Source organism: Rhizobium anhuiense (assembly GCF_003985145.1).
In the GTDB taxonomy this organism is placed as follows: Bacteria; Pseudomonadota; Alphaproteobacteria; order Rhizobiales; family Rhizobiaceae; genus Rhizobium; species Rhizobium anhuiense.
The window spans coordinates 1-113235 of record NZ_ML133532.1 but is presented as its reverse complement, the minus strand read 5'-3'; the positions used below and the strand labels follow the sequence as shown (position 1 = coordinate 113235).

At 60.9% G+C, this 113235-nt stretch carries 113 protein-coding genes and 1 pseudogene (1 of these 114 only partly in view); 38 read left to right on the top strand and 76 right to left on the bottom strand.

Annotation, left to right across the window (positions count from 1 at the left end; all coding sequences use genetic code 11):
* From EEQ99_RS25060 to EEQ99_RS24940, 25 genes are all read right to left on the bottom strand, one after another.
* Window positions 1-1320, bottom strand: partial view of a GumC domain-containing protein gene (locus EEQ99_RS25060; protein ID WP_063476338.1) — the 5' portion only. 453 nt of this gene lie to the left of the window's left edge; only the first 1320 of its 1773 coding nucleotides appear in the window; it begins with the start codon at window positions 1318-1320; its stop codon lies off the left edge, out of view.
* Between the two features lie 213 nt (window positions 1321-1533).
* The gene (locus EEQ99_RS25055; RefSeq protein ID WP_097595979.1) at window positions 1534-2373 is read right to left on the bottom strand and encodes a WecB/TagA/CpsF family glycosyltransferase; all 840 of its coding nucleotides are present in this window, start codon (window positions 2371-2373) and stop codon (window positions 1534-1536) included.
* A gap of 290 nt (window positions 2374-2663) precedes the next feature.
* Window positions 2664-3203 carry a membrane protein gene (locus tag EEQ99_RS25050; RefSeq protein ID WP_047613623.1) on the bottom strand — a complete coding sequence of 180 codons (540 nt, stop codon included), beginning with the start codon at window positions 3201-3203 and terminating at the stop codon, window positions 2664-2666.
* Window positions 3203-3568 (bottom strand): hypothetical protein, encoded by a 366-nt coding sequence (locus EEQ99_RS25045; protein WP_047613621.1) that lies wholly within the window; start codon window positions 3566-3568, stop codon window positions 3203-3205. Before EEQ99_RS25045 ends, EEQ99_RS25050 begins: the two co-directional genes overlap by 1 nt.
* 122 nt (window positions 3569-3690) lie before the next feature.
* Complete coding sequence (locus EEQ99_RS25040) at window positions 3691-4254, bottom strand: rod-binding protein (RefSeq protein ID WP_047613620.1); 564 nt, start codon at window positions 4252-4254, stop codon at window positions 3691-3693.
* Between the two features lie 31 nt (window positions 4255-4285).
* Window positions 4286-4699 (bottom strand): hypothetical protein, encoded by a 414-nt coding sequence (locus EEQ99_RS25035; protein WP_127431241.1) that lies wholly within the window; start codon window positions 4697-4699, stop codon window positions 4286-4288.
* Window positions 4700-4703: 4 nt separating this feature from the next.
* The gene (fliR, locus tag EEQ99_RS25030; RefSeq protein ID WP_047613616.1) at window positions 4704-5456 is read right to left on the bottom strand and encodes a flagellar biosynthetic protein FliR; all 753 of its coding nucleotides are present in this window, start codon (window positions 5454-5456) and stop codon (window positions 4704-4706) included.
* Window positions 5453-7540 (bottom strand): flagellar biosynthesis protein FlhA, encoded by a 2088-nt coding sequence (gene flhA / locus EEQ99_RS25025; protein ID WP_047613614.1) that lies wholly within the window; start codon window positions 7538-7540, stop codon window positions 5453-5455. The genes fliR and flhA overlap by 4 nt, the downstream gene beginning before the upstream one ends.
* A gap of 89 nt (window positions 7541-7629) precedes the next feature.
* Entirely contained in the window at window positions 7630-7896 is a 267-nt protein-coding gene (gene fliQ, locus EEQ99_RS25020; protein ID WP_009992823.1) for a flagellar biosynthesis protein FliQ, read from the bottom strand.
* A 91-nt stretch (window positions 7897-7987) separates the two neighbouring features.
* Window positions 7988-8419, bottom strand: a complete 432-nt coding sequence (gene flgD, locus EEQ99_RS25015) for a flagellar hook assembly protein FlgD (protein ID WP_029868217.1) — start codon at window positions 8417-8419, stop codon at window positions 7988-7990.
* Window positions 8410-8859, bottom strand: a complete 450-nt coding sequence (gene flbT / locus EEQ99_RS25010) for a flagellar biosynthesis repressor FlbT (RefSeq protein WP_029868218.1) — start codon at window positions 8857-8859, stop codon at window positions 8410-8412. Before flbT ends, flgD begins: the two co-directional genes overlap by 10 nt.
* A complete protein-coding gene (gene flaF, locus EEQ99_RS25005) occupies window positions 8856-9203 on the bottom strand; it encodes a flagellar biosynthesis regulator FlaF (RefSeq protein ID WP_029868219.1) in 348 nt (115 codons plus the stop codon). Before flaF ends, flbT begins: the two co-directional genes overlap by 4 nt.
* A 31-nt stretch (window positions 9204-9234) precedes the next feature.
* Window positions 9235-10281, bottom strand: coding sequence for a flagellar hook-associated family protein (locus EEQ99_RS25000; RefSeq protein WP_029868220.1), 1047 nt, complete (start codon window positions 10279-10281; stop codon window positions 9235-9237).
* Window positions 10282-10284: 3 nt separating this feature from the next.
* Complete coding sequence (flgK, locus tag EEQ99_RS24995; protein ID WP_063476336.1) at window positions 10285-11772, bottom strand: flagellar hook-associated protein FlgK; 1488 nt, start codon at window positions 11770-11772, stop codon at window positions 10285-10287.
* A gap of 19 nt (window positions 11773-11791) precedes the next feature.
* Entirely contained in the window at window positions 11792-13093 is a 1302-nt protein-coding gene (locus EEQ99_RS24990; RefSeq protein ID WP_029868222.1) for a flagellar hook protein FlgE, read from the bottom strand.
* Between the two features lie 126 nt (window positions 13094-13219).
* Complete coding sequence (rem, locus tag EEQ99_RS24985; protein WP_029868223.1) at window positions 13220-13891, bottom strand: transcriptional activator Rem; 672 nt, start codon at window positions 13889-13891, stop codon at window positions 13220-13222.
* Between the two features lie 280 nt (window positions 13892-14171).
* Complete coding sequence (locus EEQ99_RS24980; RefSeq protein ID WP_029868224.1) at window positions 14172-14729, bottom strand: lytic transglycosylase domain-containing protein; 558 nt, start codon at window positions 14727-14729, stop codon at window positions 14172-14174.
* Window positions 14677-16116, bottom strand: coding sequence for a flagellar hook-length control protein FliK (gene fliK / locus EEQ99_RS24975; protein ID WP_063476335.1), 1440 nt, complete (start codon window positions 16114-16116; stop codon window positions 14677-14679). Before fliK ends, EEQ99_RS24980 begins: the two co-directional genes overlap by 53 nt.
* A 2-nt stretch (window positions 16117-16118) precedes the next feature.
* Entirely contained in the window at window positions 16119-17411 is a 1293-nt protein-coding gene (gene motC, locus EEQ99_RS24970) for a chemotaxis protein MotC (RefSeq protein ID WP_063476334.1), read from the bottom strand.
* Between the two features lie 4 nt (window positions 17412-17415).
* A complete protein-coding gene (locus EEQ99_RS24965) occupies window positions 17416-18765 on the bottom strand; it encodes a MotB family protein (RefSeq protein ID WP_063476333.1) in 1350 nt (449 codons plus the stop codon).
* Window positions 18762-19391, bottom strand: a complete 630-nt coding sequence (locus EEQ99_RS24960) for a hypothetical protein (protein WP_063476332.1) — start codon at window positions 19389-19391, stop codon at window positions 18762-18764. The genes EEQ99_RS24965 and EEQ99_RS24960 overlap by 4 nt, the downstream gene beginning before the upstream one ends.
* 204 nt (window positions 19392-19595) lie before the next feature.
* Entirely contained in the window at window positions 19596-20558 is a 963-nt protein-coding gene (locus EEQ99_RS24955) for a flagellin N-terminal helical domain-containing protein (RefSeq protein WP_063476331.1), read from the bottom strand.
* 299 nt (window positions 20559-20857) lie between these two features.
* Complete coding sequence (locus tag EEQ99_RS24950; RefSeq protein WP_047613597.1) at window positions 20858-21769, bottom strand: flagellin N-terminal helical domain-containing protein; 912 nt, start codon at window positions 21767-21769, stop codon at window positions 20858-20860.
* Between the two features lie 245 nt (window positions 21770-22014).
* A complete protein-coding gene (locus EEQ99_RS24945; protein WP_029868419.1) occupies window positions 22015-22923 on the bottom strand; it encodes a flagellin N-terminal helical domain-containing protein in 909 nt (302 codons plus the stop codon).
* A 282-nt stretch (window positions 22924-23205) separates the two neighbouring features.
* Entirely contained in the window at window positions 23206-24111 is a 906-nt protein-coding gene (locus tag EEQ99_RS24940) for a flagellin N-terminal helical domain-containing protein (RefSeq protein ID WP_029868420.1), read from the bottom strand.
* A 445-nt stretch (window positions 24112-24556) separates the two neighbouring features.
* On the opposite strand from EEQ99_RS24940, the gene EEQ99_RS24930 reads away from it, so the two are divergent.
* Window positions 24557-26473, top strand: a complete 1917-nt coding sequence (locus tag EEQ99_RS24930; RefSeq protein WP_028756334.1) for an O-linked N-acetylglucosamine transferase, SPINDLY family protein — start codon at window positions 24557-24559, stop codon at window positions 26471-26473.
* Window positions 26474-26655: 182 nt separating this feature from the next.
* On the opposite strand, the gene fliP is transcribed toward EEQ99_RS24930, so the two are convergent.
* The 13 genes from fliP to flgF all read right to left on the bottom strand — a co-directional run bounded on the left by fliP (window position 26656) and on the right by flgF (window position 35727).
* A complete protein-coding gene (gene fliP / locus EEQ99_RS24925; protein WP_003556541.1) occupies window positions 26656-27393 on the bottom strand; it encodes a flagellar type III secretion system pore protein FliP in 738 nt (245 codons plus the stop codon).
* Window positions 27390-27896, bottom strand: coding sequence for a flagellar basal body-associated FliL family protein (locus EEQ99_RS24920; RefSeq protein WP_028755543.1), 507 nt, complete (start codon window positions 27894-27896; stop codon window positions 27390-27392). Before EEQ99_RS24920 ends, fliP begins: the two co-directional genes overlap by 4 nt.
* A gap of 12 nt (window positions 27897-27908) precedes the next feature.
* Window positions 27909-28625, bottom strand: coding sequence for a flagellar basal body L-ring protein FlgH (flgH, locus tag EEQ99_RS24915; RefSeq protein ID WP_028755544.1), 717 nt, complete (start codon window positions 28623-28625; stop codon window positions 27909-27911).
* Window positions 28622-29164, bottom strand: coding sequence for a MotE family protein (locus tag EEQ99_RS24910; RefSeq protein ID WP_028755545.1), 543 nt, complete (start codon window positions 29162-29164; stop codon window positions 28622-28624). Before EEQ99_RS24910 ends, flgH begins: the two co-directional genes overlap by 4 nt.
* Window positions 29161-30282: a flagellar basal body P-ring protein FlgI gene (locus EEQ99_RS24905; protein ID WP_028755546.1), complete on the bottom strand. Its 1122-nt coding sequence runs from the start codon at window positions 30280-30282 to the stop codon at window positions 29161-29163. The genes EEQ99_RS24910 and EEQ99_RS24905 overlap by 4 nt, the downstream gene beginning before the upstream one ends.
* Window positions 30279-30761 carry a flagellar basal body P-ring formation chaperone FlgA gene (gene flgA, locus EEQ99_RS24900; RefSeq protein WP_028755547.1) on the bottom strand — a complete coding sequence of 161 codons (483 nt, stop codon included), beginning with the start codon at window positions 30759-30761 and terminating at the stop codon, window positions 30279-30281. The genes EEQ99_RS24905 and flgA overlap by 4 nt, the downstream gene beginning before the upstream one ends.
* 16 nt (window positions 30762-30777) lie before the next feature.
* Window positions 30778-31566: a flagellar basal-body rod protein FlgG gene (gene flgG / locus EEQ99_RS24895; RefSeq protein ID WP_028755548.1), complete on the bottom strand. Its 789-nt coding sequence runs from the start codon at window positions 31564-31566 to the stop codon at window positions 30778-30780.
* Between the two features lie 19 nt (window positions 31567-31585).
* Window positions 31586-31930: a flagellar hook-basal body complex protein FliE gene (gene fliE, locus EEQ99_RS24890; RefSeq protein ID WP_028755549.1), complete on the bottom strand. Its 345-nt coding sequence runs from the start codon at window positions 31928-31930 to the stop codon at window positions 31586-31588.
* Window positions 31931-31932: 2 nt separating this feature from the next.
* On the bottom strand, window positions 31933-32349 hold the full coding sequence (flgC, locus tag EEQ99_RS24885; protein WP_028755550.1) for a flagellar basal body rod protein FlgC: 417 nt from the start codon (window positions 32347-32349) through the stop codon (window positions 31933-31935).
* Between the two features lie 4 nt (window positions 32350-32353).
* Window positions 32354-32746, bottom strand: coding sequence for a flagellar basal body rod protein FlgB (gene flgB / locus EEQ99_RS24880; RefSeq protein WP_028755551.1), 393 nt, complete (start codon window positions 32744-32746; stop codon window positions 32354-32356).
* A 184-nt stretch (window positions 32747-32930) separates the two neighbouring features.
* Entirely contained in the window at window positions 32931-33473 is a 543-nt protein-coding gene (locus tag EEQ99_RS24875) for a hypothetical protein (protein WP_028755552.1), read from the bottom strand.
* Between the two features lie 2 nt (window positions 33474-33475).
* Window positions 33476-34873: a flagellar protein export ATPase FliI gene (gene fliI, locus EEQ99_RS24870; RefSeq protein ID WP_028755553.1), complete on the bottom strand. Its 1398-nt coding sequence runs from the start codon at window positions 34871-34873 to the stop codon at window positions 33476-33478.
* Between the two features lie 119 nt (window positions 34874-34992).
* Window positions 34993-35727, bottom strand: a complete 735-nt coding sequence (gene flgF / locus EEQ99_RS24865) for a flagellar basal-body rod protein FlgF (RefSeq protein ID WP_028755554.1) — start codon at window positions 35725-35727, stop codon at window positions 34993-34995.
* Window positions 35728-35982: 255 nt separating this feature from the next.
* On the opposite strand from flgF, the gene motA reads away from it, so the two are divergent.
* From motA to EEQ99_RS24830, 6 genes are all read left to right on the top strand, one after another.
* Window positions 35983-36855, top strand: a complete 873-nt coding sequence (gene motA / locus EEQ99_RS24860) for a flagellar motor stator protein MotA (RefSeq protein ID WP_028755555.1) — start codon at window positions 35983-35985, stop codon at window positions 36853-36855.
* A complete protein-coding gene (locus EEQ99_RS24855) occupies window positions 36856-37806 on the top strand; it encodes a FliM/FliN family flagellar motor switch protein (RefSeq protein WP_028755556.1) in 951 nt (316 codons plus the stop codon). It abuts the gene before it with no gap.
* A 65-nt stretch (window positions 37807-37871) separates the two neighbouring features.
* On the top strand, window positions 37872-38459 hold the full coding sequence (gene fliN, locus EEQ99_RS24850; RefSeq protein ID WP_028755557.1) for a flagellar motor switch protein FliN: 588 nt from the start codon (window positions 37872-37874) through the stop codon (window positions 38457-38459).
* Between the two features lie 28 nt (window positions 38460-38487).
* Entirely contained in the window at window positions 38488-39528 is a 1041-nt protein-coding gene (gene fliG, locus EEQ99_RS24845; protein ID WP_028755558.1) for a flagellar motor switch protein FliG, read from the top strand.
* 313 nt (window positions 39529-39841) lie between these two features.
* Window positions 39842-40921 carry a flagellar biosynthesis protein FlhB gene (gene flhB, locus EEQ99_RS24835; RefSeq protein WP_097544543.1) on the top strand — a complete coding sequence of 360 codons (1080 nt, stop codon included), beginning with the start codon at window positions 39842-39844 and terminating at the stop codon, window positions 40919-40921.
* A gap of 5 nt (window positions 40922-40926) precedes the next feature.
* Window positions 40927-41370: a hypothetical protein gene (locus EEQ99_RS24830; protein WP_028755560.1), complete on the top strand. Its 444-nt coding sequence runs from the start codon at window positions 40927-40929 to the stop codon at window positions 41368-41370.
* Between the two features lie 56 nt (window positions 41371-41426).
* Here EEQ99_RS24830 and visR read toward each other — a convergent pair whose 3' ends face one another.
* The 13 genes from visR to EEQ99_RS24765 form a co-directional block, all read right to left on the bottom strand.
* On the bottom strand, window positions 41427-42173 hold the full coding sequence (visR, locus tag EEQ99_RS24825; RefSeq protein ID WP_097622997.1) for a transcriptional regulator VisR: 747 nt from the start codon (window positions 42171-42173) through the stop codon (window positions 41427-41429).
* An 8-nt stretch (window positions 42174-42181) separates the two neighbouring features.
* Window positions 42182-42928 (bottom strand): transcriptional regulator VisN, encoded by a 747-nt coding sequence (visN, locus tag EEQ99_RS24820; protein ID WP_028755562.1) that lies wholly within the window; start codon window positions 42926-42928, stop codon window positions 42182-42184.
* A gap of 430 nt (window positions 42929-43358) precedes the next feature.
* Window positions 43359-45050 carry a flagellar basal-body MS-ring/collar protein FliF gene (fliF, locus tag EEQ99_RS24815; protein WP_028755563.1) on the bottom strand — a complete coding sequence of 564 codons (1692 nt, stop codon included), beginning with the start codon at window positions 45048-45050 and terminating at the stop codon, window positions 43359-43361.
* A gap of 201 nt (window positions 45051-45251) precedes the next feature.
* Complete coding sequence (cheT, locus tag EEQ99_RS24810; RefSeq protein WP_028755564.1) at window positions 45252-45641, bottom strand: chemotaxis protein CheT; 390 nt, start codon at window positions 45639-45641, stop codon at window positions 45252-45254.
* A gap of 16 nt (window positions 45642-45657) precedes the next feature.
* Window positions 45658-46212 (bottom strand): chemoreceptor glutamine deamidase CheD, encoded by a 555-nt coding sequence (gene cheD, locus EEQ99_RS24805; RefSeq protein WP_028755565.1) that lies wholly within the window; start codon window positions 46210-46212, stop codon window positions 45658-45660.
* Window positions 46209-46598: a response regulator gene (locus tag EEQ99_RS24800; protein WP_003556488.1), complete on the bottom strand. Its 390-nt coding sequence runs from the start codon at window positions 46596-46598 to the stop codon at window positions 46209-46211. The genes cheD and EEQ99_RS24800 overlap by 4 nt, the downstream gene beginning before the upstream one ends.
* A complete protein-coding gene (gene cheB, locus EEQ99_RS24795; RefSeq protein WP_047613585.1) occupies window positions 46599-47642 on the bottom strand; it encodes a protein-glutamate O-methylesterase CheB in 1044 nt (347 codons plus the stop codon).
* The gene (gene cheR / locus EEQ99_RS24790; RefSeq protein WP_028755567.1) at window positions 47639-48547 is read right to left on the bottom strand and encodes a protein-glutamate O-methyltransferase CheR; all 909 of its coding nucleotides are present in this window, start codon (window positions 48545-48547) and stop codon (window positions 47639-47641) included. Before cheR ends, cheB begins: the two co-directional genes overlap by 4 nt.
* Entirely contained in the window at window positions 48544-49011 is a 468-nt protein-coding gene (locus EEQ99_RS24785) for a chemotaxis protein CheW (RefSeq protein WP_028755568.1), read from the bottom strand. The genes cheR and EEQ99_RS24785 overlap by 4 nt, the downstream gene beginning before the upstream one ends.
* Window positions 49012-49015: 4 nt before the next feature.
* Window positions 49016-51310, bottom strand: coding sequence for a chemotaxis protein CheA (locus tag EEQ99_RS24780; protein ID WP_047615218.1), 2295 nt, complete (start codon window positions 51308-51310; stop codon window positions 49016-49018).
* Window positions 51311-51327: 17 nt separating this feature from the next.
* Window positions 51328-51693 carry a chemotaxis response regulator CheY1 gene (cheY1, locus tag EEQ99_RS24775; RefSeq protein ID WP_003570362.1) on the bottom strand — a complete coding sequence of 122 codons (366 nt, stop codon included), beginning with the start codon at window positions 51691-51693 and terminating at the stop codon, window positions 51328-51330.
* Window positions 51690-51986: an STAS domain-containing protein gene (locus EEQ99_RS24770; RefSeq protein ID WP_003545491.1), complete on the bottom strand. Its 297-nt coding sequence runs from the start codon at window positions 51984-51986 to the stop codon at window positions 51690-51692. Before EEQ99_RS24770 ends, cheY1 begins: the two co-directional genes overlap by 4 nt.
* Before the next feature lie 63 nt (window positions 51987-52049).
* Window positions 52050-53678, bottom strand: a complete 1629-nt coding sequence (locus EEQ99_RS24765; RefSeq protein ID WP_127431240.1) for a globin-coupled sensor protein — start codon at window positions 53676-53678, stop codon at window positions 52050-52052.
* Between the two features lie 726 nt (window positions 53679-54404).
* On the opposite strand from EEQ99_RS24765, the gene EEQ99_RS24760 reads away from it, so the two are divergent.
* Window positions 54405-55826 (top strand): ArnT family glycosyltransferase, encoded by a 1422-nt coding sequence (locus EEQ99_RS24760; RefSeq protein WP_127431239.1) that lies wholly within the window; start codon window positions 54405-54407, stop codon window positions 55824-55826.
* A 6-nt stretch (window positions 55827-55832) separates the two neighbouring features.
* Here EEQ99_RS24760 and EEQ99_RS24755 read toward each other — a convergent pair whose 3' ends face one another.
* Window positions 55833-56138, bottom strand: coding sequence for a helix-turn-helix transcriptional regulator (locus EEQ99_RS24755; protein WP_028755572.1), 306 nt, complete (start codon window positions 56136-56138; stop codon window positions 55833-55835).
* A gap of 34 nt (window positions 56139-56172) precedes the next feature.
* Here EEQ99_RS24755 and ybaL point away from each other — a divergent pair, with 34 nt between their 5' ends.
* The 4 genes from ybaL (at window position 56173) to EEQ99_RS24735 (ending at window position 61943) form a co-directional block, all read left to right on the top strand.
* Window positions 56173-57993, top strand: a complete 1821-nt coding sequence (gene ybaL, locus EEQ99_RS24750; RefSeq protein ID WP_028755573.1) for a YbaL family putative K(+) efflux transporter — start codon at window positions 56173-56175, stop codon at window positions 57991-57993.
* Between the two features lie 54 nt (window positions 57994-58047).
* The gene (locus tag EEQ99_RS24745; protein ID WP_028755574.1) at window positions 58048-58428 is read left to right on the top strand and encodes a hypothetical protein; all 381 of its coding nucleotides are present in this window, start codon (window positions 58048-58050) and stop codon (window positions 58426-58428) included.
* 86 nt (window positions 58429-58514) lie between these two features.
* Entirely contained in the window at window positions 58515-61064 is a 2550-nt protein-coding gene (secD, locus tag EEQ99_RS24740; RefSeq protein ID WP_127431238.1) for a protein translocase subunit SecD, read from the top strand.
* A gap of 162 nt (window positions 61065-61226) precedes the next feature.
* Entirely contained in the window at window positions 61227-61943 is a 717-nt protein-coding gene (locus EEQ99_RS24735; protein WP_028755576.1) for a sensor histidine kinase, read from the top strand.
* Between the two features lie 149 nt (window positions 61944-62092).
* Here EEQ99_RS24735 and EEQ99_RS24730 read toward each other — a convergent pair whose 3' ends face one another.
* The 3 genes from EEQ99_RS24730 to EEQ99_RS24720 all read right to left on the bottom strand — a co-directional run bounded on the left by EEQ99_RS24730 (window position 62093) and on the right by EEQ99_RS24720 (window position 64125).
* Window positions 62093-62530 (bottom strand): response regulator, encoded by a 438-nt coding sequence (locus EEQ99_RS24730; RefSeq protein WP_028755577.1) that lies wholly within the window; start codon window positions 62528-62530, stop codon window positions 62093-62095.
* A 30-nt stretch (window positions 62531-62560) separates the two neighbouring features.
* Window positions 62561-63265, bottom strand: a complete 705-nt coding sequence (locus EEQ99_RS24725) for a helix-turn-helix transcriptional regulator (RefSeq protein WP_028755578.1) — start codon at window positions 63263-63265, stop codon at window positions 62561-62563.
* Window positions 63266-63747: 482 nt separating this feature from the next.
* Window positions 63748-64125 carry a response regulator gene (locus EEQ99_RS24720; protein ID WP_097631201.1) on the bottom strand — a complete coding sequence of 126 codons (378 nt, stop codon included), beginning with the start codon at window positions 64123-64125 and terminating at the stop codon, window positions 63748-63750.
* A gap of 192 nt (window positions 64126-64317) precedes the next feature.
* On the opposite strand from EEQ99_RS24720, the gene EEQ99_RS24715 reads away from it, so the two are divergent.
* Genes EEQ99_RS24715 through EEQ99_RS24700 form a run of 4 tightly spaced genes read left to right on the top strand, consistent with a single transcriptional unit; the run spans window position 64318 to window position 70109 of the window.
* A complete protein-coding gene (locus tag EEQ99_RS24715; protein WP_028755580.1) occupies window positions 64318-66456 on the top strand; it encodes a sensor histidine kinase in 2139 nt (712 codons plus the stop codon).
* On the top strand, window positions 66443-66868 hold the full coding sequence (locus EEQ99_RS24710) for a response regulator (RefSeq protein ID WP_028755581.1): 426 nt from the start codon (window positions 66443-66445) through the stop codon (window positions 66866-66868). Before EEQ99_RS24715 ends, EEQ99_RS24710 begins: the two co-directional genes overlap by 14 nt.
* Window positions 66869-66872: 4 nt before the next feature.
* Window positions 66873-68468, top strand: a complete 1596-nt coding sequence (locus tag EEQ99_RS24705) for a response regulator (protein ID WP_028755582.1) — start codon at window positions 66873-66875, stop codon at window positions 68466-68468.
* Window positions 68469-68489: 21 nt separating this feature from the next.
* On the top strand, window positions 68490-70109 hold the full coding sequence (locus tag EEQ99_RS24700; protein WP_028755583.1) for a VOC family protein: 1620 nt from the start codon (window positions 68490-68492) through the stop codon (window positions 70107-70109).
* A 3-nt stretch (window positions 70110-70112) separates the two neighbouring features.
* On the opposite strand, the gene EEQ99_RS24695 is transcribed toward EEQ99_RS24700, so the two are convergent.
* From EEQ99_RS24695 to EEQ99_RS24685, 3 genes are all read right to left on the bottom strand, one after another.
* Window positions 70113-71006 (bottom strand): DMT family transporter, encoded by an 894-nt coding sequence (locus EEQ99_RS24695; protein ID WP_028755584.1) that lies wholly within the window; start codon window positions 71004-71006, stop codon window positions 70113-70115.
* 88 nt (window positions 71007-71094) lie between these two features.
* Window positions 71095-72531 carry an FAD/NAD(P)-binding protein gene (locus tag EEQ99_RS24690; RefSeq protein WP_127431237.1) on the bottom strand — a complete coding sequence of 479 codons (1437 nt, stop codon included), beginning with the start codon at window positions 72529-72531 and terminating at the stop codon, window positions 71095-71097.
* 93 nt (window positions 72532-72624) lie between these two features.
* Complete coding sequence (locus tag EEQ99_RS24685) at window positions 72625-73053, bottom strand: OsmC family protein (RefSeq protein WP_097596022.1); 429 nt, start codon at window positions 73051-73053, stop codon at window positions 72625-72627.
* 143 nt (window positions 73054-73196) lie between these two features.
* Here EEQ99_RS24685 and EEQ99_RS24680 point away from each other — a divergent pair, with 143 nt between their 5' ends.
* Genes EEQ99_RS24680 through ligD form a run of 4 tightly spaced genes read left to right on the top strand, consistent with a single transcriptional unit; the run spans window position 73197 to window position 77131 of the window.
* Window positions 73197-73457 carry a hypothetical protein gene (locus EEQ99_RS24680; protein WP_097595996.1) on the top strand — a complete coding sequence of 87 codons (261 nt, stop codon included), beginning with the start codon at window positions 73197-73199 and terminating at the stop codon, window positions 73455-73457.
* Between the two features lie 55 nt (window positions 73458-73512).
* On the top strand, window positions 73513-73746 hold the full coding sequence (locus EEQ99_RS24675) for a DUF2188 domain-containing protein (protein WP_028755588.1): 234 nt from the start codon (window positions 73513-73515) through the stop codon (window positions 73744-73746).
* Between the two features lie 18 nt (window positions 73747-73764).
* Window positions 73765-74619 (top strand): non-homologous end joining protein Ku, encoded by an 855-nt coding sequence (gene ku, locus EEQ99_RS24670; RefSeq protein WP_028755589.1) that lies wholly within the window; start codon window positions 73765-73767, stop codon window positions 74617-74619.
* Window position 74620: 1 nt separating this feature from the next.
* Window positions 74621-77131 (top strand): DNA ligase D, encoded by a 2511-nt coding sequence (gene ligD, locus EEQ99_RS24665; RefSeq protein WP_028755590.1) that lies wholly within the window; start codon window positions 74621-74623, stop codon window positions 77129-77131.
* 22 nt (window positions 77132-77153) lie between these two features.
* Here the strand turns inward: ligD and ku (EEQ99_RS24660) are convergent, their stop codons facing one another.
* The gene (gene ku, locus EEQ99_RS24660; RefSeq protein ID WP_028755591.1) at window positions 77154-77957 is read right to left on the bottom strand and encodes a non-homologous end joining protein Ku; all 804 of its coding nucleotides are present in this window, start codon (window positions 77955-77957) and stop codon (window positions 77154-77156) included.
* Window positions 77958-78438: 481 nt separating this feature from the next.
* On the opposite strand from ku (EEQ99_RS24660), the gene EEQ99_RS24655 reads away from it, so the two are divergent.
* The gene (locus EEQ99_RS24655; protein WP_047613565.1) at window positions 78439-79773 is read left to right on the top strand and encodes an O-antigen ligase family protein; all 1335 of its coding nucleotides are present in this window, start codon (window positions 78439-78441) and stop codon (window positions 79771-79773) included.
* A gap of 50 nt (window positions 79774-79823) precedes the next feature.
* On the opposite strand, the gene EEQ99_RS24650 is transcribed toward EEQ99_RS24655, so the two are convergent.
* The gene (locus EEQ99_RS24650) at window positions 79824-80969 is read right to left on the bottom strand and encodes a right-handed parallel beta-helix repeat-containing protein (RefSeq protein ID WP_127431236.1); all 1146 of its coding nucleotides are present in this window, start codon (window positions 80967-80969) and stop codon (window positions 79824-79826) included.
* A 596-nt stretch (window positions 80970-81565) separates the two neighbouring features.
* Between EEQ99_RS24650 and EEQ99_RS24645 the strand changes: the two genes are divergently transcribed.
* Entirely contained in the window at window positions 81566-83410 is a 1845-nt protein-coding gene (locus EEQ99_RS24645) for an acyltransferase family protein (RefSeq protein WP_127431235.1), read from the top strand.
* 106 nt (window positions 83411-83516) lie between these two features.
* Here the strand turns inward: EEQ99_RS24645 and EEQ99_RS24640 are convergent, their stop codons facing one another.
* Both EEQ99_RS24640 and EEQ99_RS24635 read right to left on the bottom strand, forming a co-directional pair.
* Entirely contained in the window at window positions 83517-84167 is a 651-nt protein-coding gene (locus EEQ99_RS24640) for an esterase/lipase family protein (RefSeq protein ID WP_047614373.1), read from the bottom strand.
* Between the two features lie 196 nt (window positions 84168-84363).
* Complete coding sequence (locus tag EEQ99_RS24635; protein ID WP_127431234.1) at window positions 84364-85059, bottom strand: alpha/beta hydrolase; 696 nt, start codon at window positions 85057-85059, stop codon at window positions 84364-84366.
* 584 nt (window positions 85060-85643) lie between these two features.
* Between EEQ99_RS24635 and EEQ99_RS24630 the strand changes: the two genes are divergently transcribed.
* From EEQ99_RS24630 to EEQ99_RS24585, 10 genes are all read left to right on the top strand, one after another.
* Window positions 85644-86126, top strand: coding sequence for an MSMEG_0572/Sll0783 family nitrogen starvation response protein (locus tag EEQ99_RS24630; RefSeq protein ID WP_127431233.1), 483 nt, complete (start codon window positions 85644-85646; stop codon window positions 86124-86126).
* 75 nt (window positions 86127-86201) lie between these two features.
* Window positions 86202-87248 (top strand): Nit6803 family nitrilase, encoded by a 1047-nt coding sequence (locus EEQ99_RS24625; protein ID WP_028757318.1) that lies wholly within the window; start codon window positions 86202-86204, stop codon window positions 87246-87248.
* Window positions 87175-88293 (top strand): MSMEG_0568 family radical SAM protein, encoded by a 1119-nt coding sequence (locus EEQ99_RS24620; protein ID WP_127431232.1) that lies wholly within the window; start codon window positions 87175-87177, stop codon window positions 88291-88293. The genes EEQ99_RS24625 and EEQ99_RS24620 overlap by 74 nt, the downstream gene beginning before the upstream one ends.
* Entirely contained in the window at window positions 88290-88832 is a 543-nt protein-coding gene (locus EEQ99_RS24615) for an MSMEG_0567/Sll0786 family nitrogen starvation N-acetyltransferase (protein WP_028756271.1), read from the top strand. Before EEQ99_RS24620 ends, EEQ99_RS24615 begins: the two co-directional genes overlap by 4 nt.
* Before the next feature lie 2 nt (window positions 88833-88834).
* Window positions 88835-89809, top strand: coding sequence for a sll0787 family AIR synthase-like protein (locus EEQ99_RS24610; RefSeq protein ID WP_127431275.1), 975 nt, complete (start codon window positions 88835-88837; stop codon window positions 89807-89809).
* Complete coding sequence (locus EEQ99_RS24605; RefSeq protein WP_127431231.1) at window positions 89806-90975, top strand: MSMEG_0565 family glycosyltransferase; 1170 nt, start codon at window positions 89806-89808, stop codon at window positions 90973-90975. Before EEQ99_RS24610 ends, EEQ99_RS24605 begins: the two co-directional genes overlap by 4 nt.
* Complete coding sequence (locus tag EEQ99_RS24600; protein ID WP_028756268.1) at window positions 90968-91255, top strand: MSMEG_0570 family nitrogen starvation response protein; 288 nt, start codon at window positions 90968-90970, stop codon at window positions 91253-91255. The genes EEQ99_RS24605 and EEQ99_RS24600 overlap by 8 nt, the downstream gene beginning before the upstream one ends.
* Before the next feature lie 11 nt (window positions 91256-91266).
* On the top strand, window positions 91267-92541 hold the full coding sequence (locus EEQ99_RS24595) for an MSMEG_0569 family flavin-dependent oxidoreductase (RefSeq protein WP_047613556.1): 1275 nt from the start codon (window positions 91267-91269) through the stop codon (window positions 92539-92541).
* 2 nt (window positions 92542-92543) lie between these two features.
* Window positions 92544-93404 carry a Pnap_2097 family protein gene (locus EEQ99_RS24590; RefSeq protein ID WP_047614371.1) on the top strand — a complete coding sequence of 287 codons (861 nt, stop codon included), beginning with the start codon at window positions 92544-92546 and terminating at the stop codon, window positions 93402-93404.
* Between the two features lie 173 nt (window positions 93405-93577).
* Window positions 93578-94597, top strand: coding sequence for a LacI family DNA-binding transcriptional regulator (locus EEQ99_RS24585; RefSeq protein WP_127431230.1), 1020 nt, complete (start codon window positions 93578-93580; stop codon window positions 94595-94597).
* 17 nt (window positions 94598-94614) lie between these two features.
* Here the strand turns inward: EEQ99_RS24585 and EEQ99_RS24580 are convergent, their stop codons facing one another.
* The 12 genes from EEQ99_RS24580 to EEQ99_RS24525 form a co-directional block, all read right to left on the bottom strand.
* Window positions 94615-95625 (bottom strand): zinc-dependent alcohol dehydrogenase family protein, encoded by a 1011-nt coding sequence (locus EEQ99_RS24580; RefSeq protein ID WP_127431229.1) that lies wholly within the window; start codon window positions 95623-95625, stop codon window positions 94615-94617.
* Window positions 95626-95680: 55 nt separating this feature from the next.
* Window positions 95681-96469 carry an L-iditol 2-dehydrogenase gene (locus EEQ99_RS24575; protein ID WP_127431228.1) on the bottom strand — a complete coding sequence of 263 codons (789 nt, stop codon included), beginning with the start codon at window positions 96467-96469 and terminating at the stop codon, window positions 95681-95683.
* A 136-nt stretch (window positions 96470-96605) separates the two neighbouring features.
* A complete protein-coding gene (locus EEQ99_RS24570) occupies window positions 96606-97664 on the bottom strand; it encodes a carbohydrate kinase family protein (RefSeq protein ID WP_127431227.1) in 1059 nt (352 codons plus the stop codon).
* The gene (locus tag EEQ99_RS24565; RefSeq protein WP_063476323.1) at window positions 97664-98335 is read right to left on the bottom strand and encodes a D-lyxose/D-mannose family sugar isomerase; all 672 of its coding nucleotides are present in this window, start codon (window positions 98333-98335) and stop codon (window positions 97664-97666) included. The genes EEQ99_RS24570 and EEQ99_RS24565 overlap by 1 nt, the downstream gene beginning before the upstream one ends.
* Complete coding sequence (locus EEQ99_RS24560) at window positions 98335-99489, bottom strand: Gfo/Idh/MocA family protein (protein WP_127431226.1); 1155 nt, start codon at window positions 99487-99489, stop codon at window positions 98335-98337. The genes EEQ99_RS24565 and EEQ99_RS24560 overlap by 1 nt, the downstream gene beginning before the upstream one ends.
* A gap of 22 nt (window positions 99490-99511) precedes the next feature.
* Window positions 99512-100336: a class I fructose-bisphosphate aldolase gene (locus tag EEQ99_RS24555; protein ID WP_127431225.1), complete on the bottom strand. Its 825-nt coding sequence runs from the start codon at window positions 100334-100336 to the stop codon at window positions 99512-99514.
* 155 nt (window positions 100337-100491) lie between these two features.
* The gene (locus EEQ99_RS24550) at window positions 100492-101265 is read right to left on the bottom strand and encodes an SDR family NAD(P)-dependent oxidoreductase (RefSeq protein ID WP_127431224.1); all 774 of its coding nucleotides are present in this window, start codon (window positions 101263-101265) and stop codon (window positions 100492-100494) included.
* 11 nt (window positions 101266-101276) lie between these two features.
* Window positions 101277-102002: an SDR family oxidoreductase gene (locus EEQ99_RS24545; protein WP_127431223.1), complete on the bottom strand. Its 726-nt coding sequence runs from the start codon at window positions 102000-102002 to the stop codon at window positions 101277-101279.
* Window positions 102003-102014: 12 nt separating this feature from the next.
* On the bottom strand, window positions 102015-103310 hold the full coding sequence (locus EEQ99_RS24540) for a D-tagatose-bisphosphate aldolase, class II, non-catalytic subunit (RefSeq protein ID WP_127431274.1): 1296 nt from the start codon (window positions 103308-103310) through the stop codon (window positions 102015-102017).
* Window positions 103310-104287: a tagatose kinase gene (locus EEQ99_RS24535; RefSeq protein WP_127431222.1), complete on the bottom strand. Its 978-nt coding sequence runs from the start codon at window positions 104285-104287 to the stop codon at window positions 103310-103312. The genes EEQ99_RS24540 and EEQ99_RS24535 overlap by 1 nt, the downstream gene beginning before the upstream one ends.
* A gap of 30 nt (window positions 104288-104317) precedes the next feature.
* Window positions 104318-105544 carry an ROK family transcriptional regulator gene (locus EEQ99_RS24530; protein ID WP_127431221.1) on the bottom strand — a complete coding sequence of 409 codons (1227 nt, stop codon included), beginning with the start codon at window positions 105542-105544 and terminating at the stop codon, window positions 104318-104320.
* Window positions 105545-105606: 62 nt separating this feature from the next.
* Window positions 105607-106491 carry a sugar phosphate isomerase/epimerase family protein gene (locus EEQ99_RS24525; RefSeq protein WP_028756851.1) on the bottom strand — a complete coding sequence of 295 codons (885 nt, stop codon included), beginning with the start codon at window positions 106489-106491 and terminating at the stop codon, window positions 105607-105609.
* Window positions 106492-106788: 297 nt separating this feature from the next.
* Between EEQ99_RS24525 and EEQ99_RS24520 the strand changes: the two genes are divergently transcribed.
* The 6 genes from EEQ99_RS24520 to EEQ99_RS24495 all read left to right on the top strand — a co-directional run bounded on the left by EEQ99_RS24520 (window position 106789) and on the right by EEQ99_RS24495 (window position 112155).
* A complete protein-coding gene (locus tag EEQ99_RS24520; protein WP_028756850.1) occupies window positions 106789-108222 on the top strand; it encodes an extracellular solute-binding protein in 1434 nt (477 codons plus the stop codon).
* A gap of 96 nt (window positions 108223-108318) precedes the next feature.
* A complete protein-coding gene (locus EEQ99_RS24515) occupies window positions 108319-109194 on the top strand; it encodes a carbohydrate ABC transporter permease (RefSeq protein WP_047613532.1) in 876 nt (291 codons plus the stop codon).
* A 4-nt stretch (window positions 109195-109198) separates the two neighbouring features.
* A complete protein-coding gene (locus EEQ99_RS24510) occupies window positions 109199-110035 on the top strand; it encodes a carbohydrate ABC transporter permease (RefSeq protein WP_028756848.1) in 837 nt (278 codons plus the stop codon).
* Window positions 110036-110039: 4 nt separating this feature from the next.
* Window positions 110040-110246: a DUF2160 family membrane protein gene (locus tag EEQ99_RS24505; RefSeq protein WP_028756847.1), complete on the top strand. Its 207-nt coding sequence runs from the start codon at window positions 110040-110042 to the stop codon at window positions 110244-110246.
* Window positions 110247-110355: 109 nt separating this feature from the next.
* Window positions 110356-111417: an ABC transporter ATP-binding protein gene (locus EEQ99_RS24500; protein ID WP_028756846.1), complete on the top strand. Its 1062-nt coding sequence runs from the start codon at window positions 110356-110358 to the stop codon at window positions 111415-111417.
* A gap of 12 nt (window positions 111418-111429) precedes the next feature.
* Window positions 111430-112155: an SDR family oxidoreductase gene (locus EEQ99_RS24495; RefSeq protein ID WP_028756845.1), complete on the top strand. Its 726-nt coding sequence runs from the start codon at window positions 111430-111432 to the stop codon at window positions 112153-112155.
* Window positions 112156-112158: 3 nt separating this feature from the next.
* Here the strand turns inward: EEQ99_RS24495 and EEQ99_RS24490 are convergent, their stop codons facing one another.
* Both EEQ99_RS24490 and EEQ99_RS24485 read right to left on the bottom strand, forming a co-directional pair.
* Window positions 112159-112416, bottom strand: coding sequence for a hypothetical protein (locus EEQ99_RS24490; RefSeq protein ID WP_063476317.1), 258 nt, complete (start codon window positions 112414-112416; stop codon window positions 112159-112161).
* A gap of 330 nt (window positions 112417-112746) precedes the next feature.
* A pseudogene (locus tag EEQ99_RS24485) lies at window positions 112747-113235 on the bottom strand (M10 family metallopeptidase); the annotation flags it as partial.

Below are 113235 nucleotides of genomic sequence, written 5' to 3'. Positions count from 1 at the left end.
GCGGTCATTCAGGCCCTTGCGCGCATCGACGGCGGCCTTGGCGGCGACATTGGCGGTCTGGGCAAGACGGGTCAGTTCCTTGCCCATATTCTCCTTCAGACCATCGGTTTCAGCCTGCTGCTGCAGGAGGCGCGGATGGCGCGGGCCAAGCTCGGCCGAAAGCTGGGCAAGCGCGGTTCTGGCGACGGCATATTTGTCGCGCCAGTCCTGCAGCGCCGGCGAGAGCATATCGGAGGGCAATGAACCGTCGAGCACCTCGGCAAGTTTCGCCGCCTTGAGCCGGTCGGCCTGCGCCTTGGCGGAAAGGATGTTCTGGTCGGCCTGTTTCAGATCGGCATCGAGCCCGTCGATCTGGCGGCGAAGGTCGATCGCCACCTTGACGTTGCCCTCGCCGCTCTTGGCCGTGAAGGCGGCAAGCTCCGCCTTCGCCTCGTCATAGGCCTTGCGCAAAGCGGTGTCGGTTTCGCCGTTGCCGCCGGGTCGGTCTGCTGCGGAAACCGTTTCGGCAAGCCTTGCAGCGATGCGCATGGATTTGCCGCCATCGCCTGTTGTCACCCTCAGGAGGATCGTGCCGGCGGCGGCATCGGGCAGGATCTCGACCGCATGCTTCAGTGTCGCCTCGGCGCGCGAGGCCGGATCGGCAGCCGCACCGGTCGCCGAGAGGAGATCGAGCGCAACGCCAAGCGCATTGGCGCCGGGGCCGGCAAATTCGGGATCGCGATCGAGTTTCAGGGCGGCGACCGTCGAAGCAACCATGCGCGCCGTCAGCAGCCCCTTTGCCGCGGCCTGGGTAAAGGCAGCGCGGCTTGCAGCATCTGTCTTCACCGCAAGCGTCGCTTCGGCACGGTAGAGGGTTGGCGACGCCGGCATCAGCGCCGGCAGGCCCGCTCCGACGACCGTCGGGACGGCGATCGTCATTGCAAGACCAATGCCGCTCAGACGACGGCGCGGCCTGGCCGGCCGAGGCGCTGCGGGTTCTTCACGGATAACGGCCAGCAGTTCGGGTGAGCGCACCGGCTCGCCGGCCGGAGCAGCCAGTTCCTCGTGGCGCGCCGGCTCCTCGGAAAGCAGATGGCCGACATCATTGGCGGCCCGGAGGCGGTTGCCGAGGATGGTTTCGATGCGGTCGACCAGCGGTGCTGCGTGCGCCGCCATGGCGCGCTGCTCTTCCAGCGCGCGGCCGATGGCGCGCAGCAGTTCGGCCTCGGGCGGCGCGATACCGGCCCGCTTCGATCGGGGCGATCGATACGAATCGTCATGGGCACGCGGCTCAGCGGCTGCGCGATCGTGAAAACTGCTTCTGGCCCTGATATCGTACATTTGCGCCACATCTCATGCACATGATGGCCGGCTTCGTTCATCCGCACGGAGGCCGATGATTAAACCAATCTAAATATTCATGGCAAAGAAATGGTTAACCGCAGCGTGTAAAAAACTGGGGTCAGCTAAAGCGCTTCGCGTCTTTCAGATTCGCTTCCTGCGCTTTAGCTCTTGGTTTTTAGGCAAAACCGCGGCCCTTTGGCGCGACGCGCTCTAGCTCGCTTTCTTATGCTCCGACCGCGGCTGCAGCGCGGTGCCGTGCTCTTCCGGGTAGCTGAGGATCCTTTCGCGCCGGCGGAAGCGGTAGCGCAGGACATGGAAGAGGAAGACCGGGATGCCGATGACGTAACGGCGCCAGAGGCGCGTCGGCTCCTGCAGCAGGCGATAGGCCCATTCCAGGCGCATCATCCTCACCGTCCTCGGCGCACGCGGGACGGCGCCGGAAACGAAGTCGAAGAGAGCGCCCACCGTCAGCACCAGGCGCGCATGATCGGCGCGGATATTGTCGTGGACCCATTTCTCCTGCAGCGGCGTTCCCATGCCGACGATCAGGATATCGACTTTCTGGCGCTCCAGCTCCTCGGTGACGACGGAGGAATCGACCTTATCGAAATAACCGTCGGAAATGACGACGAATTCATGCCAGGGCGTATGCCTGCGGAAATTTTCCGCCGCCGCCTCGACGACCGAGCGCGTGCCGCCGATCAGACCGATGCGGCGCGGGGCCTCCATGAAGGTGAGGAAGGCCGGCACGAAATCGGTGCCGTTCAGATTGGCGGGAAATGGCGCGCCATGGGCGATCTGCGATGCGATGTTGAGACCGATGCCGTCCGGCAGCACCAGATTATGCGACATGATCCGGTAATATTCGTCGTCGCGCAGCGCCGTCAGCATGTTGTGGGCGTTGACGAAGCAAACCACGGTCTGGCCGACGGGAATGGAGGCCAGCTCGTTGATGAAAACAAGGGCGTCGTCCCAGCCGAGATCGCAGACCGGCAGATCGAAAATCGTCCGCCGCGATGCGAGCACCGCGAAGTTTGCAATCAGATTCATTCCTACCTCCTGCCGAGGGTGCTGCATGCGCCCGACATCCCGGAAAACAAGCCCATATTTCCGCACCGGAGGTCTCGAAAGAACCGGTCGCGTGACGCCGGGACGGCGTCACCCCGATCCCGGAAGGCGGCGCAAGCCAAGCTGTGAGACCTGATATAACAGGATGGTTTCAAACAACCCTTAGGAAAATTCCTTGAATTTCAATGCTCGCATAAGTGGTTTATTAACCATGGGCGCCAACGAAAAAAGGCGCCCTGTGGCGCCGTTTGTCGTCGATGATCGGATGTCGCCTAATGCGCAGGAGGCGCCGGCGTTTCGCCGGCCGGTGCGGTCTCGACGATCTTGACGGGTGTGCCCACCTTCTTCGGCTGGCCGGCGGAGCTTTCCTTGACATCTTCCTTGGAGAGATAGTCGAGCTGCTCCAGCATCACTTCGGCGACGTATTCGCCACCCAGGCGCTCGTTCATGCCCTTCTTGATCTCTTCGCGGAAGGCCTTCGGATCGAAGGATTTGATGTGGGCGATATCGACCATCTTGTTGCCGACGAGCAGGCTGAAAAGCTCATCCGTCGTCATCTCGGACAGCGGCAGCGTCACGCCCTTCAGCATCTCCTTGTTCATCATGAACGAAACGCGGCCGAGGAAGTAGCCGGTGACTGCGCCGTTGCCGATGATCGGTACCGTGATCGTTTCGCCCTTCACCAGTTCGAGCGCGCTCTGCTTGGAATCGGTTGCCGCAGGCGCCGGCGCGGTCGCCAGGTACACCGAGAAATAGACCGATGCCAAGGTGATGGCGCAAACCCAGACACCGGTGAGGACGAGCTTGATCATCAGTTTCCACGCATGGCGAATTGTTCCTGGGAATAGGTGCCGTCGGCATCGGCATCCTGAACGGCGTTCTTCAGGAGGTCGGCGACGGCACGCACCGCTTCGAGATGCGCCTCGACGCGGCGGGCATTGAGAACCAGCTTCTTCTTCAAGCCATGCAGCTGATCGAGATGGGCAGCGGCAAGCTCGGCCGGATCGGTATCGCGGAAAAGCATCGACAGCTCGTAGAGGCAGCGGCTCTTATGCGCATTGGAGACCTTGAGATCGAATTGCGGATCGCTGCCGATCCGGGTGTTCTCATTGTCGATTATCATTTCGAGGCGTCCGAGAACGGATTTGATCCTGTATTCGTTCGAAACTATTTCCATTGTACCCTCGGTTATGCGTCGCTTAGAGCATGGCGCCGAAAAGTGTGCGCGGTTTTCGGACGACACCATGCTCTGACTTTAATTGAGAACAGGATTCAGATTTCAGGCCAACGGGCCTAAAATCATCCTGTTCGATCGGTCTTGGCTTCGGCGGTCGGTGTGCCAAAGGTCTTACGCTGGAAGTCGTCGATCATGCTGATCGCGGTGTTGCGGTCATCGTTGTCGGTCGAGGCATTGACGATCTTGCCTTCCTGCCGGCGCAGTTGTTCGCTGTACATCTGCTTGGCGATGCCGATGCCGTCACCCTTGGCCATGGTGTTGCCGAGCTGCTCGGCCATCATGCCTTTCCAGATATCGCCGGTCGCGCCCTTGCCGTAGACGTCTTCGCTTTCGCTCGGCAACATGGACTTGACGAAATTCTGCAGAACCATGGCCTCGAACTTCCGGTAGCTTTCCGGAACTTCCTCGGCCTTGGTGCGGTTCTGGATGTCGGCGAGGCCGCTCTTCTGGCCGATATGATCGAGAACATCGACCGTATTGGAGAAGCCCTTGCCGTTTTCGGCGAGGCTCGTTGCGGCAAAGGCCGCACGATTTGCCTTCAATTTTTCCTGGGCCGCCTGAACCTCCATGGGGTCGGCAGCTTTGACAACGTCCAGGACCAGATCACTGGGGGGCGAAATAGCCACGTTAGAATCCTCTGAATTAAGATCGTAACGACTATGGTTTTTGAAGCTTGCTGGAGGCTGGCGTTGCGAATTGCTGATCGATGATATCGTAGACGGCATTGTCGTCGGCCTCGCGGCGCTCGGCCTCGAGGGCTTCCTTCATGCCCTCTTCGAAACGATCGCCCTTGGCGCGCTCGCGCGCCAGCCGCATCTCGTGGACCTCCTGCATGCCGGTCAGTTGCTTGTCCTTGATGGTGAGCCTGCCGAATCGATCGGCGTAGCTCTGCGAGAAGGCGTGGTGGACCGGGTCCATCGAGCCGAGCGCGAGGATGACGTCGTCCATCGCCGCATTGACCTCGACGCGCTGGCGGCTGGTTTCGGCCAGGTCGTTCTCGGCTACCCGTTCGATATGCCGCTGCACCGAGAGCAGTCGCTTGAGTTTCTGGGAGCGCGTCTTTTCGGTCATCGCCTCATCGCCCGATATAAATCGAGCCGAAGGACTGGCCGAACTGGCTGACCATCGCCGCAATCGAGAAATAGATCAGGAAGAGGCCGCCCATCAGCAGATAAGGTGTGGAGATGAAGTAAACCGGGATCTGCGGCGCCAGCTTGTTGATGAAGCCGATCGACACGTTGAAGATCATGCCATAGATCAAAAACGGGCTCGACAGCCGCAGCATGATGTAGGTGGTCTGCTCCAGCGTGTCGGTGAAGGAGATCAGCGTCGCGCGCATCTGCATCAGGCCGCCGAATGGCATGGTCGTGTAGGAATCGATCAGCGCGCGGAAGACGATGTGATGGAAATCCATGATGAAGAGAATCATGATGCCGGCAAAGGTGACAAAGGCCGAAAGGCTGTTCTCCGACGTGTCCTCGATGATGTCGGTGGAGCCCGGCTGGGTATAGCCGACCATCATGGCCATGATCGAGGCGGCGAACTGCATGCCGAGCGTATAGATCCTCGCCAGCATGCCATACATCACACCGATCAGCGATTCGCTGAATATCAGGCCGATATAGGTTGCAGAACCGGTGTGAACGGCGGGATAGACAGTATCCCAAAGCAGCGGCATGACGGCGATAGACAGCGCGCCGGCAATGAAGACGCGCAGCTGTTCGGGCACGCGCGCCGAGGAGAAACCCGGAAGAGCCAGCACACAGCCACCGATCCGGCAGAAAACCAGAAACAGCGCCAGAACGGTCCCTTGCGGGTCTGTTATCATGAAATAGAGCCCAAAATCTTTATCTCGATGCCCTTGGCCAGTTCGACATGCGACAGGACAGGCAACGTGGCGAACAGCCGTTCGATGATCATGCGCACATAGGAGCGTGTTTCCGGCGATGTGACAAGGGCGAATGGCAGGCCGCGATCCATGAACTCACGGATAACTTTGGTGGCCTGCTCGCTGAACTCTTCAAGGCTGCGCGGATCGATGTCGAATTCGATCACCTCGCCCTTGGCGTCGCGCTTCAGCGCCTGGTGGAAGGCCAGATCCCATTTGCTGCCCAGCCTGAGCACGCGCAGCACGCCATTGTCGGCAAGATCGCCGCAAAGCTGCTGGGCCATGCGGATGCGGACGTGCTCGACGATCTGCTCGGTCTTCCTGACATGCGGGGCAAGCTCGGCCACCGCTTCGAGAATGAGGTGCAGGTTGCGGATCGAGACGCGTTCGGCAAGCAGGAGCTTGAGCACCGCCTGCAGGCCCGAATAGGACATGTGCGACGAGCAGATCTCGTCGGCGAGCTTCTTGTATTCGGGGTCGAGCCGATCGATCAGCACCTTGACGTCCTTGTAGGACAGAAGCTGCGGCAGGTTGTTGCGAATGACCTCGCTCATATGGGTGAGCACGACCGAGACGTTGTCGATCGGCTGGAAGCCCTCGCGTTTCAGATCGTCGGCGAAGTTTTCGAGGATCGAGACGGCCGGCATGCCGAAAGCGGGTTCGCGGATTTCGTCGCCGGGAATGCTCGGCCGGCGGCCGGCGCCGGTGACGACGAGGACTTCGCCGACGCGCAAGAGATTGGAGGCGACCGTCGTGCCGTGGATGCGGATCTGGTAAGACTTCTCGGCGATGGCGATATCGTCCGTGACCTTGATCTCGGGCACGACGAAACCGTATTGCGTGGCGAACTTCTTGCGCATCTTGCCGACGCGGAAGGCGAGCTCCTGGTGGGCGCCGAGCAGGCGCGTCGAGACCATCTTGCCGAGTGCGAGCTCGATCTCGGAGGTGCGCAGCACCGACTTGACCGAATCCTTTTCCAGCTCCTTGCTCTGGACGACCTTCTTTTCCTCCTGCTCGCGGCGAAGCTTGTTTTCCGCCTCGACCTGCCGCGGGATGAACCAGGCGCCGAAGGCAAGAAGACTGCCGAGGATCACGAAGGGGACAAACGGCAGGCCGGGCATCAAGGCCAGGACGAACATCAGCACGGCCGAGACCGAGAGTGCGCGGGGATAGCCGCTCAGCTGGTTGACAACAGCCTGGTCGGTGGAGCCGGTGGTGCCGCCGCGCGAGACGAGAAGGCCGGCGGCGAGCGAGACGATGAGCGCCGGCATCTGCGAGACGAGGCCGTCGCCGACGGAGAGCTTGACGAAGACGTCGGCCGCTTCGCCGATCGGCATGCCGTGGCGGAAATAGCCGATGATGATGCCGCCGAAGACGTTGATGGCGGTGATGATGAGGCCGGCGACGGCATCGCCGCGCACGAACTTCGAGGCACCGTCCATCGCACCGAAGAAGGAACTTTCCTCCTCGAGTTCCCGGCGCCGACGCTGGGCTTCCTTTTCGTCGATGATGCCGGCCGAAAGATCGGCGTCGATCGACATCTGCTTGCCGGGGATCGCGTCCAGGGTGAAACGCGCGCCGACTTCGGCGATACGCGTGGCACCCTTGGTGATGACGATGAAGTTGATGGTGATGAGGATGAGGAAGACGATCAGACCGATGACGAAGTCGCCAGACATGACCAGGCTTGCGAAACCGGCGATGACGCCGCCGGCCGCGTCGTGGCCTTCATTACCGTGGGACAGGATGACGCGCGTCGTCGCGATGTTCAGCGCCAACCGGGTCATCGTCGCGATCAGCAAAATGGTCGGGAAGGACGAGAAATCGAGCGGCTTCTGAATCCACAGCGCGACCATCAGGATCAGAACCGAGAAGGCGATCGAGAAGGCCAGGCCCATATCGATCAGGAATGGCGGGATCGGCAGGAAGAGAATGCAGATGATGCCGACGATGCCGAGGGCAAAACCGACATCGCGCAGGCTCGGGGCGACTTTTGGAATGGGGAGTGCAGGTGGTTGCGCCATGACGATTCCGTCTCTTCATGAGAGGAGGCGGATATGAGTCCGCCCAATTCGAATCGAGACTTAAATGGCGAAGCTTGCGCGAAGGTGGCTCAGAAACCAGACTGGATGCGCGAGAAGACCAGATTGGTGAAAATCGAGATCTGCGAGCCGACGAAAGGCGCGGTGACGCCGACCGTGATCAGCACCGCGACGATCTTCGGCACGAAGGTCAGCGTCGCTTCCTGCACCTGGGTCAGCGCCTGGATCAGGGCGATCACGAGACCCACCACCATCGCGGCGATGACCGCGGGACCGGCGGCAATCAGCACGGTCCAGATCGCGGCCTGGAACAGATCTAATGCATCAGCTTCATTCATCCGAAGGCAACCTCATATCGCCTTGAAGCGGCCCCGCCTTGGCCGGACCGCGCTTGGTTGGCGTCAAACAGGCGCGTTGGCGCCGTTCGCATCAGGAGCTGCTGCTCGGCGCCTCGTCGGCAACAGTGATTCCCGTCTGCACGAGTATCTTATCGCCATCTTTGGTCGTCGCAATGATACCATCGGAATAAACCTTGACGGAATCGATGATGCCTTTGACGGTGCCGTCGGCGCTTTCCATGTATTTGCCGACGTAGCTGCTGGCCTGGGTGAGGCTCGAGCTTGCCAGAAGCGTGTCCAACTTGGTGTTGGTCTGGATCGTCTGCTCGACCTGCGAGAAGGTTGCCAGCTGCGCCACCTGCTCGCTGGCATCCATCGGATCGGTCGGATCCTGGTTCTTCATCTGCGCGATGAGCAGCTGCAGGAAGTTGTCGTAGTTCAGTGTCGCCGACTTCGAGCTCGAACTCGTCGAGGAGGTCGTCGAGGTTGTTGAGGTCGCGCTTGTTGTTGCATCTACCGCCATGGTGCAATCTCCCTGCGAATCTGCTCGACCATCGTTGGCGGCATTTCGTGATTGTTGAGGATGCTGTCTTCGATCGCGTAGAGGCCGCGGATCGCCTTCAATGCATCGAAGGCGCGGCCGGTCGACACGAGCGCGTCGATGCGCTTCAGTTCGGCGAGGATTTCCTCGTTCTTGAAGCAGGTGAGCAGCATGGTGATCGACTTGCGGAACATCGCCGTCGAGTGGTCCTTGCCCTCGGGATTGATGAGGATCATCTGCGCGATGAAATAGAGCTGACGCAGGGGCGTGGTGGCGCCTTCCGGCTGCAGGACGTGGTTTTCGAGAAGGAACGTCACATCATTCAGGAATTCCAGCGCGACCTTGCGGTCGACGCGCAGGACGGCGCCGTTGATGAAGATTCTTTCTCCGGCTTTCAGAGAAATGCGAAGTGTACTTTTCATTTAAGTCCATCCCTGATGATGGTGGTAACGTCGATGATGCCCTGGTAGTTATTAGACTGACGTTTTCTGATCCTGTCGCATTCCTTCAATATCCAGATCGCAATCGAGATGAGGTTGGCCCTGAGCTCGATCTCCAGCTGGTTGTCGGGATGTTTCAGATCTTCGATGAAGCTGATCCACACCCGGCGCGTATAAAACAGGGCTTCAATGGCTTCCCGGCCGTATTTTTCCTTTTCGCGCGCCTGCGAAAGCAGATCTATGGACCGGTCAAGAACCTGCCATTCCCGCTCTTTCGCGTCGGCCACCGAGTCCTGCATGACTTCGGCATATGAGAACTGATACATTCATGCATCCTTCTTTGCGCGCCTTTGATCATCAAAGGTAGTTTACGAGACTCAACTGCTGGATCTTCGAGACGATCGTGTAAGCGGTTTCAAGCTGCGTTTCCAAAGTCTTGACGAGCGTCGAGGCCTCGTAGGGATCGACACCCTGCAGATCGACGAGCTTGTTCTTGATGATGTTCGACTGGGCGTCGAGGGCGTCGTTGGATTTCTTGACGCGCTCCTGGGAAAGACCGAGCTGGCTTGCCTGGGTCACGAGGCCGCTGGTCGCCTTCGTCGTATAGCTGATCGCCTGCTTGGACACCGTGCTCATTGCATCGCTGCTGAGGCCCTGGTCGAGAAGCGCCGAGGTCATCACCGAGGCGAGCGCGAAGTAGCGCATGCCTTCGGAATTGGCGTTGGTCGAGGATTCGATCACTTCCGAGTTGCTGATACGGCTCGTCATGTTCTGGCTCGACGCTTGCGACCAGCCGGTCGTCGCATCGGTCCAGTTCGCTTCGCTGAACATCGGCTCGACCGTCGACGTTATGAAGGTCTCCATTTCAGCGCCGGTCAAATCGCTGACCGCCTTGCCGAGGCCGGTCGCATAAGTGTTCAGTTCCGTGACGATGGCGGCGCTCGTCGTTGCGGTCATATCGGTCAGCGGCTGCACATCGGTATTGATGCCGGAGAACAGATATTCGCCGTTCACCATGGTGTTGGCGGTGTCCATCATCGTGGAGAGCGCACTGGTCGCCGACTGGATGGCGACGGTGATGCTGCCGGGATCGTGGCTGCCCTGGAGTGCCGTCAGCTTCGAAACCAGGCCGTCGCCGACGTCCTTCATCTTGGAAAGGCCGAGCTGCGAGGATTCCATGCGCGCGGCGACAAGCGAATTGCTTGATTTGATCGAGGCTATCCTGTCGGTCTCGCGGGTGAAGTCCACGCTCCTGGCGGCGTTGCCGCCGAGAGAGACACCGATATCCGCATAGACACCCGTCGTCGCTTCCATCGTTGCCTTGGTCATCTGGTTCTGCCCCTGACGGATCGTCAGGCGCATCGCGTTCTGAATGGCTGAACTTGAAATAAATGAGCTCTTCATGGCTTAACTCGCAATATCCAGCAATGACTTCAACATTTCGTCAACGGCGTTCAGGATCTTCGTCGCCGCCTTGTAGGACTGCTCTATGTCGAGGAGCAGCGTCAGCTCCTCGTCGAGGTTGACGCCCGTCTCGTTGGAATAGGCTTCGTCGGAGCGTGAAAGCGCCGCCGAGGTATTTTCCGCCGCCGTCGTGGCGTTGCTGCGATACTGCTCGAGCCAGCCGAGGGAATTCGTGGCGTATTCCATGATGCTGACGTTCGAATCGATGCCCGTCGTGGCGTCGAAGCCGACAGTCGTTCCCGTTGCCGGGTCGAAATCCATATCGGAGCCCAACGCCGTATAGAGGCGATCAAGTTCGTCTGTATAGCCGCTTTCGCCTGTAGTGTTCACCACGACGCCGGTGGCGTTGATGCCGCCATCGCGCAGGCGCATCGGGTCTCCGCCCTGCGAGGTGATCACACGGCTGCTGACGGTGATGGTCGACGCCATGCCGGCGACGGCGGTGCCGCCAGTATCGACCGTGCCGCCGCTCCAGGTAAAAAGGCCGGGCACGTAGGCCGGGGTGCCTGACGAGTTATCTTCCTTGAAGATCGAGACCAGACCGCGGGCGATTTCGTCGAGCTGCTTCTGGAAGTTGGGGGCGATATCGTCACGGACCTGCAGGAGCGACTGAAGGCTTCCCATCCCCGTCGTGGTCGATCCGCTGCCGAGCGGCAGCGCAACACCGTCGATATAGACGGAATTGCCGACGGTGGAGGCGGTATAGATATCCTGAGACTTGAAGGTCACGGTGCGCGGAACCGTCTCGAAGAGGATCGTCCCGTCGGGCGTGCTCAGCACCATGTCGTTGTTGTCGCGCGTCGTCGCGCTGACGCCGACGATCTTCGAAATCTGCTTGAGCGCCTTCTCGCGCTCATCGAGGGCGCCGGAGGCATCCGCACCCGAGGCCGTGGCGGTCTTTACCGCATTATTGGCCTCTTCGAACTGGCTCAGCAGCGTATTCAGCGTTTCAACGTCGGTGGCGATCTGCTTATCGGCGCTGGCGCGGACATCCTGAACGGATTGCGAGGCGTTGTTCAGCGAGTTGGCCACATCCTGGGCGGCGGTGATGGCGCCCTGGGCGGCGACCGTGCTGCCCGGCGTCGTGCGGAAGGCCTGAAGCTTTTGCTGGAAAACACCGAGATAGGTGGATGGCGACGTTTCGTAGTCGTTGCCACCCATGATCGACTTGAGGTCCTCGAGACCTCCGAGCAAGGCCTGCTGGGCGCTGTCCTGAGAGGATGTCTTCAGATACTGGCGCAGCAAGGCATCTTCCTGCGCCCGGTCTATCTTGACGACCTGGGCGCCGTTCAAGGACGTGGTAAGCATCGCCTGCCGGCGCACGTAATCTTTGTTGCCCGCATTCGAGATATTGTTCGATACGACACTGCTCTGCGTGCCGGTATTGTTGAATATGCTCTGCGCGGTATTAAGTGCTGACGTGAGCGACATGGCTTAGCCGTTACCCTGATTATCTCTTGAGGTTGACGAGGACGTCCATGATGTCGGACCCCGTCTGGAACACCTTGGAATTGGCGGTATAGCTGCGTTGCGCTTCGATCATTTCGGTCAGCTCGCCGGCGAGGTCGACGTTCGAACCTTCGAGAGCGCCTGACTTGATCGTGCCGAGGCCGTTGGTCTGCGGGAAGCCGGTGACGGTGACGCCCGACTGGCCGTTGGCGCTGTAGACGTTGCCGCTCATCAGCGTCAGCTTGTCCGGGCTTGCGACGTTGGCCAGCGGGATGCGATAGAGCGGCTTGGTGCTGCCGTCTTCATACTTGGCGTAAACAATGCCGTCGCCGTCGATGGTGACGTCCTTGACTGGGCTGGCGGCCTGGCCGTTCGGCGTGCCGGTGCCGGAAAAGGCGGCGCCGAGCTGAGTGAGGCCGGAGAAATCCATGTCGATGTCCTGGCCGGTCACCGGATCACTAATGGTGACGGCGCCACCCGTAACCAAGGCGCCGTCGGCGTCGAACTCGAGTGTTCCCAGGCCGACGGTGCCGCCTGTCGTGGTATACGGGAAGGAGGTCGTGCCACCCGTCGCCGCATCGGCATTGCGGAAAATCGCAACTTCCCAAGTGCTGGCGGTCGCGGGAGGTGTCGTCGGCGTTGCCGATTGCGCGGTCTTGGTGAAGTAGAAGTCGTACATCACCTTGTTGCCAAGACGGTCATAGGCGACCATCGAGACCTTTTTGGTGTCGGTCGTTGTGGTGCCGCTAGTACCGTTATCGCTCGGGAGATTAGCCGTAACAACAGTGGAGTTGGAATTGAGGTTGCCTGTGAAGACACCTGAGGTCGAGGCGATGGCGGTCAGGCCATTCTGGGTGACGTTGACGGGAACGAGGCCGTCGAAACCGTTGACGACGACGGCAGGGGCGCCGGAGTCATACGAATAGCCCATCAGCTGGAAGCCGGCTGAATTGACGAGGTTGCCTTCGTCGTCCTTGGTGAAATCGCCGGCGCGGGTCAGGACCGGCGTGCCGTCCGCACCCTGGACGATGAAGAAGCCGTCGCCCGAGATCGCAAGGTCGGTGCTGGAGGTGGTGTAGGAAATATCGCCCTGGTCGGAGACGGCCTGGCGCACGGAGGTCTGAACGCCGCCGGAATTGTAATTGCCGTTCGAGGAGGGCAGAACCAGCGACGAGAAGCTTGTCGACACAGCCTTGTAGCCGGTGGTGTTAACGTTGGCGATGTTGTCGGAGACGGTGCTGAGGCGGTTCGCCTGCGCGTTCATCCCCGATACTGCCGTCTTCATGCTGCCGAAAATGCTCATCTGAAAACCTCGTTTTACCTGTTAAACTCGAGAGTATTTGTCGGGCCTTGCGTGAAGCTGTCTGTCATGCGCGCGGCGAGGCCGAATATCGAGGTTCAGCCGGGCGCCGCCACCCGGCCGGCAAAATCAGGCCCAATCGATGCAGTAGCCAAGGAAACGCTTGGAATCGACCGGATCGACGCCGAGCTTCTTGCGCAGCTTCTTGCGCAGCTTCGAGATGTGACTTTCGACGACGTTCTCCTCGACCTCTTCATCGAAGATGCCGTAGATGGCGTTGAAGATCTGGGTCTTGGTGACCCGGCGACCGCGATTGGCGATCAAATATTCGAGGATACGGCGCTCGCGCCGGGGAAGCGCAAAGACCTCGCCGTTGATCTCGGGGTCGCGGCCATCCGAGAAGACGCGGATCCCACCGATCTCGGTGTAGTTGGCGATCGCCTTCAGCCGGCGCCGGATCGCAGCCGCTCTTGCGAGGATTTCGCGGGGATGCACCGGTTTGCGCACCACGTCGTCGACGCCGCAATCGAAAAGCGCAAGGGTGTTTTCGAGCGAGGGCTGGTCGCTGACCGCAATCACCGGCGCCATCGACCGATCCCGGATCGCCCGGGGCAGTTCGTGGTTGCGCTGGCCCTGCCCGATCAGGAAAGCCTCGACTGCCGCTATATCGGAATCGGCAGCGGTCTGTACCCACTCGCCGAACTCCGTTGGATCAAAGCCGGTGGAGGGAATGCCCTCACGGCCGAACAGAGATGTGTATCCATCTTTCACGAGCTCACGCTCATCAACCACTACGATCATTCGTCCGCCTCCGAATCAGTGTGGCACTTCGATGATCTATGGGTACGAATCGCACGAATCGGCGACAACTCGTTAAAGTTAATGGCAGAAATTAATAATTGATTAAGATCTTGGGTCCGATTTGATCTATATCTAGTGGGTATGATTGAATATGCACACCAAAATTTCGTGGAAAAGTTAACGCCCGGTTAATTATGGCTTGCACATGGGTTTCGTGCCGGATTCCCGCCATATTGTGACACAGTTTCGTCACAATATGCCTCTTCCATTTTTGGTTGCATTAATTTCGGCAAAAGTTACTCGCATTGGGAGTCCACTTGCCGTAGCCCGTGGCAACCAGATTGGCGATGACGCGACAGACATATTGCTTCTGCGCCGGATCGTTGTTGGGTCCGGCATGGTATCTGGCTACCGCCATCGTCCATGTCTCGTGCCGATCATGAAGGTTGCGGAGGAATTTTGCCGCGTACTCTACGTTGCGGTGTGGGTCGAACATATCCTCGGCGGAGCCGAAATTTTCACCGTGATAATAGTGGTTGATCTGCATGCAGCCGATGTCGATGAGCTTCGCGCCGCTGCTGCGGGCGACGTCGAATTGCCGCATCGCATCCTGTTCCGAGGGCGGAAAGATCGCCTTGCCTTCGACGTTCATGGCATAGGGATAGAGCGAGCCCTTGCGGCCGGTCTCCGTCAGACCGACTGAATAGAGGATGCCTTCGGGGATACCATATTTGGCAGCGGCCGACTGGATCTCGCGTTCGCAGGCGCCGGTGGAGGCTGATGCCTCAGAGGTAAACGCCGCCAGTGCCGCTGCTGCCGCCAGTACGAGCGTCTTCAATATCAGTCTCGCCTGCGCCATTGAAGCCTCCATCCGTCCGTGCCGTCTGATTGTGACGCTCGCGCGCCTCGCCACCCTGCCCCTGCTGGGGGAGCGACTGCTGCTGGGAGGCCTGGCTGCCCGCCTGGTTGCCGGTATCGGCACGCTCGACCGGCGCCATGCTGATGGTGACGTTGTCGACGGCGTAGCCCTGGCTGCGCAGAGCTTCGAGAATCTTGCCGTGATCTTCCTTCATCTGACGATAGGCCGCCCCCGTTTCGACCTTGAGGTCGACGTTCAGGGCGTCGCCGGACAGGCGCATGGTCGCCGTCACCAGGCCGAGATCGAGCGGGTTCATCTGGATCTTCAGCGTATTGACCACCTTGCCGGTGCTCGTCCATTCCGCCGCGTTGGAGAGCGCCGAGCTCGGTTCCATGGCGCGCGCCCATTCGGAATCGCCGGAGAGAGCAGCGGTCACGGCGGCGGAATTCGAATTCTGCATCAGGCCGATATAGCGGCGCGATTCAAGCACCGAAACATTTTCGACATCGGCCTTCTTCGCGCCATCCTTCGCCCCGGCCTGATCAGTGCCGATGTGGACATCCATCGATACGCCGCGGCCATCGGCACGACTGATCCTGAATGTCCTGCCATCTGCTGCTTCGGCACTCTCCGTTCCGGGAAGCTTGACGTCATCGGCCTTGCCGCTCTCGACGTTGCTGCTGACGGCCGCCAGAGCATCGGATGCATGGCCGCCCGCCTTGGCGTCAACCCCATCGAGTTTCTTGTCGGTCGATCCTGCCTCACCCGCCTTGGCGGACGGATGGTGGGCGGCTGTTGCCGCCGGCAAGGCGACGGCGCCGTCGGCAGGTTCCTGCTTCAGCAGGCCGAGGACGTCGGAAATGCCGCCGTCATCCTCGTCGCTGTCCTGGTCCGTATCGGTTTCCAATGCGTCGGCCTTGGCGTGCTTGCCACTCTTGGCCGTCTGCACCACCTCGTCTGCGGGACTGTCTTTCGGATCGAGCGTGCCGAAGGCGAGATCGGCCGGCATTTTGACCCCGGCCTTTGCGGGCTTTGCCGCAACCTTTTCAACATTGGCGATCGTTTCCGGCGGCACCTCCGCCTGCGCCTTCAAAGCAGCGTCACTGAGATCGACCAACGGCTTTGCGCTGCTGCGGCCGCGGATCGTCCGCGCCACTTTCTCCGCGGCGCCATCGGCAGCCGTCCCTTGATCCGGTTGCGCATCGTCGGCGTCGTCATTGACGGCATTGCTGCCTGCCTTGGCAAGCACGTCAAAGAAGCCGTTCTTCTGGCCGGCGGCATCATCTTTTCCGGCCGGCCGCGCGGATTTCGCAACCGCAGCCGACTCCGCACCGGAGGCTCCGCCCGAGACGCTGATATCCATCATAATTAATTGCCTTCCTGCGCCAGAAGACCGTCGATCTCGTCGAGCTTGGATCGATTGGTCGTCACAAATGCGTTGAATGAGGGGTCGGTATCCTGGCTCTGGCCAGTCGATGCCACACCTCCCGGAACAGGCTCGGGAAGCGCGCCTGGCGCTTCCGGTTGCGTCGCTATCGCCGCCGCAGCCTTTTCAGAAGTGATTTCTTGATGATCAGTGTTAGGGGTGGATGCTTGCCTCAAGCTTGCCGGATCGGGAGCGCGCAGGATCTGGTCGGCGACCGATCGCGCCGCCTCCTGCAGCGCCTGATCCCGCGGCGAAAGCGTGTTGCCGTCGATGCCGCGGACATTCTTTGCCGCCCGGTCGACATCCTCTGTGGGAAGGCCGGCCATGCCGCCATAGAAATTCGCAAGTGGCCCGAAGGCATTGTCGGTGTCGGCGCCAAGCGACTGCACCCGTTCGACCGCCATATGCGTCAGCTCCGGCTTACCTGATATCGCCGCAGCACGGGCGATGCGCAGATAGACCTCGCGCTGGCGCGGCGCATCCATGAAAGACAGGATGTCGACGACATCCTGCGGCTTCACGTCGTGATCGTGACTGACGACGAGCGTGACGAAAAGATCGGCGAACTGGCTGGCATAGGGCGAATGCAGAAAACGTCTGACATAACGCTGCGAATAGGCCATTCCCTTATCGAGCATCCCCTTGTCGACGCAGATGGCGACCGAGCGGCGCAACGCCGCCTCCTCGACGATCGTCCCGGGTGCTGCAAGACGCGCCTGGTCGTAGAGATCCAGCGCGTCTGCCGGTTTCGTCGCGATCAGCACGTTGCCGCCGATCAGCGCAAGATAGGGGCCGATCTTCTTGTCGCGATATTCCCGGGCCGTCTCCTCCAGCGTCTTGGCGACGAGCAGCCCTTTGCCGCTCAGATATTTGCGCAGCACATCGGTGACGCGATTGTCGAAATAGCCGTTGACGTCGTGGGCGATCAGATATTCGAGCGTCTGGGGATTGCCGCCGCTCATCGCATAGATCAGCGCTGCATCGACATTGCGGTCGTCATCGAAGACCGAAGTATCGACGGTGCGCAGCCGCTCGTCGATCGTCCCCAGCATGAAGCGCTGCATCTCGCCGGCCGAATGATCGCCGGTGACGACGGAGTCCTGCACGAACTGCAACGACCGCAGCATCTTGTACGGCGCAAGATCGTCCGGATCCTGCGCCTTGCCTGCGGCCGGCGAAAGCATCGCCAGGCCGAGGGCCACACATCCGATATAGCGATGCTGCCGACGCGCCATCCGACTATCCCTTATCCGCCTGCACCAGGATCTCGATCCGGCGGTTGGTCGCGTTGAACGGGTCGGTCGGCAGCTTCAGCCGACGGTCGGCGAAGCCGGAGACCTGGGAGATACGTTTCTCGTCGAGCCCACCGCGCACGAGCATGTAGTAGGCGCTCTGGGCGCGGTCCATCGAAAGCCGCCAGTTCTCGTTCTGGGTGCCCTTATACTGGCGCCCGTCCGTGTGGCCGCGGATGGCGACCGCGCCACCCCTCTCCTTCAGGATCGCGCCGATCTTTTCCATGGCGAGCACCATCTCCTGGCGCGGAACAGCAGAACCGATATTGAACATCGAATCGTCGCTCTGGTCGGAGATGCTGACCAGCAATCCGCCTTCGGACGCCGTCACGGTCAGGCCTTCGGCGAGCTTGCCGGCAACGCCGCCGATCTGCTGGGCGATCTGCTCCTGCAGCTGCTCTGCTTCCTTCTGTTGCTGCTGCTCGGCCTCATCAGCGCCCTTATCCGCATCCTTCTGATGTTCGGCGTCTTTCTGAGCTTCCGCCTTCTTGTCGTTGGCAGACTTGCCGGCCGGCGCCTTGCCGTCCTTGGCTTCGACCGCGCCCTTCGTTTCCTTGGTTTCCTTGGTTTCCTTCGTTTCCTTGGTTTCCGGGGCAGCCTTCTGATCGGTGGTCAGCGGTATCGGCTTGGTGTCTTCGAGCTTGGCGACCTCGGTCGTCCCGCTCTCGACCGCCTGCTGGTCGCTCTTGCCGGGAGGCGCCGACTTGCCGGCCGTCGTGACCTCGACCTGCTTCGTCCAGAAATCCGGATCGAAGGGATCACGATAGGCCTCGCCGCCATCGGCGCCGGTGGCGGGACCGGAATCGGCGGCGCCGCCGTCGCCCTTGGCGCTGACATTGGCCTGCTGGCCGACTTCCTGGGCGATCTCGGCGAGAACCGAATAGGGATTTTCGAAGAAATCGGCCTCGGAATAATTGGTTTGGTCGCCTGATGTCGATGTCTGGTCGTCACCATCCGCCGCGGCCTTGCCGTCGTTCGGATCTTCTTCCTTCTGCTTCGACTTCTCCTGCTTCTCCTCGCCTTCGGCGTTATCGACAGGCTTCTTCAGACCCTTTTCGGTCGGCTTTTCGTCGGAGAGCTTGATCGGATTGAAATAGGTCGCGACCGAGGCCTTGGTCTCCTCGTTGGCGGCATTGACCAGCCACATGACCAGGAAGAACGCCATCATCGCCGTCATGAAGTCGGCATAGGCAATTTTCCACGCACCGCCATGGGCGCCATCGTGATCGCCGCCGCCATGTCTCTTGACGATGATGATCTCGTTTTTGCCGTGGTGGTGGTTTTCGCCTTCGCTCATTCGAGAACTTTCTTCAAGCTGGCCGCCCAGGCGGACATACGGGTGACGATGACGGAATCACCGATTTCGACGGCAAGATCGATATCGTCGGTCTCAAAATGGCGAACCGCCTCGGCATGTTCGCCGAGCTCGGCCTTCAATATGTCGAAAAGCCGGGTCGGTCCCTTGACGACGATCGTTCCAGCGGCGCCTTCAAGGATCGCGTCGCGCAGCAGGGTGGCGAGGTTTTCGGCAGCTTCGGCGGCAAGCGCTTCCGTCATCACTGGCGCGATGGCGGCGGCGGCGCCGGCGCTGACCAGCTGAGCGAGTTCTTCGGCAATATCGCGGATGCGGGATGCAATGACTGCCGCCGCCTCGACTTCGTAGCGAAGCTTCAGCTCCTCGAGTTGACGCGCATGGACCTCAGCCAGCGTCCGCGCCTCCAGCGCGTGTTTCTCGGTCAGTTCCGCGGTGGCCGCGGCATGACCTTCCGCATAGGCTTCACGGCGCTCCGCCTCGACGTCGATCACCGGTTCGCTCGGTGTTTCGGGGAACATGTCGCCGCCGAAATCATCCATGTCGAGGACCGGCGGTGACGGTTCCGGTTCGCCGAAATCCTTCAAATACCGGGAAAGCGAAATGCTCATAAAAACCATCCAGCATCCGGGAGGCATGCAACATGCGCGCTCCCGCTCAAAATGTCCTTGCGCGCCGACATCTCCCTTCGAAACGGGCAAGGGCCTGACCTTGCGCCGGCACGGATTCGGACGATGCCTTCATGCCGGAAACTAGGAAGTCAAACTTGCGCGAGGATGAATGGCGCGGTCGCCACCCGTGATCGCGCCCATTCCTTATTCCAGCAGAATCAGAATCTTGCTTGCGGCCGTATTGAGGATCGAGATCGCTTCGACGGCCATCTGCTTCTGGGTTTCTATTGCCTTCTGCCGGATCGAAGCCTCGTCCATGTCGGTATCGACGAGCGCACCGACGCTCTTGTCGATCGAATCGGACAGATCGGCGGTATAGTCTATCTGATCGTCGATGCGTGTCTTCATCACGCCGATGGATGCCGCCGTGGTCGTCAGCGAGGAGAGCAGCGACTCGGTCACGTCGAGCATGTCGGTGAGCTGCGCATCGGTCGTGTTGCCGTCGATCGCAATTTCCGTACCCGTCGCCGGCGTCGTCGAGCCGGCATCCAGCAGATAATAATTCCGCGACGTCGTGCCGGAGTTATTGATCGCGTTGGCATCGACCGCCTTGGTCAGCAGGCCGCCGCTCGCACTGTTCTTGTCGATGAGGATGGTCTGCGACGATGGGAAATCGATGGTCTGGGCCTGATATTCGCCGGTCGAAGCGCGCACGAAACCCGAGATGACCGACCATGTCGGCGGTGCAGCAGTGTCGCCGTTCAGCAGCCAGTTTTCCCCCGCAAACGACGTCGATTCGACGACCGTCTGCAACTGCTCTTTGTATTCGCTGATCTCGGCGTTGATCTTGTCCTTATCGACACCAGGTTCTCTTGCCGAAACCAGCTTGGCGCGGATCTGGCTCATGAGATCGATCGCCGAGTTCATCGCCGTATAGGTCGCATCCACCTTGGCAGCGCCAAGACCGAGCGCATCTCCGACCGTTCCGAGATTGGTGCTGTCCGAACGCATGACGGTTGCGACCGACCAATAGGACGCATCGTCGGCGGCCGTCTCGATACGATATCCCGAGGACACTTGCTGCTGGGTCTGGCTGGCTTCTTTGTTGATGCTGCGCAGCACCGAAAGCGCATTCACCGCGGCCGCGCTGGTAATCTTAACGGTCATCGACAGGTCTCGGATTAAGGTGAAAGGGCAGGCCGGATTGCCGGCGGCGACTGAAGTGGCATCATGCCTCCGGCAGGGTTTCTACCGGCGTGTCGCAAAAGCAAATCAACTCAAGGCGTAGTTAACTCGATATCAACCTGTTGGGCAAGAGTGCGGCACCGAGCCTGGCGCGTCGACCGAAATTTCGATCAAGACATTGATATAAAAGAAAGAACCGCGCCATTTCGGGCGCGGTCCGGGAGGCTTTGTGCGTGCGGCCAGACGATGGCGCAAGATTCGGTCCAGCTTCAGCGCCTGACTTAGCTGCGGAACAGCGTGAGGATGTTCTGAGCGCTGGAGTTGGCGATCGACAGCGACTGGATAGCCAGCTGCTGCTGGGTTTGCAGGGCGCTGAGCTTGGAGGATTCTTCTTCCATATTGGCGTCGACGAGGCGGCCGACACCGGAGTCGATCGAATCGCTGAGCGCGCTGACGAAGCCTTCCTGCAGCTCGATGCGAGTGGAAATCGAGCCGAGCTGCGATGCAGCCTTGGTCATCGCCTCGAGGCCTGCCTCGATCGACGTCAGGGCCATGGAGATCTCAGGCGAATCGAAGTTGGTGATGTCCATCGAGTAGATCGAGCCGATCGTACCGGATGATGTGCCGATAATGCCGGAGCTGGTCTCGATCGCGCCGGTCGAGTCCATGCCGAAGAGAACGTTGCCCGCCGAGCTCGTGTCCAGGATGTAATCCGTCGTCTTGACCGAGACATTGCCGTTGCCATCGCGGACGAAAGTGGAAACGACGCTCTTGGTGCCGTCAGCGCCGGCAACCCAGTTTTCACCGGAGAAGGAAGCCGACTGCGCGATGCTCAGGAGCTGTTGCTGCAGCTGGCTGATTTCTTCCTGAACTTTAGCCTTGTCGACACCCTTTTCGGTTGCAGCGACGATCTTCGCCTTGATTTCGGTGATGACGTCGATGGCACTGTCCATGGCGGAGTAAGCGGTGTCGACCTTGGCGGCGCCGAGGCCGAGAGCGTCGGAAACGGCGGAAAGCGCCTTGTTATCCGAACGCATGGTCGTTGCGATCGACCAGTAGGCGGCGTTGTCAGCAGCCTTTTCGACGCGGTAACCCGATGATACGCGGTTCTGCGTGTCCTCAAGGTTGTCGTTGATGCCGCGGAGTGTCTGGAGAGCGGCCATCGCCGCGACGTTCGTCAAAATGCTGGTCATGAAATGATTGCCCCTCGTCGGCAAAAAGAAAAAAGGGACATTCCGGAAGGCCACCGGGAACGGGGATCAGCTTCATGCCTGTTAACCGGTTCTTAAATTTGGTTAACTCACCGTCTCGTTGGACGCAGAAAACAGCATTATGGTTAATGGATCGTTAACAGACATTAAAAAAGCCGCGCTCCATCGAAGCGCGGCTCGATACCAGTGCCCGCCGGAGACCGGCGGGCTGATGTTTCCGAGGGTTATTAGCCGCGGAACAGCGTGAGGATGGTCTGCGAAGAGGAGTTCGCAATCGACAGCGACTGGACGGCCAGCTGCTGCTGGGTCTGCAGTGCGCTGAGCTTGGAGGATTCTTCTTCCATGTTGGCATCGACGAGACGGCCGACACCGGAGTCGATCGAGTCGCTGAGAGCGGACACGAAGTTTTCCTGCAGTTCGATGCGCTTGGAGATCGAGCCGAGCTGAGCGCCGGCGCTGGTCATGGCCTTCAGAGCCGATTCAACGTTGGTCAGAGCCGACTGGATTTCGCCGAGGGTGAAGTTGGTGATGTCCATTGCGTAGACAGAACCGGTCGCACCATTCGAAGTGCCGAGGATACCCGTGGAGGTTTCGACCGAGCCGCCGCTCATGCCGAACAGAACGTTGCCCATGGAGCCGCTGTCGAGAACATAGTCGGTCATCACGACCGAAACGGCGTTGGAGCCGTCACGGACGAAGGAGGCAACAACGTTCTTGGTGCCGTCGGCGCCGGCAACCCAGTTTTCGCCGGAGAAGGAAGCCGACTGCGCGACGCTCAGGAGCTGCTGCTGCAGCTGGCTGATTTCTTCCTGGACCTTGGCCTTGTCGACGCCGTTTTCAGTGGCGGCAACGAGCTTCGCCTTGATGTCGCCGACGACATCGATGGCGCTGTCCATGGCGGAGTAAGCGGTGTCGACCTTTGCAGCGCCGAGGCCGAGAGCGTCGGAAACAGCCGAGAGAGCCTTGTTATCAGAACGCATGGTCGTTGCGATCGACCAGTAAGCAGCGTTGTCCGAAGCCTTGCCGACGCGATAGCCAGACGAAACGTGAGCCTGGGTTTCCTGGAGACCCTGGTTGATGCCACGGAGAGTCTGGAGGGCTGCCATTGCAGCGTTATTGGTGTTGATGCTCGTCATAGTTTGCTTGCCCCTTGTTGGCAGATTTTAAGAAGGGACATTCCGGATTTTGGGCCGGCCCACAGCGATCAGCATCATGCCTGTTAACCATTCTTGTTAAGGTTAACTCGCCGTTTCGATGGGCCTAGAAAACAGCAAGATGGTTAAGGAAAGCTGAATTCGAATTGGAAATATCTTAAAAATATCTGAGACTTAGAAGGATTTTCATTAACCTTATATTAAAACATTTCGCGGCCGGGGATGACCCGGCCGCGAAACTTGGAAATCTTGTGCCGACCGGTCTTAGCGGAAGAGCGACAGGATGTTCTGCGAAGAGGAGTTCGCGATCGACAGCGACTGGATTGCCAGCTGCTGCTGGGTCTGGAGCGCGCTGAGCCTGGAGGATTCTTCTTCCATGTTGGCGTCGACGAGACGGCCGACACCGGAGTCGATCGAGTCGCTCAGAGCGGACACGAAGTTGTCCTGGGCGTCGATGCGGCTGGAGAGCGAGCCGAGAGCAGCGCCGGCGCTGGTCATGGCCTTCAGAGCCGATTCGACGTTGGTCAGAGCCGACTGGATCTGGCCGGCGGTGAAGTTGGTGATGTCCATTGCGTAGATCGAACCAGTCGCACCGGTCGAAGTACCGAGGATACCCGTGGAGGTTTCGACCGAGCCGCCGCTCATGCCGAACAGAACGTTGCCCGCAGAGCCGCTGTCGAGTACGTAGTCGGTCGTCGTGATCGAAACGGCGTTGGAGCCGTCGCGGACGAACGAAGAAACAACGCTCTTGGTGCCGGAGGCGCCGGCAACCCAGTTTTCGCCGTTGAAGGAAGCCGACTGCGCGACGCTCAGGAGCTGCTGCTGCAGCTGGCTGATTTCTTCCTGGACCTTGGCCTTGTCGACACCATTTTCAGTCGCAGCAACGAGCTTCGCCTTGATCTCGCCGACGACGTCAATGGCGCTGTCCATGGCGGTGTAAGCGGTGTCGACCTTTGCAGCGCCTACGCCGAGAGCGTCGGAGACAGCCGAGAGGGCCTTGTTGTCAGAACGCATGGTCGTTGCGATCGACCAGTAAGCAGCGTTATCCGAAGCCTTTTCAACGCGGTAACCAGACGAAACGTGGTTCTGCGTGTTGTTGAGGTTCTGGTTAACGTTACGCAGCGTCTGGAGAGCGGCCTGCGCGGAAGTATTCGTGTTAATGCTTGTCATAAGTCTGTCCCCTGGAAAACTAGATACAAAAAGGAGGACATACCGGACTATAGTACCGGCGATGACGGACCAGCTTCATGCTACTCGGCGCCTTTTTTGTTTGGCCCAAACCCGTCATGTCCAGGGCAATCTCGCAGCCAATGCTTGCCAACTCCTTAAAAATACAGGCTCCAGGCCGGCTCCTCGCGGGCCATAGTTAATGCTTGCTGAATATATTCCTTTGCATTCTAATTCTCTTGAAAACCAAGCGTTTTCCCTGGGCAAAAGTCGGCATTTCCCCGCGAAAACAGAGGTTCACCAAGCGCACCGGTTTCAAGCAAGCTTCGAATGCCAATGTGGCAGGCGCCGGGATAGCACCATCGGACCGATCCGCTCGTTTTGCGGAGGACGGCCTGTCCGTGCCGCGGCGATCGACGCCAGAACATTTCCTTCACGGAGTTGGGTTTTGAACAGCAAAGTTTCGTTCTCTGCGGCATCCAAGGATTACCAGATGGGCCGCTACACACAGTCCTTGGCAACGCTCAACCAGCTGATGGATATCCAGCAGGACGCCAAGACCTATGCGCTGCTGGCCAAGAACCTCGTGCAGCTCGGCTTCAAGGCCGATGCCGCGAAAGCCTATGGCCTGGCCGGCAACTGCGAAGGACCGAATTCCTACGAATACCAGAAACAGGCTGCCAAGCTGCATTACGAGACCGGCAACGAGGACGATGCCCTGCTGATCGCCATGCGAAACCTCGCCAAGGCGCAGGAAGACCCGGAGCTCGCCTTCATCATCACAGCGATCTATCTGAAGCGCCAGCAGCGGGATATCATCCGCCCGTTCAAGACGGTGCTGTCGCAAAGCTCCAATCCCGAGCATATGCGCCTGGCGGCGCTGCTGCTGAGCGACGATCTGAACGACGCAACCAACCAGAACCTGGCGCGCAATATCTTCAAGCGTTTTCCCGGCAATCTGGCATTCCGCTTCCTTCACCTTGTTTTCGCCCGCGAATTCAACGAGTTCGAAGAGGCGAGCAAGCATCAGGCAGTAATCGACGCGGCCCTTGCAAAGGGCGATATCGAGATCCTGCGCAAGGACAACCCGTTCTATCATCTGCACTGGTGCGGCAATGAGGACTTCAACCGGTATGCGACGATCGGCACCACCCCCCTCAATCCGGAACGGGTGGCCTTCCGTCGCAGCCAGCCGCACAGCTGGTCGGACAAGATCCGGATCGGCTACATGTCATCGGACTTCTGGGATCGCCATGCGACGATGAAGCTCTTGCAGCGCATCCTCGAACTGCACGACAAGGACCGGTTCGAGGTGACGCTCTTCTGCCATACAGGCCCGGAGTACCTCAAGCACAACACGACCGACCGCAGCCGCTGGGGCCGGGTCGTCACCATTCACGGCTTCTCCGATCAGGCGGTGCTGGAAGTGGTGCGCGAGCACAATATCGACATCATGGTCGACCTGAAGGGCCATACTTCGGGCAGCCGCGCGCCGGCCTTCAACCTGCCGCTCGCACCGGTTCATGTCGGTTGGCTCGGCTTCCCCGGCAGCACGGTCAATATCGACCTCGACTACGTCATCGGCGACCATTCGGTGCTGCCCGAGGTGGCCAAGCCCTTCTACCATGAGAAATTCTGCCGGCTGCCGGAAAGCTATCAGCCGAACGACCCGATGCATCGCCCGAAGCCGCGCCCTGTCACCCGCGAGCAGCTTGGCCTGCCGGAAGACGCCTTCATCTTTGCGTCCTTCAACGGTAACCGCAAGATTACGCCGGAGACGATCAACAGCTGGTGCCGCATTCTCAAGCGTGCGCCGAACAGCGTGCTCTGGCTGATGGCGAACACGCCGCGCAACCAGGCCAACCTCTTGAAGCAATTCCAGGCGGCGGGGATCTCCGCCAAGCGGATCATCTTCTGCCCGCGCGCACCCTACGAAGAACACATCGACCGTCAGCAGGCGGCCGACATCGGCATCGATACCTTCCCCGTCAACGGCCACACGACCACCTCGGAGCAGCTCTGGGGCGGCCTGCCGGTTCTGACCGTCAAGGGCACCAACTTCGCCTCACGCGTCAGCGAGAGCCTGCTCAGGGCCATCGACCTGCCCGACCTCGTCGCAGACGACCTGCAGGCCTATGAGGATATGGCCGTCGAGCTGGCTCAGAATCCCGGACGGATCGCCGCATACAAGGCGCATCTCAAGGAAAAGCGTTACATTGCGCCGCTCTTCGATGCCGAACGGTTCTGCAACCATCTTGAGCAGGCCTATGAAATCATGGCCGAGCGTGCCAAGCAGGGTCTTGCACCCGATCACATGGACATTCCGGCGCTGCCGCCGCGCACGGGGCCATTCGCGGCCGAGTGAGGCTTTTCAACCGCCACGAAAAACCCGCCGGGGCGATCGCTCCGGCGGGTTTTTCATTGGTGAAGGCTAAAGCCGCGTCGCAATCTTTCAGATTCGCTCCCGCACTCCGGTCCTGGCTTTTACGCATGTTGTGATCGCAGCACCGCTGCGCGCTTTGCGCAGCACGTTTTAGCGGCAGCCGCTCAGCTGAACGAGCGCACCAGGCTGCCGACGAGCAGGTTCCAGCCGTCGATCAGTACGAAGAAGAGAATCTTGAACGGCAGCGAGATCGAGGTCGGCGGCAGCATCATCATGCCCATCGCCATGGTGATGGTGGCGACGATCAGGTCGATGACGAGGAACGGCAGCACGACGAGGAAGCCGATCTCGAAGCCACGGCGAATCTCGGAAATCATGAAGGCCGGGATCAGCACGCGGTAGTCGATCGGATCGGTCGTCTGGATATTCTGCCCGCGTTCGCGCGCCAGATCGACGAAGAGCGCCAGATCCTTGTCGCGGGTATTGGCCGCCATGAAGGTGCGGAAGGGTTCGGCGATACGCTGGACCGCCTCGGTCTCGTTGATCTGATTGGCAAGCAGCGGCTGCACGCCGTTCTGCCAGGCCTGATCGAAGGTCGGCGACATGACGTAGAAGGTCATGAACAGCGACAGCGACAGGAGGATCATATTGGAGGGCGTCGAGGAGAGACCCATGCCTGAACGCAGGATCGAGAAGGCGATGATGAAGCGCGGAAAGCTCGTCACCATGATCAGGATGCCCGGCGCGACCGAAAGAATGGTCAGCAGGCCGAAAGTGCGGATGATCCAGGCGGCAACCGAGCCATCGACCGGCACGTTCAATAAGTCAGTCGGCAGCTGCTGTGCCACCGCCAGTTCCGGTACCGCCATCATGGCGGCAAGGAAAACTATGAGACGAATCATTCGATGACAAATGTCCTGAACATGACCTTCGATACCCGCCCTTGCGAGCGAAGGTCAACACGTTCCTGTATGTCATCCTTGAGATATTGAAAGCCCCGCGGCCCCTCGATCTGCTGGAGGGAAACGGTTCTGATATAGGCGAGGATATCCTGATGAATATCCTCGGAAACCTTGACATCCGGCGGCCCGTTGAACAGCAGCGCGACTTCGAGTCGCACCCAGTTTTCCGAGGGGTAGGCAAGGTTCGACGTGATCGGCTCGAGCTGAACGATGTTGTTGGCCTCGGTCGAAATCCGCGCCAGACCTTCCTCGGCCTTCTTCTTGGCCTCGGCTTCCTTGGCCTGCTCGGCCTCCTTGGCGCCCTTGACGTTGGGCGCGACGATCGTGCCGACCGCCCAGCCGCCGCCGGCGCCGAGCAGGGTCAGGACGGCGATGCCGATGATCGTCATCAGCGCGCCGGATTTCTTCTTCGCTTGACCTGCGCTTGCGTCTGGCTCTGCCATCGTCGTTCAGCCTCAAAGCGGCGAGAAAAGATCGACGGCCTGCTGGCCGCGCGGAGGCTGCTGCACTTCCATCAGGCGGCCGCGGCCACCGTAGGAGATGCGGGCTTCGGCGATCTTGTCGTAGGAGATCTGGTTGTCGGAATTGACGTCCTGCGGACGAACGATACCGGCGACGTTCAGGATGCGCAGTTCCTGGTTCAGACGGACTTCCTGCGAGCCCGATATCACGAGGTTGCCGTTTTCGAGAATGCCGGTGACGACGGCAGCGACAAGCAGGGTGATCTTGTCGGTGCGCTCGATCTTGCCCTTGCCGTCAGTGCTGGTGTCGGAGCCATAGGTCAGGTCCGTCTTGGACTCGGGGGTCCAACCGAAGATCTGGGCGTTAACGTCCCAGTTCATCCCGCTCGAATTCGTGCGACTGCGGTTGGTCTCGTTGTCGAAGGAGGCCTTGTCGTTGATCTGGATGTCGACGGTCAGGATGTCGCCGACGTTGAGCGCGCGCGCATCCTTGAACAGGGCGGCCTGCGAATCGCTCCACAGCGAATAGCCCTGCGCCACGGCGCGCGGCTGCTTCGGATAAAGCGCCATCTGCGGCGTCTGGCCGTAGGCAAGGCCGCTGCCGATCGGGCTCATGGCGGGCGCACGGCCGATCTCGCTAACCGCCGTCGGAGACTGGCAGCCTGCAAGGAGCGCGAGGGCGGCGATCGCGGCCGGGAAACGCATATTCATGAAGGATCCTTCGAGGTATTGGGATCGGACGCACTGGCGATGACGCTGGCGATAACCGCGGCCTTTTGCGGGTCCATCTCGTTGAGGATGAGGCTCGACTGACGCGGACCGAGCCGCATGATCACGGCGGAGGCGACCTCAATCTTCATGTCCTGCAACTGGAGTGCGGCCGCATCCGGCTTCATCTTCTTGTAGATTTCGGTGAGTCCGGCTTCCGCCTGCTTCAGGAAATCGTCGCGCCGCTTCAGCCAGTCCTGGTATTCGGCCTTGCGCTTGTCCATCTCCGCCATGCGGGCATCGATGTCGGCGCGAAGCTTTTCCAGTTCCTGCTTCTGCAAGAGGTAACGCTGGTCGCGGGCGGGATCGGCGATGTTGGTGCAGAACTGCTTGATCTCGTCCTGGGAGGTGATGTCGCCAGCGGGCGCATGTTCCTGTGCGAATGCGCCGGGGATCGACAGAAGGACGAGGCCCGCGGCCGGCAGCGCCAGCCGGCGCAGCAGTTGCAGGACCGTCATGTCAGGGTTGATGATCTTTATCATTGCAGCACAAGCTCCGCCTGCAGGGCGCCTGCCGACTTGATGCCCTGGAGAATGGCGATGATGCCATCCGGTTTCACGCCGATATTGTTAAGGCCGGCGACGAGGGTCCTGAGGTCGGGCCCATCGATGATGGCGACGCGTCCGCCGGTCTGCTCGGCCGTGATATCGGTCTGCGGCTGGACGGCGGTCTGGCCGCGCGAGAAGGGTTCGGGCTGGATGATCTGAGGCGTCTCTGTGACCTGAACCGTCAGCGTGCCGTAGCTGACGGCGACCGGCGAGACACGGACGTCCGAGCCGATGACGATCGTGCCCGTGCGCTCGTTGATAACAACCTTGGCCGGCGTGTCGGTTTCGACGATGAGATTTTCGATGTCGGCCATCAGCCGGGTGAGATCGGCCGTGCGCGGCTTCTGGATCACCACTTCCTGCGAATCCTTGGCTTCGGCGACCGGGCCGCCGAACCGCGCCGAGGCATAACCGTTGACGATGTCGGCAATACGGATCGCCGTCGAGAAGTCGGGGTTGCGCAGCTGCAGGACGAGATTGACCGAATCCTTGAAGCGGGACGGCAGTTCGCGTTCGATGATGGCGCCGCCGGGCACGCGGCCGGCAGTGGTGACGCCTTCGGTCACGGTCGCCGCCTCGCCCTGCGCCTGAAAGCCGGAAACGATGGCGGCACCCTGCGCGACGGCGTAGATCTGGCCGTCGGCGCCGGACAGCGATGTCATGACGAGCGTGCCGCCACGCAGCGAGGTGGCGTCGCCGAGCGAGCTCACCGTGACGTCGATACGGCTGCCAGGACTTGCAAAAGGCGGCAGGTTGGCGGTGACCATCACCGCCGCGGTGTTCTTGGCGCTGGACTGGCTGCCCTGGGTCGAGATGCCGAGATTCTGCAGCATCGCCCGCATCGACTGCTCGGTAAAGGGCGAGGAACGGAAGCCGTCGCCGGTTCCCTGCAGGCCGACGATCAGGCCGTAGCCGATCAGCTGGTTATCGCGGCCGGCCTGAAGCGAGGCGATGTCCTTGATGCGGGAGGTCAGCGCCCAGGCGGGCGCGACATCGGCCAAACTCATGGCGACAACCGCGACAAGGGTTAAGAAACGGAAGAACAATTTCATTTTGCCCTCACATGGACCGTGCCGTCCGCAAGCACCGTGCCGCTGACGATGACGCCGGAATCCATATTGCGTGCGCGCACGACCTGCCCGGTCGAACCGTCTTCGAGCGGTGTGCCGGCAGCCGAGATGGTCATCGCGCCGAGCGTAAAGACCAGGCGGATCGAAGAGCCGCGCGTCACCGTATAGGCTTCGCGCAGGGCCGAAACCGATATCGTCCGGCCCGGCAACAGCGTGCGCTTGGAGACCATGCCTTCGACCTGTGAAACGGATTTGGCATAGTCGCCAGCAAGGTTGGGGTTGGTAACCTCGACCTCCTGCAGCTGGCTGGCCGACAATATGTCGCCGGGGTAGATGATCGTTGTCGGGACAACGGCATAACCCATGCCGGCATCCACGTCCGCGGGCAAGAAGATGCCCGCGACTGCGATCGTGGCTGCCGCCACCCATCCTGAGATGTGTCCTGCCCGGCAAAACATCATGTTTCGGCCCTTCCCTTTACTTCAGGTTCTTGCTGACGATGGAGGCCATTTCATCAGCGGTGGTGATCACCTTGGAATTCATTTCGTAAGCCCGCTGGGCCGAGATCAGCTCGGTGATTTCCTTCACCGGGTCGACGTTCGACGATTCCAGATAGCCCTGCTTCATGTAAGCGAAACCTTCCTCATCGGGATTGCCGATGACGGCTTCGCCGGAGGCTGCCGTTTCCTGGAAGAGATTGTCGCCAAGCGGCTGGAGGCCCGCCTCGTTGACGAAGTCGGCAAGCGTCAGCTGACCGAGCACGGTCGCATCCGTCGCACCCGGCAGCTTCGCCGAGACTTCGCCCGAGCGGCTGATGGTCAGCTCGGTGGAGCCTGTCGGAATGGTGATGCCGGGAAGAACCTCGTAGCCGTCAATGGTGACGAGCTGGCCCTGGTCGTTCTTGTTGAAGGCGCCGGCGCGGGTGTAAAGCGTCGTGCCGTCGGTCGACTGGATCTGGAAGAAGCCCTTGCCGATCAGCGCCACGTCGAGATCGTTGCCGGTCTGCGTCAGTTCGCCCTGGAGATGCAGGTTGCGGACCGCCGAGGTCTGGACGCCGAGGCCGATATTGGCGCCTTCGGGAACAACGGCCTGGTTGGCGCGGTTGGCGACACCCTTGGCGCGTTCGGTCTGGTAGAGAAGATCGGAGAATTCGGCGCGGGCGCGCTTGAAACCTGTCGTGTTGATGTTTGCGATGTTGTTCGCGATGACTTCCAGATTGGTCTGCTGGGCATCCATGCCCGTTGCTGCGATGGCGAGCGCTCTCATGTGTTCGTCCTCAAATCAGTTACATCTGCATCTTGGTGACTTCGAGAAAGGCCGAGACGACCTTGTCGCGGATGGCAATCGCGGTCTGCAGCGTCTGCTCGGCTTGGAGCATGGAATCGACGACTTCACGCGTCGTCGCCGTGCCCTTGATCCCGGCAAAGGACATGCTTTCCGCACCCTTCAGGCTGCTGACCGCATCGCTCGCCATGTTGCCCATGACGGAAGCGAAGCTCACGCCATTAGCCGCACCGGCGGTGCCCGGCATGGTGGCGGCGGCAGACGACGAGGCGGAATTTTCGGTGTCGACGGCGCCAAGCGCGCGGGTCATCGAAAGGTTGCTGACATTCTGGACGCTGCTGATCATTATTATTGGCTCTTCAGGAGATCGATCGTGGAGGAGATGAGATCGCGGGTCTGCTTGATCGTCTGCAGATTGGCGTCATAGGAGCGGTTGGCTTCGCGCATGTCGGCCATCTCGACGAGGATGTTGACGTTCGGCAGCTTGACGACGCCCTTCTGGTCCGCAGCCGGATTGCTGGGGTCGAATTCCGTGCTGAAGTCGCCTTCGTCGACACCGACCTTCTTGACGTTGACCGTCTCAACGCCGCTGGTGCGATCCATCTGCTGGCCGAAGGTTATCGTCTTGCGGCGATAAGGGTCGGCGCCGGGCGTGTCGCCGGTCGAGCGGGCGTTGGCGATGTTCTCCGAGACGATGCGCAGACGCGTCGACTGTGCCTCGAGTCCCGAACCGGCGATTTTCATTGCTGCTGAAAGCGGATCCATGAATTTACTTCCTGACGGTCATCAACATCATGCGGTTGAAGGAACTGACCAGCGAGGTGTTCAGATCGTACTGGCGCTTGATATCGCCCGACTTGGAGAGCTCTTCGGCCAAACCGACCGTATTGCCGGATTCCTGGATGCCGATTTCCTGGTCGAGTGCTGCATCCTTGACGTCGATATCGCCGCTGTCGCTGAAATCATTGCCGCTCAGATGCGCCGGATTGGTGCGCGCCATGGTGATATCGGCATTGTCGAGCACGGCGTCAAAGGGCGTGACGTCCTTGGCATGGAACTTCGGGGTATTGGCATTCGCGATGTTGCTGGCAACAACCTGCTGACGGACCGTCAGCCATTCCGCCTGTCGCGAAGCCAAGTCGAAAAGTTGGATCGGTTGCATGGGAACTCTCCGTTTTTACTGCCCCGAACCTAGTGCGGTAATCTTGCGTGGGACTTACGGGAATTCAGGCTTCGAGCCGCTTTTCGGAGAAGGCCACGGCTAAAAGAAAGCGGGCTCCAAAAAGAAACCGGGCTCCGGCCGGTTCGCGGCGGAGCCCCTGTCGTGTTCGGCACCTGCGGCAGGTTCAATTGTTCTGGTAGGTCTCGCCCTTGGAGGTGACGATCACCCATTTTCCGTCGCGCTGCTCGAGGGCCGCAAGGCGGCTTTCGTCGGGCAGGATCGAGCCGATGCGCACCACATACATGCCCGAGGTATCCTCGATCAGCGCCCGGCCATTGGAGACGTGCAGCAGGCGGAAGGAAGATTTGCCGGGAAAGGGCTGATCTTCCAGTATCGGGCCACCATCGCGCTCCTTGCCGAGATCGGAGACCGTCGCCGTCGTCAGCGGATCGATCGGCGGAGTCTTCTTCTCTCCCTCGTTCTTGTTGACCATGGCAAGCGGCGAGACGCTGAAGACGTTGCGGGCCGGCCAATCCGGCAGGTCGCGCGAATTGCCGCTGGCGGCGACGTTGATGCCGAACTTGTCCTCGTTGAAGAACACATACCAGGGGAAGAAAGCGGCGGCGCCGGCCAGCGCCAGGCCGGTGAAGGTCAGAAGCCGATCCAGCATGGCGGTCTTCCTGCGCTGCTTCAAGGAAGCGATGCGTTCGTCGTCGAATTCAGCCACGTCTATCTCCTCTGAATCTGTCCGCCCTGATTGCCCATACCGGCTGCGGCCTTGAGCGCGCCGGCGAGATCGGCAAAGGCATCGGGCGAGTCACGGTCGCCCGGCGACTGCTTCAGGACGTCGTAAATGATGGGCACCTGCTTGACCGCCATGTCGAGATCGGGATCGGCGCCCTGGCGATAACCGCCGATCAGGCGCAGGTCGCGCGTCTCCTCGAAGCGGTGGATCAGCACTTTCAGCCGCGACACCAGCTTTTCCTGGTCCGGCGTCCAGGCCTTGCGGGCGAGACGCGAGATCGAGGCCAGCGGATCGATCGGCGGATAACGCCCTTCTTCGGCGAGACTGCGCTGCAGGACGATGTGACCGTCGAGAATGCCGCGCGTCGAGTCGGCGATCGGGTCGTTGTGGTTGTCGCCGTCGACGAGGATCGAGATGATCGCCGTGATGGTGCCGGCGCCCTCGGGGCCGGGACCGGCGCGTTCCAGCAGCCGCGGCAGTTCGGTGAAGACGGACGCGGGATAGCCGCGCGCGATCGGCGGCTCGCCGGAGGCGGTCGCCACTTCGCGGATCGCATGGGCGAAACGCGTGACGCTGTCGACGATGAAGAGGACGTTCTCCCCCTTGTCGCGGAAATGCTCGGCGATGGTGACCGCCGTCAGCGGCGCCATCTTGCGCAGCATCGGGCTCTCGTCGCTGGTGGCGACGACGGCGATCGCCTTCTTCATATTGCTGCCGAGCGTATCCTCGATGAATTCGCGCACCTCGCGGCCGCGTTCGCCGACGAGAGCAATGACAACCTTGTCGAAGGCATCGGCGCGGGCGAGCATGGACAGAAGCGTCGACTTGCCGACGCCGGAACCGGCGAAGATGCCGAGGCGCTGTCCGAGGCAGAGCGGCGAGAAGATGTCGATGGCGCGCACCCCGGTCTTGAAGCCGGTCTGGACACGCTTGCGGGTCATCGAAGGCGGCGCGGTGTTGGAGATCGAGCGCCGATCGAGGCCCTCGGTGATCGGACCCAGCCCGTCGATCGGCTCGCAAAGCGAGTTGACGGTGCGCCCGCACCAGCTGTCCGACGGCGAAATGCGGAAGGCGCCCTTGCGGATGACCGTATCGTGGATGCCGATCGGCTCGCCGGGTTCGATGGGGCAGACATAGATCAGGTCCGGCTCGACGCGCACGACCTCGCCGAGATGGATGCCGGTCGCCGATTTATGGGCGACGAACTCCCCGAGACGAACATGGCGGGAGAGACCGCGCACCGTGTAATGGCCGGCGGCGATGGTCTGCACGCGACCGCCATGGGCGACGGCGAACTCCGGCGATGCATAGCGCTCGACGAGGCCTGTCAGATGCGCCAGTTTCGGGGAAAGGCCGTCCTCGGACAGTAGCTTGGTGCTCATGCTTCAAATCCCGCCCTGAAATACACCGCGTGCAGCATGCTGCATGCGGTGTATTTCGGATCTCTGCTCTTATGCATGCCGTCCTCCCAAAACCGCCGGACACTTTTGGGCGACATGCATCAACGGCTGCCCCCAAGCGTCTGGACGGCTTCCTTGAAGGAATCCTCGCTGTCACGCATCAGCGACGAAACGCTTTCGAAGGCGCGGTTGACTTCGATCAGCTGGGTGATCTCGCGCATGGCGTTGACATTGGAGTTTTCGAGATAGCCCTGCTCGACACCGATATTGAAGCGGTCGACAACGGCGCGCGGCTGGTCGGTGGTCATGATGCCGCTGTTTTCGTAGCGCAGGTAACCCTTGCTGATATCGGCTTCGAACAGACCAAGCGAAGCGACCTGGCGGTCGGCCTGATAGATGATGCCGTCGGTGCCGACGGCCGGCTCGCCGCCCTTGGTGTTGAGCTGGATCGGCGCGCCGCCGGCGTCGAGAACGGGATATCCCCTGATCGACACGAGTTCGCCGGTATCCTTGATCGTGAAGCGCCCGTCCCTCGTCAGCACGCGGCCGGCCGGCGTATCGAGCGCAAACCAGGCATCGCCCTTGATGGCGAAATCGAGCATGTTGCCGGTATGCTGCAGTTCGCCATTTCCTTCGTTCAGGTAGTCGTTGCCCTGGGAAACGAAGGCGACCTTGGTATTCAGCTTGTTCTTGGTATTCGCCACCATCTCGTCGAACTTCACCTCTGTGGCGCGAAAACCGGTGGTGTTCACGTTCGCCATGTTGTCCGCGATGGTGTTCAGGCGCTTTTCGAGGGCCATCTGCGACGACAGAGAAACATAAAGACCGGATTGCATGTCGGTAAGCTCCAAGCATTGGCGATGAACGGAACGAAAAGCCGGGCGTCGTCTTGAGTGGTTCGGCCGGGATTTCGCTGAGGCGGCATCTCAGAAAACGGGTGCGGACACCCATTCGTCTCCTTTAGACTGACGGCAGATGCTTGCGCGAAGCTGGCACGTGGAAATGCCTTGCGAGCGGCCTTTTCATCAGCCTCACGCAAGGCAGAAATCCTATCCGTCTTAGAGAAAAGTAACGTTCAGATTGGGCTGACGATGAATATCATTATCGGATTTATAGTGACTTGCGGCTGTGTCATCGGCAGCTTCATGGCGATGGGCGGCCACGTGGACGCCCTGTTCCAGCCCTTCGAATTCGTCATCATCGGTGGCGCCGGTCTCGGCAGCTTCATCATGGCGAACCCGATGAAGGTGGTGAAGGATTCCGGCAAGGCGCTCGGCGAAGCCTTCAAGCACGCCGTGCCGAAGGAACGCAATTATCTCGACACGCTCGGCGTGCTCTATTCGCTGATGCGCGACCTGCGCACCAAGTCGCGCAACGAAATCGAAGCCCATATCGACAATCCGGCCGAATCGACGATCTTCCAGCAGGCTCCGACTGTTCTAAAGAACAAGGAACTGACAGCGTTCATCTGCGACTACGTGCGCCTGATCATCATCGGCAACGCGCGCAGCCACGAGATCGAAGCGCTGATGGATGAAGAGCTCAACACCATCATGCACGACAAGATGAAGCCCTACCACGCGATCCAGATCATGGGCGATTCCTTCCCGGCGATCGGCATCGTCGCGGCCGTTCTCGGCGTCATCAAGGCGATGGCCCACATCAATGATTCGCCTGAAGTGCTCGGCCATTTGATCGGCTCGGCGCTTGTCGGCACCTTCCTCGGCATTCTCTTGTCTTACTGCGTCTGCTCGCCGCTGGTCTCGCAGATCAAGGTGGTACGCAACAAGCAGCACCGCCTCTACGTCATCGTCAAGCAGACACTGCTTGCCTATATGAACGGGTCGGTGCCGCAGGTCGCTCTCGAATACGGCCGCAAGACGATTTCGGCCTACGAGCGTCCGTCCATCGATGCGGTCGAACAGGAAATGATGAATCCAGGCGGCGAAAACAAGGCGGCTTAAATGACCATGAGCAATGCTTCGCACGACAAACCGGCTATGGATCCTGCCCTTCTCGCCAAACTGACAGGCGGGCTTGGCGACAAAGGCAGGGTCGCCAAGATCTGCAGCTCCTTTGGGGAAATCTACAGCGAATTCTTTCCCGACGTCATCAAAAGCGAGACCGGGCTCGACGTGACGGTCAACTATCTCGGCTGCGAGATCGGCTACAAGAACCATCTGGTCGACGACCTGAGTGCGAACGTCACGCTCGTCGACGCGACGCTGCGCAACTGGTCGCAGAACATTACGCTTGTCTGCGGCAACGGGTTCGTCATCACGCTGATGGAGCACCTGCTCGGCGCCACCGCCGATACGATCGAAGAACCCGCCGACCGGGTGCTTTCGATCATCGAACTCGATCTGGCGGTCATGGTCTTCGACAAGATCGCCAAGGTGCTGCGCTCGGCCGTCAACGCGCCGGGCGGCTTCGAACCGAGCCTTTCGGCTCCGCACCCCCATGACACACGCGCCCGCTCGGCCGAGGATCGCCCGGACGAGTTCGCCGCCGCCATCAACATGTCGATCACCCTTGCCGGCATCGTTTCGGAATTCGCATTGATCGTCCCGCAGACCGCCCTGCTCAAGACCAAGGTGACGCCGCCGAAGCCGAAGCGCCAGGCTGGCAGCAGCTCGGCGGAATGGACCGAACAGCTCGGCGACCAGGTCCGCCGCTCGCATGTCACGCTCGAGGCCAAGATCAGGCTGCAGGACCTGACGCTGCGCACGATATCGAAGCTGATGGTCGGCGACGTCATTCCGTTCCACGACAGCGGCGACGTGCGCGTCGAGGTCAGCGCCAACAGCAAGGAATTGTATGTGTGCGAGTTCGGGCGTTCAGGCGAAAACTACATGGTCCGCGTCAAGGATACGATGAACTCGGATGACGAGCTCATCCGTCATTTAATGAATTAATCGGTTCTCTGGCTTTTGGGCTGCAAAGGCAGTTTGAGGCAAGTTTCAACTGGAATAGTGATTTCATGGCTACGAAGAAAACACAGCAGAACAGCGACCTCTCCCTGGATATTCCGGGTAGCGAAGCGGATCTCGACCAGGCGATCGACGATCTGCGCGGCGTGCTGAAGCAGGATGCCGATGGCGACCTGCCGCAGTTTGGCGACGACCTACAGAGCGACCCTTTCGCGACAGGAACGGACCTGGCGGCCTTCGGCGGCGAGGCTTCGGAAAGCCCCTTCGGCAGCGACGACTTCGGCGGCGATTTCGGCGCTGGCAATGCCAGCCAGGCTGCCGGCATGGATTTCGGCAGCAGCGCCTCTTTCGAGGGTTCGCCGGCTCCGCTCGGCAGCGCTTTGAATTCCAATTTCGATCTGATCATGGACATTCCGATCGATGTCCAGATCATGCTCGGCACCAGCCGCATGCAGGTCTCCGGCCTGATGAACCTCAATGAAGGGGCGACCATCGCCCTCGACAAGAAGATCGGCGAACCCGTCGAGATCATGGTGAACGGCCGCAGGATTGCACGCGGCGAAATTACGGTGCTTGATCACGACGACACGCGATTCGGTGTGAAACTGATAGAAGTTTTGAGTACGAAAAAAGCCTGATCCCTGTGTGGGACGGAGAGGTTAGACCATGATGGACTTTGACGATTTCGGCGGCGCGCTAGCCGGGAAACCGTTGACCCAGGCTGAAAAGGCGGCGGCTGTTCTTCTCGCTATGGGAAAGGGCGTCGCCGGCCGGCTGCTGAAGTATTTCACCCAGGCCGAACTTCAGACCATTATCTCATCCGCCCAGTCGCTTCGTGCCATTCCGCCGGATGAACTGCTGCTGCTCGTCGCCGAGTTCGAGGACCTCTTCACCGAGGGCGCCGGACTGATGGACAACGCCAAGGCGATCGAGGCCATTCTCGAAGAAGGCCTGACGCCCGACGAGGTCGACAGCCTGCTTGGCCGTCGCACCGCATTCCAAGCCTATGAAACCTCGATCTGGGATCGCCTCAGCGAAGCGGAGCCGACATTCGTCGCACAGTTCCTGCTGCGCGAACATCCGCAGACCGTCGCCTATATTCTTTCGATGATGCCTTCCAACTTCGGCGCCAAGGTGCTGCTGCAACTCCCCGACAATCGTCGCGCCGACATCATGAACAGAACGGTCAACATGAAGACGGTCAGCCCGAAGGCCGCGCAGATCATCGAGAACCAGGTCATGACGCTGCTTGCCGAGGTCGAGGCAGAGCGCAATGCGGCCGGCTCGACGAAGGTCGCCGATCTCATGAACGAACTCGACAAGCCGCAGGTCGACACGCTGCTCACCTCGCTCGAATCGATCAGCCGCGAATCGGTCAACAAGGTCCGCCCGAAGATCTTCCTCTTCGAAGACCTCATGTACATGCCGCAGCGCAGCCGCGTCTTGCTGCTCAACGACATTTCGACGGATGTGCTCACCGTCGCGCTGCGCGGGTCGCCCCCCGAGATCCGCGAATCGGTTCTCTCGGCCATCAGCCCACGCCAGCGCCGCATGATCGAATCGGATCTGCAGAGCGGCATGGGCGGCGTCAATCCGCGCGAGATCGCGATTGCCCGCCGCGCCGTGGCGCAGGAAGCGATTCGCCTGGCCAATTCCGGCCAGATCGAACTCAAGGAGAAGGAAGGCGACGCTTCGGCAGCCGCCTAAAACGCGTCGCAGTGCGCTGATTCATGCGACTCGTTTTCGCTCCGTCTATTGTGCACGTCGTTTTCCCGTTGCATGCATCGGCACTTCGAGACTGTTGACAAATCCGGCATGCCGTACGGCAGCTGTTGATCGCCGTGCCACAGGCGACTACCCTTCCAGCAATAGGCTGCGCTCCAAAGCGCGTCGCAGAGAACCCGGTTCCTGCGACGCGCTTTGGGTCTTTGTTTTGATGCATGTCGTCATCCCAAAACCGCTGCACATTTTGGGCGGCATGCATTAGCTGCAGCCTATTTCTTTGACGGAGGGCCGCGACTTGGCAGACGATGACAAGGACAGCAAAACAGAAGCCCCGACCGCGAAAAAGCAAACCGATGCCGCGGAAAAAGGCAACGTGCCGTTTTCGCGCGAGCTGTCGATCTTCGCGACCATTCTCGCCACCTACATCTATCTGGTGTTCTTCCTCCCCGACAGCGTCGGGCGCATGACGGAAACGCTGCGCGACATCTTCGAGCAGCCCGACCAATGGAAAATCGAGACGGGGCCGGATATCCTATCGCTGTTCGTCCGGATCGGCTGGGCAAGTGCGGCGCTGGTGGCGCCCGCCTTCATCCTGTTCATGGTGTTCGGCATCGCCTCCGCCGTCTTCCAGAACCTGCCGACACCGGTGCTCGAACGTATCCGGCCGCAGTTCTCGCGCATCTCCCCGGTCAAAGGCTGGACGCGGCTGTTCAGCCTGCCCGGCCTCATCGAATTCGGAAAGTCGCTGTTCAAGGTCGTCATCGTCGGCATCATCCTGTTCTTCGTGATGAGAAGCGAATATTTCAGCTCGATCGACGCGATGTTCTCCGATCCGCAGACCATCCTCGTGCGGACGACGACGGCGATGCGCAAGATCATCATCGTCATGTTGATCGCCACCGCGATCGTGGCGATCGCCGATCTTTTCTGGACGCGCCATCACTGGTTCACCGAACTGAAGATGACGCGCCACGAGGTGAAGGAAGAAAACAAGCAGGCGCAGGGCGACCCCTTCGTCAAGGGCCGGCAGCGCTCGCTGATGCGCGACCGCGCGCGCCGGCGCATGATCAACAATGTGCACCGGGCGACGCTCGTCATCGCCAACCCGACGCACTATGCCGTGGCGCTGCGTTACGCGCGTGAAGAAAACGACGCACCGGTGGTGCTGGCCAAGGGCCAGGACCTCGTCGCGCTCAAAATCAGGGAGATCGCCGAGCAGAACGGCATACCGGTGTTCGAGGATCCTCCGCTTGCGCGCTCCATGTTTGCGCAAGTCTCGATCGATAGTGTCATACCGTCAGTCTTCTACAAGGCCGTTGCGGAGCTGATCCACCGGGTCTACGCCGCAGACGCCAAGAACAAACGGGTAAGATAAGCCGAATGAAAAAATGCCCCCACTCTACCCAGCGTGAAAAGATCCTCGCCGTTGCGATCAGCCCGGTCGCCACGGAACTGCGCCTTCTGGATGCCTCTGACCTTATTTCACTGCTGCGCTTCGAGTATTACGGCAACCTTTCCGATCTCGTCGCGTCGGCGGCGGAGCTTTTCTTCCATCCGGGCACAGTGAATTTCGGCCTGGGCGGCAACTATACGCTGGAGTGGGGCGGTAAGCCCGAGGTCGTTCTCGATCTGGAAATCAAGCCACGCGGCGTCACCGTCTATGCCCAGCTCACCCTTGCCGAAGATCACGCCGGCATCGAGATCAATCATATCGCTTTCCAGGATCCATCGGCCGATCCTGACGAGAATACCGTCTTTCTCGAAAAGAGCCTCCGGGAAGCCCGTTACAACGTCAACCAACCGCCTCGGGCGCTGGCCGGCTGACGTCCCCTCAAGACAATCGAGCATTCATCCACATTGGATAGAAGAACGGCGCGGGTTCAGCTGATGTAGCCGAGCCGGATCGCCTTGGCGATCGCCTGTATGCGATTGACGGAATCGAGCTTGATGGTCGCCGAGCCGAGATAGGCGTTGACGGTGTGCACCGACAGGCCGAGCTTGTCGGCGATCTCTTCGCTGATGCGGCCGTCGCCGGCAAGCTGCAGACAGGCGATCTCGCGTTCGCTCAACGCCTCGGCGGCAGCCGTTCGGCGTTCATCGAGCGAGAGCAGATCCATCATGATATGGCAGCAGCGACCGTGCAGTTCGACGATGGTATCGCTCGACGGATCGATCTCATCGCCGGTGAAGAGGATGAAACCATTGCCGACGGCGCCGAGCCGCACCGGAAAGGCAAGGCCGGAGAAAGGCAGAATACCGTTCTGCAGCCGTGTCATGAACGGCGAGAAGTCGGCCGGGCCGGGCGCCGGGCGATCGTGACCGCCGGCCCATGAGAGCGGCAGCAGCGACTTGTCGATATGGTCGAGAAGGATATCGCTGTAGGCATCGATGAAGGCCTTGCCGAAACCGGCATTGGAAGAGCCCCAGTTCTCGAGCTCGCAGACCAGGCGCTGCTTTGCCGGAAGGCCCGAGCCGCTGACGCGGAAGATCGCAAAGCCTTGCGCATCGGCGAGCTTCTGCATGGCGATCAGCCGCGGAAAAAGATCGGACCGGCTGGAAATCCTGTTCACACGCACCATGCGCAGCTGCTCGGCGCTGCTCATCGTCCTGCCTGGTGAATGTGCCATGGATCCCCCTATACGAGATTATTGCGGACGGCGAAGGCAATGGCTTCGGAGCGGGTCTTGGTCGCCGTCTTGCGCATCACGCTGGTGATGTAGTTGTTGATGGTATTGCGGGAGATTCCAAGGATCATCGCGATCTCGTCGCTGGTCTTGCCCTCGGCGATCCAGAACAGGCATTCGAGCTCGCGGTCCGTCAATTCGAAATCGCGATCGACCTTCGTGCCACCGCAGCGAAGGAAGCTCGCGACATAACCTGCAAGCAGGCCCACATCGCGCAGGCGCTCCGGCGAAAGGATGAACCCTTCGCCGAATAGGAACATCAAGGCCAGCCGCGACCGGCCGACATTGAAGGTCAATGAACAATATTGGCGGCTGGCGCCGTCCGGCACATCGGCACTATCCGGCAGAAGAGCAAAATTCGGCTGGAAGACCTGCATGCATTTTTCCAGCTCGGTCGAACGGGCATAGCCGCTGACCAGATCATTGGCGATGTCCTTGACCAGATCGAAAGGCCAATCGGACGAAACGATGAAATCGAGGCCGCTTTCCTGAATGAGATCGCAGCGCGCCAGAAGATAGTGCGAAGCACCTACATACTCCGTCAGCGCGCGCAGACCGGACTGCAACCTTCCAGTGTCGGCGACACCGTGCAGGCGCTGGATCACTTCATCGCGCGGTAATAGACCCGGCGCCACCGCGCTCGCGAAATTCGCCATCTGCCTCTCGCCCTTGCTCGCCTGAAGTATGTTCATATCCATTGGCAACGTCCTGCGGCTGAGAAACGATCAAACTCGGTGCAACAGCAATTTTTCTGTAAAGGATTCAATTCAAGTCCCGCTCGAATCCCATTTCGAATCACCTAAGGGTAAGCCAGCCGATGTAAATCACCATCTCCGACTTCTAGGGATTTACATCAACTGCCGTCCATGCACTGATTCGAGCACCATTCGCGCCCTTCAAGATATAGGGGAGGCTAAGGTGATTCTGGCTGTACCGCAACTTGATTCGCGTTTTACGCGAGTATGCCTCAACAAATTTCTCTAAAGCGGTATTCACTGCAGTCAGGCCTATATCCTATTCGAATTGCTGGCGCTGGCCGTCATTTGCTTTGCGGGAACCGATACATCCCGCTGCAGGACATAGTGCCTGCTACCGACATAAAAAAAGGCCGGTTGCCCGGCCTTTCCCTTACGCTGCGTCGTCGATCGCCCATTTCCGGAGGATTTTCGCGGCGCGCTCCTCGTTGATTTCGACCATGCGAGAGAGTTTGCGTTCCGGGCCTTCCTTGACGCGACGGTTGAAGTTTCCGTCGTCGTCGCCGAGGCTGAGCAGGTCCTCGGTGCTGTCGAAGCCGAAGTCGGACCCGAAGCCGTCCATGAGAGCACCTCCGGACGCTCCTGCCGCGGGCGCGAAGTCGGGAAGCTCGAGGCCGGCCGCTTCCGGCGTGGCGTCGCCGAGAACCGAGCCGCCGCCGTTGCCGCTGACGCTGCGCACTAGAGGCCGCAGGCCCATCCAGACCACCACGAAGGCGACCGCGACGAAGGCGAGCGAGTTGATGATGCCGGCAAGGTTGCGGCTCAGCATGTCCATGACGCGGACACCACCGGTGGCGTCTTCGAGCAGCTGGTTCTCGAGGAAGTCCATGGCCGTGACGGTGACGACGTCGCCGCGCTTGGCGTCGATGCCGGCCGCCGAAGTGACGATCTTCTGCATCTCGGCAAGATAGGCGTCGATCTTGGCCTGATCGGCAGGTTCGCCAACCATCTTGGCGATGCGGCCCTTGTTGACCACCACGGCGATCGACAGCTTCTCGACCTTGTAGCTGTTGCGGGTCGTCGCCGTCGTCCTGCTGTTGATTTCGTAGTTCGTCTGCTCTTCGCGCTTGTCGGACTTGTCCTGCGATTCCGGCCCGGCGGAACCGCCGGCCTCGGGAGCCGCCTGCGGGATGTTCTGCTCGACCGTCGTCGCGCTATCGGATGTCTTCTGCTGCGACTGCTGGGCTTCCTTCGTCGAGCGCACCGAGCGTTCGACCTTGGATTCGGGATCGTAGGTCGTTTCCTGGATCTGCTGGGCGTCGGTGTTGAGGTCGGCGGTAACGCTGGAGCGGAAGTTGTCCATGCCGAGGAAGGGCGCCAGCGCCTTGTCGATGTTGGATTCGACTTCCTGCTGGACGTTCTGGACGATGTTGAGCGAGCGGTTCAGCGAGCTGTTGCTCGCCTCGTCGCCGGATGCAAGCAGCTGACCGGCGGAATCGAGGATCGTCACGTCATCGATGTCAAGCCCCGGCACGGCCGAGGCGACGAGGTGGCGGATCGAGGTCGCCGCGCTGCGCCCGGCGGTGGCGCTGGCGCGAATCATGACGGAGGCGGTCGGCTTCTGCTCGGCCTTCCGGAAGTTTCCGACCTCCGGCATGACGATATGGACTCGCGCGGCTGTTATACCCGAGATCGATTGGATGGTACGGGCGATTTCGCCTTCCAGCGCTCGAACCCGCGTCACCTCCTGCATGAAGGAGGTCAGGCCGAGGGAGCCGACGTTGTCGAAAAGTTCGTAACCGGCATTGGCGCTGTTCGGCAGGCCGCGCTCGGCAAGCATCAGCCGGGCCTTGCCCGTCAACCCCGCGGGGACGCTGATGCTGGAACCGTCCGTGCCGACCTGGAAATCGATGTTGGCTTCGGCAAGCGCCATGCTGATCTGATTGAGATCCGGCGAATCCAGACCGACATAGAGCGTTTCCTGTGCCGGCTTGTTGACGAAAAGGGCGGCCGCAAGGACGATTGCGATGGAAACGGCACCGACGCCTCCAAGAATCATCAGGCGCGTTCGGCCCAGGGAGCCGAAGTTCTTAAAGATCTGAACTAATTGATTTAACAGATTCATTCTGTTCTCGCACGATCCGTCAAAGACAAAGCAGGCTTATTGCCTCATCAGACGAATAGTCGGCGAAACTTGTGCGAGCGTTTCGTGAAGCGCATGCGCGAGCGAAAAGGCCTAATGCCATCGCCCGAAAGAGAACGGTGATTTTGGGATAGCGACCTGCATAAAAGCGCGTCGCATGAATCCGGTTTGGCGCGAGGTGCTTTAGAAGAAATCGAAGTCGCCGGCTGCCTTGCTCAATGGCTGGGAATGGCCGTGGCGGGTGGCGCCGCCCAATGCCTTCTGCATCTCGGCCAGCTTGACGAGGCTGAGCGCGGTTGCGACGTCGACCGACCAGCCGTGCGGGATTTCGCCGGTGATGGTGTCGATGAATTCGGCAAGGCCGCGCGATTTCTGCACGGCGAGATCAATGCCCTGCATGACCTTCATGGCATCCGGCGAATTCAGGATTTCCGCGCCGCCGAGTTCGAGAAGCTGTGGCTCGATGCGCTCGATCAGATAGGCGACGTCGTGCAGTTCCGAAACGATGCGCATCAGGATGTCGCTCAGCGCTTCGACGGGCGCAGGCGGCTCCATCACCGGGTTAAATGTCATATGAAAATCCTCGCCATCAAAAAAATTCGATACTGGTTTCGACGGGCTTCTGCGGAGCGGCGGGACGCTGCTCGAGAGCGACGGTTCTCTGCGTTTCGGCGCCGGTCAGGGGGTATTGCCGCGCACGACCGGAGACCGGCCAATATTCAAGCTTGCGTCCATGCTCTCCGCCGGTGGAGGAACCAACCACCGGAATGCCTTCATCCCTCAGGAACTGCACGGCGAAGGCCGCGTTCTGCTCACCGACATTGGAGAATGTCGAGATCGTCTTCGCGCCGCCGAAGATCTTTGCCTCCAGCCGGTCGCGCCGGGCGCCCTGCTTCAGGAGACCGTTGATCAGCAGTTCCATCAGATGCACGCCGTAGCGCGTGGCATCGCCGCCTGATGTCGGCGAGGTCGCCGAACCGGGCAGCAGGAAGTGGTTCATGCCGCCGACGCCGGCGATGGGGTCTCTGAGACACGCAGCCACGCACGAACCGAGAATGGTCGAGAGGACCGCATTCGGATCGCTCAGAACCTTGTACTCGCCCTGAATGATGTGCACGCGGCGGGCTGCCCCCTCAGTGATCATTTCAGGGCTCCAAACACGGCTTCGATGGCCGCTTTCATCTTCTCGATCGTGAACGGCTTGGCGAGCACGTTGTTGGCGCCGAGCTGGGCCGCCTTCTGTACCAGTGCGCGGTCACCCTGAGCGGTGAGGATGATGAAGGCCGCCTTCTTGGTGTTCGGGTTGGTGCGCACGGCCTGCAGGAAGCCGATGCCATCCATCTTCGGCATGTTGAAGTCCGAGATCACCAGGTGGTGCGGCTGCTCGGCCATGATCTTCATGCCCTGCTCGCCGTCGCCGGCCGACGTGATCTGTTTGAAACCGAGCTGGGTCAGCGCGTCGCTGAGCAGCAATCGGCTCGTTACCTGATCATCGACGATCAGAACTTTGATTTTCTCCGCGATCGACATTTATTCGGTCCCTTCCTTTCGGGCGGCTGTCATTTTCAATATTTCTTCACCGATGGCAGACAGCGGCAGCTGCTGCTCAACGGCGCCAAGTTCGTGGGCAACCCTTGGCATTCCGTAAACGACACAGGTTTTTTCGTTCTGGCCGAGCGTTCTGGCGCCGGCGTGGCGCATTTTCAACAATCCGGCGGCGCCATCGCGGCCCATTCCGGTCAAAATCACGCCGACGGCGTTGCGGCCCGCCAGTTCCGCGACCGAATCGAACAGCACGTCCACGGATGGGCGGTGGCCATTGACCGGCGCACGGTCGACGAGGCGGCAGGACGGCGCCGAGGCGCCGCTGACCTGAAGGTGACGCTCGCCGCCAGGGGCCAGATAGATCTTGCCGATTTCGAGGCGGGCCCCATCGGTCGCTTCCTGCACCACCGGGGCACAGAGGCGGTTCAGCCGTTCGGCGAAGCTCTTGGTGAAGGTCGGCGGCATATGCTGGGTGATGACCGTCGGCGGGCAATTGGCCGGAAATTTCTGCAGCACGGCAATCAGCGCTTCAACGCCGCCGGTTGACGAGCCGATGGCGACGATCTTACGGCCGACGCGGAAATCGGCGACGGAGGGCGGTGGCGTTGGCGCGGCGGTGGGCTGCGAGAACTGGCGCTGCGTGCGCGCGGCGGCCTTGACCTTCTCGGCGAGGTCGCCGAAGGGCCTGAGTTCGCCCGGACCCGGCTTGCCGACACAGTCGAACGCACCGATCTCCAGCGCCGCAAGCGTCGCCTCGGCGCCGCGATGGGTCATGGTGGAGACCATGATCACCGGCATCGGGCGCAGCGTCATGATCTTCTCGAGGAAATCGAGACCGTTCATGTTCGGCATCTCGATGTCGAGGGTCACGACGTCCGGGTTCAGCCGCTTGATCGCCTCGCGCGCTTCCAGCGCGTCGCCGGCCTGGCCGATGACGTTGACCTCGGGATCGGAACTCAGGACGGCAGTGATCAACCCGCGCATCGTCGGCGAGTCGTCAACAACGAGAACCCTTGCCGGAGCGCTCATGCCTTCCTCCCGAGACCCTTGGTCGTATAGCGATAGGTCGTGATGCCGATATTGTCGAAGACGTGTTTTGCCTCGCCTGAAACACGCTCGGAATGGCCGATATAGAGATGACCGCCTTCCGGCAGCAGGCCGGCGAAACGCTGCCAGATCTTCATCTGTGTCGGCTCATCGAAATAGATGACGACGTTGCGGCAGAAGATGACGTCGAACTTGCCCTTGAACGGCCATTGCGCCATCAGGTTCAGCTCGTTGTAGGTGATCAGCCGCTTGACGCGGTCGTCGACCTGGAACTTCCTGCGGCCCTGCACCTCGACTTCGCTGAACCATTGCTTGCGCATGGCCGGCGAAACGGTTTCGAGCGCGTTCTCGTCATAGGCGCCGGCCCGGGCGATCGCCAGGATCTTCGGGTCGATGTCGGTCGCCAGAATCTTGAAGTCGTAATCGGCGACATTCGGCATCAGCGACAGCACGGTCAGCGCGATCGAATAGGGTTCCTGGCCGTCGGAGGAAGCCGCCGACCAGATGCGCACCCTGCCGCCCGATCTCGCCCGCTGCAGCAGCTCCGGCAGGACATGGTCGCGCAGATGGTCGAAATGGTGGTTTTCGCGGAAGAAGCGGGTGAAATTGGTGGTCAGATGCGACAGCATCTCACGGCGCGCCGGGGCGCCGGCCGGCGAAGCGACGAGGTCGCAATATTCCCGGAAGCCGGACAGGCCGAGATTGCGGATATGTTTCGACAGGCGCGAATAGACGAGCGACGCCTTCGTCTCATTGAGGAAGATGCCGGCATCCGAATAGATCATCGCGGCGATCTCCGTGAGGTCGCGGCGCGTCAGCGGATATTCTCCGCTCGCCAGGACCTCGTCGGATCCCTGCCTTTGATCTTTTGCGCCCATTACACTCATGCGGCTTCGCTTTCGGTCTCTGAAAAGAGGGATTCGAGTTCGATCAGGCAGATCATGCGCTTCTCGATGGCGAGAATACCGCGGGCAAATTGACGCTCGAGTTCGGAGGAGATCTCGGGCGTCGGCTGGATGGTTTCGTCGGTCACCGTCAGGATATCGGAGACGGCGTCGACCAGAAGACCGACGACCTTGCGCCGGACCTGGGCGACGATGATGACATGACGGGCAGTCGGATCGGCCGGCTTCATCCCCAGCCGGGCGGCCAGATCGATGATCGGCAGCACCGCGCCGCGCAGGTTGATGACACCAAGCATATAGGCAGGCGAGTGCGGCATCGCGGTCGCCGGGGTCCAGCCCCGGATTTCGCGAACCGACATGATGTTCACGCAAAATTCCTGATCCCCGATGCGGAACGCGATCAGTTCGCGATCCCCCTCGTTCAGATTTTTTACAGTGTACGACATTCCCTTACCCTACCGCTGCTAACGACATTTCCGCTTTGAGCGACTGGCCGCGCGAGGCGCCGACAACCGCGTCGACATCGAGGATGAGAGCCACGCGCCCGTCACCGAGAATGGTGGCGGCGGCAATGCCCGGCACGTGGGTGTAGTTGGCCTCCAGGCTCTTGATGACCACTTGGCGCTGACCCTGGATGGCATCGACCATCAGGGCGCGCTGGCCGCCGCCTTCGGATTCCACCAGAAGCGCCACGCCCTCGACAGGATTGGCCTGGGTCGCACGGAAGTTCAGGATGCGGCCGACATCGACCAGCGGGCAGAACGAGTTGCGGATCGAGATCAGCCGGTGGTTGGCACCGAAGGAGTGGATCGCGGCCGCTTCCGGCTGCAGGGTTTCGACGATCGCCGTCAGCGGCACGACCAGCGTCTGGCCGGCAACGGTGACCACCATGCCGTCGAGAACGGCGAGCGTCAGCGGCAGGCTCATGGTGAAGACCGAGCCGTGACCCGGCTTCGAGGTGATGTTGATGCGGCCGCCGAGCGCCTGGATCGAACGTTTGACGACGTCCATGCCGACGCCGCGGCCGGAGATGTCGGAGATCTTGTCGGCCGTCGAGAAGCCCGGCAGGAAGATCAGGTTGTCGATTTCCTCGTCCGAAAGGTTGGCATCGGCCGGAATGAGATCGTTGTCGATCGCCTTCTGGCGGACCTTCTCGCGGTTGATGCCGGCGCCGTCGTCGGCAAGCTCGATCAGGATGCGTCCCGAACGATGCTTGGCGGTCAGGCGAACCGTGCCTTCGGTGTTCTTGCCGGCGGCTGCGCGCTTTTCGGGCGTTTCGATGCCGTGGTCGACGGCATTGCGGATCATGTGGGTCAGCGGCTCGGCCAGCTTGTCGATGACCGTCTTGTCGACTTCGGTGTTTTCACCTTCGGTGATCAGGCGGATCGACTTGCCGGTCATGTCGGCGATTTCGCGGACGATACGCGACATGCGCTGGAACACCGGCTTCACCGGCTGCGCGCGGATCGCCATGACCGAGTCCTGGATCTCGCGGGTGAGTTGCTGCAGCTCCTCGAGGCCCATATTGATCGAGGAGGTGCCGGTCGTGTCATTCTCGATGACGCTCTGCGACAGCATCGCCTGGTTGATGACCAATTCGCCGACGAGGTTGATGAGGCGGTCGACACGGTCGAGATCGACGCGGATCGTCTGGCCGGCGCCGGCGGCATTGTTCTGGGCGGCAGCGCTTGCGGCGGCGGCTGCGGCGGCTGCCGATTCCTTCTTCTCGACACGGGCTGCGGCTGCGGCCATCTGCGTGACGTTAGACGCGGTCTCGGCGGCGGCAACGGCGGCGGCCGTCTCTTCGGCGCGCGCGTCGGCGGCAACCTCTTCGGTTGCGCCCGTTTCATCCAGGATCGACAGATCGAAGGGAACCGGCACCATCGGCAGTTCGTCGTTGCTGGTCGCGTCAGCCCTTGCTTCCTCGAGCGGCTTCACCGTCAGTTCGCAATCCCATTCGGCGAATTCGAAGACGGTGCGAATGGCGTCCTCGCCCTTGTCCGTCTTGATCGTGACGTTCCAGAAGAAATAAGCGCCTTCCGGATCGAGTTCCTCGAGGCCCGGCAGCTCATCCGTGTTGCAATAGATGGTCATTTCGCCGAGGCGCGAGAGATCGCGCAGCAGCAGGGTCGCGTCGTTGCCCTTGGAATAGAGTTCGTAGCGCGGCTTGAAGATGACTTCATAGGTCGGCAGGTCGGAGCCCGCATCGCCTTCGCCGCCAAAATCGTCGAAGGAAAAGGGGATCGGCTGGAAGCCGCTGTCATCCGTCGGCTTGACGGCCGGCGCTGGAGCGGCCTTGGCCGCGGGCTTTGCGGCAGCCTTCGGCGCGGGCGCCTCGGCCGATGCCGAAGGAGACGGCAACTCGCCGTTGGCCAGCGCCTCGAGCTCCTTGACGAGGCCGCGGCTGCGGCTTTCATCGACACTGCCGCCGTCGCGCGCAGCATTCGTCAGGTCGGCCAGCACGTCGGCCGACTTCAGCATCACCTTCAGGACGTCCTGGGTCGGCTCAAGCTTGTTGGATCGAACGCAATCGAGAGTGGTCTCGAAAACATGGGCGAAGGCTACCAGATCATCAAGGCCGAAGGCGCCGGCGCCACCCTTGATCGAATGCACGGCACGGAACACCGCATTGACGGTTTCCGGATCGCGATCGCCATCATTCATTTTCAGAAGACCGGATTCCAGCTCGGCGAGCTGTTCCTCGCACTCCTGGAAAAAGATCTCTTTGATTTCGTTCATATCCATAGGAGCAAATCCTGGGTTTAAGCGGTTACACGCTCAATGGCATCGATCAGCTTGGCCGGGTCAAAAGGCTTGACGATCCAGCCCGTGGCACCGGCCTGGCGGGCGCGGTTCTTCTTTTCCGCGTCGCTTTCGGTGGTCAGGACCAGTATCGGGATGGCCCGGTATTTCTCGTTGCGGCGAACACCTTCGATGAAGCCGAAACCGTCGAGACGCGGCATGTTGATGTCGGTCACGATGACGTCAGGATTGGACTCTTCGAGAACCTCGAGGCCTTCGACGCCGTCTTCCGCCTGGATCGTCTCGAAGCCGGCATTGTTCAGCGTCACGAGCAGCATGTTTCGGATGGTGCGGGAATCATCCACGGTAAGAACTTTTTTCTTCATTGCCGAATCTCCTTGGCAAGCAGGTGGTCAATATTGACGCCAACCAGCTGCATGGTTTTCTGAAATGCGTCGGACACCTTGGAGAAGGTGAACGGCTGCTTGTCCTGTTCCCAGGTCTTCTCGGCGGACATCAGAACCTGGGCGCAAAGAGCACCGATCCGTTCGACGCCTGATGCGTCGATCGAAAGGCCGCTGCCCCTGAGGGAGAGGAGTTTGTCGCGCAAGGCGGAAGCCTCGTTGAGGTCGAGCACCGCTGTCAAATCCAGCGTCTTGCCACTCTTCTTTGCTGCCATCAGCTTTTCCTTGTCCCCTTGTCCCCGGCTCGAGAAGACGAGCTGAGGCAATCATCCGATAGGTTAGTAAACATTCCGCCCACCTCCGACGCTTGCGAAGGGCTTCGGAACGCCAAAATCATCATTTTCATAGGCGTCTTCGACCGGTGCCGGACGGGCAGAGGCTTCGATGGCGCGCGGCGGTGCGGCGCGAACCGGCGCCGGGCGCCCGGCATTGGCGTTTTCCCGAGCGATGCGGAACTCGCGAACCGTCTGGCCGAGCTCGAGAATGACGGTGTGGAGGTGGTCGGCGCCCTCAGCCGAGCGCTCCGCCAGGCCGGCACTCTCCGCCACCTCGCCGCCCAGACCCTTGACGTCTGATGTGACGCTGTCGAGGCTTGCGGCATGTTCGCCGGTTCTCGTTGCGATGCCGGCGATGGCGGCGTTGATGTCGGTGACCTGACGCACGATGCTGCCGATCGAATCCTGTGTGCGGCCGACCATCTGCACGCCGGCGTCGACCTGCGCCTTGGTCGTCGTCACCAGCGTCTTGATCTCGCGGGCGGCTTCGGCCGAACGCTGGGCAAGGGCGCGGACTTCCTGGGCGACGACGGCAAAGCCCCGGCCGGAATCGCCGGCGCGCGCGGCTTCGATGCCGGCGTTCAGCGCCAGAAGATTGGTCTGGAAGGCGATCTCGTCGATCGCGCCGATGATCTGGCCGATCTTTTCCGCCGACTGTTCGATATCGGCCATGGCGCTGATCGCGCGACCGACGACCTCACCGCTTTCCTCGACGGCGGCGCGCGTCGAGGCGGCTGCCTGTTCGGCGGCGCGGCTGTCGGCCGCACCGTCGCGAACACTGCCGGCAATGCCGGCAAGGGCGGCGGCGGAAAGCTGCAGCCGGTCGGCCTGGCCGGAAGCCGTGCCGGCGAATTGCCTGGACAGGCCGGCAAGCGAGCCTGTCGCCGCTTCGGCTTTGAGCGTGCGCTCTGTGATCGCGGCAAATTCCGCCTGAAGTCCGTCCAACGCGCAATTCAGCGCGGCGGCGATCCCGGCATGGTCGCCGTCGACGGGCGCGCGGCGTGTCAGGTCGCGGGCAGAAAGACCTTCGATGACATCGCCGAAGATCCGGGCGATCTCAGCCTCGTTGTCGGCGCGCTGATCGGCGAGCGCGCGGCTCTGGGCGGCGCGCAGCGCGTTGAAGCGCAGCGAGACGGCAATTTCCACATCGACCATGACGATTCGGATGATCGCCGTCATCAGATCGGAGATTTCACGGCTGCGGCGCTTGGCCGACGGCAACAGCGGACGGCCGGCAATCTCCTGGGCAAGACCGGAAACGACATGCTCCAGCATGACGCCATGGCCGGCGACGTGCCAGCGCGGGTCGAGGCCCATCTTGTTTTCGGTATCGGAGAGCACCTTGACGCGCTCGGCATAGAGACTGTCGAACCGCGCATCCGTCAGCACGTCCCAATGCGAGGACTGCAGATCATGCAGGCGCTCGACCTGACGCTCGCTCTCGAAATTGCGCGAGGCGTCGGGGAACGACTGGAATCGATGGAAGAGATCCCTGAGCCCCGCCTTCAAATGGGCTTCGAGGGCCGGCCGGTTGCGGCGCACCAGCTCGCACTGGTCAGCATCGAGACCGGCAAAGCGCAGGCGGTCGCGCAAGCTGCCTGCCTGCGCTCCACGAGCCTGATCTGATGGCATGTCCTGCCTCAATGCCTGTCCCCAACCACATTCCGGGCGACGGCCCGGCGAAAAACCTGCGCAGCATCCGTTGAACGCGAAGCGTGGAGACGGTTCTCACCACCGGTTACAACCGGCGGATCGAAGCCCCCTGATCAGCTATGTTTCGGAGCTGTCTGAAGAGATGGATACCGGATCAACCCGGTACGGCGGGACGGCGTCATGCCTGGTGGGAACGAGTGCATCTTCCCATTCCGACGTGTAAACCAATGTTTATGGTTAATTCCTTGCCTGAAGGTTAATAAGCCTTTCGCAGGACAGGCTTTTGAAGCAATTCAAGGCAGTTGGCTGCAAATACTGTTGCGGAGTTGCATGGCTGCTACAAGGCACACGCAAGCTCCGTGGTATATGCCGGTCGATAACCAAGACATGACGTCGACAAGGACAGAGCAATGATTGTTCTCGGATTGGGTTCCTGCTTGATAGCAATGACGCTCCTTGCAGCCGTCGCCCTCCTCGATTTTCTCGCTGCACACCGCGATACCCGCACGCTTCGGGTGTTCTAAGCGCGTTGCGCTTTCAGATACGCTCCTCGCGCTCCGGCTCTTTATTTCCAACGCATGTCGTTATCGCAAAACCGCTACACAGTTTTGTGCGACATGCTGTAGACCGCCCCTTCCCCGTTGGCAGTCCGGCACCTTTGGTGTATCGCACTCGCGCCTTTCATGTCAGCGGAACTATTCGTTCATGTCCCCCAGATCTGGTCTCCTCATCGTTCTCGGCTTCACGCTCTGGCGCGTCGTCCTGCTCAATTTTGACGCGACGGACCTTTTCGTCGATGAGGCGCAGTACTGGTTCTGGTCGCAGAATCTCGATCTCGGCTATTATTCCAAGCCGCCGATGATCGCCTGGGTGATCCGGGCGATGACCGAGTTTTCCGGCTCCAACGCCATCTATTGGATCAGGCTGCTCGGACCGCTGATCCACATGGCGGCAGCATTGGTGCTGATGAAGATAGCAAAGCGTTTCGTCGGGCCGGAGATCGAAGGCTGGACGGGCGCCACCTACATCACCCTTCCCGGTGTGGCGCTTTCTTCGGTGTTCTTCTCGACCGACGTCATCCTGCTGTTCTTCATCGCGATCGCCCTGCTTGCCTATTTCGGCCTGACGCAGCGACGCTCGGTCGGGTTGGCGCTCGTCATGGGCCTTGGGGTCGGCCTCGCCTTCCTGTCAAAATATGCCGTGCTGTTCGTCGTTCCGGGCGGCGCGATTGCCCTCCTGCTCATTCCGGCGGCGCGCATCGCCATTCGGGATTTCATCATCGCGGTCGCCGTCGCGGCGGTCGTCGCCTTGCCGAACCTCTGGTGGAACCTGCAGCACGACAACACGACGGTGCGGCATACGCAGGATATCGCCCATTGGAGCGAACTCGGCATCAATCTCCGTCGCGGGCTTGAATTCTTCTCCGCCCAGTTCGGCGTCGTCGGGCCGATCATCTTCTTTGCGATGCTGTGGGCGGTGTACCGCATGATCAAGGGCAGGAGCGACGACCGGGAAAAGATGCTGGTCTGGCTGTCGATGCCGGTGGTGGTGCTGATCACGCTCCAGGCGACGGTCGCCAAGGCCTATGCCAACTGGGCGGTGACCGCCTATGTCGCCGGGACCATCCTTGCCGTCTGGCTGCTTTACCGGATGTGGCCGAAGGGGCTGAAACTGTCGCTCACCATCAACGGCATCGCCACCCTGCTCTTTCCGCTGGCGACGATCTTTCCGCAGCAGTTGCTGCTGCCGAACGGCGACGAATTGATGAAGCGCTATCTCGGCCGCGCCGAGGTCAGCCGCGAGGCTGCCGCACTCGCCGGTCAGGCGGGCACCGACATCATCGTGACCGACGATCGCGACATGGTCGCCGATCTTTTCTATACGCTCCGCGACGCATCCTACAGGATCTATGCGCGAGCGCCGGCGGGCCTTCCGGAGAGCTATTACGAGCAGGAATTCGCGCTGCCGGCCGAGATTACCGGCAAAGTGCTTTTCCTGACGGACGGGGGCCTCACCTGCGCCACCGAGGCGCCCGAGGTGCTGAAGAGCTGGCAGCCGACGCAAGGCAACTACAAGGGCAAGACGCTCTCCGCCTACAAGGTCTCTGCCGCCTGCCTGGCGCCCTGAACCGATTCAGCCGGCTGGATTGGGCAGGCAGAGACCGGTGCCCGCTCCCTCGATCTCGACGAATTTGACGCCGCCCTCCTCGAAGGCGAGGCGCAGCTGCGCCTCCGTCGCGCGGTGGATGTCGTGGTGCCGTCCCTCGTAGTCGCGAATGGTGCTGCGCGAGACCGCGGCCCTTTCGGCAAGATCGGTCTGGGTCCAGTCGAGCAGGCCGCGTGCCGCGCGGCAGAGAGCGGGAGTGAGAATTGTTTCCCGTGCGCCTTGACCCATGATTTTAAGTTGCCCATATTGGTCGATATAGACCATATATGTCATATTACGAACGGGATTTCCAGATCGGGAGACGACGATGCCACACGATACGCCCTTGATTTCGACAATCGTCGGCGGTCTCGTGCTGGCTTTCATCTTCGGCGCCTTCGCCCATCGGCTGCGGATGCCGCCGCTCGTCGGTTATCTCATCGCCGGCGTGCTTGTGGGGCCACATACGCCGGGTTATGTGGCAGATCAGAACCTTGCGCCGGAGTTGGCCGAAATCGGCGTCATCCTGCTGATGTTCGGCGTCGGGCTGCATTTCTCCCTGAAAGACCTGCTGTCGGTGCGCGGCATCGCCGTGCCCGGTGCGATCGTGCAGATCGCCTTTGCGACACTGCTCGGCTGGGGACTCGGCGCCTTCATGGGCTGGCCGACCGGCGGCAGCCTGGTCTTCGGCCTGGCGCTTTCGGTCGCCTCCACCGTCGTGCTGTTGAAGGCGCTGCAGGAGCGGCGGCTTGTCGAGACGGAGCGCGGCAGGATCGCCGTCGGCTGGCTGATCGTCGAGGATCTCGCCATGGTGCTGGCGCTGGTGCTGATCCCGGCCGCCGCCAGCATCGGCGGCGAGGGCCACGCTCCTGTCGAGCCGCTCTCGGCCGCACTCAGCCGCCTGTTCGGCCTCGATCTCGGCATCGGCGGCATGATCGCCATGACGCTGGTGAAGGTGGCGCTATTCGTGGCGCTGATGCTGGTCTTCGGCCGCAAGCTCATTCCCTGGACGATGCACCGCATCGCCCATACCGGTTCGCGCGAGCTCTTCCGGCTCGGCGTGCTGGCGATCGCGCTCGGCGTCGCCTTTGGCGCGGCGAAGCTCTTCGGCGTGTCGCTGGCGCTCGGCGCCTTCTTTGCCGGCATGGTGCTGGCCGAAAGCGAACTCAGCCATCGCGCCGCGCAGGAAAGCCTGCCGCTGCGCGATGCCTTCGCCGTGCTGTTCTTCGTCTCGGTCGGCATGCTGTTCGATCCGAATATCCTGATCGACAAGCCGCTGCCGATTCTGGCCACCATCTTCATCATCGTCATCGGCAAGTCCGTCGCCGCCCTGCTGATCGTGCTCGCCTTCAAGAAGCCGCTCGGCACGGCGCTGACGATTTCGGCCAGCCTCGGCCAGATCGGCGAGTTCTCCTTCATCCTCGCCGCCCTCGGCGTCGAACTCGGGCTGTTGCCGGAGGAAGGCCGCGACCTGATCCTGGCCGGCGCCATCATTTCGATCATCCTCAATCCGCTGCTGTTCTTCCTCTGCGACCGCATGCGGCCGCTGCTGGATGGTGCAAAGCGCGAAGACGCCGTGGCCGACCCTGCTCCCGCTGCAGATGCGATAGCAGCCCAGGAGGAGATGCCGTCTGAAGACGACGAGGTGCACCCGACTGCTCTCAGCGGCCACGCCATTCTCGTTGGCTACGGGCGGGTTGGCAGCATCGTCGGACAGAATCTCAAGTCGTCAGCCACACCTTTTCTCGTCATTGAGGACTCCGATAAGCGCATCGGCGAGCTGAAGGTGCAGGGTATCGAAACCCTGGCGGGCAATGCGGTGATGCGGGAAACGCTCGATCTCGCCAATCTCTCCGGCGCCCGCAGCATTGCCATCGCCATCCCCAACGCTTTTGAGGCCTGCCGCATCGCCGAGCAGGCGCGCAGCGTCAATCCATCGATCCTCATCGTCGCCCGCGCCCATTCCGATGCAGAGGTCGATGAATTGAAGCAATATGGCGCCGACACCGTCATCATGGGCGAGCGCGAAATCGCGCTTGGCATGGTTGACCGGCTCGCCCAAGTGCATCATGAGAGTGTGCCCTATGAAGACGGACATGGGCCTGATACAATTATGCCTGCGGATGAACCTCCGCCGGAAAAAGAATGAGAGATTGGCGCGCTTTTGAGCCGATACGGGAGTGACATCGCCGGGACGGAGAAGATGGAGCTGGAGCAGCGCCGTCTGACGGGCCGTATCGCCGCCTCCCTCCTCGTCGCCATTCTTGCCTATCTCGGCCTGCTTCTCGGCGGCAACCTGATCATCTCGCCTGTTGTCACCGTCAACACGCTCTCCTCTTCCGATCGGGATCCGCAGCCGCCGCAGCTGACCGCGCGCGATGCCGTGCGCGGATTGCTTGCCACCGAGCGCAGGCTTGCGCCGAAGCAGGCAGCGCATGACGCCGGATCGCCTGCCCTTGCCGTCGCCCCGGCTCTCGATTTCGCCGGCTGGACCATGCCAGCCGCTTTTCCGGCATTCGAAGCCTCGCTTCGCGCCGCAGTCTCCAGGACCCATCAGCCGCGCGCACCGCCCGCCGCTGCCTGAGGTTTGCGCCGATCGGCGCTCCGACCGACCATTGACGACATACTGCCAGCGCCCAAGCGCCGGCCCTCGATATCAAGGAATACAACATGCGTACTTCACCATGGCTGGTGTTCACCTATACGGTGATCATCCTTCTCGGGCTATTGATCGCCCTGCCGAATGTCCTGCCGCAATCCACCCTCCAGCGTATTCCGGCATGGCTGCCGCATGAGCAGGTGTCGCTCGGCCTCGACCTTCGCGGCGGCTCGCACCTCGTTCTCGAAGTCGACGAAGCCGACCTGACCAAGGAGCGGCTGCAATCGCTGCTTCAGGACGCGCGCCGCGTGCTGCGCGAAAAGGGCATCCAGCCGAAAGCCGTGGTCCGCAGCCAGAACCAGATCGTCGTAACACTCGCCGACGCCGCGCAGAGCGATGCCGCCGTCACCGAACTGAAGACGCTCGCCAACCCGATCAGCACCGGTCTCAGCGCCGGCCAGGCCGATCTTGATGTCGCCGCAAACGGCGCCACGATCACCGTCGGCTTCTCGCCGGCCGGCATTTCCGCCAATGTCGACAACGCGGTTCAGCAGAGCCTCGAGGTCATCCGCCAGCGCGTCGACCAGGTCGGCGTCTCCGAGCCGACGATCCAGCGCATCGGCGCCAACCGCGTGCTCGTCCAGCTTCCGGGTGCACAGGATCCGTCGCGCCTGCGCGAACTTCTCGGCTCCACGGCCAAGATGTCGTTCCACATGCTGGCGCCGAACAACCAGCCGGGACCTGGCGTGACCATGCTGAAGGACGATGAAGGCCGGTCCTATCCGGTCCTCGATCGCGTCGAAATCTCCGGCGATCGCCTTTCGGATGCCCGCGTCAGCTTCGACCCCAACACGCATGAGCCGATCGTCAGCTTCCGCTTCGACAGCGCCGGCGCCACCCGCTTTGCCGACATCACCCGCCAGAACGTCGGCAATCCCTTCGCCATCGTCCTCGACGACAAGGTGCTGAGCGCGCCCGTCATCCGCGAGCCGATCACCGGCGGTTCCGGCCAGATCTCCGGCAACTTCTCGGCCGACAGCGCCACGACGCTTGCCGCCATGCTGCGCGCCGGCGCCCTGCCCGCCAAGCTGACCGTCATCGAGGAACGCACCGTCGGCGCCGACCTCGGCGCCGATGCGATCAAGATGGGTATTTATTCCGGCATCGTCGGTTTTGCTCTCGTCGCACTCTTCATCTTCATTCTCTATGGCACCTGGGGCGTGCTGGCGAATGTCGCCCTGTTGATTCACACGATCCTGACCTTCTCCGCCCTGACGCTAGTCGGTGCGACGCTGACGCTGCCGGGCATCGCCGGTGTCGTTCTCGGCATCGGCCTTGCTGTTGACGCCAACGTTCTGATCAACGAGCGCATCCGCGAAGAAACGCGCAAGGGCAAGAGCGCCTTCGCCGCCATCGACACCGGCTTCCGCCGTGCCTATTCGACCATCATCGACGGCAACATGACGGCCCTGATCGCTGCGGCCATCCTGTTCTACTTCGGCTCCGGACCGGTTCGCGGCTTTGCCGTGACCATGGCGCTCGGCCTGATCATCTCGATGTTCACCTCGGTCGCCTTCGTGCGCGTCGCGATGATCGAGATCACCCGCCGCCAGAGGCTGAAGGTGCTGAACATCAGGCCGCTGATCCCGTTCAGCCCCTATGACAAGCACATCCAGTTCATGAAGGCGCGCTTCTTCGGCGTCACCGTTTCGGCGCTCCTGTCGATTGCCTCGGTCGCGCTGTTCATTCACCCCGGCCTCAACTACGGCGTCGATTTCCGCGGCGGCATCCAGATGTCGGTCAGGACCAGTGCCCCGGCCGATCTCGGAACCCTCCGTGAGGGGCTGAACAGCCTCGGCCTCGGCGAAATCTCGCTGCAGTCCTTCGGCGACAACAACAGCATTCTCGTGCGCGCCCAACGGCAGGAAGGCGGCGAAGAGGCACAGACGGCTGCTGTGACCAAGCTGAAGGCCGAAGTCATCAAGCTCGACCCGAAGGCCACCGTCGAAGGCACCGATGTCATCGGTCCGAAGGTCAGCGGCGAGCTTGCCTGGGCCGGCATCCTGTCGGTCGTCATCGCAAGCTTCGCGATGCTGATCTACATCTGGGTGCGTTTCGAATGGCCGTTTGCCGTCGGCGCCATCGTCACGCTGGTGCTCGATGTCACCAAGGCGATCGGCTTCTTCGCAATCACCGGCCTCGACTTCAATTTGACGGCCATCGCCGCCATCCTGACGCTCGTCGGCTACTCGGTGAACGACAAGGTCGTCGTCTATGACCGCATGCGCGAAAACATGCGGCTCTATAAGTCGATGCCGCTGCGCGAGATCATCGACAAGTCGATCAACGAGACCCTGGCACGAAGCCTCTATACCAATGCGACGGCCTTCCTCGCCCTGGTGCCGATGGCGATCTGGGGCGGCAGCGCGGTCTCGAGCTTCGCGATCCCGATGGTCTTCGGCATTCTCGTGGCCGGCGCCTCTTCGATCTTCATCGCGGCGCCGATCCTGCTCTTCCTCGGCGACTGGCGCCGCCGCCATGCCAAGGCGGCACCGGCAACCGATGCGGCAGTCGAAATCATCCCGCCAGAACAGGGCCGCCCGCGCAAATCGGCGACCTGAGAATCTCGTTGTTAACGTATCCTTGAAGAGGGCGCCGGTTGCAGAGCCGGCGCCCTCTTTCTATTGTCGGCGACTGCATTTTGTGCCAATTCAAAGTGTTACCGCGTCCTTTGCGCACCTGAAGAGACGCGGCGCTGTCATTGAGATCGGGGAAGCCGCCAGATGTCATCCAACCCGACAAGACCGCCGGAAACCGCTGTCGCCGGCGACAGCGAGGAGCGCATCAAGCGTTTTCTCGCGACCGCCTCGCATGACCTGCAATCGCCGCTGCGCCACATCGCCATGTATGCCGAGCTGCTGCTCGACGATCTCGAGGAGACGCTCGACGGCGAACAGTTGCAGAGCCTCAGGATGATCCTGGAGAAAGCGCAAGCCGCGCAGCGCCTCACCAAGGCATTGATGAGCCTTGCCGGCGGAACGCCCCAGGTGACGCCTGAAGAGGTGGATCTGCAGGCGCTGGCCGACAATATCTGGGGCGAGTTGACCGACGAGACCGAGGTTCGCGGCGCGACGCTTGAAAGCGTAGGCCTGCCCTCCATCCGGACCGATCCTGCCCTGCTCGGGCTGGTGCTGCGGCATCTGCTGACCAACGCCCTCACCTATCGCAGCGAAGCGCCACCGCATGTGACGATTGCGGCAGTGCGAGAGGGCACCGACTGGTTTATCCGCATCTCCGACAATGGCACGGGCATCGATTCGGCCTATCGGGAGCGGATATTCGAGCCCTTCTGGAAATTGCCGAAAGCGGGAGCGGTTCAGGGCGCCGGTCTCGGATTGACGACGGCGCGGGAGTTTCTGACGGCGCTGGGCGGCGATATCAGCCTCGAGCATTCGGATGAAAGCGGCAGCCGCTTCATCATCCGCCTTCCTATTGCTTGAAATCAGCAACTTCCAGCAGAAGCGTGCAGTGGTTTTGCTGGAAATTGCTTTAACGCGGTTCAGCTTTTAGGGAAGCGCCGAACCGCTCTATCCTTTTGTTTTTACGCAATTCCCGGCAAAAACCGCTTCGCACTTTTCCTGGAATTGCTCTAGATGCTGTAGTCGTCCTTCCAGAAATCCGGGACGTCATAGGTCACATATTCGCGGATGATATGCTGCAGCGTCTGCGCATCGATTTCGTCCTTGCCGATACGGAAATCGACGCCGTAATCCGGGAATTCCTGGAAATAGCCACCCGATATATCGGTCGAGACGACGCCGATCGGTCCGGTATAGCCGATGCCGCGCAGTTCCGGCACCGTTTCACGGAAATCGGCGTTCGGCAGAAGGCGGTTGTCGAGCAGGATGAGATCGAATCGCTCCAAGCGGATCTTTTCCAGCGCGTCACCGATCGAAGGCGAATATTCGACCTCGACGGCCGGCTCGGAGAGATCGGCGATCTTCTTCTTGAGCGCGCGGAATTCGATGAATTCGTCGTCGACAAACAGAACCTTGACGGCGTTCCTTCGGCCCGTTTCGGTGATCATCGTCTCATTTCCCCAATCCCGAAACCAACTTCACGACACCAAACCATTCCTCAAGGCGATCGCCACCATATGAACGCGGTTGACGGCGTCGAGTTTGCGCGCGGCCGCGGTGATGTGCGAATTGACCGTATGTTCGGAGAGACCGAGAATGATGGCGATCTCCGCCGACGTCTTGCCTTCGCTCGTCCATTTGACGATTTCCGATTCGCGCTGCGTCAGCCGTCCGGACATTTCCGGCGTCAGGATTTCCTCGTAGAGCTTGTCGAAAATGCGCATGGCATCGAGAAGCATGTCGGCGATCTCGCTCTGATCGGGCTCCTGACGCTCGCCGCTGAGCACGAGGCAATAGCGCCGCCCTTCCGGCGTGAACAGCGGGATGAACAGAAAGACGCCGCTCAGGAACTCGTTGAAAACCAGCTCGGAGGGATGATCTTCCGGCTGCGCGCTCCGGCCATGGACCGGCGTTGCCAGGAACTGGGCGGACTTTGCCCGGACGGTCCCGAGCGCTTCCTTCAATGTCGTGATGAAAAGGCCGACACGCCGCTCGGCAACATTGGTGATGACGATATCGCGTTCACCGAAAGGAGCTGAAGCCTCGGAAATGCGGGCAAGCGCGAAATTGTCGAAGTTGTAATGCTGCGCCGCCGACTTCAGCAGACGGAAAAAATCGGTGCGGTTGATCGCCCGGCTCAGTTCCGGTCCGGCGTGAAAGGGAATTGCCGGGGCATTGTTCATTCCCACTCTTCCTCTCCTCCCGCCGATGCCTCCGATCCCGAAATCTTGGGATATACGTCTTAGACGCGAAGAGCTACAAAAATTGCGAGACAACTTGATGAGAGATATCGAAAACGGGGACTTTCGATATTTAAGGCGGAAATCATCAATTATCTCAACTACAGGTGATGCACGGGCAGATTTTACTGAGGGGCAGTAGTTCTTACCTGGGTATCGTAAATCTTCTCGTGTTCAACATCCATGAATGCGAGAAGGCAGTGCCAGACGTAAGCGCGAGAGAACCGATAGACCCATTCAGCTAAGGGGTTGGCTGATGTTCGTGGCGGCGAACGCGGGTTCATCGGTTCTCTCAGCGCTTATTTTGCGTTCCATTTCCTTCGCTTCGGTTGCATCTTGTGTTGCGCCCCCGACCTTGTCAATTGCGGTTTGTCGGATGCTCCAGGCAAGCGGCAGAAAACAGGCCGCCGGACTGACGTCGTTTCCTACACTTCAAGATTGAGAATGACTGCGGCAAGGTCAAGGGGTTTTTCGAGATAGAAATCGGCGCCGGCCTCAAGCGCACGCGCGCGATCCTCATCGGCATCCGATCCGCTGCAGATCGCAAGCCGCATCGACTTGAACCGAACATCCCGGCGCAGGCTCAGCACCAGGCCAGTGCCGCTATCGAGCGGCATGTAGAGATCGGTGATCAACAGATCGGGCACGGCCTTGCCTTCCGCCGCGCGCGCCTCCAACGCCTCCAGCGCCATATCGGCTGTCGAAAAGCAGAATAGATCGACGTCTATCTGCTGCTTCCGGCTGATATAGTCGAGATAAAAGAGGTCATCCCTGCTGTCATCGACGTAAAATAGGGTCGGCATCCATCACCGTGATTGGATATTGTTCGAACGAACGTCGCTGTCCTTAGAAATCACGATACCGCGGTTTCACGAAAGTTCGATATATATTACCGCAAGGCATTTCGCAAAAAGCGCGACATCGCCTTCCCTTTGCCTATTGAGTATTCGTTGATTTCGGAAAAAATGACCGCGCAAACCAAGGAGAATAGGCGGGTGCAGGATAGCAGCGACGTGGACCTGCAGGACCAGCGAAGGCGGCACTACCGTGCCTTTGCGATTGCCGTCGGCTGCCTGATGGTCCTTCTCGGCGTGACCGCCCTTGCCGGCTGGCTGCTGCAGGTCGAGATCATCATTTCGCTGGTTCCCGGCTTTCCGTCGATGGCCTTCAACACTGCGCTCTGCTTCGTGCTTTCCGGGACGGGGCTTGCCGCCTCGACACTGACCGGCCGCCGTTTTCGAATAACGGCTACGATGACGGCGGGACTTGCAGCGGCGTTTGCCGCAGCCCGGCTCGTGGAAATCGTCACGATCGGCCGGACTTTCCACAATGTCGACGTGTTGATCTCGCGCTTCCTGGTTCCCCCCGCTTTCATTGTGCAGATCGGCGGCGGCATGGGGCCGAATACGGCGTTGATCTTCCTGATCGCCAATCTTTCGCTGCTGCTTTCGCTCCCGGTGGAGAGGAAAAGCCAGGTGGTGCAGGAGCTGACGAGCTACGTCGTCATGACGCTCGGCATGATCGCGCTGGCGAGCTACGTCACCGATGCCGAACAGGGCTACCGTTGGGGGCCCTATGCAGCGATGGCGCTGCATACGGCGGTCGGCATGGTGATCTTCGGCGCGGGGCTTCTCGCCCGCTCCTGGTGGATGCAGCCGGCAAACCGGGCGCAGATCCCGCTCTGGATCCCGGCTGCCGTGTGCTTCACCGGCCTTCTCGTCGATCTCTATACGCCGCTGGGTGTCGCCAACGGCATTCTCTACGTGCCGCTGGTGCTGACGGCGCTCTGGTTCGGCAACAGGAACGCGCCGCTTTTCTTCGCCTTTGCCTGCACCGTGCTGCTGATGCTCGGCTTCTTCGCCGTCAGGCACGACGAGGCGACGTTCTGGCAGGAGATCGCCAACCGCACGATTACGGCCGCCACGCTCTGGCTGATCGCGATCCTCGTCTTCTATTTCATGCGCAACAACTATAACCTCGAAACCGAGCGCGTCCGCTTCGGCGCGTTGTTGCGCGGCACGCCTGATGCCGTCGTCGTCATCGACGATCGTGGAACGATCAGGAGCTTCAATCCGGCGGCGGAAAGCATGTTCGGCTACTCCCCGCAGGACACGATCGGCCGGAACATCAAGATGCTGATGCCCGAACCCTACCATTCCGAGCACGACGGCTATCTCGCCCATTACCGGCAGACCGGCGAGGAACGGATCATCGGCACGACGCGCATGGTCTCCGGACGCCGCAAGAACGGCATCGTCTTTCCGATCGATGTTTCCATCAGCACCGTCGTCACCGGCGATACGAAGATCTTCGTCGGCATCGTGCGTGATATCAGCGAGCGCGTCCGGCAGGAAGAACGGATGAAGGCGACGCTTGCCCAGCTCGAGGCCTATACGGCCGAACTCGAGCGCAGCAACCACGACCTCGATGAATTCGCCTATATCGCCTCGCATGATCTGAAGGAACCGCTGCGCGGCCTGCACAACCACTCCCGCTTCCTCCTGGAGGACTACGAAGACAAGCTCGACGTCGACGGCGTACGCCGGCTGAACCGGCTCGTACGTCTCAGCCAGCGCATGGAGAAACTCGTCAACGACCTTCTGTATTTCTCCCGGCTCGGGCGGCAGCAACTAGCAGTCAAACGCACCGACATCAGCCTGATCGTCAAGGATGTCGTCGCGACGATGGAGCTGCTGCTCGAGGAACGGCATGCCAAGGTCATCATCGACGGCCGGCTGCCGGACGTGGTCTGCGACGCGCCGCGATTGACCGAAGTGTTCCGCAATCTCATCACCAATGCGATCAAATACAACGACAAGCCGGCGCCGCTCGTCTCGATCGGTTACCTCGACCGGTTCGTCGGCCAGGACGGCACGGTTGCCCGCAACGTGTTTTTCGTTAGAGATAACGGCAAGGGCATACCCCAGGAATTCCATGAGGACATTTTCCGCATTTTCAAAAGGCTGGAAAAGTCGCAGGATTCCGAAGATGGTACCGGAGCAGGCCTCACCTTCGTTCGCAAGATCATCGCGCGACACAATGGCGATATCTGGCTGGAATCCGAGGTCGGCGCCGGCACGACGTTCTATTTCACCCTGGGAAGAAAGCGCGAGGGGCAGAATGCAGCAGCGTGACACGCAACCAATCCTGATCGTCGAGGACAGCGAAGACGATTTCGAAGCAACGATGCGCGCCTTCAAACGCACCAACCTGCGCAACTCGATCCGCTGGGCGGCCTCGGGGCAGGAAGCGCTCGACATGCTCGGCGTGATGGCACCGAAACCGGGGCTGATCCTGCTCGATCTCAACATGCCGGGCCTTGACGGCCGCAAGACGCTGGAGGCGATCAAATCGAACGCCGGCTGGCGCAAGATCCCGGTGGTGATCCTCACGACCTCCGACGACGAGCGCGATATCGAAGGCTGCTATGCGCTCGGCGCCAATACCTATGTGCAGAAGCCGGTCGATCTTGACGGGCTCTTCGCTGCGATCCAGCGGCTGAAGGAATACTGGTTCGAAATCGCGATCCTGCCGCTCGAGGACTGACAGATTGGCGGAAGTCTGCAGCATTCTCATCATCGACGACAATATCGACGATCGCGAGGTCTATCGCCGCATATTGGGCCGCGTCTCCAGCACCGCCTATACGGTCGTGGAGGCGGAGACAGGTGAAGAGGGCCTGGCGTTGAACGGCCGGAAACGGCCGAACTGCATCCTGCTCGACTATTCGCTTCCGGGGCGCGACGGTCTCGGCGTTCTTGCCGATATCCTGGAGGCCGATCCCGCCGCCAACGTCATCATGCTGACCGGCCAGGGCAGCGAAACCGTGGCCGTCGAGGTGATGAAGAGCGGGGCGCGCGACTATCTGACAAAGGATTCTCTGTCGCCGGAAACACTGCATCGCTGCATCCAGAACGCCATCATGCACGGCATGCTGGAAGCAAAGCTGGAGCAGAAGCGGCAGTCGCTCGAGATCTTCACGCGCGCCATGGCCCATGATCTGAAGGAGCCGCTGCGGACGATCAAATCCTTCAGCCGCATCCTGCACGGGTCGTCGGCGCTTCCGGCCGAAGACCGTGAACTGCTCGATTACGTGCTCAGCGCCGCCGACCATATGGAAGATCTGATCGTCAAGGTCTCGGGCTTCACCAGGCTCGAGGCCTCCGGCGGACCGGAGCTCAGGCCGGTCTCGCTCTCCGCTGTGCTCGACCAGGTGGAGGACAATCTGCGTCAGCAGACCGAGAGCCGCGGAGCCGTCATCATCCGCGGGGCGCTGCCTGAGGTGATGGGCGATGCGACACTGCTGACCCAGCTTTTGCAGAACCTGGTGTCGAATGCCATCCGCTATTGCGACCAGAAGGTTCCGGAGGTCAGCATCACCGGGCAAGCGCAGCGCGATATCTGCCGTCTCACAGTGCGCGACAACGGACCCGGCATTGATCCCGAGCACCGCGAACTGATCTTCCAGCCGTTCAAGCGCCTCGTCGGCCGTGGCATCGAAGGCACCGGGCTCGGCCTTGCCATCTGCCGCCGCATCGCGCAGTTGCATGGCGGCTCGATCTGGTGCGAGCCGGAAAATGGGCCGGGCGCCACCTTCGTTGTCGAAGTGCCGCTCGCCGAGGCAAGGCCCGCGCCGCCGGCCGCATCGGCCATCCCGCACAGCGCCAGGCCGGCGGAGCAGCCAGGCGAAGGTTCGGGCAGGCTCGCCGAAGTGCTGCTGGTGGAAGACAGCCCGGCCGACATCCAGATTCTCAAGATCAAGCTGATGCGCCGGGAGAAGGTGAATTTCAACCTGCATGTCGCCACCAATGGACGCGAGGCGATGCGGCTGCTTGAAGAGCGCGCCGGCATCGCCGATGTGCCGCAGATCGACCTGATGCTGCTCGACATCAACATGCCGATCATGGACGGCTTCGAGGTGCTGCATGCGCTTTCCGCCGATGTCCGCCTCAAGCGAATTCCCGTCTGCATCCTGAGCACCTCAAGCGATGAGACCGACATGCGGCGGGCCAGAAATCTCGGCGCGCGCGCCTATATGGTCAAGCCGCCGACCCTGCAGCAACTGGAAGAGGCACTCGAAGATGTCGAACATTTGGAATTGCTGCAGCGCGGCGATTCGCTTGCACTTTGTGCGGAACAAAACTAAGCGACGGTCATTGGCAACGGTATGACCTTCGCAGCTCTCATACTCGCGCTCCTGACGACGCCGCTTCAATCAGGACTGCTCTCGATGGTATCAGGCATTCATCACGTCACGGCCGTAACCCGAAAGGTGCAGGCGAACGTGGACTTCTACGCCGGGTTTCTCGGCATGCGGCTCGTCAAGCAGACAGCCGGTTACGAGGATGCGACGCAGCTTCATCTCTTCTATGGCGATGCGGCGGGGACGCCGGGTTCCCTCCTCACCTTTCTCGCTTGGGAAGATGGCGCGCCCGGCCGGGTGGGCTTCGGCCAGATCAGCGAAATATCGCTGTCGATCGATCCCGCCAGCATCGGCTATTGGCTGACGCGCGCCATGAGCTTCGGCCTGCGCTCGGAGGGGCCGGCCGACGAATTCGGCGAGCCTGTGCTGCGGCTGAAGGACCCCGACAACATCATCCTCAAGCTCGCAGGCACGAAGACCCTGGCATCACCGGCCGCCTGGGACGGCGCCTCGATCCCGATCGAGCATGCCGTCCAGCGCGTGCGCGGCGCCACCATGCTGACGGAGAAGCCTGCCGAAAGCCGCAGCTTCCTCGAGACCCATTTCGGTTATCGCTTCCAGGCCAATCGTGGCACGATCGACAGGCTGGTGTCGCAATCCGGCGACGTCATCGACGTGCGCGATGCGCGCGGCTTCTGGTCCGGCGCGCCGGGCACCGGCACGGTCGATCACGTCGCCTTCCGCGCCGCGAACGAGGACACGCTGCTTTCGGTGCGCAAGGCATTGGAAGCGACCGATGCATCGCCGACCAACATGCACGACCGCAAATATTTCCGCTCGCTTTATGCCCGCGAACCCGGCGGCACGCTGGTGGAGCTTGCCACCGACAAGCCCGGCATGACCGTGGACGAAGAACAGGCCGCTCTGGGGACGAAGCTGTTCTCCCCGCCCGAAGCCATCACCAATCTCCATGACCTGAAGGTGGTGCTGCCGCAGTTTTCGATGCCCGGCCAGCCGCGCGTCAACTATCGCGAGCTGCCATTCGTCCATCGCTTCTATACGCCCCCCGATCCCGATGGCAGCGTCTTCGTGCTGCTGCACGGTTCCGGCGGCAATGAGACGACGCTGATGCCGCTCCTGAACAAGGCGGCGCCGCGGGCGACGCTGCTCGGCGTGCGCGGCCGGGCAACGGAAGAAGGTTTTCCGCGCTGGTACAAGCGCATCACCCCCTTCTCCTTCGACCAGAACGATATCAAGACCGAGGCCGAAGCCTTCGCGGCCTTCATCGAAGGCGCCGTCAAATCCTACGGGCTCGATCCTCAGAAGGTCGTCTATGTCGGATATTCCAATGGCGCCAACCTGTTGAACTCGCTGCTTTACCTGCACCCGAACCTGGTTCACAAGGCGGTGCTGCTGCGCTCCATGCCGGTGCTCAGCGACTATCCGCATGCCGATCTCAAAGGCACGGACCTGCTCGTCATCAGCGGCAAGACCGATGCCTACGGCAAATATGCGAGCGAACTGGAAGAGAGGCTGAAGAGTTCGGGCGCCACCGTCGATTCCGACGTCATCCCCGGCGGCCACGATCTCGGCGATGCCGACATTCCGATCATCCAGAAATGGCTGCTGCAGGAAAATCGCTGACGATCAGCCGCGGCGGGCAACCATGATGCCGGCAAGCACGATGGCGCCGCCGAGCGCCTGCATCGCCCCGATCGCCTCGCTCAGCAACGCCCAGGCGAGGATGGCCGCGACGACCGGCTGCAACAGCAGCGTCAGCGAGGAAAAGGCCGGCGGCAGATAGGCGAGCGCATAGGTGATCGCCACCTGCCCGCCGGCATGGCTGATAAAAGCCAGGCCGAAAACGATCGACCAGCCATAGACGGTCGCGGGCAGCATATGGCCCTCATAGATGAGGCCGATCGGAAAGATGCAGACGGCGGCGCAGGCCGTGCTCCACAACATGATGCGGATCGTATCGAACCGGCTGCGCAGCCTGCCGATCGCCAGGATGTAGCAGGCATAGAAGAAGGCGGCGATCATCGCCATGCCGTCGCCGCTGAGATCGCCATTGCCGACAGCTGCCGGCCCGCCCTTTAGAATGACGACGCCGCAGAGCGCCACGGCAAGTCCGAGGATGAAGATGCGGCTGATCTGCGCGCTGAAAAAGAGGAAGGCGATCAGCGTGACGAAAACCGGCGCAAGGTTGGCAAGCAGCGTCGCATTGGCGACCGACGTCATGGTGAGCGACAGGTGCCAGGCGCCGAGATCGAGCGCCAGCATGACGCCCGGGAGAACCAGCATGCCGTAGTCGGAAAGATTTTGCGGCTTCGGACCCCTCTCCTTCTTCATCAGCGAGACGATGAAGATCGGGATCAGCGCCAGCGCCACGCGCCAGAAGGCGGTCGCCATCGGACCGACCTCGGACAGCCTGACGAAGATCGGCGAGCCGCCGATCGCCGCTCCGCCGAGAAGGAGGGCCGCAAGGGCAAAACGATTGGAAGGCGAGGCTTCGGAAAGGGTGGAGGCAGGCTGCGACATGATCTCGATATTTTGGTCACCCGGATGCCGGGTGCGTATCAGAAGTCGATCGCCGGCGACAGCCGAAGAGCGACATATTGATCGAAAATCAGGCAGGATGCCTATTCGTCGCGCGCATCCTCAGCTTTTCGGCGATCTCGCCGGCGACGAAGAAGGCATGCTCGGTCACCTGCGGCAGTCCCATCAGCTCGCCGAACGTGCCGCGCGCCAGCGGGCCGGAGATCAGCAGCGAGGGGTCGGCCCGTCCGGATGGGCCGATCGCCTCCGAACGCTCGGTACAGGCAAGGCCGAGGCCGGTCGGGTCGAGCGCCAGATGACCGTCTGCCGCAAGTGCTGCAAGCCAGGGCTGGGTTTCGAGGATACCGCCATGCGCCGGGCCGGTGGTGACGACGACAGCGTCATAAGGTCTCTCCAGCGGCTGGCGCTGATGACGCGGCTGCAGGGTGCAAAGGATCAACTCGCCCTCGATGCGCGCATCGGCGACCGAGCCGGCCAGGATATCGAGGCGGCCCGCAGCAACCGCCGCGTCGAGCACGGCCTCGACCTGCGGGGCGATCCGGAAACGGTGCACGTCCCAATAGGGACGCAGATGACGGACGAGACGGCGCCGTTCGGCAACCGGCAGCGCCTGCCAGAGTTCGTATCCCTGCGCCCGCACCTGATCGATCACGCCATGCCAGCTGATGCCGTCAGCCTTCGCCGCATCGATGGCGGTGCGGATCTCCGCCAGCAGCGACACGGCGGAATGGGTCGCATCGGAGACGAAATCGCCGAAGAGCGGCTGCGGCACCGGCGCATGGCCGCGAGACCGCAGACCGCGCCGCGAGATCGCGGTCACCGGACCGTCATGTCCGCGCTGCGCCAGCGAGGCAATCACATCGGCGGCCGTCAGACCGTTGCCGATGACCAGCACCCGGTCATGCGGGCGGATAGCGTCGAGCGCTCCGGGCTTGGTGGTATCGGCGACGAAACGGGGATGGGCCGCAAGCCGGATCGCAAGCCGGCCGGGAGCTGCCGGCGGCGGATGGCTGGTGGCGATCGCGACGATATCGGCCTCCGTCACGCCGCCCTTGTCGTCGAGGATCGACCAGCGGCCGGCACGGCGTTCGACACCCGTCACCGCGGCGCGGCAATGACGCACGCTCCCGTCTTCCAGCAGCGGTTTCAGCAGGGAGGCGACATACTCGCCGAAGAGCCGACGCCGGGGGAAGAATGAGCCATCGGGCTGCCTGGCCTCGGGATCGTCGGCGACGGCATCGCGGGCTTCGATCCAGGCCTGGAATTCACTCAAGTCGCCCGGCTGCAGGCTCATCTTGGCGGCCGGCACATTGATGCGATGAGCCGGATCATCCGTGTCATAGGCAAGGCCGCGGCCGAGTTCGGCGCGCGGCTCGAAGACCACTATGGCAGGACGCTCGCCGCAGTCGGCCTTAGCGAGATGATAGGCGACGCCGGCGCCGGAGATACCGCCGCCAATGATGGCAACGACGGGTTGTGCGGACGTCGGGAGAGGCTTGGGCTGCATGGTGGCCGGGATCGTTGCTTCGATATCCGAGCATAGAAGCGGGGCAGCGGTCGCGCAATCCTTCCGCCGCTATTGTCTATAATTTTTATAGGCTTATCCCGATATTGTCGTCGAGAATTCGGGATTGCCGCGGATGGTGTTGCTCACCGTGCAGATCTCGTTCTCGGCGGCGTGGGCGATCTTCTGCCGGGTCTCCTCGTCGATATCACCCTTGATCGAGAAGGCGATGTTGAACTTGGCAACGCGCGAAAGGCCTTCCGTCGCCTTCTCGCCGGTGACGTCGGCAGTGATCTCGCTGATCTTGTCGAGAACGCCCATCTGGCTGGCGACGATGCGGGCGCTGAGCACCAGGCAGGCCGAGAGCGAGGAATAGAGCAGGTCGAGCGGATTGAAGCCCGGCTGCGACGGCGCGGTGACGATATCGATCTCGCCCTTGGTGGCGGAGATGACGTGCGGGAAACCGGTGCGGCCGACCACGGCGGTGGCGCCGGTCGGGCGGGGGCGAATCTTGAGATCGGCCATATTGAAATCCTCTCGCAAATATCCTGCGGATGGCGATTCCGCCTGATGCGGCGATGGCAAAGCCCGCCCACCGGTTTCGGAACCTTTCCATCCCTCATCAGTTGAATACACCTGAACGAAATCAGTGACAAAGGTGGATTGCGATGGTGCACGTCCGCAGCATGGATAACCAAGGCCGGCGGATGGATGCTCGTGATCGGCTGATCGTTGCGCTCTATGCGCAGCTGAAAGCCGAGCGGGAGACGCGCGAAACGCTGGAATGGGCGATCCGCAACGGCGCCGTCTCGAAGGAGGTGCTGGAGGCGATCGCGGCCGATCCGGTTCCCGTCGTCACCAGCGAGGATATCGCATCGCTGGAGAAGATCATCGCCCTCGATGAACGGCGCAAAACAAATCGGAACTAGAGCAGGATGCCAACGCCATCATGCTCCCTATTTAATTGAGAAGAGGAGATCCGAAATGGCCGATATCACCTACCAGGTCGTCCCGCATGACAATGGCTGGGCCTATAAGCTCGGCGATACGCTTTCGGAAACCTATGCGACGGCTGATGAAGCGATCTTCCATGCCAAGGACGCCGCGTCGCGCCAGAAGATCGGCGATGGCGATGCGCTGCTCGCCTATCCCGCGCCTGACGGCCGCGGCTGGGCATTTCAGGAACTCGAAACCGACAAGAGCGGCAGCCGGCTCTGATTTGCGACGGAGGATGGAATGGCCGCTCGGGCAAGCTGGAAGGGTCATCTGAAGGTGGGCGACCTTGCCTGCGCCGTCGGGCTCTACACCGCCGTTTCCTCCTCCGACCGCGTCTCCTTCAACATCATCAACCGCAGGACCGGCCATCGGGTGGAACGGCAATTCGTCGACAGCGAGACCGGCAAACCGGTCGAGCGGGACGACCAGGTCAAGGGCTACCAGATTGAGAGCGGCGACTACATCGTCATCGAGGGCGACGAGATTGCCGAGATCATGCCGGAGAGCGACAAGGTGCTGAATATCAAGGCTTTCATCGCCCTCGACGGGATCGACAAGCTTTATTTCGACCGCCCTTACTATCTCGCCCCCGTGGACGAGCATGACGAGGAGGCGTTGTCGCTGATCGCCAGGGGCATGCGCGACGGCAAGGTCGCAGCACTCGCCGAAGCCGTGCTTTTCCGGCGCAACCGGACGCTGCTGATCCGCCCTCATGACGACTACATCGTCGCGACGATGCTGAACTTCGATTACGAGGTGCGCTCGGCCGATACGGTCTTCAAAGACATTCCCGACATCAAATTCGACAAGGAGATGATCGAGCTTGCCGGCCATATCATCGGCACCAAGCAGGCCAGCTTCGAACCAAGCGAATATGAGGATCGTTACGAGGCTGCCCTCGTCGAACTGGTGAAGGCGAAGATCGAGGGCCGGGCACCGCCGAAGAAGAAGAAGCAGCCGGAGCGCAAGGTCGTCGACCTGATGGAGGCGCTGCGCCAGAGCGCGAAGATGAGCGGCAAGGCCCCAGCAACGAAGGATCCGGCAAAGAAGAAGGCGCCGGCCCGCAGCGACAGCCACAGCAAGAAGGCAAGCTGAGATGGCTCTCGAAACCTATCAGGCGAAACGCAATTTCAAGCTCACCCCCGAGCCACGCGGACAAAAGGGCCGCAGCAGCGGCAACAGCTTCGTCATTCAGAAGCACGATGCGACCCGGCTGCACTATGATTTCCGGCTGGAGATGGATGGGGTGCTGAAGAGCTGGGCGGTGACGAAAGGACCAAGCCTCAACCCGGAGGATAAGCGGCTCGCCGTGCATGTCGAAGATCACCCGCTCTCCTATGGCGATTTCGAGGGCATTATCCCGAAGGGGCAATATGGCGGCGGCACCGTCATCGTCTGGGATCGCGGCACCTGGACGCCGCATGGCGATGCGCACAAGGCCTACCGCAAAGGCCATATGGAATTCGAACTCGACGGCGAGAAGCTGAAAGGCCGCTGGCATCTCGTGCGCATGCACGGCCGGCCCGGTGAAAAGCGTGAGAACTGGCTCTTGATCAAGGGCGACGACGCCGAGGCGCGCCATGACGGCGACATCCTCGACGAACGGCCGGAATCAGCCAAAACGGGCCGGCAGCTCGAAGAGGTGGCGGATAATCCCGAAGCGACCTGGAATTCGAAAGCGAAGAACGGCAAAGGGATTGCCGTCAAAAGACCGGCTCCGAAGGCAAAAGCCGCCGCACCCCGGGAACGCGACTGGCCGAAGGGCGCGCGCAAGGCCGCGATGCCGGATTTCATCGAACCGGCCCTTGCCAAGCTGAAGCCGAAGCCGCCGGCGGACGATCGGTGGATCCATGAGATCAAGTTCGACGGCTATCGCCTGCAGGTGCGGATCCGGGACGGGGAGGTCAAGATGCTGACCCGCAGCGGGCTCGACTGGACGGCAAAATTCGGCAAGGCCGTACTCGATGCCTTCGCCGCCCTGCCGGTGCGATCGGCGGTGATCGACGGCGAGATCGTCGTCGAGCGCGATACTGGCGCTTCGGATTTCTCGGCGCTGCAGCAGGATTTGAGCCAAGGCCGCGATGATCGCTTCGTCTTCTATGCCTTCGATCTTCTGTATCTCGACGGCCACAGCCTGCTCAACGCGACGCTCCTCGATCGCAAACATCTGCTCGAAACCCTGATACCCGGCGACGACGACAAGCTGCGCTACAGCGCGCATTTCAACGAAAGCGGCGGACTGGTGCTCGACCATGCCTGCCGGCTCAGCCTCGAAGGCGTGATCTCCAAGCTGCGTGACAGCAAATATACGTCGGGACGGAAGGGCGATTGGATCAAGTCGAAATGCTCGCATCGGCAGGAATTCGTCATCGGCGGCTACGTTCCGTCGACATCGATGAAGAATGCGATCGGCTCGCTGGCGATGGGGTATTACCAAAACGGCGAACTCAAACATGTCGGCCGTGTCGGCACCGGCTATACGGTGGCAACGGCGCAGATGCTCCATGAGAAGCTGTCGCGGCTGACGCAGAGCGAGAATTCCTTCGACGACAAACTGACATCGGAGGAACGGCGCGGGCTGATCTATGTGAAACCGCAACTGGTCGGCGAAGTGGAATTCCGCGCCTGGTCGGCCGACGGCAATCTGCGCCATGCCGCCTTCCGCGGCCTGCGCGAGGACAAGCCGGCAAAGGACGTGACGCGCGAAACGGAAAAGACCACAGCTCGCGCTTTGCCGAAATCGGCGGTGGCGCTCACCCATCCCGACCGCATCTACTGGCCGGACGAGGGCGTTACCAAGGAGGGCCTGGCGAATTACTACGCCCAGGTCTGGCGCTTCATGGCGCCCTATGTCGTCAACCGGCCCCTGGCGCTGCTGCGTCTGCCCGACGGGATCAAGGGCCGGCAGCGGTTCTTCCAGAAACATGCCTGGAAGGGCATGAATCCGCATATCGGCGAGATAACCGATCCGAAGGACAAGCAGGGCGAGAAGCTGCTGCGCATTACCGATTTCGATGGCGTCGTGGCGCTGGTGCAATCGGCCGTGCTGGAAATCCACCCCTGGGGTGCGACGACCGACAATTGGGAAAAGCCTGATATGATCACCATGGACCTCGACCCCGGCGAGGAGGTGGCGTGGGAGAATGTGATCGCCGCGGCTTACGAATTGAAGGAACGGCTGGAGGCCGAGGGTCTCGCCGCTTTCGTCAAGACCACAGGCGGCAAGGGGCTGCATGTGGTGACGCCGCTTGCACCGAAAGCCGGCTGGCTGGAGGTGAAGGGCTTTGCCAAATGGCTTGCCGACAGCATGTCGGCCGACGATCCCCAGCGCTATCTCGCGACGGCGACCAAAGCCAAGCGCCAGGGAAGGATCTTCATCGACTATCTCCGCAACGGCCGCGGCAATACGGCGGTCGCCCCCTATTCGACGCGGGCAAGGCCGGGGGCTGCGGTGTCGATGCCACTGGAATGGGATGAGCTCACCGCCGACATCGGGCCGGCCTATTTCACGGTGGACAACACGCCGACGCGGCTGGACGCCTTGCCGAGAGATCCTTGGGACGGGTTTTTCGCGGCAGCGAAACCGCTGGAAAAGAAGAAGCGATAGCGGATCGGCAATACCCTTTCGCCTAATGCGGTTTGCGCCCGCTCTCAGCAGCCAGGCTCTTTTTCAACGCATCCATGATGTTGATGACGTTGCCGGTCGATTTCACCGGGGCAGGCTTTTTCGCGGATGCGGTCTTCTTCAGGCTCTTCTGTTTGCCGCGGATCATCGCCTTCAGGCGTTTCTGAATCGGATCCTGCACCATGGTGGGGCTCCAATCCTTGGTCTCTTCCTTCACCAGTTGCTTCATCAGCGTCAGCAGCTTGCTGTCGATCTCGGTGTTGCTATCGAGTTCGGCAATGGGATCACGCACCTCGTCGCCATAACGCAGCGTCCAGAGAACGATGCCTTTGCCTTGCGGCTCCAAGAGCACGGCACGCTCGCGACGATAGAGAACCAGACGGGCGATGCCGACGACATCATTCGCCTTCATCGCCTCGCGGATGACGCAGAAGGCTTCCACCCCGACCTTGTCCTCGGGCGCCAGAAAATGCGGCTTGTCGTACCAGATCCAGTCGATCGAGCCGCGCGGCACGAAACTGTCGATGTCGATGGTGCGGGTGCTTTCGAGCCCGACCTCCTCGATTTCCTCGTCTTCGAGCAGAACATAATCGTCCTCGCCGCGCGGATAACCCTTCACCTGGTCCCGCTCGGCCACAGGTTTGTGAGTGACGCTGTCGACATAACGGCTTTCGACGCGGTTCTTCGTCTGGCGATTGAGGACATGGAAACGAACCTTGTTGCTTTCGGTCGTGGCCGGCGTCAGCGAGACGGCGGCGGTGACGAGCGAGAGCTTGAGATAGCCTTTCCAGAATGTCTGACGTGCCATGTCTGTCCTGCCTCCCGGACATGGTTGGGCATCGTTATCAACGGCCTGTTCGGTCTTTGGTTCCGGGAGCTGATGAGGTTTCGATTGACGACGACAGCCAGCGTCCCGGCGCGCGGCAGCGGGTGGCTCGAACCAGTTGGGCGCGACATATTGGAAGGTTTAGCAAACTGGATTCGAGGAATGATATGGCTTAAAGTGGCGCCACATGGCGGGTTAAAGCAGGAACTGCAGCAATAACTCGTTGGTCTGGCTCATGAATTTCGCGCCAACCATATACTGCAGGAAGAGCGACGTGTCGGCTGTTTTGGATTGTGGGAGTGGTCAACCGATCGAAATCTATCGATTTGTGATGGGTCGTAGACAGAAACCAGTGTCGATGATTTCAATGTCGCATACAGAGTCCAGCAGAGGTAAATTGTAATTTTGGCTCAGTCCTATTTCGAATAGGAACATCCCCGAACATGAGATAGAAGAGCTCTTAATGGCGATACAAGACGCGTCTATAGCACGAGACTATTATCAAGGCAGCCACCGTCGGCGGACTGCTTCCAGATGGCGCGTCAGACGGGACGTGCTGGCGAAGCTGGTGCTTACTGTCGCATTCTACGCCGCACTTTGGCGGGCGACCGGCATGTGGTACGGACTGCCGGCAAATTTCGATGACGGCGCGTCGGTAGACCCGCTTCCGATGAAGCTGATGCTTTACAGCCTTATCCCGTTGTCCGGTTTGTATTTTCTGTTGGAACAACGGCAATTCATACGGACCTTTTCAAGAATTTCGCCCCTCATCGGGGTCGTTGCCATTTCCTGTCTGACATCAATCGTGTTCTCGATTGACAGAGGGGCGTCTTTAAAGGGATTGGCCGCCGTCATTGTTCTTGCGCTCCCGCCGCTGCTTTATCGCGCGCGGTATGGCAACGTGGAAGCGTTTCGCATCCTGGGGCGTTTTGCGATCGCGGCCGCATTTATCAATGTTCTCTATACTGCCGCTTTCCCGCAATTTGCCATCATGCGTGGCAGCTATGCCGGCATGGTAAAGGGGGCGTTTTACCACAAGAATACGTTGGGACAATTTTGCTCGGTCAGCTTTGTGTGTCTGTTGTCGACGCAGAAGCTAGGCCGACTTCGTTACAGCACGCTTGTACGGTGGGCTGCGATGCTTTGCCTCCTCGCTTTGATTGTAGCGACAAAGTCGTCGACCGCGGTTGTATTGACGATGTTCGGCAGTGTCATGCTGTATGCGATCCGGATTATCCACGTCTATCCAAATCGCCTTTTTCGCTCATTTGTCGTCGCCCTGCTGTTTCTTCTGGTGGGTTTTGCCGCCAGTTTCATTTATTTGGGTGTGGCCTCTGCCGTTGCTGAAGCTTTCGGCAAAGACCTTACTTTCTCGGGGCGCACCAACATCTGGGAACAGCTGTTTCCGCTGATATGGGATAGGCCTTTAACCGGCTATGGCTTTGCGATGTTCCGCCAGCCCGATGTCATGGAGGAATACGTCAAGGTGACGTTCGACGCGCGGTCGACGCACAACACCTACCTCGAACTTGCCCTCAATATCGGCATTCCCGGTATAGGCGCATGGGTCTTGTTTTTGGTGACTCGTCTGTTCCGGAAGATGACAATCGTCGAAGCCGATCAAGAGCGATCGGGCGCCAGACGGAAGGAGATCGTGATTATCATCCTGATCATGCTTGGATCCATGACAGAGGCAGGGATGATGCTCGCACCTTTTATTCTCTGGCCACACACTGTGATTGCACTCTCCGAGCTGCGTCCGAGGCTGTTGGCAAACCGGAGACCGCGTGAGGCTTGAGACACGGAGGCTTCACGGGGGCTCCACTCCGCCTGGTCTCAGTGTGGCGATTAAGTCGAGAGATAGCGCTTCTGCCAAGGCAGCATGTTTTCTTGCCATGCACGCGGCGTGAAATCGTCATAGGCCGTCTCGGCAATCGCCAACATCCAATTCTGCCCCTTGCGGGCCAGCAAGACGCATGACAATTCCATGCCAGGCTCGATCGCAACGGAGGGCCGGTTGGCGCCTGATATATCGATCCCCTTGTCCCGCCACTGGATGCGGATTTCGTCGGGCTCGGATGTCCATTCGCCGGAGGAAACGGAAGCCTTTCCATCCGGCTTGACGCGAAGCGGCGGCGGCGTGACGTTCAGAAAGCTGCCGTCGTTGAGATAGTTGCCTTCGACTTCCCCTGCGGTCGCTTTGCCGTTTCCTTTCAGAAAGATGTCCTGCTTGCACCGCAAGAATATGTTGCGTCGAAAACTTCCAGACCACGGCCGATTGGCGAAAAACCCGATCTCACATTCGCTGATCACGTTATCGTGGATATCCATGTCTTTGCGAAATGCCAGGCTTTGGTCCGAGTAACCGCTCAAACTCACGCCACGATTGCTGTTCTCGATCCGGTTGTCATAAACATGGTGGCCAGCATGGTCGACTTGATCGCCAACCCCATACCCGAAAGAATAATCATTCATCTTACCGTCGCGCATGACGTTACTGCGCACGACGGCATCGTCGCCGATCGATGAAAAGGAGAAATTCTTCCCCCCGATGAAATTGTATTCAACAAGGTATTGTCGCGTTCTGCCGCAAACCAGCGCTCCCTTGTTGGATGTGCTGGTCGGCGACTGAAGAAAAAGGTTGCCCCGAACCACCACATTGGAGCTCACATTGCGGTCGTCGTTTTCGTAGGCGAATTGGCAGCAATCCGCTCCCTGGCCGGGCGCCGGGCCGACGCGGTTGTTCTCCAGCAACACGTCCGACGTCATTGTAAGGTAAATGCCGTCGCCCTTCACATTCTCGGTCTCACAGCGCCGTATGACGAGATTCTTGCCATTGTGAAATTTGAAGCCGCGGGGAGAATTCTTGACGATAACGTCTTCGACCACCGTATCGGAAAACACCTGATAGGCGACGCCGATGTCCGGAGCGCCGTCGATGACCTGTCCCCGTGTGGATGCACCGTGAATTTTCTTTCGCAAGATGGCGGGCATCGGATCTCCATTCGATACGGTTACAGCTCGTAATAATGAGGGGTCGTGTGGCGGATGTTTGAATATCTGGAAATTATCTTGACCTGAACGACCGCTGAGAAATCCATGTAAATTGACCCCTGACGTCCCGGCCACATGGGCTGAAACTGTGTCTGGCCAGTTGCGTACTCTGCGCTTGGATCGCCGTCCGGCACTCTGTTGGTCACACGTTCGCCCAATTTGGCCTGCAAGCCGTCCTGGCAATGCCGCGCTGCGTTTCAGCAGTCAATGTTAAATCGCCCGTCAGTCTTATGGCCTGAGTTGTGGAACCGTTGAAAGGCAGCTGTAAAATGTGCCCTTTAGTTGAATCACCGTCGAAATGAGAAGCGGATGGACATCGCTCTCCTTCTCGCCGGCTTCATCGGACGAATGGTAAAATAAGCAATAACCCTAAAACACCCGATGAACCTTGCGGCCCCTCCGCTGCTCTTCAGGTCGTCTCTCGTTGTGGATAGAAGCCCGTCTAAGGCGAGTAGTTTTCATTTCACCCTGATGCTGGTTGCATATTGACCGGTCTCACGGTACGAAATCCTGGGAGGCCAAATATCGAGGCCCAAATGATTACGCATCGTCAAGATATCGACGGCCTGCGTGCCGTAGCCGTAATTTTTGTGATTCTTTATCACTGTGGATTTGACCGCATTCTCCCCGGTGGATTTATCGGGGTGGACATTTTTTTCGTGATCTCGGGCTACCTGATTACCAAAATCATTCTTGCTGACGTTGGGGATGGCCGATTCTCGATTGGCAACTTTTATAGTCGCCGCGCAAAACGAATTCTTCCCGCTGTCGTGGTCATGTATGCCGTTGTGATGGCGGCTTCTTATTTTACGATGCTGCCCGACGAAAGCTTGCGGGTCTTTAAGTCCGTCACTTCCTCAGCGCTTTTTGCCTCAAATGCTTATTTCTATTTTACAACTGGATATTTCGATGATTCCTCGGAATTCAATCCAGTCCTGCACACATGGTCGTTGTCGGTCGAAGAGCAGTTCTACGTCTTTTTTCCCCTGATCGTCATGCTGGCAAGCCGATATGGGCGCAGGGCAACCGGGATGGCCATAGCCGGGCTTTTTGCGGTCAGTATCATTGCTTCCATTATCACTGTTCCAATCAACCGCTCCGCAGCCTTTTATCTTGTACAGTATCGCGCCTGGGAACTGCTCGTCGGCGCTCTCATCGCAGGACCGGCACTGCCGAAATTCGCTGATGCGCGGATCAACGATGTGCTTTCGGCAATCGGTGCTTTACTCATCGGCCTCAGCGCATTGCTGCTGGCGAAGACGTCCGAGTTTCCCGGATTGACGGCGTTGCCCGCGACCGCAGGCACGGCGCTGATCATCTGGACCGGCCCAGGCACACTTGTCAGCAAACTACTCTCATTGAGGGTCGCCACTGCCATAGGCTTGATCTCATACTCCCTCTATCTGTGGCATTGGCCGATTTGGGTGTTTTCGAACCAGTACGGGGCATGGGAGCATGGCTGGCAATTGGTGCCGATCGCTTTGAGTCTCGTCGTCGCATATGTTTCGTGGCGATTTGTCGAAACGCCGTTCCGAACAATGAGATACCGACCTGCCGTGTCCGTAGCCGCCGGGGCTGCTTCAATCGCATCGGTAGCAATGCTGGCATTTGTCGGGCAACTCGCGGCCGATCAAATGAAAGAGGACAACACGGCCGTTGAACGGGTGGCGGAATTTGCTGACTACGACCCTTCGAAGGCCTTTCGCAGTGGACAATGCTTCCTCACGTCAAACGACGGCATCGAAAAATATGATCGTGATGCCTGCCTGGCGCTATCAGACAATCAGCAAAACATAGCGCTTGTCGGTGATAGTCACGCCGCTCATCTATATCCTGGACTAAGGGCGCTTTCGGGGGCCAATGTCATTCAAGCGAACGCGTCAGGATGTCGTCCCACTCTCGACGCCGAAGGCGAAGAACGCTGCATCGAACTCATGAACTACATGTTCAAGGATTTCTTGCCGAGCCATAAAGTCGATGTTCTCGTATTGGCTGGACGCTGGACAAAAGATGACGCGAAACTCATCAGGAAGACGGTGGATTACCTATCACCGTTTGCCAAAAAGATCGTCGTCTTCGGACCAGTGGCAGAGTATAAATCATCCCTGCCGCGGTTGCTCGCACACAGTCTCTACGACAAGCAACCATTTAAAGCCGCCGATCATCTGGTGCCTCGACAACACATCGGTCTGGACATTCAAGACGCGTTGGCCGGAAGCGGGGCAACATACATCTCTACCTATAAGACGATGTGCAACCCAGATTGTGTGGTGTGGACAAAAAGCGGAGACCCAGTCCAATTCGACTATGGGCACTTCACCGCCGACGGCTCCCGCATTCTGATTTCAAGAGTTAAGCAGGCTCTCGTCGTTCAGCGATAAAGGCATGCCCATCATCGCGCTTTTAGTTGAACTAATCCTTCGATAGCGGTGCCGCAGGGATTAAGGCGATGGCATGTGGCGGATGTTTGAATATTCGGTCGGACATTCAGATTGTAAACCGCCCATCTTTCAGAAACGACAGGGTTTGGCGCCACATCGTCCTGTTGACGGGTAGGAAAGTGTGGTTGGCGGGAATGACGATATGGGCCACGGCGCCGTCGAGACGTGTGCTCTCCACCGAAACCTTTCCATCATTCGGAACCCTGAGGCCGATGACAAGGGAAGAGACCGGGTCAATGGTCCGATTGCCGGCGATGATGCCAAGTTCGTAATCGACCGTGCCGAACAGCTTCGCCATTGCGGTCTGATCGGTAATCAGCTGCTGGCCTGCCGGTCCATAGACCTTCCTGTATAAGGACCAGCCCTTGAGGAAATCGGCGATCTGGCTGCCGTTGTTCGGCGTTCCGACCATGACCACTCTACCGAGGTTGGCTGGGCGATAACGCGTGAGAAACGCCCGGATGATCAGCCCGCCCATCGAATAACCGACGAAATGGAGACGGCCGTCTCCTGCCGCCGTCGCAGCGCCGTCGATCTCCGGTCGAACGATGTCGACGAGGTCGCTGATCGAAAACCTGGTGGAGGGGTAACCGACATTCACAACCCGATAACCGTGGCCTGACAGGAAGCCGGCGAGCTTCTCCATGCTCTTCTTCGTCCGGGCAATGCCGTGAAAAAGGATGACTGTGTCGTTCATCATCTGTCCGCTCAACGCGCCGCTATCGATCAAGCCCCTATCCTGTAGCGTGCAAGCGTGAAGCTTGTCGATTGATGCCGGAGGGTTTCGTCGTGCCGTGCGCCTTCTCCAACGCCGGAGCATGGAGGGCGGAAGCGATCAAGCAGATGATCGAGCGGGGGCGCTTATTCTCACGCCCCCACAAGCATCTTTGTTCTTACTTCGAGATGGCTACCGCTGCCTCATCGATAAAGGCTGCGACCTCCAGAGGCTTTGAATGCGACAAGGCATGACTTGCCTCCAAGGTCATGACTTTCCGAGCATTGAGACGAGTCGACATTGCTGCCTGGTTTTCAGGAGCAATCATTCTGTCTTCGCTTGCTATTTGATACCAGGACGGCTTCTTCCTCCAGGCTGGAGCGGTGATGACGTCGCCAAAAGTGCCTGCAAGCGGCGCTTTTTGGGTGGCCGCCAAAACGAAAGCATCTTCGAGGGATATATCCTGGCAGAAGCTTTCGTGAAAGTTGTCGGCCTTGAGCCATAGGTAGCTGTCGCTGTCCGGCTCGATATTGGCCATTGCCGCAGGCGGATGCCGTTGCGTGATAGCGCCTGGACTTTCACCTTCGTCGGGAGCGAATGCGGCGATATAGACAAGCCCCGCGACATTCGGTTGATCTCCCGCTTCGGTGATGACCGCGCCACCGTAGGAATGACCGACGAGCAGAACCGGTCCTTTCTGCTGGGCCACCATCTTGCGTGTCCGTTCAGCGTCCTCAGCAAGCGACGTCAACGGCAGTTCGACGGCGCAAACGGATTGATAACCCCTCCGCGCCAGTTCGAGTATGACCTTGCCCCAATGTGCGGCTCCACCCCAAAAGCCATGCACCAGAATGATCGTAGGTTTATTACTCATAGTTTTCTCCTATTTCGTGGAAAGAGCGACACGGCCTGATCGGCGACAACGGAATCCGAGCATCTTTTTCGCCTCCTTCCTCCACCGTCGACGGAGTTGGCGGCTTATTCCGCTGACCAACGAGCGGCCCTATATATACATCCAAATGCTTTAATTGATTGCATTCAATATAGCTAGGCCGTTCCGATTGATGCGATAAGGCATCTTGACGCAGACCTCCCTCGGAAGCGAGCCGCTTCCATTGCCGGGCGCTGCCAGCACCAGAAGGCGGGTGCGAGTCTGAGCACCCATCCCAAAAGCCCGGCGTAAACGGGTTGCCGGGGCTCACGCCACAAGTATTATGCTTCCTCATGCTGATTGACGCGCAATTGAATGCATCTGTTTTGAGCTTTCGTGCATTCGATTTTTGCACTCGATCGCCTATAAAATCAGCTCTAAAACTTTCTCCTTCAAAATTGATAGCATAATTGAATGTATTGTCCGTCAATTTGATTGCTATTTATGCATAATCAATCTGGCATGTGGCTTGCAATTGGATGGATGCTCCCCGGATGGGGATCGGATTTCAAACCAAGGAGCCATCCATGCCCGCAGTGACCAAACCCGCCAATCAAAAAGGCGACTTTCTTGTCAATTACGAGGAAAAGGTTTTTGAGGACGTACAGGCCGGCGAAGGGGAAAAAGCCCTCGTCACCTTCCATACCGTGGCGTTCGAAGGATCGATCGGATTCGTCAACCTGCTGCAGGCGACGCGCCTGAAGCGGAAGGGGTTCGAGACCTCGGTCCTTCTCTACGGCCCGGGCGTCACGCTCGGCGTCCAGCGCGGTTTTCCGACGCTCGGCGCGGAGGCCTTTCCCGGCCATCTGAATTTCAACAACCAGATCGTCAAGTTCATGGAAGAAGGTGGCATGGTCTATGCATGCCGTTTTGCCCTTCAGGCGCTTTACGGCCATGGCGAAGGCGCATTGATCCCCGGCATCACGCCGATCAGTCCGCTCGACGTTCTCGACTTGATCCTGATCCATCGCCGCGACGGCGCCTTCATCCTCGACACCTGGACGCTCTGAGCAGCAACCGCCCCAAAGAATAGGGGGCGGAGTCCTGGCGCTCCGCCTCCCCGCCCGTCAATCGAGGATTTCGTCATGGAGAAAAAAACGAGCGTCCGGGTTGCCGCCGCGCAGATCGCGCCGGATCTGACCTCGCGCGAGAAAACCTTGGCCCGCGTGCTGGATGCAATTCGTGAAGCGGCGACCAAAGGCGCCGAGCTGATCGTCTTTCCCGAAACCTTCGTCCCCTGGTACCCCTATTTTTCTTTCGTGCTGCCGCCCGTTCTCTCCGGCAAGGAGCATGTGCGACTTTACGAGGAAGCCGTCACGGTGCCGAGTGCCGCCACCGATGCCGTCTCGGCAGCCGCCCGCGAACATGGCATCGTCGTAGCGCTTGGCGTCAACGAGCGCGACCACGGATCGCTCTATAATGCCCAGCTGCTGTTTGATGCCGATGGCACACTCCTCCTCAAGCGTCGCAAGATCACCCCGACTTTTCACGAGCGGATGATCTGGGGCCAGGGCGACGCCTCCGGTCTGAAGGTGGTCGACAGCGCCGTCGGACGCCTTGGCGCGCTGGCCTGCTGGGAGCACTACAACCCTCTGGCCCGCTACGCCCTGATGGCGCAGCACGAGGACATCCATATCGCCCAGTTTCCGGGCTCGATGGTCGGGCCGATTTTTGCCGACCAGATGGAAGTCACCATCCGCCACCACGCGCTGGAAAGCGGCTGCTTCGTGGTCAATGCCACGGGCTGGCTGACCGACGAGCAGATCGCTTCCATTGCTCCCGACGCGGGCCTGCAGAAGGCCCTGCGCGGCGGCTGCATGACTGCGATCATCTCGCCCGAAGGCAAACACGTCGTGCCGCCGCTGACGGAAGGCGAAGGCATCCTGATCGCCGATCTCGACATGAGCCTGATCGTGAAGCGCAAGCGGATGATGGATTCGGTCGGCCATTATGCCCGGCCCGAGCTGCTGCATCTTGTCATGGATGGCCGCGCCACGGCGCCGATGGTCACCACCACCCAGCCGTCCCTCCCCACAGCCGAAGCAAGGACCCTTTCCGATGGAGAATACGACACATCTGCCGACCGAGATTCTGATCAACGAATTGCAGTCCTACGGAGCCCGGCTCGTTGACCCCAAGGCCGGATATGAAAGCCGCCGCGGTGGTGCCGGACCTTCCGACCACAAGGCGCTGACCATTGACGGCATGACGGTGATGGTGCCGGTTCACACCGCACCTGCATTCGAGAGTCCCTATCTGGTGGAAAAGCCGGATGATATGGGCCGCAGCCGTATCAGCCGGGATGGCAGGGTGCTGGGTGAGGTTTCCTTTCCTTTGCGCCCACGCTTCTACGAGCGCTCGACCGCCGACGGCATTCCCTATTCGCAGATCGCGGTTCTGCACGGCAAGGACGTGCTCGCCACGACCGTGCTGCAGACCTGCATCCGCTATCAGAGCCGCAGCAAGACCTGTCAGTTCTGCGCCATCGGCCAATCGCTGGCAGCCGGCCGCACCATCGCCCACAAGACGCCGGAGCAGCTCGCGGAAGTCGCCAAGGCCGCCGTCGAACTGGACGGCGTCAAACATATGGTGATGACCACCGGCACGCCGAAGGGCGACGACCGCGGCGCTGCGATCCTCGCCGACAGCGCCCGCGCCATCAAGGCGGCCGTCGATATTCCCATCCAGGCGCAATGCGAGCCGCCGGAGGACGATATCTGGTTCACCCGCATGAAGGAGGCCGGCGTCGATGCCCTCGGGATGCATCTGGAAGCCGTGACGCCGGAGGTCCGTGCCCGCATCATGCCGGGCAAGGCGCAGGTCTCGATCGCCAAATACATGGCCTCGTTCAGGGCCGCGGTGGAGGTCTTCGGGCGCGGCCAGGTCTCGACCTATATCCTGGCGGGGCTCGGCGACAGCCGTGAGGCCATTCTGGATATCTGCGAAAAGCTGGTTGCGCTTGGCGTCTATCCCTTCGTCGTGCCCTTCGTGCCGATTTCCGGCACGCCGCTCGAAAGCCACCCGGCGCCCAGGCCTGACTTCATGCACTCGATCCTCGGCCCCTTGTCCAAGATGCTGGTCGACAGCGGCTTGAAGGCCGTCGACATCAAGGCCGGCTGCGGCAAATGCGGCGCCTGCTCCGCCCTTTCCACCTATGAAAGGATGCTCACCAAATGATGCTCGAAGCCTTTGCTCCCTATCGCTCGAGCGAATTCCAGGTGAAATTCGCGACCTCCGCCTGGGAGCGCAGCCAGGCGCATGCGCTGCGCCGTGCCGTCTTCTGCGAGGAACAGCGGATCTTCGAAAGCGATGACCGCGACGCGATCGACGATTACGCCATCCCGATCGTGGCTCTCTCCATGCTGGGCATTGCCGCCGACCAGCTTGTGGGAACGGTGCGCATCCATCAGGCCGAACCCGGCATCTGGTGGGGATCAAGACTGGCGGTCCATCCGGATTTTCGCAAGATCGGCGCCTTGGGGGCGACCCTGATCAAGCTCGCCGTGTCCTCCGCCAATGCGATCGGATGCCACACGTTCCTCGCCAATGTGCAGGTTCAGAACGGCCTGCTGTTTCGGAGGCTGCACTGGGATGTCATCGAGGAGTTCGAGGTCTATGGCAAGCCGCATCTCAGGATGAAGGCCGACCTTGCCTATTATCCGCCTTGCGTCACACCCGAGGCAGGCTTCACCGCCCTTTCCAGAAAGGCGGCGTGAAGATGGTCGCGATCGACATCAAGGCCCTGGCGGCCAAACTCTCGACGAGCGGCGGCATCGCCGCCAAGCAGGATATCGGCACGATCGCCGCAAGGCTCGGCCTGCAGGGGCAGCAGATTGCCGTCGGCGACGATTGCGCCGCGCTGCCCGATGGCGACGGTCATCTGCTTTTTGCCATCGAAGGGTTCATGAACGAGTTCGTCGCCGCCGACCCCTGGTTTGCCGGCTGGTGCGGCGTCATGGTCAATATCTCCGACGTCGTTGCCATGGGCGGCCGGCCGATCGCCGTGGTTGATGCCGTCTGGGCCGATGGCGAGGCTGGCGCGACCCTCGTTCTGGATGGCATGCGGGCGGCATCCAGCGCCTTTGGCGTGCCGATCGTCGGCGGTCACACCAATATCCGCACCGAACGCGGCCAGCTGTCGGTCGCCATTCTCGGTCGCGCCAAGACACTGCTGACGAGCTTCGATGCAAGGCCGGGCGATGTGCTGGTTGCGGCGACCGACCATCGCGGCCGTTACCGCGAACCCTTCAACAACTGGGAGGCCGCCACCGATGCCGCGCCGGCGCGCCTGCGCGGCGACCTCGAGCTGCTGCCCGAGATCGCCGAGGCCGGGCTCGCGCTGTCTGCGAAGGATATCAGCCAGGGCGGCATCATCGGCACCGCCATCATGCTGGCCGAATGTTCGCATGTCGGCATCGATATCGACGTCGCCGCCATTCCTCTGCCGGCCGGTGTCGCCCTCGATCGCTGGCTCGTCACCTTTCCGAGCTTCGGCTACCTGCTCGCCGTCGCGCCGGAACATGTGGCCGATGTCGTCACCCGCTTCACCGCACGTGGCATCAGCGCCGCGGTCATCGGCGCGGTCGTGGCCGGTGCCGAGGTCGCACTGGTCGATGGCGAGACCCGCGCAGTGGTGCGCAATCATGCCGAGACACCGCTGCTGCAGCTCGGTCGACAGGATGCCGCCGCATGAACCTTCCGTCGCACCGAACCTTGCGCATTGCGATGCTGACCCATTCCACCAACCCGCGTGGCGGCGTGGTTCATGCCATGCAGCTTTCGGAAGCGCTGACCTCGCTTGGCCATGAGGTGGTCCTGCATGCGCCCGATGCCAAGGGGGCGGGCTTTTTTCGTCAGCCCTCCTGCGGCACCGCCTGTATTGCCGCGGCGCCGGCATCCCCGGATATGACGGAAATGGTCGAGCAGCGGATCGCCGATTATATCGGCTATTTCCGGAAAGCCGGAACCAATGGCTTCGACCTGTTCCACGCCCATGACGGCATTTCCGGCAATGCGCTGGCGACCCTCAAGCTGGAGGGCCTGATCCCGAGTTTTGCCCGCACCGTCCACCACATCGACCAGTTCGCCGATCCGCGCCTGATGGCTCTGCAGGATCGCGCGATCGATGTGGCCGATATCTTCTTCGCCGTCAGCCGCCTCTGGCGGGACAAGCTCAGAGAGGATCGCGGCATCGAGGCCACAATAGTCGGCAATGGCGTCGACACCAACCGCTTCTCGCCTGCCTGGAACGGCGAGCAGGTCGCTCTGCGCGACAGGCTGCAGCTCGGAAACGGGCCGATCTTCCTCAGTGTCGGCGGCATCGAGGCGCGAAAGAACACCCTCGGCATTCTCGAAGCCTTTCGTCAGGTCCGCGCCATCCGGCCGGATGCCCAGCTTGTCATTGCCGGCGGTGCCTCTCTCCTGGACCATGGCGACTATCAGGAGGAGTTCCGCTCTCACCTCGCCTGCCTCGGTCGGGACGCAGCAGCTGTGCATATCACCGGTGCGATCGCGGATGCCGACATGCCGAGCCTCTACCGGCTGGCGGATGCGCTGGTGTTCCCCTCGCTCAAGGAGGGCTTCGGCCTCGTCGTTCTGGAAGCCATGGCCAGCGGTATTCCGGTCGTGACATCCTCGATTGCACCCTTCACCGAATATCTGGGTCCCGGCGATGCGATCTGGTGCGATCCGCATCATCCGGTCTCCATTGCCGAAGGCATGGCGCTGGCGCTGGTCGCACCGATCCGCGAGCAGATCATCCCCCGTGGTCTCGAGGTTGCCGCCCGCCATGGCTGGCACCAAACAGCAACAGCCCATCTTGCCCGCTATCACACGCTGCTGGAGGCCGACCATGCCTGAAATGCGGTTCGTCATTGCCTGGCCGGATGGCCGCAAGGAGACCTGTTACTCGCCCTCCCTGGTGATCAAGGACTATTTCGCCGAGGGCCAAAACTATCCGCTGGCCGACTTTCTCGATCGCAGCCGCACGGCACTGACCATCGCCAGCGACAGGGTCAAGGCGAAATACGGCTATCCCTGTTCGCTAGCGCTCGGCCAGCTGTCGCGCATCGAACAGGCCGCCACTCCCTATCTCACCGACGCAGAGGCCGAAGTCCGCTGCGAAAGCTTCATCCTTTGAAAGGACCCACCATGACCACACCATCCCTCAAGAGCCATTACAGCGCGGTTGTCATCGGCGGCGGCCAGGCCGGGCTCTCGGCCTCTCACTATCTGAAGAGGCACGGCATTGATCACGTGGTTTTCGAGAAGAAGACCGTTGCGCATAAATGGAAGAACGAACGCTGGGACGCCTTCTGCCTGGTGACGCCGAACTGGCAATGCCAGCTTCCGGACCATTCCTATGACGGCACGGATCCGCACGGTTTTATGGTCAAGGACGAGATACTCGCCTATGTCGATCGCTTCGTGAAGAAGGTCGAGGCGCCGGTCTTCGAGCAAACCAGCGTGACGTCGCTCGAAAAGCATGGCGGCCTCTTCCGGCTCGAGACCTCAGCTGGCGCGGTGACAGCCGATGCCGTGGTGATCGCCACCAGCCTCTATGCAGATCCGGCCATTCCGCGTGCGGCCGAGCGCCTGCCGGAGGACATCATGCAGCTCCACACCGCCGCCTACCGCAATGCCGACCAACTGCCGGAGGGCGGCGTCATCGTGGTCGGCTCCGGCCAGTCCGGCTGCCAGATCGCCGAGGATCTGTATCTTGCCGGCCGCAAGGTGCATCTCGTCACCGGCAACGCGCCGCGTTGCGCCCGGTTCTATCGCGGTCGCGATGTGGTCGACTGGCTTTCCGATATCGGCCAGTACGACATCACGGTCGAACATGATGGCATGACGAAGAAGAAGCACGACACCAACCATTACCTGACCGGACGCGACGGCGGACGCGATATCGATCTGCGCAAATTCGCGCTGGAGGGTATGATGCTTTATGGCCGCATGTCCGGCGTCGCCGCCGGCCGGATGCTGTTCGAGCCGAACCTGAAGGCCAATCTCGACAGTGCCGACCGTGTCTATAACGGTATCAATGCCCTGATTGACCGGCATATCGCCGAAAAAGGCATCGAGGCTCCGGCCGGATCCCCCTATGTCCCCGTCTGGGAGCCTGGGGCGGAGATTGTCGAACTCGATCTGAAGGCGGAGGGGATCACCTCGGTCATCTGGGCCACGGGTTTCAGTCCGGATTGGTCCTTCGTCGGCCTGCCGATCTTCGACGGCAACGCCTACCCCGTTCACCGCCGCGGCGTTACCGTCGTCGATGGCGTCTACGTGCTCGGACTTCCCTGGCTCTGGACCTGGGGTTCCGGGCGGTTCCTCAGCGTCGGCAAGGATGCCGAACATGTGGTCGGGCATCTCGCAGCTCGGCTTTCGGCACAGGCATCCTCTCTCAAGCAAGCGGTCAGTGCCTGATGATGAGCGCAGCCCTTCTCGATTTTCCGCCCGCAGGACCTTCGGCACGCGACTTGATGGAACGTGCCCTTGATCCGCATGTGCTTCTCGGCATGCCGCATTTGAATGGAAACGGGCTGTCGGAGACCTGGCTGATGAAGGAACTCGGCCATCGTCACTGGCTGATGCTCGCCCGTCACCTCGGGCTCGACAATGCGGATTTCAGAACGGCCGATGGAGAGGAAGCCTATGCCGCGATCTGTGCAACGTCCCTGACGGATGCCCATTTCGCCATCGTGCAGGCAAATGACATTTTGACGATCCACTCGAAGCTGTCCGCAGTCTCGCGAACCCGAACGTCGACCCGACACGACTTGTCTCTGCACGGACGAAGCGTCGGCGCGGTGGAACTCATCTCTACCTTCGTTCACAGAACGATCAAAGACAACAATCACTCGATCGCGCGTGTGACGTTGCCTGAGCGGCAGGGACGGCGCTTCCAGCCCAGTCCTCTGGCCCAGAACGCTGTGGACATCCGGAATGGACGGTTAGGCACGCATTTCGGGTTTTCCGTCCTCGCTCACAGGGCGCTTCGAACCTTTAAGTTTGATCCCAGCGCTTCGCAGGAGTTCAACGGCGCAGGATTGTTTTATTTTGCCGAGTATCAGGCACTCGCCGACCGCGCCCTGGAAAACTGGTTTCCCTGCAAGGGACTGGTCGTCCGTAAGGACGTTTTCTTCCTTGGAAATATCGAACGAAATGAAAGTGTTTTCTTCGACCTTATCGATTTTTCCGACGAGCAAAAAACTGTCCATGGGCAGCTACGACGCGAGAATGGGAAAGTGATCGCCAAAATATTCAGCGCGTGGACATATCTTCGCTGAGTCATCGTCCCGCAATGCCTGCTTTGTGTCGTTTGAAACGGAGAAGGACAACGGGATGGCGAGCGGAGCGCGCTTGATGCGGCGTGCCGCTAGTGATCTAGTGGATGACAAATGGAGGTGAACTTCAGCAGTTCGGTTCATTCGACCGCCGCTAGAAAAAGAAAAACGAGCACGTGACGACCAGCATCAGACATATCGCCAAACTTGCAGGAACGTCGGTCTCTTCGGTTTCGCGCGTGCTCAACAACAGCGGTTATGCCTCGCCTGAGCTCCGAGACCGCGTCGAGGCGGCGATCCATGCACTGAATTACACGCCCAGCAAGGGCGCACGCATGTTGCGCGGTGCGCCAAGCCGGATGATCGGACTGATGCTGCCGTCGATCGAGGTGCCCTTCTTCGGCATCCTGGCCCATGCCATCGAACAGGAATTGTTTCAGCACGGCTATCAGACGCTGATCTGCAGCACGGCGGAAAATATGGACCACGAGGCGCGTTATATCTCGATGCTGCTCGCCCAGCGCGTCGACGGCGTCATCGTCGCCAGCGCCTTCGGCAGCATCGAGCATTTCGGGGTGCTGCGGGACGCTCGCATTCCGATCATCGCCATTGACCGCGAGCTGAACGGCATCGCAGACGACGCTGTCATGGCCGATCACGAGGAAGGCGGGCGGCTGATGGCGCGCCATCTGATCGGCCTCGGCCACCGGGCGATCGCCATCGTCGGCGCGCCGGCGCACAGCCAGCCCATCCAGCTTCGCCTTCAAGGCATCATCGCGGAAATGGCGAAAGGCGGCATCGCGCCTGCCGTCGTGGCGATGGCGGAAGAGCACAGCTTTGCAGAAACCTACCGGCTGGCGCGAGAATTGCTGGCATCTCAGCCTGATATCACCGCCATCATCGGCACGACCGACGTTTCAGCGATTGCCGCCATCCATGCCATCCAGGATCGCGGATTTTCGGTTCCGAACGACTATTCGGTCGTCGGCTTCGACGACCTGCCGGAAGCAGCCTACGTCTTTCCGCGGCTGACAACGGTTGCCCAACCGATCCGCGATGTCGGGCAGCAGGCGGCACGGCTGCTGGAAGCGCTGATCGACGAGCACCAGACCGGGGACGAATCCCGACACGGTACAATCGTAAAGGTGCCGGTCACGCTGATCGAGCGCGATTCCACCGGCCCCGTCCGCAGCTGAGCAGGGGGGTCTCGAGGCTAAGGCCGGACGATGACCTTGATCTCGCCGGGCAATGGCGCGTTGCCCACCACCTCGGCGACCTGCTCGAGGCCGATGGTTCTGGTGACCAATGCATCCAGCTCCAATACTCCGCTGGCCACCATTGCCGCAGCGCGCGAATGGGTGAAAGGATTGAGGTAGGCCGGCCTGATATCGACTTCGTTTATCAGCAGATCGAAGGGCAGAACCGGCACCTCGACACCCGCCGGCGTCACGCCGAAAAGCACGAAGGCGCCACCGCGCCGCGCCATTTTCAGACCGCTTTGAAGCGTGTCGCTGACGCCGGCGCATTCGATGACCACGTCGGCGCCGCCTTTGGTGACCTCTCGAACGGACGCGATCGTGTCCGAAGAGGCCGGGTCGAAGGCGTGCGTCGCCCCCAGGCGCTGAGCCGTTTGGCGTCTTGATTGCTGCCGCGTGATCAGAATGATCTCGCTCGCCCCCGCCAGGCGGGCCAGCTGCACCATCAGCAGGCCGATCACACCGCCGCCGAGGATGGCGACGCTGTCACCCGGACGGATCCCTGCCTTGTCGATGGCGTGGATACAACAGGCCAGCGGTTCGCTGAAGGCGCCGTGAACGGGATCGAGGTCGGCCGGCAGCCTGAAGGCCTGCGCGTGCGGCACCGCCACATATTCGGCAAAGCCGCCATCCCGTGTCACGCCGATGGCGGTCAGGCTCTCGCACAGGTTCGGCCGCGCCTGCGCGCAAGCCCGACAGATGCCGCAGGCGATATTCGGGTCGACCGTCACCAACTCGCCGCCGGCAAACCGTGTCACCCCATCGCCGATCTCTTCGACGATGCCGCAGAATTCGTGGCCCAGCGTGACGGGGATCGCCGTCGGATACTCGCCCTTGTACATGTGGCGGTCGGAACCGCAGATGCCGGCGGCTGCGACCCGGACAAGCAGCTCGCCCGGCCCGGCGACCGGTTTTTCGACACTGCGCATGGTCAAAGATGCGATCGACTCCAAGCGTACAGCCTTCATTCCACTCCTCCAGACCCCAAGTTCGATTGCCTATTGCCGCAGATGAAGCGAAGCGTCAGCTCATGACATTGCCGCCATCGACATTGTAGCACTGCGCCACGATGTATGCTGCATCAGGCCCGGCCAGGAAGGCTGCCATGGCCGCTTGTTCCTGGGGGGCGCCAAATCGTCCGGCGGGAACGGCGGCAGCCACGCGACGCTTGACGTCACCGGGTTTCAAACCTTCACGGCTGCCGAGTTTTGCATCGACGACATCCCACATCGGCGTATCGACGACACCGGGAGCGATGGCGTTGACGTTGATCCCGTAGCGGATCAGCTCCAGGGCGCAGCTTTGCGTGATGCTGATGACCGCCGCCTTGGACGCGCAGTAGGCCACGGCAGGTCCTTCGCCCCGTCGCCCCGCCTGGGACGAGAAGTTGATGATGCGTCCACCTCCCCCTCTCTCCACCATGTGCTGGGCGACGGCCTGCGTCATGAAGATCAGGCCTTCGATATTGACCTGAAAGACCCGAGCGGTCCGTTCCCGGGATATATCCAGAATCGACTCGACGTCGTAAATGCCGGCGGCGTTGACCAGGATGTCGATCTGACCGGCGGTTGATATCGTGAAGCGCACAGCTTCTTCGATGCTGTCCTGGCTGGTCACGTCAAGCGCCACACCCCAGGCATGCGGGCCGATCGCTTCCGCCACCCGTGCGCAGCGTTCACCGTCGAGATCCGCCACGACAACCCTGGCGCCTTCGGCGGCGAAGCGTTCGCAGACCGCTTTGCCGATGCCACTCGCGCCTCCCGTGACCAGTGCCACCTTGCCGGAGAGCCGCCCCGTTTCCGCATAGGTCATCGCCCTGCCTCCCTGGTCGCGCCCAAATCGGCAAAGGTGCCGTGCACGGCTGCCATATCGAATAGCTTCATCTCTGCTCCTCCATTCTGACTGGATGGTGATCGGCGCCGCGCTCTCGTGAGCCGACGCCGATGGGCTAAGCGGATTGCGGGTGCGTCTCCTTCGCCTCGCGAAGGAGGACAGACATGTCGGGGATGCCATCGGTGGCCGTCGCACCCGCGAGGCAACGCGCAGCCGCAGCATGGGCGACGGCGCAGATATGCTCGACAGGCCAGTTCTCATGCAGGCCGTAGAGCACGGCGGCACAGAAGGCGTCTCCCGCGCCGACCGTGCTGACGATATCATGGGGATCAACCGGTCGTGACCGCGTCATGACCGGGGAAGCGCCCGGCGCAAACCAGAAGCAGATTTCCGGCGCATGGATGATCGCACCCTTCGCGACGCCCGCGGCAAGCAGGCGCTCGCCCGCTTCCAGAAGCCCCGCCTCGACCAAGTCTCCCTTTGCATCGCGAACGACAACGCCGGTTGCCCGGCCAGCCTCCATCTCGTTGATGATCAGGTAATCGCAGAAGGGCAGAGCGACGCCGACCTTGGCTGCAAATTCCGGGTCCTCGCTCGATACGAAATCCACGCAGGTGGTCAGCCCGGCGCGGCGCGCGGCCTCCAGCAGGCGCGATGCTCCCGAACGGCCGTCGGGACCGATGCGGTCGAGACCCGGCAACAGCAGGAGATAACCGAGATAGAACAGCCGATAGCCGGCCTCAGCGAAGGTCGCGGGTGAAACATGTTTGTCGGTGACCGCATCGTTGGCGCCACCATGATAGAAGAAGGTGCGGTTTTGACCGGGCACATTCATGACATGCGTATGCGCCGTGACGCGGTCGGCCAGCGCCGTCAACCCACCGACATCGACGCCGGCAACCGCAAGGCGGGCCTTGACGATCTCCCCGTCCTGATCAGCACCGATGCACCCGGCCGCTGCCAGCTGTCCAGGAAATCCGAGCGAGGCCAGATCGGTGACGACATTGGCCGCCCCGCCCCCCACACCCAGATCCTGGTGCAGGATATGCGCAAGATTGCCCTGTTCGGGCCAATAGGACAGGGTGTGGACACGATCGACGATGAAGTTTCCCGCGCAGACGATGCCGCCCTGCTTCTGACTGTCGCGATGTTGAACCGCCTCCCGGCTTCGCATCAGCTGGCTCCCTCGTTCCACAAGGGTCTGAGCGGCGGCTCGTCCTCCTCAATCGCGGCAAAGCGCCCGATCGGCTCCAGGAAGACATTATCGCTGTTGTCGTCGTTGACCTGGCTGACCTCGCCGACAAGGACGGGTCCGCTGTCTTTCCTGCCGTAGAAGCGGTGGTAAAGCCCGGTGCGGATCGTCACGCTCTGGCCGGGCTGGAGAACCAGCGGCTCCCATGCGGCGAGCCGGTGCGGCAGCCCGTCGACCGGAACCGTCACATCCTCCTTCAGCACATTGCCATCGGTATCGGTTGCGGCGAATTCGATGACGAGATCGCCGCCGGCGCGATTGATGATGTCTTCCATCTTCGCCGCATGGCGGTGCGTCGGCGTGAGCTGCCCTTCCCCAACGAAGAGCAGCTTTTCGGCATAGGTCCGCTCCCCCTCGACATCAACGATGCCATTGCGCAGGCAAAACAGCACGAGGCCGCATTCGGCAAACCGGTTCGAGCCGAAATCGGTGACATCCCAACCCAGCTGATGGGAGCGCAAATAGGCCGATGCCGCCGGATGAGCGGCAAAATCCGCCGCCGTCCAATAGCCCCATGCCGGCAGGGACCAATGCCAGCGCTCGAGAGTTTCGGTTGCCCGCCGCAACGCGGCGTTGATCTCGGAGCGCTGCATCAGACGGACGCCCCGTCATAGGCGACCGGCACCACCACGTCCTCGCGGCCGGATTTGAGGGCTGCCGTCAGGACGGCATGATGCGCCTGCGCCTCCGCCGGCGTCGCGCAACCGAAACCGTTGGCATCGCCGCCGGCAAGCTCGTCGACGAAGGCCGCCCACATCTGCTGTATGGCGTCGGCAAAACCGAATTCGAAGATCTTGCCTGTTATGGCCGGAAACAGCGAGCCATAGCCGAGATCCTCGGTGCTCCAGGCCTGCGCACCGCCATTATAATCCATCCACTGCCACTGGCGCGGAGACTTCGTGCTGAAGAATGCGCTCTTCTTCATGCCGAGAACGCGGATGTACCAGCTGTTGGATTCGCCGGGCGCGATGCGCCAGGTTTTCAGCACCATCGGAAAATCCTGATCTGCAGTGCGCACGCGGCTGCTGATCGTGGCATTGTCCCAGGTGGTGCAGGGCAGCATGCCGCCCTTGCCGTCGGGACGTTCGGTGACCTTTTTGACCAATTGCGCATGCAGTGTGGTCGGGCGCCAGCCGAGACGCAGCGGCGCGTGCAGCACATGCATGCCGAGATCACCCATGCAGCCATAATCGCCGTTGATCTCGGCCATCCGCTTCCAGTTGATCGGCTTCTGCCGGTCGATATCCGAAGAATGCAGGAACCCCGCCTCGACTTCGAGGATATCTCCCATCTCGCCGCTTTTTGCGAGCGCGATGACCTTCTGTGCACCGGGGAAGAACGGCATTTCCGACGAGCAGCGGACCAGGAGGTCGGGATGCTCGGCTAGAACCGCCATGATCTCCCGGTTCTGAGCGGCGTCCATGCCGAAGGGCTTTTCACCGAGAAGATGTTTTCCGGCCTTCAGAACGTCGATATAGAATTGCTGGTGCAGCACATGCGGGACGGCGCAATAGACCGCATCGACCTCGGGATTGGCCAGAAGCTCCTTATAGTCGGCGGTGAACTGGCGAACAGTCGGCACATGATCCCTGAACCAGTCGAGCAGCGTCGTGTTGGTGTCGCAGACGGCGACGATTTCCGGTCGCGCCTTCACATCAGCCAGGTGCAGCCAGCGCGCCGCGGCACTGGCGAATTCGCGTCCCATCAGACCGCAGCCGATGACGCCGAAGCGGAATGTTTTCGTCATGACATCTCCTCCCAGCCGCGCGTCAGCCGATATGCAGCGAGGCTTGCTCGACCGAAGCCTTGTCATGGACGATCGCCATCAAAGCCCGCGTCATGCCGCCGGGATTGTTGTGTTGAATGACGTTGCGGCCATAGACGATGCCACGGGCGCCCTGCTCCATCAACTGCTTGGTACGGATCAGGATTTCCTGATCCGAAACCCGCCCGCCGCCGCGCACCAGCACCGGCAGCCCCTGGGCGATCTCGACCACGCGGTGATATTCATCGACATTGTCGCAGGGGTCGGCCTTGATGATATCGGCGCCGAGTTCGGCCGCCTGGCGCACAAGCGGCAGGATCTTGTCAATCGCGCCGTCGACCATATAGGCGCCCTTGGAATTGTCCTGCATGACCAGCGGCTCGACCATCAGCGGCATGCCGTAGATCTCGCATTCGCGCTTCAGGCTGTTCACATTGCGCACACAGGCGCGGTAGACCTCCGGCTGGTCCGGCAGCATCAAAAGATTGACGACGACGCAGGCCGCGTCCAAGGCAACGCCCTGCTCCACCGCCCTGTCGATCATTTCGGAAAACAGCTGGGACGGCAGCGGATTGCCGTAGATGTTGGCGATATCGGTGCGCAGCACCAGTGCCGGGCGATGTTTGCCGGGGATCGCCTGCAGAATGGGTGCCGTTCCCGGCGGAAGCTGGATGGCGTCGGGTGCGGCTTGCGCGATCACCTCGATGGCCGTCTTCATGTTCTCGATGCCGGCGAGGAACGTCCGTTCATTGAACATGCCGTGATCGATGGCAACGTCAAAACAATTTCCAGACACGCCGAAAAGTCGGTTCAACCGTGCGGATTTCATGAAGCTCCTCCCAGATATGGCAACGTTTCCACATTCGAATAAATGGAGCGGAATTGGGAGTCAAGAAAATGTGGTAACGTTTCCACATTGGTTGATTTGTCGGCTGCCGACCTTCCAGTGCGGACGAGGCGCCCCTCGCGCCTGTCCCGCAAGGATTACCAGCAGGTGAAACCTGCATCGACATTGACGATCGCCCCGGTCATCAGGCTGGCGGCGCCCGATGCGAGGAAGAGGACAGCACTTGCAACCTCCTCCGGCGTTCCCATCCTCCCCATCGGCGTGTCGGCGAGCCAGAGCGGAATCCGCTCGCGATTGGCTTCGACGGCGACCACCATCGGTGTCTCGATATAGGTGGGCGCGACGGCATTGACCCTGATGCCGTGATGCGCCCACTCGGCCGCCAACGAGCGCGTGAGGTGATGGACCGCCGCCTTGGAGACGTTATAGGCCGTCTGAGGCTGAGGCCGGTTGCAGATGTGCCCCGACATTGAGCCGAGGTTCACGATGGCGCCGCGTTTCAGCGAAATCATGGGACGACCGAAGGCGCGCGAGCACCAGAAGACGCCGTTGAGATTGACGTCCATCATGCGCAACCAGTCGGCGTCGGTGAGATCCTCCGCCGGGATGCCGCTCTGGCCGATGCCGGCATTGTTGACGAGGATCGTCGCCGGCCGGCCTGCATCGGCAAGCTCGGTCGCGATCGCTTCCATGCGGGCCGCGTCGGTGACGTCGCCGACCCGGACTTCGATGTCGTAGCCTTTGTCGCGCAACGCAAGCGCTTGCTCAGCGTCGGCCTCGCTGCGTTCGATGACGACGACGGCAGCACCCGCCTCCGCCAGCGCCTCGGTGCAGCAAAGGCCGATCGCGCGCCCTCCGCCGGTGACCACCGCGCGTTCGCCGACAAGGCGAAATTTCTCCTGGTAGCTCATGTTCGGCTCCTTCAGATGTCGAATGCGCTTGGAAGCACCACGATATCGCGGATGGTGACGTTGCGCGGCCGGGTCAGCATGAAGATGATCGCGTCGGCGACTTCCTTGGGCTCGATCAAAGCGCCGGCCTCCTTGGCCTTGCGAAGGTTTTCTTCCGGCCAATCCGCCAGTAGAGCGCTGATCACCGGCCCTGGAGAAACCGACCCCACGCGAATGCCATTTTTCAAAAGCTGGCGTCGCATCGTCTGGACGAAGCAGGTCATCGCCCACTTCGATGACGAATAGACCGGTTCCCACGGAATCGCCGAATGTCCGGCGACCGAGCTGGTGACGACAATGTCGCCAGTGCCGCGTTCGATCATGTGAGGAATGACATTTCGAACGTTCTTGATGACGACGTTCACGTTGAGATTGAGCATCCGATCGATGGTATCGAGGTCGGTTTCCATCAGGTCGCCGCCGATATAGGTGCCCGCATTGGCATGCAGAATGTCGAGTTTGCCCGTCTTCGACAGGACGCCCTCGAGCAGTCCCGCGCACTGGTCCGGATCCAGCAAGTTGATCACCAGCGGAATGGCGCGCTCGCCAAGCCGTTGGCAAACCGTCTCAAGCGCCTTCTGATCGCGGTCCACCAGCACGACCGTCGCGCCTGCGGCGAGCATCGCCTCCGTCGAAGCAAGGCCAATACCGGATGCTGCACCCGTGACCGCTGCGATCTTCCCGTTCAGTTCCGTCATCGATTTCTCCTCCTATCTTGATGCTGATTGCTCATTCTTTCCGACGCCGCAGGCGGCGTGATAGTCCGAAAGACTCCTTGTCACTCTCCAGACCAAAACCTGTTCCGGATCGAGCGGCGCACCTGAAAAATGCTGCGCGGCCGGCATATGCTGCCAAAGCAATGGCAGCGGTACGGATTGACCTCGAAGCGCCTCGCACAGGCGCCGGACTGCATGTTGCGCTTCGGTCGACGCCCAGTAGTAGCGGATACGGTCGGAGAGCGAATAGTGCCGCAGCCACCGCTTCTCGCCATCGGTTCCGTGGTAGTGGCGGCTCCAATTGCCGGGCTGATCGAGCATCAGCGTTTCCATCGCCGCATGAAGCGGGCGCTCGCCGTAGTCGGGCAACAGATCGGACGCGATCGCATCCAGCGCATAGAGCGCCTCGCGCAGGACGAAGGTCAGCTCGGGACCGACTTTCAGAATGGGAAACCCGTCCTCCACCAGCGCGGCCAACGGCCGGGTGCCCTGATAATCCGTCGAGTGAGCCTCGAACACGAATTGCGGCTCCTCGGTGAGCACTGATTGCAGCGCCTCGATCTTGCTGCGGTCATAAAGGATGACATTGTGATTGCCGAACTCGACACCCGGCTGAACGACCAGCCCGATAGCGCGTCCGAACGCCTCCGTTAGGCCCTCCTCGGCAAAGACCCGGCGGTGGACATCGATCGTCTTCAGCGCCGCCGCTGCGGCCGTCGGCTCGATCGTCGTGAGGGCATGGTCGGCTCCACCCGGCGGCGGCACTTCGGTGCCGATGACGTAAACCGGCATCGCGCCGCCGGCCTTTTTCGCCGAGGCCTCGGCGACAACAGCCAGCCGGGCGGCGCGATGGGCGGTGGTTTCGTCGTCGAGCGCCACCGGCTCGCCCTTGCAGCCCATCGAGGCGTCGAGGTGGATCTTGCGGAAACCGGCCTCGACATAGGCGGCAACCATCTTCTCCGCTTCGGCCATGGCCTCTTCCGCCGGGCGGTCGCGCCAGGGATTGGGGCCGAGGTGATCGCCGCCGAGAACGATCAGTTCTTCGGGGCACGCCTCCTCGGCAGCGATCTTCATGACGAGAGACGCGAAGTCGCTTGGCGTCATTCCAGTGTAGCCGCCGAGGTGATTGACCTGGTTACAGGTCGCCTCGATCAGGACGGTGCTTTCCTGTTGCCGCCCGTGCCGGAGTGCTGCCCGAAGCACGATCGGATGAGCGGAGCATACGGAGGTCACGCCTTTCGGGCGGCCTTCGATCCTCAGTCTGGCCAGTTCGTCGAGGTGCACCTGCATCACGGCCGCCTTTCCGTTGAAGCAATAAATGCATCGAGTTCCTGCCGAGTGCCGGCGCCTTCCATCGGACCCAGCACCGTCACATTGCGGGCGCCGGCGGCGGAGGCATAGGTCAGCGCTTGCTTCTGAGACATTCCGAGCCGCCGGCAGGTGAGATAGGCTCCGCCGAAGCAGTCGCCGGCGCCGGTCGGATCGACCTCACGAACGACGAATGCCGGAGCCTCGATGCGGTCTCCTTGCCTGCCGAAATAGGTCGCGCCGTCGGCGCCGCGCTTCAGCACGATTTCCTTGACGCCCATCTCGAATAAGCGGCGGATTGCTTCCGCCTCGCCTTCGACACCTGCGGCACGTTCAAGCTCCTCTCCGGACGGCAGAAGCAGATCAGCCATGGCAACAAGCTTGGAAAACCGGCGCTCGGTGTCCTCGTCCAGCTTCAACTCCTTGCGAATGTTCGGATCCACCGAGAGCGTTCCCCCGCGCGCCTTGACGATATCGACCGCCTTGTCGATCACCTCGCGCGCACTGGGGACCGACAGAGCCGAGCCCATCACGTGAAGATGCCCGCTCCGATCGATGAGATCGCCGACCGTTTGAGACCAGCCGAAACGCGCGGCTGCCGATGTGGCGATATTGTAGACGAAATCTCTGGAGCCATCCTTGCGGTAGCGGACAAACGCGCTTCCCGTCGGATAGTCCGGATCGATCGAGATCGCCGAAACGTCGACGCCGTCGCGCTTGAGGCGATCGGTATTCACCCGGCCGAAATCGTCATCGCCGACAGCGCCGACCATGGCCGACTTGCCGCCGAGCCGGCCGCATTGCGAGATGAAGATCGCCGGCGCGCCGCTCGCAAACGGACCGACCAGCGGCTGGGCTTCGAGAAATCCGTCTCCGACCGTCGTGGCGACGATCTCCACAAGGATCTCGCCTACGCAAACCGTGGGACCAAGCGCGTCCGGAGCCAGTATTGAAGCCATTTGCAATCCTGCTTTCGATAGTTCTTGTCGTCAACTCGTCGCCGATTGGACCGGCGCACCATCCTCGCTGCCGAACTCCTCGCTCTCCAGTGACAGAAAGCGCTGGTGCAACATGCATGCCGCCCCGAAGGCGGAACCGAACTCCGCATCACCGTCCACGACGATCTCAGGCGTGGGGAAAGGGATGTTCTGGCTCTCCGACATGTGGACCGCCACGCGGGCAGCGACCATCGGGTAGAGGGATGCCACGGAGCCGCCCAGCACGATCCTGTCCGGGTCGAGCAGGCGACAGGCTTGCAGCAATGCGTAGGCGAGATGGCGCGACCAGGTTTCGGCGATGTTGACGGCAGCCGGGACACGGTCACGAACGTCGCCGAGGAAATCCTGCAGATCGGCGTTCTCGCGGCCGACAGCCTCGCGATACTGCCTGATGAGCACCTCGCGACCGATCAGCTGTTCAAACTTCTGACCACCGCTTCCCGGCACCAGGGTGTGGCCGATTTCTCCCGCCAGACCGTGGCCGCCACGAAACAGTTTGCCATCGATCATGATGCCGCCGCCGACGCCGGTTTCCATGAGCAGGAACAGGGTCACTCCCGCGGCGCCGTGGCGATAGCTGTCACCGATCGCGAAGGCGTTGGCGTCGTTTTCGACCGTGATCGGGACGGCGGCCGGGACAACGGCCAGGAAAGCGGATCGGCCAATCTCCTTCAACGGCACGTCCCGCCAGCCGATGATCGGTGCCAGGGTGACAAAACCATCCGGCCGGATATGGGCCGGCGTCGATATGCCGAGACCCTTGCACCTGCCGATCATCCTCTTCGCCATCACGCCGACAATGAGCTCGACACCCTGCGCCACCGCCTCTTCCACCGTCGAAGACGGTGTATCGAACGCCATTTTTCGACATGCCCGGACTTCTGCGGAGAGATCGATGACGGCTGCCGATATATGCTCGACGCCGATCTCGATTCCGACGAAGAACGCGGCATCGGGAACCAGTTCGAGCATGATGCCCGGCCGCCCGGCACGGGAGGGCTCCGAGCGCTGCTTGCCGCTCTCGTCCGATTCCTGAACGAACCCGCCTTCCGTCAGTTCCGCGACGATCTCTCCCGAGGATGAACGGTTCATCCCGAGCTTGCGGGCGAGATCCGCCCTGCTGAGGCTTCGGTGAGCGTAGATCGTCTGCAAGGCGGCGACGATATTGTTCTGTCGGATCCTGCGCGGCGAACTTCCGATGGAGACGGTGTCGTTCATATTTCAATTCCCTTCAAGTCGCCCAACCCTTACACGACTGGAACAGGCTGTCAGAAGGATAATTAGGGCCGCGCGTTTGTGGCGCGGCGGCGCTTGGCCTCGTCATATTTCAGCTCGATGTAGCGCTTCGCGTGTGCTGCAAGCGGATCATTATCCTCCCAGGTGTCGCGCCAGATCGCGCAGGCGAGCGACAGGCCCTCGTCGACCACCGTCGTCGAGAAACTTTCGAATACGATGTCGCGCCTATAGTCGATGTCGAGCAGCGCGTCGAAGATCAGATCGAAGTTGATGACGCCGTCGCCGAGGTAGCCGCGATTGCTCTCGCCGATGTGGAAATAACCGATCTTGTCGCCGGCGAGACGGATCGCCGCGGCCGGATTGGCTTCCTCGATGTTCATATGGAACGTGTCGAGATGGAGACGGACATGCTCCGATCCCGTCTCGGCGATGAACTTCAACCCCTGCGCCGTGGTATTCAGCAGGTTCGTCTCGAACCGGTTGACGACCTCCAGGACGAGGTCGACGTTTGCCTGCCTGGCGACCTCGCCGGTCGCGGCGATCGCGGCGACGCTGTTGTCCCAGCCCTTCCTCGTCGGCTGGCGATTGTATTTGGTGTGGGCGGAATAGAGAATCCCGCCGAGCTTGTTGCCGCCGATATCGCGGACCGCCCGAACGGCGTCGGCCAGCGTCTGCTTGCCGGCGGAGACAGCAGACATGTCCTCGCTCGATACGTCCTTGTCGAGCGGCAGACCCATCGTCACGCCAATCTCGACGTCAAGGGATTGGGCAAGCTTCGCCAGTCGATCGAGGTTGAATTTCTCGGGGCGCAGATAGGCAAATTCGATGGTGCGATATCCGTGTTCGGCCGTCTTGTTGAGGGCCATCTCCAGCCCCTCCTGCGTTTGGCCACCTGTCCATACAAATGAATGGATACCCAATCGACGCATAGCCTTTTCCTCCGCGAGATGCTCTTGATCGCGGACAGTGCTATGCCATTTAGTTTGGTGAGGCAACAAATAATTTCAGCGGCTAGCTTTTTGCTGCTTCGCAAAATTTCTTTGCAATGCAATATATTATGCCGTTTTCGCGCTTACCCTACCTCCCAGCAGAAATTAGTTTCTGCAGAAATCAATGGGATAGGCTCATGATTTGCATGTTTAGACAACAAATGTTGCGCCGCCGGTTTTTTTGGCCTACACAAAGCACCGGCGAAATGATCTCGCTGCACTCTGGGAGGATTGGAAATGAACTATGCTTTGAAGGCTAGCGCGCTTGCGCTGACGCTCGGCCTCGCCGCCACCGCTTCACCGGCCTGGGCCGACTTCTGGTCCGACGCCGGGGCTAAATTCAAGGGCGTGACCCTGCACGGCGTCACCGAAAGCACCCCGCCGTCGAACTACATCAAGAACGTGCTTGCTCCGGAATTCGAAAAGAAGACCGGCATCAAGGTCGACATCGAGACGACGTCCTGGGATCAGATGTACGACAAGGCCATCAAGGACATGGAAGCCAAGACCGGCATCTATGACATGGTCTACATCGAGCAGGACATCATCTACTCCTATCTCGCCAGGAATTTCCTCGTCGACATCACGAAGACGCTGAAAGACCAGCCGGATCTGAAAGCGCCGACCTACGACGATGCGAACTTCACCAGCTTTGCCGACTACTTCAAGGACACGAGCGGCGATCTCTTCGGCGTTCCGATGGAAGCCTTCCTGAAGACCTATCTCTATCGCAAGGACCTCTTCGACGATGCGAAGATCAAGGAAGCCTTCAAGAAGGAAACCGGCAAGGACCTGAAGCCGGCGACGACCCACGAGGAGTACACCCAGATTGCCGAATTCTTCACGAAATACGGCAAGGACAACGGTCTGGAGCTCTGGGGCACGACCGCTCAGGCCCATACCGGCCATCCGGCCTCCTGGTATGAATTCTTCGAGTCCATCGTGCCGACCTTCGGCGTCTACAATTGGGGCATCGACGCCAAGAACAATTATGCGGCGACGGTCGAACACGGCGGCTCGATGAACGGTGACAAGGCGAAGGCCGCGCTGAAATATTGGCTGCACCTGCGCGACATCGCTCCTCCGGAATCGACCCAGTCAACCTGGACGGAAACCGCAACGACGTTTGCCGCGGGCCGTGTCGCCCAGGGGCTGATCTATGGTGAGAATGCCGCGTGGATCGCCAGCGATCCGGCGCAGTCGAAGGTGGTCGGCCAGGTCGGCTTCGCTCTGCCGCCGCTCGAGCCGGGCGTATTGGATGATGCGAAAGCCGGAAAGGGCTATATCGGCTACTACGATGGCGGCGCCTTCGGCGTGCCGGTCACGTCCAAGAACAAGGAAGCGTCGCTGCTCTTCCTCGAATTCATCGGTCAGAACGAAGTTCAGCCCGATTGGGCCATCGCCGCACCGCGCATCACCAACACGGCGACGTTCGACGATCCGAAGGTGAAGGAGATGGACGCCAAGCTCGGTGGCTTCTACACAATGCTGAAGGACGAGGGCAAGCTCTTCGCCGGCGCTCCTCCCTACCCCTTCCATGCGCAGGTACGTGAAGCGACCGCTCCGATCTTCTACGACATCCTGACCGGCAAGATCGGCCCCGATGAAGGCCTCGACCAGATGGCGGCCAAGGCCGAAGAGGAGCTCACCTCGCTCGGCTATCGCAAATAAAACATCCTCCCCAACTGACGGGTCGTTCCGACGACCCGTCATCTTTGCGCTCCAGGTGGAGCGGACGTCCACATAACGTTCAATGGGGGATAGGCGATGCATTCGCAGAAGCTCGGGTGGCTGTTGCTGTCACCGACCATAGTGATCCTCGGACTGTTCGGGATCTTTCCTTTCGTCTACGTCCTCTGGGTCTCTTTCCATTCATGGAACCCGTTCGCGGCCAATCCGGGCATGATCTTCAACTGGGCTGAGAACTATCGGCGGCTGGTCTTCGACCAGCAGTTCCTGGCATCGCTCGGCATAACCCTGGCGTTCGTCTTCTTCGCGGTCGTGTCGGAGCTGGTCCTCGGCTACATCCTCGCCCAGGCGCTGCTCAAGGACTTTCCCGGAAAAGCGGTGTTTCGCACGATCCATACCCTGCCGCTGATCATGGCGCCGATCATCGTCGGCTCCGTCTGGAAGCTGATGACCACGCCGTCGATCGGCATCATTCCCTATCTCCTCCGAAGCTGGTTCGGCTACGATCTGAATATCGGCCAGAGTGCCGTCGCGGCCTTCACCGTGACGGTCATCATGGATATCTGGCACTGGACGCCGCTCGTCACCCTCTCGCTGATCGCCGCCCTCGTCTCGCTTCCGTCAGACCCATTCGAGCAGGCGCAGATCGACGGCGCCGGCAAGAGCCAGATCTTCTGGCACATAACACTCCCTTTGATCCGCCCGGCCCTGCTCGCCACGGTGTTCATCCGGCTGATGGATGCGCTGCGCACCGTCGACGAAGTGCTGATGCTGACCGGCGGCGGTCCGGGTTCATCGACGCGCTACATCGGCGTCCATATTTTCCGGGAAGTCTTTCCCAAGACGAATTACGGCTACGGTTCGGCGATCTCCGTCATCGTCCTTTACCTCACCATCGTCGTCTGCTGGCTGCTCTATGTCGGCTTGATTGCGCCCCGCGTGAAGAGAGGTTGACGCGATGAAGAACCAGACCCCCTGGCTTCCGGTCGTCCTGTGGACGCTGATAAGCCTCGCGACGCTTTTCCCGATTTACTGGCTGTTCGTCATATCGGTGAAACAGCCCTTCGACCTGTTCTCGACGCCCGACGTCATTCTCCGGAGCTTCTTCTGGAAGAACTATCAGGACGTGCTGACCAACCCGACCTTGCGCGGCTACATGCTCAATTCGCTGATCATCTCGTCAGGCAACGCGCTGCTCGTGACGACGCTCGGCTTTTTTGCCTGCTACGCCCTGACGCGTTTCGAGCTTGCCGGCAAGGAAAGCATCTTCTTCTGGACGATCACCAACCGCATGGCGCCGCCGGCGGTCTTCCTGCTGCCGCTCTTCCTGCTGCTGACGCAGGTCTACAGGATCGGCGACTTCTCGCTCGCCGATTCCCGGCTCGGCATGATCCTGGTCTACTGCTCCTTCAACCTTCCCTTCGCAATCTGGACGCTGCGACCGACCGTGGAAGCCATTCCGAAGGAGTTGGATGAGGCGGCCTATATGGATGGCGCCAGCCCATGGGTCGTCCTCTACGACATCGTCTTCCCCCTGGCACGGCCCGGACTTGCGGTGACGCTGATCCTGACGTGGGTGTTTGCGTGGAACGAATATCTGCTGGCGGCGACGCTCACCAATTTCAATGCGCGGACGCTGACCACCGGCCTGTCGGAATATGTGACGACCACGGGAACGGCCTGGGGCATCATGGCCGCGATCTCAATGCTGACATTGGTTCCGGCGCTCATCGTGTTTTCGGTGGTCCAGCGTCACATCGTTGCCGGCCTGACCTTCGGCGCCGTGAAAGGATGAAGCCATGACATCTCCGTCAGGAAATGGTGAACGCAAGCCGGGCTTTCTGCCGATCGAAACGAACTGGTTCGACCGGCTGTTCATCTCGATTGTGATCTGGGTCGCGCTCTCGCTGTTCTGGATGCGGTTCATCGAGCCGTTCGGGCTTTCGGTATGGTTTGCGGCAGCAATCTCGGCAGTCCTCGGCGCCTATCTCGTCTGGAAGGGATGAGCCGATGAATTTCCGTCAACACCATCAAGACACGACAGCGCCGCGCGTCTCATCAGACGCGCAAAGGATGCTGCAGCACTTTAAATTGCTGCTTTAGGGAGGAACGACTTTGGCAAATGTACAGGTGAGCGACGTCACCAAAAGGTATGGTGCACTCCAGGTCATGCACGGCGTCAGTGTCGACATCGAGGACGGCGAATTCGTCGTGCTGGTCGGCCCATCCGGATGCGGCAAGTCCACCCTGCTGCGGATGATCGCCGGTCTTGAGACCGTCAGCGGCGGCGACATCCGGATCGGCGGCCGTGTCGTCACCAACGCTCCGCCGAAGGAGCGCGACATCGCGATGGTCTTCCAGAGCTATGCGCTCTATCCGCACAAGACGGTCGCCGAGAACATGGGCTTTCCGCTGAAGATGGCCAAGCGCCCCAAGGCGGAGATCGACGAGAAGGTCGGCAGAGCGGCCGAGATCCTCGACCTGACGCGTTATCTCGACCGCTATCCGAAGCAATTGTCAGGCGGACAGCGTCAGCGTGTGGCGATGGGCCGCGCGATCGTGCGCGATCCGAAGGTCTTCCTGTTCGACGAGCCGTTGTCGAACCTCGACGCCAAGCTTCGCGTCACCATGCGCGTCGAGATCAAGGAGCTTCACCAGCGGCTGAAGACCACCACCGTCTACGTCACGCATGATCAGATCGAGGCCATGACAATGGCCAATAAGATCGTGGTGATGCGTGACGGCAGGGTCGAGCAGATCGGCAAGCCTCTCGATCTCTACGACTTCCCGGTCAACCTCTTCGTCGCAGGCTTCATCGGCAGCCCATCGATGAACTTCCTGCAGGGCCGGATCGCGACCCGCGACGGCAGGAAGGTCGTCGTCACCGACCAGGGTATCGCCCTTCCCATGGGAAGTACAAATGCGGATGAAGGAAGAGCCGTTACCTACGGCATCCGGCCGGAGCATATCACCATCGGCGATGAAGGCGTTCCGGTCGAGGTCTCCGTGTTCGAGCCCACGGGTTCGGAGACATTGATCTTCGGCCGCACGGGAGGCGTGCCGATCGACGCCCTGATCCGCGAGCGCATCGAAGTCGATCCCGGACGGACGATGTACTTCCATATCGATCCCCGGCGTGCGCATATCTTCGATCGGGAAACGGGCCAGAGACTGTAAGGGAGGCGATCCATGGAGTTCAAAGGAAAGACGGTCATCGTGACCGGCGCCGGAAAAGGCATCGGACGCGAACTTGTGAGGATGCTCATCGAACGGGGTGCGCAGGTCGTCGCGCTGACCCGGAGTGCCGCCGATGTCGAAGCGCTGCAACAGGAATCCGGCTGCCGGGCCATACAGGTCGATCTCGCCGATGCCGATGCGACCAGAGAGGCTGTCATCGCTGCCCTTCCCGCCGATTTCCTCGTCAACTGCGCCGGCACGACCGAGCTCCAGCCGTTCCTGGATACGACAGTCGAAGCATTCGACCGACTTGTTGCGGTCAACACCCGTGCTCCGATGATCGTGGCCCAGGAATATGCCCGTTCGCTGATCAAGGCGGGCCGCAAGGGCGCCATCGTCAACGTCTCGTCGGTCGCGTCCTTCGTCGGCATCCCCGACCACGCTGCCTATTGTGCGTCGAAGGGCGGGTTGGATGGCTTGACGCGGGTCATGGCAAAGGAGCTTGCGCCGCACGGCATCCGCGCCAACGGCGTCCACCCAACGGTGACGCTGACCCCGATGGCGGTGAAGGCATGGAGCGATCCCGAGAAAGCCGCGGGAATGATGAAGCGAATCCCCGTCGGTCGCTTCGCCGAACCGGCAGACATCGCCGAGGTCGTTCTTTTCCTGCTCTCCGATCAGGCTGCCATGGTGAACGGGATATCGATGCCGGTGGACGGCGGCTACATGATTGCCTGAAGTTCAGGACGAACGCGTCGTACGAGCCTGCGATTGCAATGGGGGAAGCGGCGACGTTGACCGCCGCACCAATCGGCGCAGCTCATCCTGATCAACAAAATGATCCGTTACGCCGGCCTCTTTATCTGGATGACTGAAAACAAGACCGTCGGAATCCTCAAGCTTCAGAGCTTGCTCCGTATTCATGATCCCCAGTGCCTGGCGCTCGTACCCGGACTCGAGCGCCGCCTCGACGATGGCTTTTCTCTTGGGCATGTCCATGTCCTCCGTTCCTCAAAGGGTAACGGACGGCCGGAGTCGCGGTTCCGATCAGGGCATCACGATATGAGACCCGTTGAAACGAAAGCCTCGCCGATACACGGCCCGCCATCGCGCGGGCCGCGCTGTTTTTGGCCCTCGCTACCACGTTTGGCGCTGCCACCAACGTTGAGACAGCTCCCCAATACTGGCGCCGCCCAACTCGGCGAGGCGTCTTAAGCACCTGACTTATGACGGCCTTCAACCAAGGACCCAGGTTGCGGCACGCCGCCGCAATAACCTCGGTCCAATCCTCCTCGGCAGAAGGTTCCGCCGAGGAAGTCCGAGCGAAGGTCACGCAAACTGGAAATCCGTCGACTCCAGGCTCGATACGGCGACATTCTTCAACGTTATGGTGTTGTTGATATCCGCGGTAACGATTGTATCGCTGCCAGACTGACTGGATGCGGCAAGAAGCGACGCCCAATCTGCAAAAACGCTGTGATCGATCCTGATCGTGTCATGCGCTGTGCCGGTCGCCACGAAATTCGTGATCGTATCGTGGCCCCAGTTCGGCGAATAGATGAAAAAGTCCGCTGCCGCCCCACCGATGAGAATATCGTCGCCGGCACCACCGGTAAGCGTGTTGCCCCCGTTACCGCCGGTGATCGTGTTGGCGGATGCATTGCCGGTGCCGGTGAAGGCCGCCGTTCCATTATAGCTCAGATCCTCGACATTGGTCAGTGCTGCGATCGAGTAGGTCGCAAGCGACGTCCGGATTTCATCGGTGCCGGCACTGGTCGCCTCGGTGATGACGTCGCCCGCGTTGTCGACCACATAGAT

Bases quoted from the DNA above. Each gene is read 5' to 3' on its own strand.
- EEQ99_RS25055 (WP_097595979.1), bottom strand. From the start codon at position 2,373: ATGAATCTGATTGCAAACTTCGCGGTGCTCGCATCGCGGCGGACGATT.
- EEQ99_RS25050 (WP_047613623.1), bottom strand. From the start codon at position 3,203: ATGATCAAGCTCGTCCTCACCGGTGTCTGGGTTTGCGCCATCACCTTG.
- EEQ99_RS25045 (WP_047613621.1), bottom strand. From the start codon at position 3,568: ATGGAAATAGTTTCGAACGAATACAGGATCAAATCCGTTCTCGGACGC.
- EEQ99_RS25035 (WP_127431241.1), bottom strand. From the start codon at position 4,699: ATGACCGAAAAGACGCGCTCCCAGAAACTCAAGCGACTGCTCTCGGTG.
- fliR (WP_047613616.1), bottom strand. From the start codon at position 5,456: ATGATAACAGACCCGCAAGGGACCGTTCTGGCGCTGTTTCTGGTTTTC.
- flhA (WP_047613614.1), bottom strand. From the start codon at position 7,540: ATGGCGCAACCACCTGCACTCCCCATTCCAAAAGTCGCCCCGAGCCTG.
- fliQ (WP_009992823.1), bottom strand. From the start codon at position 7,896: ATGAATGAAGCTGATGCATTAGATCTGTTCCAGGCCGCGATCTGGACC.
- flgD (WP_029868217.1), bottom strand. From the start codon at position 8,419: ATGGCGGTAGATGCAACAACAAGCGCGACCTCAACAACCTCGACGACC.
- flbT (WP_029868218.1), bottom strand. From the start codon at position 8,859: ATGAAAAGTACACTTCGCATTTCTCTGAAAGCCGGAGAAAGAATCTTC.
- flaF (WP_029868219.1), bottom strand. From the start codon at position 9,203: ATGTATCAGTTCTCATATGCCGAAGTCATGCAGGACTCGGTGGCCGAC.
- EEQ99_RS25000 (WP_029868220.1), bottom strand. From the start codon at position 10,281: ATGAAGAGCTCATTTATTTCAAGTTCAGCCATTCAGAACGCGATGCGC.
- flgK (WP_063476336.1), bottom strand. From the start codon at position 11,772: ATGTCGCTCACGTCAGCACTTAATACCGCGCAGAGCATATTCAACAAT.
- EEQ99_RS24990 (WP_029868222.1), bottom strand. From the start codon at position 13,093: ATGAGCATTTTCGGCAGCATGAAGACGGCAGTATCGGGGATGAACGCG.
- rem (WP_029868223.1), bottom strand. From the start codon at position 13,891: ATGATCGTAGTGGTTGATGAGCGTGAGCTCGTGAAAGATGGATACACA.
- fliK (WP_063476335.1), bottom strand. From the start codon at position 16,116: ATGATGGATATCAGCGTCTCGGGCGGAGCCTCCGGTGCGGAGTCGGCT.
- motC (WP_063476334.1), bottom strand. From the start codon at position 17,411: ATGGCGCGTCGGCAGCATCGCTATATCGGATGTGTGGCCCTCGGCCTG.
- EEQ99_RS24965 (WP_063476333.1), bottom strand. From the start codon at position 18,765: ATGAGCGAAGGCGAAAACCACCACCACGGCAAAAACGAGATCATCATC.
- EEQ99_RS24960 (WP_063476332.1), bottom strand. From the start codon at position 19,391: ATGAGCATTTCGCTTTCCCGGTATTTGAAGGATTTCGGCGAACCGGAA.
- EEQ99_RS24955 (WP_063476331.1), bottom strand. From the start codon at position 20,558: ATGACCGTTAAGATTACCAGCGCGGCCGCGGTGAATGCGCTTTCGGTG.
- EEQ99_RS24950 (WP_047613597.1), bottom strand. From the start codon at position 21,769: ATGACCAGCATTTTGACGAACGTCGCGGCGATGGCCGCTCTCCAGACA.
- EEQ99_RS24945 (WP_029868419.1), bottom strand. From the start codon at position 22,923: ATGACGAGCATCAACACCAATAACGCTGCAATGGCAGCCCTCCAGACT.
- EEQ99_RS24940 (WP_029868420.1), bottom strand. From the start codon at position 24,111: ATGACAAGCATTAACACGAATACTTCCGCGCAGGCCGCTCTCCAGACG.
- fliP (WP_003556541.1), bottom strand. From the start codon at position 27,393: ATGATTCGTCTCATAGTTTTCCTTGCCGCCATGATGGCGGTACCGGAA.
- EEQ99_RS24920 (WP_028755543.1), bottom strand. From the start codon at position 27,896: ATGGCAGAGCCAGACGCAAGCGCAGGTCAAGCGAAGAAGAAATCCGGC.
- flgH (WP_028755544.1), bottom strand. From the start codon at position 28,625: ATGAATATGCGTTTCCCGGCCGCGATCGCCGCCCTCGCGCTCCTTGCA.
- EEQ99_RS24910 (WP_028755545.1), bottom strand. From the start codon at position 29,164: ATGATAAAGATCATCAACCCTGACATGACGGTCCTGCAACTGCTGCGC.
- EEQ99_RS24905 (WP_028755546.1), bottom strand. From the start codon at position 30,282: ATGAAATTGTTCTTCCGTTTCTTAACCCTTGTCGCGGTTGTCGCCATG.
- flgA (WP_028755547.1), bottom strand. From the start codon at position 30,761: ATGATGTTTTGCCGGGCAGGACACATCTCAGGATGGGTGGCGGCAGCC.
- flgG (WP_028755548.1), bottom strand. From the start codon at position 31,566: ATGAGAGCGCTCGCCATCGCAGCAACGGGCATGGATGCCCAGCAGACC.
- fliE (WP_028755549.1), bottom strand. From the start codon at position 31,930: ATGATCAGCAGCGTCCAGAATGTCAGCAACCTTTCGATGACCCGCGCG.
- flgC (WP_028755550.1), bottom strand. From the start codon at position 32,349: ATGGATCCGCTTTCAGCAGCAATGAAAATCGCCGGTTCGGGACTCGAG.
- flgB (WP_028755551.1), bottom strand. From the start codon at position 32,746: ATGCAACCGATCCAACTTTTCGACTTGGCTTCGCGACAGGCGGAATGG.
- fliI (WP_028755553.1), bottom strand. From the start codon at position 34,873: ATGAGCACCAAGCTACTGTCCGAGGACGGCCTTTCCCCGAAACTGGCG.
- flgF (WP_028755554.1), bottom strand. From the start codon at position 35,727: ATGCAATCCGGTCTTTATGTTTCTCTGTCGTCGCAGATGGCCCTCGAA.
- motA (WP_028755555.1), top strand. From the start codon at position 35,983: ATGAATATCATTATCGGATTTATAGTGACTTGCGGCTGTGTCATCGGC.
- EEQ99_RS24855 (WP_028755556.1), top strand. From the start codon at position 36,856: ATGACCATGAGCAATGCTTCGCACGACAAACCGGCTATGGATCCTGCC.
- fliN (WP_028755557.1), top strand. From the start codon at position 37,872: ATGGCTACGAAGAAAACACAGCAGAACAGCGACCTCTCCCTGGATATT.
- fliG (WP_028755558.1), top strand. From the start codon at position 38,488: ATGATGGACTTTGACGATTTCGGCGGCGCGCTAGCCGGGAAACCGTTG.
- EEQ99_RS24830 (WP_028755560.1), top strand. From the start codon at position 40,927: ATGAAAAAATGCCCCCACTCTACCCAGCGTGAAAAGATCCTCGCCGTT.
- visR (WP_097622997.1), bottom strand. From the start codon at position 42,173: ATGGCACATTCACCAGGCAGGACGATGAGCAGCGCCGAGCAGCTGCGC.
- visN (WP_028755562.1), bottom strand. From the start codon at position 42,928: ATGGATATGAACATACTTCAGGCGAGCAAGGGCGAGAGGCAGATGGCG.
- fliF (WP_028755563.1), bottom strand. From the start codon at position 45,050: ATGAATCTGTTAAATCAATTAGTTCAGATCTTTAAGAACTTCGGCTCC.
- cheT (WP_028755564.1), bottom strand. From the start codon at position 45,641: ATGACATTTAACCCGGTGATGGAGCCGCCTGCGCCCGTCGAAGCGCTG.
- cheD (WP_028755565.1), bottom strand. From the start codon at position 46,212: ATGATCACTGAGGGGGCAGCCCGCCGCGTGCACATCATTCAGGGCGAG.
- EEQ99_RS24800 (WP_003556488.1), bottom strand. From the start codon at position 46,598: ATGTCGATCGCGGAGAAAATCAAAGTTCTGATCGTCGATGATCAGGTA.
- cheB (WP_047613585.1), bottom strand. From the start codon at position 47,642: ATGAGCGCTCCGGCAAGGGTTCTCGTTGTTGACGACTCGCCGACGATG.
- cheR (WP_028755567.1), bottom strand. From the start codon at position 48,547: ATGAGTGTAATGGGCGCAAAAGATCAAAGGCAGGGATCCGACGAGGTC.
- EEQ99_RS24785 (WP_028755568.1), bottom strand. From the start codon at position 49,011: ATGTCGTACACTGTAAAAAATCTGAACGAGGGGGATCGCGAACTGATC.
- EEQ99_RS24780 (WP_047615218.1), bottom strand. From the start codon at position 51,310: ATGGATATGAACGAAATCAAAGAGATCTTTTTCCAGGAGTGCGAGGAA.
- cheY1 (WP_003570362.1), bottom strand. From the start codon at position 51,693: ATGAAGAAAAAAGTTCTTACCGTGGATGATTCCCGCACCATCCGAAAC.
- EEQ99_RS24770 (WP_003545491.1), bottom strand. From the start codon at position 51,986: ATGGCAGCAAAGAAGAGTGGCAAGACGCTGGATTTGACAGCGGTGCTC.
- EEQ99_RS24765 (WP_127431240.1), bottom strand. From the start codon at position 53,678: ATGCCATCAGATCAGGCTCGTGGAGCGCAGGCAGGCAGCTTGCGCGAC.
- EEQ99_RS24760 (WP_127431239.1), top strand. From the start codon at position 54,405: ATGTCCCCCAGATCTGGTCTCCTCATCGTTCTCGGCTTCACGCTCTGG.
- EEQ99_RS24755 (WP_028755572.1), bottom strand. From the start codon at position 56,138: ATGACATATATGGTCTATATCGACCAATATGGGCAACTTAAAATCATG.
- ybaL (WP_028755573.1), top strand. From the start codon at position 56,173: ATGCCACACGATACGCCCTTGATTTCGACAATCGTCGGCGGTCTCGTG.
- EEQ99_RS24745 (WP_028755574.1), top strand. From the start codon at position 58,048: ATGGAGCTGGAGCAGCGCCGTCTGACGGGCCGTATCGCCGCCTCCCTC.
- secD (WP_127431238.1), top strand. From the start codon at position 58,515: ATGCGTACTTCACCATGGCTGGTGTTCACCTATACGGTGATCATCCTT.
- EEQ99_RS24735 (WP_028755576.1), top strand. From the start codon at position 61,227: ATGTCATCCAACCCGACAAGACCGCCGGAAACCGCTGTCGCCGGCGAC.
- EEQ99_RS24730 (WP_028755577.1), bottom strand. From the start codon at position 62,530: ATGATCACCGAAACGGGCCGAAGGAACGCCGTCAAGGTTCTGTTTGTC.
- EEQ99_RS24725 (WP_028755578.1), bottom strand. From the start codon at position 63,265: ATGAACAATGCCCCGGCAATTCCCTTTCACGCCGGACCGGAACTGAGC.
- EEQ99_RS24720 (WP_097631201.1), bottom strand. From the start codon at position 64,125: ATGCCGACCCTATTTTACGTCGATGACAGCAGGGATGACCTCTTTTAT.
- EEQ99_RS24710 (WP_028755581.1), top strand. From the start codon at position 66,443: ATGCAGCAGCGTGACACGCAACCAATCCTGATCGTCGAGGACAGCGAA.
- EEQ99_RS24700 (WP_028755583.1), top strand. From the start codon at position 68,490: ATGACCTTCGCAGCTCTCATACTCGCGCTCCTGACGACGCCGCTTCAA.
- EEQ99_RS24695 (WP_028755584.1), bottom strand. From the start codon at position 71,006: ATGTCGCAGCCTGCCTCCACCCTTTCCGAAGCCTCGCCTTCCAATCGT.
- EEQ99_RS24690 (WP_127431237.1), bottom strand. From the start codon at position 72,531: ATGCAGCCCAAGCCTCTCCCGACGTCCGCACAACCCGTCGTTGCCATC.
- EEQ99_RS24685 (WP_097596022.1), bottom strand. From the start codon at position 73,053: ATGGCCGATCTCAAGATTCGCCCCCGCCCGACCGGCGCCACCGCCGTG.
- EEQ99_RS24680 (WP_097595996.1), top strand. From the start codon at position 73,197: ATGGTGCACGTCCGCAGCATGGATAACCAAGGCCGGCGGATGGATGCT.
- EEQ99_RS24675 (WP_028755588.1), top strand. From the start codon at position 73,513: ATGGCCGATATCACCTACCAGGTCGTCCCGCATGACAATGGCTGGGCC.
- ku (WP_028755589.1), top strand. From the start codon at position 73,765: ATGGCCGCTCGGGCAAGCTGGAAGGGTCATCTGAAGGTGGGCGACCTT.
- ligD (WP_028755590.1), top strand. From the start codon at position 74,621: ATGGCTCTCGAAACCTATCAGGCGAAACGCAATTTCAAGCTCACCCCC.
- ku (WP_028755591.1), bottom strand. From the start codon at position 77,957: ATGGCACGTCAGACATTCTGGAAAGGCTATCTCAAGCTCTCGCTCGTC.
- EEQ99_RS24655 (WP_047613565.1), top strand. From the start codon at position 78,439: ATGGCGATACAAGACGCGTCTATAGCACGAGACTATTATCAAGGCAGC.
- EEQ99_RS24650 (WP_127431236.1), bottom strand. From the start codon at position 80,969: ATGCCCGCCATCTTGCGAAAGAAAATTCACGGTGCATCCACACGGGGA.
- EEQ99_RS24645 (WP_127431235.1), top strand. From the start codon at position 81,566: ATGATTACGCATCGTCAAGATATCGACGGCCTGCGTGCCGTAGCCGTA.
- EEQ99_RS24640 (WP_047614373.1), bottom strand. From the start codon at position 84,167: ATGAACGACACAGTCATCCTTTTTCACGGCATTGCCCGGACGAAGAAG.
- EEQ99_RS24635 (WP_127431234.1), bottom strand. From the start codon at position 85,059: ATGAGTAATAAACCTACGATCATTCTGGTGCATGGCTTTTGGGGTGGA.
- EEQ99_RS24630 (WP_127431233.1), top strand. From the start codon at position 85,644: ATGCCCGCAGTGACCAAACCCGCCAATCAAAAAGGCGACTTTCTTGTC.
- EEQ99_RS24625 (WP_028757318.1), top strand. From the start codon at position 86,202: ATGGAGAAAAAAACGAGCGTCCGGGTTGCCGCCGCGCAGATCGCGCCG.
- EEQ99_RS24620 (WP_127431232.1), top strand. From the start codon at position 87,175: ATGGAGAATACGACACATCTGCCGACCGAGATTCTGATCAACGAATTG.
- EEQ99_RS24615 (WP_028756271.1), top strand. From the start codon at position 88,290: ATGATGCTCGAAGCCTTTGCTCCCTATCGCTCGAGCGAATTCCAGGTG.
- EEQ99_RS24610 (WP_127431275.1), top strand. From the start codon at position 88,835: ATGGTCGCGATCGACATCAAGGCCCTGGCGGCCAAACTCTCGACGAGC.
- EEQ99_RS24605 (WP_127431231.1), top strand. From the start codon at position 89,806: ATGAACCTTCCGTCGCACCGAACCTTGCGCATTGCGATGCTGACCCAT.
- EEQ99_RS24600 (WP_028756268.1), top strand. From the start codon at position 90,968: ATGCCTGAAATGCGGTTCGTCATTGCCTGGCCGGATGGCCGCAAGGAG.
- EEQ99_RS24595 (WP_047613556.1), top strand. From the start codon at position 91,267: ATGACCACACCATCCCTCAAGAGCCATTACAGCGCGGTTGTCATCGGC.
- EEQ99_RS24590 (WP_047614371.1), top strand. From the start codon at position 92,544: ATGAGCGCAGCCCTTCTCGATTTTCCGCCCGCAGGACCTTCGGCACGC.
- EEQ99_RS24580 (WP_127431229.1), bottom strand. From the start codon at position 95,625: ATGAAGGCTGTACGCTTGGAGTCGATCGCATCTTTGACCATGCGCAGT.
- EEQ99_RS24575 (WP_127431228.1), bottom strand. From the start codon at position 96,469: ATGACCTATGCGGAAACGGGGCGGCTCTCCGGCAAGGTGGCACTGGTC.
- EEQ99_RS24570 (WP_127431227.1), bottom strand. From the start codon at position 97,664: ATGCGAAGCCGGGAGGCGGTTCAACATCGCGACAGTCAGAAGCAGGGC.
- EEQ99_RS24565 (WP_063476323.1), bottom strand. From the start codon at position 98,335: ATGCAGCGCTCCGAGATCAACGCCGCGTTGCGGCGGGCAACCGAAACT.
- EEQ99_RS24560 (WP_127431226.1), bottom strand. From the start codon at position 99,489: ATGACGAAAACATTCCGCTTCGGCGTCATCGGCTGCGGTCTGATGGGA.
- EEQ99_RS24555 (WP_127431225.1), bottom strand. From the start codon at position 100,336: ATGAAATCCGCACGGTTGAACCGACTTTTCGGCGTGTCTGGAAATTGT.
- EEQ99_RS24550 (WP_127431224.1), bottom strand. From the start codon at position 101,265: ATGAGCTACCAGGAGAAATTTCGCCTTGTCGGCGAACGCGCGGTGGTC.
- EEQ99_RS24545 (WP_127431223.1), bottom strand. From the start codon at position 102,002: ATGACGGAACTGAACGGGAAGATCGCAGCGGTCACGGGTGCAGCATCC.
- EEQ99_RS24540 (WP_127431274.1), bottom strand. From the start codon at position 103,310: ATGCAGGTGCACCTCGACGAACTGGCCAGACTGAGGATCGAAGGCCGC.
- EEQ99_RS24535 (WP_127431222.1), bottom strand. From the start codon at position 104,287: ATGGCTTCAATACTGGCTCCGGACGCGCTTGGTCCCACGGTTTGCGTA.
- EEQ99_RS24530 (WP_127431221.1), bottom strand. From the start codon at position 105,544: ATGAACGACACCGTCTCCATCGGAAGTTCGCCGCGCAGGATCCGACAG.
- EEQ99_RS24525 (WP_028756851.1), bottom strand. From the start codon at position 106,491: ATGCGTCGATTGGGTATCCATTCATTTGTATGGACAGGTGGCCAAACG.
- EEQ99_RS24520 (WP_028756850.1), top strand. From the start codon at position 106,789: ATGAACTATGCTTTGAAGGCTAGCGCGCTTGCGCTGACGCTCGGCCTC.
- EEQ99_RS24515 (WP_047613532.1), top strand. From the start codon at position 108,319: ATGCATTCGCAGAAGCTCGGGTGGCTGTTGCTGTCACCGACCATAGTG.
- EEQ99_RS24510 (WP_028756848.1), top strand. From the start codon at position 109,199: ATGAAGAACCAGACCCCCTGGCTTCCGGTCGTCCTGTGGACGCTGATA.
- EEQ99_RS24505 (WP_028756847.1), top strand. From the start codon at position 110,040: ATGACATCTCCGTCAGGAAATGGTGAACGCAAGCCGGGCTTTCTGCCG.
- EEQ99_RS24495 (WP_028756845.1), top strand. From the start codon at position 111,430: ATGGAGTTCAAAGGAAAGACGGTCATCGTGACCGGCGCCGGAAAAGGC.
- EEQ99_RS24490 (WP_063476317.1), bottom strand. From the start codon at position 112,416: ATGGACATGCCCAAGAGAAAAGCCATCGTCGAGGCGGCGCTCGAGTCC.